Raw genomic sequence first — 115,343 nt, forward strand, 5'->3', positions numbered from 1 at the left:
CATTGACCTCCTCCATATTGGAGCCCCATTGCGCAACGGTTGATTCTTGATACTCCAGGCTCATCGTTGCAGCGGAACCATAGGTCACAGCGTATGGGTAATGCGTGCCAAAGCGCTCGATCAGTTCAGCGTAACGGCCATAGCGACGGGCATCTTCCACCGCGTCGACAAATTCATCAGACAGGCGCGTGAATGGGCGGTCGAGGACCAGCGTGTAGAGCTTGTGCCGCGCAAAGCCAGCCACGTGAGAAACGGCTTCGCCTTCCTTCATGCCCTCGGTGCGAGAATTGGTGTAGTCCGCTCCGATCCCGGCAAAAGCGTCTTCTCCTTCAAAGCCAACCTTCGCGCCAAAAGTGGTGCGCACAGTGTTTTGATATTCGCGTTGCGTGCGGATCAGGGCGGATTGATAGACTGTCCCCTGAGCGCCTTCGGGAATGAGCTTGAGCCCCAAGGGCACTGTGCGCTTTTCAACCACAGCGAACTCCTCGGCACTGGCCGCATCGAAGATATTCCCCTTGTTGTTCAAGTTGAGCTGGCTCAAATCTTGAGCGTAAACGTCATAGCCGCGAAGGCTGGCGTCAAGGTTGTCCAGATTGCGCTCAATCATCCAAGCGTCGTTCATCGCAACACCATTGCCAAATGCGCTGGCTTGTGGGCGGTAGTAATTGGTGTCGCCGATCCGAATGCGCACGCGGCCTGTGCGGGTCACGTCGAGCGTCATGTCCCCTTCGATGCCAGGCAAGGCACCAGAGAGGGAATATTCCAATTGCGCGCCGCTGGGACGATACACTTCGCCAAGCGGCGCATCGCCGACTGGATTGGCAAAGATCCGGCCCCCTTCGCCATCAGCACGGCGGATTGATACGCCGGAGCCATCTTCATCGGCTTCCATCAGCAGGATCTGCGGAGTGACAATGGTTGAGTGGAGCAGGCTTTTGTTGAGCGAGCCGCCATTTTCGCCTTCGAACCCTTCGATCGTAACCGACTGGTCGAGCGCCAGCGGCAAGTCTTCGATCCACACGCCGTCAAGCCGATAGCGGCAATCGCCTGCATCGATAGCAGCGGCGATGTCGGCATCCGCGTCCACGTCTTGTGAAACGGTGACACGGGCGCGAGTGACGCTGGCGCTGACGACGCCGGCCTTGGCCGTGTTGTCGTCTCTGGCGTTGGAGAGGCCGCAAGCGGTGTTGATCGCCTCTTCGGTGAGGTCGGTATCAAGCGAAGCCAGTTGGGTGGTGTCTGCGCCCCCATTGCTTCCCGTGAGATCAAGATATTGATCAGCTGCAAACAGGCCGCCGCCTGCAATCCCCAGTGTCGCAACCCCGATGCCGATATGCTTCCAGTTCATTACCCCTATCCCCCTTTTCTGAACGGCAGAGACAAGGAATCTGCCGATCATCTTTTGGATACTATCACCAACGCTTCGATGCGTCGATGTTCATTTAAATACCCCCAAACATGAACAAAGCATGAGGCGGTCGTTCCAAAGTCCGTGCCCCGCCAAATCATGCGATCCCACTATGAGCATTTCGTCCGAACTGCGCTATCAGGACGTCATGGCAATGCTGGGGCGAGAGAATGGGCAGAGGATCGCGGCGATCATGCGCGGCTTTCTGCTCGTCCTTGTCATCCTGATCTGGGCAAGTGCGGGCCAACCGCTCGCCGCTCAGACTGGGGACGATGCGGTTCTGTCGCTGAGCGAGACCCGCATGGACGTTGCAACGACGACCAAGGCGCTCACCCACTTCATTGACCGGGACGCACAACTGACCTCGCAAGAAGTCTTGTCCGGAGCTGCTGACGCGCAATTGCAGCCAGTCACCAAGCGCGAGCCCAATTTCGGATTTGAGCAGAGCCCCATCTGGCTGCGTTTGCCCATCGTCAATGACGCCGACGCGGCAACCGACCGTGTGTTGCTGATGAAGACAAACTTTGTGACTGAGATCGACGTTTGGCTGAAGCGGGAAAGCGGGGTCGAGCCGTTGCTCAGTCAGGAACTCGACAGCGCCTTTGCCAGCCGGCCCATTGCGTTTCATCAACTGGCGACGCCCTTTGCTCTTGGCCCAGGGGAAGAGGCGCAGATCTGGATCCGGTACCGCACCACCGGCCTGACTGCGATGCCGGTGGAGATCCATCAGGAGCTTGGCTTTGCCACCCATGCAGCGGGCGAAATGGCGAGCAACTTTGCGTTTTATGGTGTGATGGTGATGCTGTTGCTGGCGAGCGTGTGCGCCTTTGCCATCACCCGGACGACGATCTTCCTGTGGTACGGAGGCTACGCCGCTTTCGTCACCGTCTACATCTTCCACCGCGACGGCTATGCCTTCCAATTCATCTGGCCTGAATATGGAGCGTGGAACAGCATCGCGTCGATGCCTCTCGCAGCGGCTCTGACCATATTCGCAAGCCAGTTCACGCGCGTCTATCTCGACACAGGGGAGCGCATGCGTGTCCTCGACAAAGTTTTGCTTGCCATCATCGCCGTCCACATCCTTGCCGTCACAAGCAGCCTGTTCGTCGATATCGAGCTGATCAAACAGCTGATGACGTTGAGCATTCCGGTGAGCGCGATGGTGTTCCTGGCCTCGGGTCTTTTCGCGCTGCGTCGCAAGGGGGTGAGCGCAATTGCCTTTGTGCTGGGCTGGTTCGGTATCGTCGCGGCTTCGTTCGTGACCTTTACGGCACATTGGCTTGATATCGAAGTGACCCGCGCGGCCACGCTCGACACGATGCGCACCGCGATGGTTTTCGACGCGGTGATGATGGGGCTCGCCTGTGTCAGCGTCATCACGCAATGGCGGCGCGAGCGGGAGAGCTTGCTGGCAGAACGGCTAGCTTCGGCTGAGCGCAATATGCAGCTGCGCACGCGGCTGGCGATGATTGAGCAGAACAATCAGATGGCCGAAGACATGATCGATCAGTCGACCCGGATGGTGGCCGATACAACGCATGATCTGCGCCAGCCGATCTTTTCTCTGCGCTCTGCGATCCTGAGCCTCTCTGCCAAGCCGGACCACACCGACGCCGATCTGGAGTCAATCGAAGCCTCGCTCGATTATATGGAGCAGCTGGTTGAACAGAACCTCGATCAAGCGACAGAGGCGGCTCCGATCAGCCGATCTGAGGAAGAACCGGTGCCCGCCCAGCGCTTGCTGGATGCGGTTGCAGCGATCTTTCGGGAAGAGGCGGAAGGGGCGGGCATTGAACTGCGCATTGTGCCAAGCTCAGCGACGATTAATGGCAATACCGCCGACATCTTGCGCATGCTCAGCAATCTCACCAGCAATGCGTTGGCCTATTCCGGCGCGACCAAAGTGCTGCTCGCGGTCCGTCAGCGCGAGACGGGCTTGCGGTTTGATGTGATTGACGATGGCTGCGGGATTGCGCGCTCACAAATTGAGCGCCTCAAACAGCGCGCGGTGCGAGGGGAGGGCGCGGCTGAGACGCGATCACAGGGCAAGGGATTGGGCCTGGCGATCGTTCAAGAGCTTGCGGAGAAGCTTGGCTCAAAGCTCCAGATTGCCGCGCAAGAGGGGCGGGGCAGCCGGTTCACCTTTGTGATTTGAGCTTTCAGCGAAAGCGCAGGAGTTACAGCGTTTTGGCCTGATCCATCAGCCCATCGCGGATCGCCACGGAGAGGAGCTCTGCGGCGGAGTGAACCTTCAGCTTGCGCATCAGATTGCTGCGATGTTTGTCGACTGTGTTGGCGCTGATCCCCAGCTTCTCGCCAATCACCGCGTTTGTCTCGCCGCGTGCAATGCCCATCAACACCTGCTGCTCGCGCCCGCTGAGCGCGTCATTGGGCGAGGTGTTTGCGCCTTCTGACAGTATCGCCTCAACCGATTTCGACCGCAACGTTCTCCCCGCCATAATGTGGGGCAGGGCATGGCGCAGTTCATCAAGCCGGTCTGATTTGAGGAAGATCCCCGCAACGCCCAGCTGGTCCAGCTGAGCCAGCATCCCCCGCGCTGTCAGACCGGTTAGCACGACGATCACGCAATCGGGGCACCAGCGCTTGATCTCAACCGTCGCCTCCAGCCCGCTGAGATGCGGCATGGCGATATCGCTGATGACAAGGTCGGGTTTTTCCTTGCGGATCTGAGTGATCAGTTCGAGGCCGTCCACAGCCTCTGCCACCACCTCGTAATCGTCGAGACTTTGCAAAAGCGCGGCCACGCCTTCGCGGATGAAGGGATGATCGTCTGCTATGATCGCCCGCACTGTCACAATGAGCGCGAGAGTGACGCACTGCGCGCGCCCAGTCAAACAGGCCAGTCAATCAGCGACCGGCTGACCGGCCTTGCGCCTCACATCCAGACCGGTGAGTTGTTCTTGAGATAGGCGTGCAGGCCGCTGCCTTCTTCCGCAGAAGCCAAAGCTGCTGCGTAATTCTCTCCGGCCGCGTCGCAGGCATTCTCCTCCCATTTCACCATCAGGTCGGCATTGCGCTCGGCATCCTCACTCGCTTCGCCAGCGAAGTGATTGCACAGGCTGAGCGAGGCCAGCAACTCGACGCTTGCCTTGTCCAGGCGCGGCAGATCATCGGGGAAGACTTCGGCATCCGCAATGAAGTACGCCATGGAATATTGGGTTCGCTGGGCGATGGGCGTTTCAAGCTTCCAGGACTGAACCTGAATATTGTTATCCGCTTGCAAGTCGAAGAATCCAGAGCGATTGGTGCTGATGCTCACGCGCGCCTCGGCGTTGAAGAATTCAAAGGTCACTGCGCTGTCTTCTTGCCAGATATAGCCGCCGCGCATTTCCGGCCATGCGATGCCATCGCTTTCACCGATGGTGCGGAACACCAGCCCATCGTCCTCAAGCGTGATGATCGCGCCCAGTTCCGTGCTGGTGGCGAGATAGACGATCCGGTCATTGTTGATGCAATCGCGCCGCTCTCCATCGGCCTCTACGCTGGAGAGGCCAGAGGTCGCGCTGGGCAGATCGGCTTCGCGCATGCCGGGGGCGATGAAGTGGAAGGTGGCGGTGTTTTCCGGGTCTTCTGCGGATGTCAGCGTGTAGCGGCGTTGTCCTGCGCCCGCATCGACATCGCTGACCGTGGCGGTTTTGGTTGACCATTGTGAATTGATGGCAGTGACCTGACCTGCCTCTTGCTCCTGCCTCAGCGCGAGGAAGTTTTGACCGTCATCGGCAAAGCAGATCGTCTCCATCTCATCGTATAGCGGATGGTTGGAGTTGATGACGAAGTAGTGGCCCGCCCGCGCGGCCTGCGTCGCGGGTGCTTCATCTTCCGCCTCACTCACGCGGTTGCACGTCACCCGCTCGATTGCCTCTGATTTGGCGGAGGCGGCGGTCATGAAGCTCGCTTCATCCCCTTTCACATGAAATTCGGTGATGTCCGAGGCATAGCGTTCCCCGCTTCCGGTCTGCGTTGCGGGAAGTAGGCTGGTCGCTTTGACCCCGGTGTCGCGGCCATTGGGGTAACTGACCAATACCGCGCTGTGCCCGCGCACATCGAGAAAGGTGACGTCCAGCACCGCGCCGCTTGCGCAGACAAAATTGATGGGCGGTTCGCTCTCATGATGCGAAGTCGCAAGGGCCGGCGTGGAAATGCCGCTCAGCAAAAGCGCCAGGCTCGTCAAAGTAGCGGTGCTCTTCTTCATCATCACTCTCCTTGGCTGCCAGAGCCATCAATCAACAAAGTCAAAATAGTTGAGCCGCGCAGGCTGGACGTAGAACTCGATCCCGTCGAGCATGTTTTCCTGCGTGCAGCGGGCATAGTCGGCGGCAGGGATAGTAAACCGGGCGCCCCGCTCCACACAGAACGCGCCGCCATAGCCTTCCCATGTCGTGTTGCGCCCCACAGCCATCATGTGGACGTAGCCTTCATAGGGGTCGCCTGAATCGATCACTTTGATCTCTGTGCACTCGCCTTGGTGAAGCGTCCACCAGCCCATGCTGGTCCAATTGCGCCTGCCCCCATCGATGCCCGGATCGAAATACGCGATGGCGGCATCCAGCACCTCTTCGCTGGATTTGTTGCAGATCAAAATCCCGGTTTGACTGTACGTCCCATCATATCTGGGCGGGGTTGGAGGCCGTGGCTCATCCCGCTTGCAGACCCCCGTCACTCGATTGCTGGTCTTATACAGCACCATCCCTCTATCGCAGGGGTTGAACGGGAAGATGCATGGGCGCTGGTTGTGGCCGCCACAGCCTGGACCTGCCATTGCGGGTGCTGCTATCGGACCTTGGGTGGCCGGGATGCTCGCGGTCAATGCGCCAACAATCGCCAGTGCGACAAGTTTGATTGCCGAAGATTGATGCATGTCTTGTCCCCCAACAAATCCAATACCAAGCGGGCCATTTCGATGCGAAATTGCCCTGCTGATGATTGGAATACTACGCTGCGGGCAGGCTGCGCGATATACTGCAAATACACCATTTGAGGGGTGTTTCAGTTCATCAGCGGTTTAGTTTGGGGTGGCTTAGTTTGAAGGCGATGTGCCGGGCGCTTGGCATTGCTCCGCGTCCACCATCCCGCGCGCGGCCAGCTCAAGGCAGCGGGCATAATCGCGTTCGGGATCGGCTGCGGGGCGGGGTCCGAGCGGTTCCTGCGTGGTCGGGCTCGGGACTTGATCTCTTGCCGGAACAGGAGCTGGTTCCGGCAGGGGACCAAACAGCTGCTGGAAGTCCAAAGGCCAAGCTGCGGCAAGCTCGCGCGCGGTTTTTCCGCTTGCGTCTTTCACGCCAAGGTCAGCGCCATTGGCGATCAGAGCCTCTGCCAGCCCGCGATGGCCGCTGATCGCCGCAATGTGCAGTGTGGTGTATCCGCGCACTTTCCGGTCAAGCCCATCTGTCGTGTGCAGCGCGAGCAACCAGAACAGGTCTGTGGCCTGGCTGCCATAATCGTCGCCGCGTGCAGCTCGGTTGCGCACCGAGGAAAAGTCCACAAACCGGACCATCAGGTCGAGCGCTGTGTAGCCATCATTGTCCCTATGGTTGGGATCGGCTCCGCCTTCAATCAGGCGTTCAAACGCGTCGGCTGAAAAGCCCTCGAAATAGCGCGACCGGTCAGAGGTCCGCACCGCTGCATGCAGCACGCTGCCGCCTTCGCGGTTGAGGTGGGTTGGATCGGCCCCTTCATCAAGCAGGAGGTTGATTGCGTCTGCGTTGAAGCTTTGTGCGGCCAGATGGAGCGGCGTTGAACGCCCTGTGCTGAGCCTGTTGGAGCGGTTCTCAATATCCGCGCCGCTGGCAAGGGCAGTCCGGATCCCCTCGATATCTCCGGCAAAGGCCGCATCGTCGAGCGAGGAATTGAGCGTCGTACGGGCTTGGCGCGCGTTGAGGTCCGCGATTTGCTGGCTGCGCGCAATCTCCTCAGCGCTGCGCAGGCTTCCTGCGACCCATTCGTCGCAATCGCGGATGGCGACCAATTCGACGCCGTCAATATCGCTCAAGACATGCAAGGCATAGGGCACGAAGCGCGCGCCTTCATCTCCGCGGAAACTGTCATTGCGGTCGGTGTCGAAGCCGCGGCTGCGGACATAGAATTGCAGCACCTCGGGATCGAAGGAGCCGGCAACTCGGCCCCTTGAGGTGTAAATATAGATTTCAGGCGTCAACGTGTTCCCCTCCATCCGGCGCGTCTCTCCCGGATCGAGCAAGCTCCAACCGCGCTTCACCCATCCGCGAGAGGGGTTCTCGTATGTGTAGCTGAGGTCGATCGGCACGTCGCATGAGTTGCGAAAGCTTACTCGGAACCAGTCCGGCTCGGGGGGAGGAGGCGGTGGTGGTGGCGGTAGCGGTGGAAGAGGCGCTGGCGGGGGCAAGAATTCCTCTTCGTAAGGCGGAGGCGCGTCAGCGGGCGGGGTGTAGGATGGTGCGCTTTGATCTGGACGCGGCGGGGCGGGCTCAGGAGTGGGGTCGCGCGGCACTTCAATTCCACGCTCGATCAGAAAGTAAGCCCGGCAATTCGCTCCGCCTTGGCGATGGGTGGTGTAGAAGTGATAGGGAATATCCCGCTCGGAAAAGGCCGACCTGTCCGCCCATGGGCCGCGCTGGAATGTCTGCCGGTCATAGCCAAATGCGTCGTGCCCAAGACCGAAGAGATTGGTGATGCCGCGCCCAAAGCGGCGTAGAATTTCAGGCTCAGCAGAGTTGTCTTGGTCAAGGTTAGCGCTCTTTGGCATCGGCCTGCCCGACCGACTCAAAGCGGAGGTGACCACTGCGGCAAAAGCGCGCGCAGCCGTCTGTCCGGTTTCGCCGCCAACGTCAGCCTCGAACATCGCAACTCTGAGCGACAGGGGCTGAGGCCTGCCGTGCCAAACGAGGTTCCTCGTGCGCCGCCCAAAGCCCTGCTGCACGCCTTTGAATGCGCCCACGCTTTGGCTTTGCACCCCTGCGCCATCAGGAGCATTGGAGACGATGACGAAGAACACCTCGCTTTGCCCGCCCACAGCCGTGTCGCGCGGCAGAGCGGTGCATTTGAAACCGCTGAGATAGATGTTCTGGACATATTCACGCTGAGCCCGCGCCTCGCTGGGCGCAAACAGGAACAGCAGGCACAAAAGGCTGGCGGCGCATAGGCCGGCAAACTTGCGAATTGCCCTTGTGGAGTAGGCTGTGATCAACGCGCTAAACCGGCCATTTGCGATGCCTGACCAACCAAAAAACCGCCGCGGCAAGGGCGCCTGCCGGGGCGAAGATGACCAGACCCTCCAAAGCATTTTCAAGCCCACTTTCTGTGCCTTTCAAGAGGAGGGGCAACGGCGCGGTGGCGCCAAGGGCGAGAAAGAACCACAATTGCTTGATCTTGGCCAGCTCTGAAATGGCGATGCCGACCAATGCGACGGGTGCAGCAAAGACCGCAGCGGCCACAAAATAGAACGGCATCCACCCCGCCATATTGGCAAGCTCTCCCAAGGCAGAGCGACCGGCGACGGGTGGATCGCCCATGGACATCACGACTGAGAGGGCGAAGACCAAAACAGATGCAGCAGCGCATGCGGCCAGATAGCCCACAAGAATGCGCACAGCCGCCAGGCTCACTGTCTTGGCCTGCATCATCTCAAGCTCCTGTCAAACTAAGCTGCCTGGACCCAAGGCAAGCAGCGATGATGGGAGAGCCTATGCGCGCAACCGCCCCAAGTGAATCACGTAAACACACCATTCGGCGCGCATTGGGTGAAGCCAAGGTTGCAAGGAGAAGCCGTGAGACAGTTGTAGACGCCGGTGCGCACGATCATTACGTCTACGTATGCACAAAGACTCAGGGCGCAGATGCCGAGTTCAAGACAGGGGAATACACGATGTTTCGTACCGCAGGCTACGCTGCCGCTTTGGCGCTGGGCACAACTCTGGGCACCACTTTGGCAGCGCCCGCAATGGCTCAGTCTGAGGCTCCCGAAGCATCGGAGACCTTGCTGCTGCGCTCGCCGGACCTTTCGGCCAATCACCTGACCTTCACCTATGCTGGCGATGTCTGGATTGCGGACCGCGACGGCTCCAACCCCAAGCGACTGACTTCGCACCCGGCGGATGCGCGTGGGCCGCTGTTCAACGCCGACGGATCAATGATCGCCTACACCGTCAATTATGACGGCAATTACGATGTCTTCGTAATCCCCGTCACCGGCGGCCAGCCTAAACGGCTGACCTGGCATCCCGGCACCGAGACGCTGGTTGGCTTCTCCCCCGATGGAAGCCACGTCTACTTCACCAGCCCGCGCGAACGGCGTGCAGGGCGCTCTGGCCAGCTCTACCGCGTCTCCATCGACGGCGGCCTGCCTGAGAAAATCTCGGAGGCGCGCACCTATGCAGGCGCCATGTCAGAGGATGGGGAGACCTTTGCCAATGTCCCCGTGCGTCCCGGCTATAACGGTCTTGCAGGTGGCAGCGCAGGTTGGCGCGGCTATCGCGGAGGGGCAGCGCCGACCATCCAGCTGATCGACTTTGATGCGCCCAGCGTCACAGAAATTCCCGGCGACCGCACGACCGAGTGGGATCCGCATTTCATCGGCGATGACCTTTATGTGATCTCTGACCGTGACGATGCACGCTTGAATGTCTTTAAGCACAATCCGGCGGACAATTCGCTAACCCGCGTCACCAACGAAACAGAGTTCGATGTGCGCGCCATCGGGGGTGAGGGCGACACTTTGGTTTATGAAGCGGGCGGACGTATCCACGCACTGGACCTCGCCAGTGGCAACGCCAATCCGCTGTCAATATCTCTCAGCGCAGACCTGCCTGCGAAAATGCCAAGCTGGCGAAGTGTTGCAGGGCAGATCGAAGACCTCGACATCTCGCCCACCGGACAGCGCGTCGCGGTCACAGCGCGCGGTGAGATCTTCACCGTGCCGATTGAAAACGGCAGCACCCGCAACATCTCAGCCAGCGCGGGTGAGCGCGACTATTCAAGCATCTGGTCGCCGGATGGAACGCAGCTCGCCTTCGTGGAGGACAATGGTACCTCGCAGGTGCTGGTGATCAAGGATCAGAGCGGGATCGGAGCCGAGAAGCGCTTTGATCTGGGCGGGGATTTCAATTTCTTGCAAGGCTGGTCAGGCGATCACATCGTCTTTGAAGACAATAAGCTGCGCCTGCGCGCGCTGACCGTCGCGACCGGAGAGACCTGGACCATCGCCACCAGCGTCCGTCGTGGGATTGGCGGGGTCTCGATGGCTCCCGAAGGACGCTATGTCGCCTTTACTGCGACGCAGGTGAACAACAATTCGGCTTTGTTCCTCTACGATCTGCAAACCCGCCGCACAGCCGAGGTGACGGGCGATTTTGCCGACATTGGCTCGCCCACGTTCAGCCATGATGGCAGTCTGCTCTTTTTCACCGCGTCAACCAATGCGGGGCCGACCCATGTGGGTCTCGACATGTCGACCCAGCAGCAGCCCTATCGCGCCGGTATCTACGCCGCGATTCTTGCCGCTGACGGCGAAAACCCGCTCGCTCCGCAATTGGGGGATGAGGAGCCGGACAGTTCGGATGACGAGGACGGTGAAGACAGCTCCGAAACCGAAACGTCTAGCGTCGATATGGACGGAGTCTCAGGCCGCATCATCGCGCTGCCGGTGAATGAGGAGTTCTACACCTCGCTTGCCGCAGGGGCCGATGGCGCGCTCTATTATGTCAGCCTTGTCCAGCCGGGTGTCGCCAACACTGCGCCGGGCAATTCCTCACAAGAGGGCGCGACGCTGAACCGCTTCGATTTCGAAGAGCGTGAGGCAAAGACTGTGACAGGCGGCGTGGTCGGATTGCAGATTGACCGCGCGGGTAAGAAATTGCTGCTGGCGCGCGCCAATGGCAGCTTTGTGACGGCCGATGCGGGAGCCGATATCAGCCCTGAGCCGCTCGACACGTCGGGCCTGCGCATGCTGGTCGACCCGTCGGTTGAATGGGCGCAGATATTCAACGATGTGGCGCGCATGGAAGCGGCCTATTTCTACGATCCGAACATGCACGGCCTCGACTGGGCCGCGATGCAGGAGAAGTATTCCGCTTTCCTGCCGCATGTGGGTCGGCGCGAAGACCTCAATGAACTCATGGTCGAAATGATCGCCGAGATGTTCGCAGGCCACAACCGCGTGGGCGGGGGTGAAGTCTACGACAATTCCGCTGCACGTCCGGGCTTGCTGGGTGCCGATTTTGAGATTGACGCGGGCCGCTATCGCATCGCGAAGATCTTTGACGGCGTGCGCTGGAACCCGTTCCTCGACGCGCCGCTCGCCAAGCCAGGCGTGAATGTGAAGGAAGGCGAATATATCCTTGCCATCAATGGCCAGTCGCTGTCGGGCGATGACAATATCTATCGCCATCTGGCGGGGACGCGCGGAAGCCAAGTGACTTTGACTGTTGCCTCCACCGCGGCGGGCGCAGGTCGACGTGAAGTCGTGGTTGAGCCTACAGGGAGTGAAGGGGGCCTTCGCCTGTGGGACTGGGTGGAAACCCGTCGCCAGCGTGTTGAAGAGGCGACCAATGGCCGCGTTGCTTACGTCTATATGCCGAACACAGCGGGCGCTGGTTTCACTTTGTTCAACCGGATGTTCTTTGCCCAAGCCGACAAGGAAGCGCTGATCCTGGATGACCGCTCAAACGGCGGCGGTCAGGCGGCGAACTATGTGATTGAGGTGCTCAACCGTCCGGTGCTGGGCGGCTGGCGCGACCGCGAAGGTCTGCCTTTCACAACGCCGGGTGCGTTTATCGCAGGGCCCAAAGTAATGCTGATCGACCAGGATGCAGGATCGGGCGGGGACTTCATGCCCTACGCCTTCCGTTACACTGGTCTCGGCCCACTGATCGGGACGCGGACCTGGGGCGGGCTGATCGGTATCTCGGCCAATCCGGGGCTGGTCGATGGTGGCTTTGTAACCGTGCCGTTCTTCCGCTTCTACACGCCAGAGGGCGAGTACACGATCGAGAATGAAGGCGTTGCGCCCGATTACCGCGTGGAGCTGGACCAACTGGCCTTGGACGAAGGGCGTGATACTCAGCTCGAAGCCGCGATTGGCTATATTCTGGGTGAGCTGGAGAGCGCGGACCCGGTGACGGTGACAACCGCACCTCCGCCTCCGACCGAATTGGGCAAGTAGGCTTCCGCTGACTAAGCGGGGAAGGGGCCGAGCGCGTTTTGCTCGGCCTCTTGCGGCTCGCGTGTGACAACGTTATCAATTCTCGTCGGAGAGAGGGGCTTCGGCGACAATGATGGAATTGCTTGATTGGGCGCTGGAGTGGCGACCTTTGTTCGCGACGCTGATCGGCGTTGTGGGACTGCTCGCGATGATCCTCATCCGCCGCGTCAACGCCTTCGCCGCATTGCTCGTCGCAGCCCTCGCAACCGGGCTGATCGCGGGATTGGAACCCACCGCCGTCATCCAATCGGTGCAAAACGGTTTTGCGGGCACGCTTGGTTTTATTGCGGTGATCGTCGGATTGGGCGCATTGCTCGGCGCGTATCTCGAAGCAAGCGGAGGCGCACTCGCCCTGGCCCGCGCGGTGATTGGAGAGCGCTCTCCGGGTGCGGCCAGCGTCGCGATGGGAGTGGTCGGGTTGATCGTTGCAATCCCGGTGTTCTTCGATGTCGGCCTGATCCTGCTGTTCCCGCTCGTCCAAGCGCTCGCTGCCAAAGCGGGACGGCCTGCGCTCTATTTCGGGCTGCCTTTGCTTGCCGGACTGGCAACGGCGCACGCCTTCATTCCCCCGACACCTGGCCCGGTCGCAGTGGCGGAGATCCTCTCTGCAGACATTGGCCTTGTCATTGTGCTGGGTCTGCTGGCGGGCATCCCGGCGATGCTGATAGCAGGCCCGGCTTACGCAAAAATCGCGCTGGATCGCGGGTGGTTGGCGGGCGGCGTCGAGCTGTCGCCACCCATGGATGAACCCGCTCCGCCCGCTGGTCTGGCGGCAAAAGCAGTTATCGCCATTGCGGTCCCTATTGCCTTGATCGTGGTCGCCGCAGTCACGCAATTGGCCGGAGCCACCAACCCAGCACTCCAATTCATCGGTCATCCTTTTGTGGCGCTGCTTGCCGGGTGCGGGTTGGCGGCATGGGTGCTGCGCCCATCCGACGAAGCGGGCCGGGCGCGGCTCAAAGACACGCTCGCAAGAGCGCTGGAACCTACCGCTGTGATCCTGCTCGTCACCGGAGCGGGCGGAGCGTTCAAGCAAGTGCTTGTCGATACGGGCGCGGGTGCGATGCTCGCTGAAACGCTGCTCGGGGCGGGGCTTGGGCCGATTGTCGCAGGGTTTGTGCTCGCAGTGCTGGTGCGGGTTGCGCAAGGGTCGGCGACAGTTGCGATGCTGACTGCGGCGGGTCTGTCCGCGCCGCTGGCACTTGCAGCGGGTTTGGAGGGCTGGGACTTGGCGCGCATGGTCATCGCGATCGCCGCGGGCGCAAGCGTGGTGAGCCACGTCAACGACAGCGGCTTTTGGCTCGTCTCGCGCTACTTCCAGCTCACACCGGGCGAGACCTTGCGCAGTTGGACGGTGGCCTCAACGCTGGTTGGCGTGGTCGGCTTTGCCGTGGTGCTAGCCTTGGGCCTCGTCGTCTAGCCAAGCCGCAATTTCCTGCGCGATGGCTGCAAGGGGACGGTTTGCGTCGATATTCACCGCGTCATTTGGCAGGTGCAATGCCTCCAACTGGCTGTCGAGCAAGGATGCCGGCATGAAGTGACCTGACCGCGCTGCCAATCGCTTGGCGAGCACTTTCTTCTCGACCGCGAGCATCACAAATTGCGTGCGCCGCCCTTCAATCGATCGAAGGCCTTGCTGCACTATCGGCGTCAAAGCTGAGCAGGCGAGGATGACTGTTTGACCCGAGACGCTGACGCAGGCTTCGCGCAAGCGCTGAACCCACGGGGCACGGTCAGCATCGCACAGGGGTTTTCCGCTCGCCATTTGCGCGCGGGCTTCGGGCGAGTGATGGTCATCCGCCTCTATCATCGAAGCGTCCGGGATTAGCTCGGCGAGTGCGCTCGCAACGCTGCTCTTCCCACAGGCGCTGGGGCCCATGATGACGATCAGCCGCTTTGCCAAGGTCGCGTCAGACCCCGCAGCTGCGCGTCGCGTCTACATCGGGGGCAAGGCGGATGTCGGAGATATCGACTGTCGCGGGCGTCGCTGAGCGGATGACCAAGCCTGTCGTCAAGGCGCTCATATCCACGCCGGCATCAGCAAAGCAGGCAAGCGACAAACGAACCTCCTCCCACTCTGAAGAGCTCGCGCGTACGGTCAAACCCTCGGCGCATTCCTGCCCCGCATCGCAGCCCATTGTGACGCTCAGAGTGGCGGGATCGTCCCCCACATTCCGCACAAAGAAGGCAAGCTCCATCGCGCCATTGCTGTGGCGGGAGAAGTCCACCGGATCATGGGTTGCGATGCGTAGGTAGGCTTCCGCAGAGCGCCATTCGACCCGTAGGGAATCCTCTTGAGCGAGCCGGTCAATGCCGGAAAAGACAAGGCCTCCTCCGTCCCAATTGCTGGAATTGAGGCGCGTTTGTGTGCCGCTAACGACGCCATAGAGCGACCAGGGATTGGGCGACTGGCCGCCAGCAAACAGCACATCGCCAGAGCCATTGCCGGTCGCGTCGATGCCGGATTCTTCCGACAAAACTGCCAGATCGCCGACGTCGGCAAAGCTTAACCCATAGCCAAAGGCGAAGAGCGGATCATAGCCGTCCTGTCCGACGTTCAAGACCGCTTGATCGGCGCGTTTGGGCCAGGAGAAGGACAGTCGCCCTGTGAAGTCGAAGCTGGGATCGCGTTGGAACAGCAAGTCGCTCACCCCGCCGCCTTCGCTGCCGGGAAGCCAGGCTGCGATAAAGGCGTCCGAGGCGTTGATCTCCGGATTGACCCACATCGGGCGTCCCGAGAGGAAGACGGAGACGACCGGCATGCCACGTTCGCCATATTGGCGCAGCAATTCGGTGTCGAAGGCCCCGTCGGCAAAGTCGAGATGCGGGCGGTCGCCCTGAAATTCGGCATAGGCATCTTCACCATAGACGGCGATGACCACGTCAGCTTCGTTGTCACCGGTGCCGGCCTCATCAAAGATGACAGTGCCACCCGCTGCTGCGACTGCTTCTTCGATTCCGGCTAGGATAGACTGGCCGTTCGGGAACTCTTCGTTTGAGTGAGTGCCCCCCTGCCAGGAGAGGGTCCATCCGCCAGACGCTTTCGCAATGCTGTCTGCGCCGTCTCCGACGACCAGCACCGTTTGGCCTGCATCAAGCGGCAGCAGCCCGCCATTGTTCTTGAGCAACACCAGCGACTTGCGCACCGCTTCACGCGCAATCGCCCGGTGCTCTGCATTGGCAAGCAGGGAGGTGTCGCCTGCGCCGGGACGCGTGCTCGGCGCGCCGCGTGCGAACAGGCCATAGCGCAGCTTCACCCGCAGGATCCGGCGCACAGCATCGTCCAGGCGCTCCATCGAAATCTCGCCAGAGTGGACATGGGCAAGCGTGCTGTAATAGAGCCCGCGCCAGCTATCGGGCGCCATGAACATGTCGATCCCGGCGTTGAAAGCCGCAGGGCAATCGGTGTTGGAGCACCCCGGAATCTGCCCGTGCGCGTTCCAGTCGCTGACCACAAAGCCGTCAAAACCCATCCGGCCTTTCAGAACATCGGTGATGAGCGCGCGGTTGCCGGTCATCTTGATATTCTGCCAGCTGGAGAACGAGACCATGACCGTCTGCACCTGCGCATCCAGAGCGGGCAGATAGCCCAGCGTGTGGATGTCGCGCAGTTCCTCTTCACTAATGCTCGCATCGCCTTGGTCGCGCCCCCCATCGGTCGCGCCGTCGCCAGTATAGTGCTTGGCGGCTGAGAGGATTTTGCCCGGCGCAAGGAAGTCATCCTCGCCAAAGGTGCCTTGCAGGCCTTCGACGATGCGGTCTGAGTAGGAGATGACGACATCGGGGCTTTCCGAAAAACCCTCATATCCGCGGCCCCAGCGATCGTCGCGCGGCACGGCGAGGGTAGGGGCGAAGGTCCAATCATGGCCCGATACGATCAGCTCACGCGCTGTGACGCCCATGATCTCCTCAATCAGGTCAGGGTCGCGCATGGCTCCAAGGCCGACATTGTGCGGGAAGACCGTCGCGCCGAGCAGGTTGGTGTGGCCGTGCACCGCGTCGATGCCCCAGATGACCGGGATTGCAATTTCAACGCCTTCGGGGTCGGTTGAGGCCTCCCAATAGGCGTCTGCCATCTCCAACCACGCCTCTGTGTCGGCATAGGGGAGGGGGCCAGGCGCGGAGTTCCCTCCGGAGAGGACCGAGCCAAGGCGATATTCGCGGACCTCTTCCGGGGTGATCGCACCGGTGTCAGCCTGGATCGTCTGTCCGACTTTCTGCTCCAGCGTCATCTGCGCCATGATTTCGTCGATCCGCGCTTCGATTACGGGATCGAGCGGCTGGCGTTCGAGGCTGGGCCAGATTTCAGGGTGGATGGTGCCGGGAGCAGTAAGGGTAGTCTGAACACTCGGCTCAGAGCTCGCCGTCGCCGGTGCCTCGGCGCTGACACCATAGGTGCAAGCGCCAAGGCCCATCGCCATTACGGCGCACGAACCAAGCACACTCTGCCGAGCGATAACAGCCATTTGCATCCTCCCAATCGCATCTTCAGGCGCAATGGGCCCTTGTGCGAATCTTCCAATCGCCGCCTAAACCAGCGGGTTTTGACAAGGTTGTCAATATTGGAATATCAAGCCTCAAGAGGGAGATTGAGGATATGCGTTTTGACCGCAGGTCAATTTTGGGTCTGGCGTCCGCTGGTATGGCCGCTGGCGTAGCGGCGTCGTGTTCTGGACGGGCGCTCCCGCTCGGCTCTGATGAGGGTTCCGAACGATCGCCCGCGATCACGTTTGAGGTGTTCGACAGCCAGTTCGAAGACCTGATCGACACCGCGCAGAGCGGGCGTTTGCTCTCACAGGGGCATTGGTGGGCAGAGGGACCGGCATGGGATGCCTCGCGCCAGACGCTCTATTTCTCCGACGTCCCGCGCAACATCGCCTATGCCTGGTCACAAGACGATGGCGACCGTGAATGGCTCTCCCCGTCGGGCGCAAGGGGCGACGATGCGCAGGGCATGCGGGAGGCAGGATCGAACGGACTGTTGCTCGGGCAAAGCGGCGAAATGCTGATCTGCAATCACGGGTCGCGCGCGGTGGAGGCGCTTGACCTTGAAAGCGGAGCGCGCCGCATTCTGGCGTCAAAGTTTGAAGGGCTGCGCTTCAATTCTCCCAACGATCTCGTCCAGGCGAGCGACGGGACGATCTATTTCACCGATCCGCCATACGGGCTGGAGGGGCTCAACGCATCGCCGTTGAAAGAGATGGCGGTCAATGGGGTCTACCGCCTGCGTCCTGACGGTGATCTGACCCGGCTTGTGGACGATATGACCTTCCCCAATGGCGTGCAGTTGTCGCCTGACGAAGCGACGCTCTATGTTGCTCAATCAGACCCACAGGCGCCGATCGTTCGAACATTCGATTTGGCAGCTGAAAACGGTGCTGGATTGGGTGAGGGAGAGATATGGTTCGAAGCTGCACCCTACATGCAGGAGGTCGAGGGCCTGCCCGATGGGATGGCCGTCGCGACGAAGGGCCACGTCTTCCTCGCTGGACCTGGCGGAGTGCTGATGCTGGATGCAGCGGGCCAATGCCTCGGCCGCATCAACACCGGCAGAGCGAGCGCCAATTGTGCGTTTGGCGAAGACGGCAAAACCCTCTTCATAACTGCCAAGGATCAGCTGCTGTCCGTGCGCACTCGTGTCACAGGCACCGGCCAATTCTGAGCCTGCGCACATGGCGAGTAGAACCGATAGTCCTCCGAGCCTGGCCGCTATGACAGCGAATGCTTCTGGTGCGGCTGGAGCTGGCGGTGAGGCTGGTGGGCCAAAGGCGCGGCGACTGGCGGGCTATGGCGTCGGCGACTTTGGGCTCAACATCTATTGGCACAGCCTCTCTCTCATCCTTGTCTTTTGGTACGCCGAGATTGTCGGGCTCGACCCCAAGCTTGCCGGATGGATATATGCGCTGGGCTTGTTGTGGGATGCGATCTCTGACCCGATCGTTGCCTCTTTCGCGGCAGCCAATCGCAGCCGCTACGGTGTCTACCGGCCGTTCCTGTTGTTCGGCAGCTTTGGTCTGGGAGCCTCGTTCTGCCTGCTCTTCTGGTCGCCGCCTTTGGAAGGGTGGTTCCTGTTTGCGGCCTTGCTCGGCTCAGCGATTATCTTTCGCACCAGCTACACCATTGTCGCCGTCCCTTACTCGGCCCTTTCCGCCCGACTGACCTTCAATTCAAATGAGCGGGCAGAGCTTTCCGGCGTGCGCATGTTCTTTGCCTTTTGCGGGATGCTGTGCGTCACGACCTTCTTCTTCCCGCTGGCACGCTATTTTGGGGATGGAGAGAATTACACGGCAGACGGCTTTCTGATCACATCTGCGCTGGGAGCCATCGTTGCGATTATCGCGCTAAACGCATGCTTTTTCCTCACGCGGGAGCAGCCTCCGTTAGGAGGAGAAGAACTGCCACGAGGTTGGAGCCCGCGCAGCTTTGTCCAGGCTTTCACGCAGAACGATGCGCTGCGAATGCTGCTCTTGATCCTGTTCCTCAACTCCGCCGCCGGGGCGAGCCTCAATATCCCGATGGCTTTCTATATCGAAGCCAATGCAGGGGCTTTTGCGAACAAGGAAGTGATCCTCACCGCCTTTGCCGTCGCGACTTTGGCAGCGACCCCGATTTGGACAGTGGCAACGCGCTATCTGGGCAAGAAGAAATGCTGGTATCTGGCAACCTTGGTCAGCGCATTTGCCGGTGGGTCGCTGTTCCTCGCCGGCCCGATCCTTTACGCTGGCGTTCCGGTTCAGATCATCCTTTTTGGCTTTGCCAATTCGGCTTTCGCAATCATCATCTGGGCGCTGATCCCGGACACGGTCGAGTATGGCCAATATGCCAATGGCTGCCGCGATGAAGGGGCAGTGTTTGGATCAAGCCTGTTCGTGCAAAAGGCCTCCAGCGCGCTGACTGGGTTGGGGATTGGCTATCTCTTGTCAGGTATCGGATATGAGGCTGATCGCGACATGCAGACCCCCGAAACCGCCAATGCGCTTGGGCAATTTGTCGCTCTGGTGCCTCCAGTCTTTCTGATACTTGCTTCAATTACGCTCTTGCTTATGCCACTGACGCGTGACTTGCATGCTCGGATCGTTGATGAGTTGTCGCGCTAGGGGGAAATGATGGCCACGACCAACCTTAAGAACTCGGCCAAGATGAAGGACGTGGCGGACCTCGCCGGTGTCTCGATCAAAACCGTGTCACGGGTCCTGAACAACGAACCGCATGTGCAGGAAAAGCTTCGCCGCAAGGTCAAGGAAGCGGCGGAAAAGCTCGACTATGTGCCCAGCCAATCGGCGCGCAGTTTGCGGGGTAGCCGGTCCTATGACCTGACTCTGGTGTGCCATATGGCAGGGTCCAACTATGTGAATTCGATCCAGTTTGGCGCGGTGATTGCGTGCCAGGATCTCGGCTATCAGCTTTCGATTAGCTTGCTTGAGGATCTGACCCACAAACCCATCGCAGACATCAGAGCGGCGTTTGAAGGCGTAATGCGGCGGCGCAAGCCTGATGGCGTGGTCCTGCTCGCGCCTTATGCCAATGATGAGAAGATCGGATTCGTGCTTCAGGAAATGGGCATTCCGGTTGTCCGCGTCGGGCCGGTGGACTCGCAAAATCAGGGACTTCTGGTCGAGATTGACGACTATCAGGCCGCGATTGATGTGGTGCGCCACTTGGTCGATTTGGGCCATAAACGGATTGGTTTTGTTCGCGGGAGCGAGGACCAGCGATCCAGCCATGTGCGCTATTCCGGATTTTGCGTGGCGATGGAGGCAGCGGGGCTTGAGGTGGAGCCAGACCTTGTGCGGCCGGGCGCGTTCAATTTTGAATCGGGTTACGAAGCGGGGCAATATTTCCTCGCGTTGAAAGACAGGCCGACCGCGATCTTTTCGTCCAATGACGATATGGCGGGCGGGTTGGTTGCTGCGTTTATCGAAGGCGGGATTAATGTTCCTCAGGATATCTCTGTTGTCGGGTTTGATGATGCGGACATTGCAACCCGAATGCGTCCGTTTCTGACCACAATCCGCCAACCGCTTAGCGATCTGGGCGCGCATGCCGTGCGCGAATTGGTGTCGTCGTTGAGCGGCACCAACAAAGGCAGCAATAGGATCGTGCTCGATCACGAATTCGTGCTGAGAGACACAACCGCGCCGCCAAAACATGCCTAGGGCGCAAACCAAAACCATCACCCAATTTGACTTCGAGGGAGGAAGAACATGAAGACTTCGACAATTTTGACAACGTTGGCAGCATGCGGCACTCTCGCGGCGATCACCACCGCTTCAACCGCGCAAGATGCGGCTGGAACGGCAGCGAACGAACAGGTTGAGGTCGCGGCTGATTTCCAGATGCAGCGCTGCGTTAACATGGGCAACGCGCTGGAAGCTCCCAATGGCGCGCCATGGGGACGCAATTATTCAAAAGAGGATTATCAGCGGATCAAGGCCGCCGGTTTCGATACGGTGCGTATTCCTGTTCGGTGGAGCGACTATACCGGCCCCGCGCCTGATTATCGTATCCATCCCGATTTTGCCGAGCTGGTGGACAACAACCTCAAATGGGCCTTGTCGAGCGGGTTGAACGTGGTCCTGAACGTGCATCATTTTGAAGAGATCATGGAAGATCCCGACAACCAGACCGCCCGTTTTCAGGCGATTTGGGATCAAATATCTCTGCGCTACTCCCAACTGCCCGCCAATCTGTGGTTTGAGGTGCTCAATGAACCGCACACCAATCTCAAAGGCGCACAAATGCGCGGGTTCCAGCGTCAGGCGATTGAGATCATCCGCCGGGACAATCCCACCCGCATCATCATGCTGGGCGGAGAGGATTGGTCAGGGATCAACTCGCTGGGCACAAACCTCGCCACCGATGATCCCAATGTAATCTACACCTTCCACTATTACGACCCCTTCAGCTTCACCCACCAGCAGGCGGAGTGGCTGGGCGAGAATATGCCCCAGGGCAAGCGCGGTTGGGGCTCAGCGGCTGACCGGGCCGAGCTTGCGCGCGCAGTAGAAATCGCGACGGCCTTCCGCGAAGCGACCGGGCGTCCGGTTTTCCTCGGCGAGTTTGGGGTGAACTCGCCGGTCGACAATGATGAGCGGGTCAAATGGGCAGGGGCCGTGCGCACTGCGATGGAGGATGCAGGCATCCCGTGGTGCCTGTGGGCCTATGGCAACACCTTCGCCCTCTACACCGACGAGAATGGCTGGGACGAGGATATGCTAGCGGCGCTTACCGCTGACTGATGTCAGCTGGTGAGATGCACAAAGCTGCGCCCGACTGAGGCGAGGGGGTCTGCGGGATTGTCATGCTCGACATAGAACCGTTCGACCCCCAAATCCTGCGCCATCGGTAACTGAGTTTTGAAGTCGATTGTGCCGTCTCCGGCAGAGGCCATTTCCCCATCAGCGGTGCGGTCCTTGATATGGATGGCGGAGAAGCGGTCAGGTGCGCCATTGATGATCGCCATCGGATCAAGTCCGGCATCAGCGACCCAGTAAAAGTCGAGCTCCATCGTCACCAGCTCAGGGTCCGTGCCTTCGAGCAGAATGTCGTAGCCGGTGGTGCCGTCCGCCTCGATGAATTCAAACTCGTGGTTGTGATAGCCAACCATCATGCCCGCCGCTTTGGCCTCTTCGCCGCGTGCGTTGAGCAGGTCTGCAAGGGCGCGGTATTTATCCGGTGCGCGCTCTTCTTCCGGAATCCATCCGAGGTAGAGGCGATCCTGCCCAAGCGCCGCTGCATCCTCCAGCGTCGAAGCGAACTGAGCATCGTCGCGCAGCCAAGGCAGGCGCACATGGCCCGACCGGCTGACAAGGCCCAGATCATCCATCATCGCACGGATATCGGTCGCACTGTACTCGAACAGCCCTGCTGTCTCGCAGGATTTGAAACCGATCTCTGCCAGAGCGGACAAGGTCGCCTGCGCATCGCTCTCAAACAGGTCGCGCACCGTGTAGAGTTGGACGCCGAGCAATTCGGTGAAGCCGGGCGCAGTCGCGGTGCTCTCGCTCGTGGCTTCACCAGCGGAACAGCCCGCAAGCATGCTCAAGGACGCGATGGATGAACCGGCGAGAAAGCCGCGGCGGCTAGGTTGGATCATCATGCGATAACTCCTTGTTTCATCTGCTGTGCGGCATAGTCGACTGCGCGAGCGGTCAGTGCCATGAAGGTGAGTGATGGGTTTTGGCAGGCGATGGAGGCAAAGGCTGATCCATCGGTGGCAAAGACATTGGGCACGTCATGGCACTGGTTGAAGCTGTTGAGCACCGATGTCGCCGGATCGGCCCCCATCCGCGCGCCGCCCATTTCGTGGATGCAGATGCCCGGCGTCGTCTCGCTTTCAAAGCCCTCAACATCGACCGCACCCGCCGCTTCCAGCATCGCCACCGCATCGCGCTTCATCGCGACCCGCATCTTGCGCTCATTCTCGCCCCAGCGCACATCGAAGTGCAATTGCGGGATGCCGAACTGGTCGGTCTTCGATGGGTGAAGAGTGACCTGATTGCTCTCCATGGGAAGGTGCTCGCCAAAGGCCTGAAGGTTGATCCACCAATCACCGGGTTGGCGCAGCTCATCTTTCAGGCTGTTGCCAAATCCTGTCCCGCCAAGCCCTCGCGTCCAGGATGAACGTCCGCTGTTCCCCTGATAGGCAAAGCCGCGCAGAAACTCGCCATCGGTGCGATTGTCGATATTGGCGTAGCGGGCGAGGTAGGTGCCGTTAGGACGGCGACCTGCGTAATATGAGTCCTCAAATCCGGGCATCCGCCCGATCGCACCCACACGGTGGTGGTGGTCCATCAGATATTTGCCGAGCACCCCGCTGGAATTCGCAAAGCCGTTGGGAAATGCGTCCGACGTCGAGTTCAGCATCACCTGCAAAGTGCCGGCGGTCGAAGCACACAGGAAGATCACTTTGGCGCTGATCTCCTCACGCTCACCGGTTGCGCGATTGATGATCCGCACACCGGTCGCGCGGCCATTGGCAGCGTCGTATTGGATGCTCTCGACAATGCTGTCGGTCAGCAGCGTCATGTTTCCGGTCCGCTCAGCTGCGGGCAAAGTTGCAGCGACGCTGGAGAAGTAGGCTCCAAAGGAACAACCACGCTCGCACTGGTTGCGGAACTGACACGCGCCGCGGCCCAATGCTTTCTGCTCTTCGGTCGGTTCGGTCAGATGCGCCGCGCGACCGATCATAAAGCGACGATCAGGGAATTCCGCTTCGATCCCCGCCTTCGCTGCCTTCTCGACACAGGTCATGTCCATCGGTGGCTGGAATTCACTGTCGGGCAGTTGGGGGAGGTTCTCGTAAGAGCCGCTGATTCCGACGAAGCGCTCGACGTAGGAATACCATGGCTCGACATCGGCATAGCGGATCGGCCAATCGCTGCCGTAACCATCTGCCTTGTTTGCGCCGAAATCCGTGTCGCTCCAACGGTAACTCTGCCGTGCCCACATCAGCGACTTGCCGCCGACTTGATCGCCGCGCAGCCACATAAAGGGCGCGCCTTCTGCGGTGGAGTAGGGGTTCTCGCGGTCGTTGATGAAGAAGTTGCGCGTGCTTTCGCGGAAGGCATAGCACTGGCTTTGGACGGCATAGTCGCTGTCCGCGAGCTGTGGGTTCACGCGGTCGCGGAACTCCATGTCCCACGGCTCTTTGAACTCGCCTTGATAGTCTTCACCCGGTTTGGTGGCCTTGCCGCGTTCGATGACAAGGGTTTTCATGCCCTTCTCACAGAACTCCTTGGCCGCCCAGCCACCGGACATGCCCGAGCCGACAACGATGACATCGAATTGTTCATGGTCGCTCATGCGAGGAAGTGTCCTTTCGTGCGCATATTCAGACGCCGCGTTCGAGCCAGGCGCTGCCAATCTCATTGAGAGGCACGCAGCCGTCATAGCGACCGGGGAGCTCTTCATAGGCGAGCTCTTGCTGGGCAATTTCTGAGGTGTAGAAGCCGAAAATGGTGAGGTCTCTCACCTGCTGGAAAGCTGCTTTCCCCGGTGCATCATCCGCACCCATTGTGAGTGCCTCAAGCGCTGCGTCCTGCTCGGCGCTTTCCAATGCTGTGAAGCTCGCCGACCCATGGCTTTGCGCCAACGTTTCCAACTGCTCGAGTCCGTCCAAAAAGGCATCCTGCTGATCGGCAGTGAAGTGCTGCTCAAACACGGCGGAGATGTAGTCAGGGACTTTTGCAGCGAGCGCGCCGGGAGTTTCCGTCGCAGGGATGATCCTGTCCGCAAGTGCTGCGACAAAATCCATCTTCTCAGCCGGCAGAGCAGGGCCAGCGGCGCATCCGGTGAGCGCTGCAAAACTGGGCAGCACCACCGCTACGCCAGCGAGCGTGATGGACCCTCGCAAGACAGAGCGGCGGTCGATTGAGGAAGAGCTTTCGGTCATGACTATGCCTGCCCCGCTGAATTTTCGAGTTGCCTTCGCGCCAGGAAAAAGACGGCGAAAATGGCGATCAGGATGGCTGGGAAATAGACCAGCTGGGACAAGGCACCTTGGCCCGCCGCGACCTCGATCGCTGTGCCGTCCAGACCGCTGGCCTCGGCCGCGACCCGTGCGCTGTCGATCCACCCTCCGATGATCGGGTTCCAGATCGTCAAAGCAAACATCCCAGCAGCGCCAACAAGGCTCATCCCCAAAGCGCCCGAGCGGGGCACATATTGGGCGGTCACGCCAATCATGGTGGGCCAGAAATAGCATACCCCGACCGCGAAGATGATCGCTGAGACATAGACCATCACGCCGCTCGCCGAAGCCATCATGAACAGGCCCAATGTGGTCAGCACAGCGCTCAACAACAAAACGCCGATGGGATTGAACGCGTGGATGAGCGGGCCTGCGAAATAGCGGCCCACCGCCATAATGCCGGTGACCATGCCAAGCACAATCATCGCCTGCCCCGGCAGATTGCCCAGCTGCGCGCCGAGGATCCGATCAACCCATTGCTGGGTCCCCAGTTCCGATGTGGCCGTCACACTCATGATCGCCATCAAAAGAGCCAGAAGCAGAGCGTCCCGCATCCGGCCCGTGCGGAAGAGCATCAGCATGACAGTAAGCCCAACCACAATCAGCAGGGGTACAATGAATGTCCCCGGCAGGCCCGAGATGAGAGCGTTGGGCGTTCCAATCAGAACCAGAAGGCCAAGGATAGCGCTCATCAACAGCACGCCCTTTGCATCCAGATCGACGGTCCGCTCGCTCTCTGGCACCTCGGGAAAACGCGTGGTGAAGACCATGAAGCCATAGATTGCGGTCGGGATCAGCATGACGGCAATTTGCGGCTGCCAGCCAATGCCGGCATTGGTCATGATGTAGGAGACGACCGCGCCGATCACGATCCCGCCCGGGAACCAGACATGGAAGCGGTTGAGCCACTTTGTCTTTTCTTCCTTGTAAAGGTCTGCAATCAGCGGGTTGCACGCCGCTTCGACTGACCCATTTGCGAAGCCGATAAAGAAGGTGGAGATCAGCAGGCCCAGAAAACCATCAGCCAGAATGGTCAGGACAAGCCCAAGCAGGTGACCGAAGAACGCCAGGATCATGATCACGCGCGGGCCGAGCTTGTTGTAGAGGAAACCGAACACAACCATTGCAAGCGGGAAGCCCAGAAATGCCATGGAGTTAACCCAGCCAAGCTGAGTGTCGCTGAGTGCGAATTCGTCGGAAAGCTGCGTCAGGATGCCTGCACGGATAGCGAAGGTCATCGCAGTCACGATCAGCGAGATGCAGCTCAGCCAGAACAGCTGGTTGCGATTGATTCCGACTTCAGAGCCAGACTGTATTGATGCGGTTGCCATGAATCCCTCTCTTGCCGATGCCGTCAGCTATCGATGCCGAGCGTTCGGCGTATCATTGCTGGATCGGTCTCTCCGCCCGCGAAGTCGTCGAATGCGTATTCCGTGGGACGGATGATGTGATCGGCGATGAAGGGCGCGCCTTCTGCTGCGCCTTGCTCGGGATGCTTGAAACAGCACTCCCATTCGAGCACCGCCCAGCCGTCAAAGCCGTATTTGGTGAGCTTGCTGAAGATCTGGCGGAAATCGACTTGGCCATCGCCTAGCGAGCGGAAGCGGCCGGCGCGGTTCTGCCAATCTTGGTATCCGCCATAAACGCCGGTGCGCGCGTCCGGTCGGAACTCGGCGTCTTTGACATGGAAGGCTTTGATCCGGTCGTGGTAGCGGTCAATAAATCCAAGATAATCAAGTTGTTGCAGCACAAAATGGCTTGGGTCAAAAAGGATATTGGCGCGGGGATGGTTGTCCACTTTGTCGAGAAACATCTCGAAAGTCGCGCCATCATGCAGGTCCTCACCAGGATGTATTTCATAAGCTAAGTCGACGCCATTATCCTCAAACACATCAAGGATCGGACGCCAACGCCGCGCAAGTTCGGTGAAGCCTTCGTCAACCAGCCCGGCAGGACGCTGCGGCCACGGATAGACCAGATGCCACATCAGAGCGCCAGAGAAACTGGCGTGCGACTTCAGCTCCAATCGGCGCGAGGCGATGGCAGCCTTCTTGACCTGATCAACCGCCCATTCCTGACGCTCTTTTGGTTTGCCGTGAAGTTCGGCAGGAGCAAAGGCATCGAACATCTCGTCATAGGCGGGATGCACCGCCACCAGTTGGCCCTGAAGGTGAGTGGAGAGCTCGGTGATGGTGAGGCCATGCTCTGCGCAGCGCCCGGTCAATTCGTCGCAATAGTCTTGGCTTTCAGCAGCCAAATCGAGATCAATGCAACGAATGTCATTGGATGGGATCTGAATGCCCTTATACCCCAGCCCAGCAACCCATTCTGCAATCGCATCCAGCGAGTTGAAGGGCGGCTTGTCGCTAAGAAATTGAGCAAGGAAAATAGCGGGCCCACGAATTTCCTTCACGACAGCAGACCTTTCAAATCTGATCCAACACTCGGCGGCTTGATTTCGGTGCGTGCTCCGTCATTTGCGCTGCTAGCAACTGCCGCCTCGAGGAAGGCCATGCCCCGCAAGGCCTCTGCAATGCCCGGCACCCCAAGCCTAGCAGGCGCGACGCCGCCTTGAACGGCCTGCGCGAAATTGCGGTAGAGATTGGCGAATGCCTCGACATATCCTTCCGGGTGACCTGAAGGCAGGCGGCACCGGGCAAGAGCCTGTTTGCACAGCGGCTTGTCGATCCCGCTGCGGTGCACATGTGTTAAGCCAGATGCGCGGCGCTCGATCAGAGTGTTTGGCTCCATCTGGTGCCATTCAAGGCTGGAGTGCTGACCGTAGACCCGGATGGAAAGTGTGTTCTCATCACCGGTGCAAACCTGGCTTGAGATCAGCGTGCCGGTCGCCCCGTTTTCCAGCGTGAAGCTTATCTCGCCATCGTCGTCGAGTGACCGACTGTCGAAATGGCTGCGCAGGTGAGCGCAGAGTGTGTCCATGCGCGCATCGGCGATAAATTCAGCGAGGCTGTGCGCGTGACTGCCAATGTCACCGAGTGCCCCGGCGGGGCCGGCAAGAGCGGGGTCCACGCGCCACGCGGCCTGCTTGCTGCTTATGTCTTCGGCCGGATTGGCCAGCCAGCCTTGCGTGTAGTTGACGACGATTTTGCGGACAGGCCCAAACTCAGGCTGAGCAGCCAAATGCCGCGCCTGCCACACCATCGGATAGCCGAGATAAGTGTGGGTTAGCCCATACGCAGCGCCAGTCGCTTCAAGCCTTGCGGCAAGCTCCTCTACCTCTGCAAGACTGATCCCGGCAGGTTTATCTGACATGATATGCAAGCCCGCTTCCGCCGCAGCGATGGCCATCGGGACGTGTGTGCTATTGGGCGTGACGATCGAAACGCATTGCATTGCACCTTTAGACAGCGCCTCTTCGCCTGCAATCATCGCACCGAAGGACGGGTATGCTCGATCATGCGCCAGACCAAGTGCTGATCCAGTTGCACGGGAGTTGTCGGGATCACGGCTAAACGCGCCGCAAACCAAATCGATCTGTTGATCTAGGGCAGCGGCCATGCGGTGGACCGCGCCGATAAAGGCACCATCACCGCCGCCAACCATGCCCATCCGCAAACGCGCAGACACCAGAACACCCTCCCTCGTCGGACCCGATCAAGCCCAGAACAGAGCCATTCGCGCAGCTTTTGACGCTGTCTCGTTGCAATAGCTTGTCTTACGTTGTCAATTTGTATTACTGTTTCGCACCAGACGTCAAGCCGCAGTTCGCGCTGATTTGTCCTGAGCCTTGCTAAAAGGCGTCATTGACAAGCGCAGGCTGCGTGCGATCTTGGCGCGTGAGAGAGGGATAAAGATGCCAAGCGCAAGGGATGGCGCAAAACTGGTCAACCACGTTGTGGTCGTCGGCGGTGGGACCGCTGGATGGATGACGGCTGCCGGCCTCGCTTCAATGCTGGGCCCAACCGACTTGAAGGTCACTCTGGTCGAGTCGGAGGCGATTGGCGTCGTTGGCGTGGGAGAAGCCACGCTCCCTCACATCAAGCTGTTCAACGATACAATTGGCATTGACGAAGCAGAGTTCATGGCTGCCACGTCTGCGACCTTCAAACTGGGCATTGAATTCGTCAATTGGGGCCGCAAAGGCGATAGCTACATCCACCCTTTCGGAGAATTCGGTCTGCCCAATCAAGGCGTCGCTTTTCACCAATATTGGCGCAAGTTTGCCGGTGAAGAGGGCGTGGGGCCGCTAGATGACTACTCTCTGCCGGTGATCGCCTGTCGCGAAGGCAAGTTTCAACCTCCCAGTGAGGATCCGAAGTCGGTCCTTTCGACCTTCCGCTACGCCTATCAGTTTGATGCGCTGCAATACGCCCCCTTCATGCGTCGACACGCAGAACGCAAAGGCGTCACGCGGGTTGAAGGAAAGGTGGTTGACGTAGTGCTCGATGGAGAGAGCGGTAATGTCACCGGGCTGACCATGGATAATGGGAGTATCGTTGAGGGCGATCTCTTTGTCGATTGCACAGGCTTCTTTGGTCTGTTGATCGAAAAGGCTCTCAAGACAGGCTATGATGATTGGAGCGAGTGGTTGCCAGCTGATCGGGCGGTTGCGGCACCCTGCGAGAGCGCCGGACCGCTGCTGCCATATACCTGCGCCACTGCGCACGAAGCGGGGTGGAGTTGGCGTATCCCACTGCAGCATCGCACGGGCAACGGCCATGTCTATTCCAGCCAGTTCCTCTCCGACGATGTCGCGACCGAGACCTTGCTCAGCGGATTGGAAGGCAAACCGCTTGCCGATCCTCGAATGCTGCGTTTCGTGACGGGCAAAAGGCGCAAGCTGTGGAACCGCAATGTGGTGGCGATCGGCCTGTCTGGAGGCTTCCTCGAGCCGCTTGAATCGACAAGCATTTATCTGATCCAGGAAGGCATCACCAAGCTGCTAGAGCTCTTTCCAGCAAGCCAGGACTGCCGTGTCGAGACCGCTGAATACAATTATTGGATGGATCTGCAGTTTGAGCGGATCAGGGACTTCCTCATCCTGCATTACACTGCAACGGAACGGGATGATTCAGAGTTTTGGCGCCATATGCGCAACATGCGGGTGCCTGATAGCTTGCGGGATCGACTGGAGCTCTTCACCGCGCACGGCCACGTTTCTGCCTATGAGCACGGCCTGTTCCTTGTACCAAGCTGGATCGCGGTACTGATCGGTCAGCGTGTCGTCCCAGACGGTTATGACGGCAGAGTTGATCGCGTTCCCGATGAGCAAGTCCGTCAAAACCTTGCGGGCCTAAAAGGCCACATGCACCGTGCGGTTGCGGGGATGGACGACCATGCAAGCTTTCTCACGCGCTACGCCAAACTGAGTAAGGCTGCATGACCCGGCAGCGGATCATAGTCACAGGGCCTGCGAGTGTCGCTTTTGCGGCTGCGGGCGTAGTCGCCGCGCGCTGGGCAGGTGGGGGGCGTGAGGTTGTCGTTTGCCCAGATCAGATGGAGGAGGGGGCGGAGCAGCTCTTGCTCAGGCCGTCGCATGATCGGGTGCATGGTCTGCTGGGCCTTTCGGTCGCCGACTTGCAGCGAGAGGCTGCGGGTCAGATGCTTCTTGCTTTGCCAGTTGAAGCCAATGGCGGGGTCATTGCTTTGCCCTTCTCGGATTTCGGACTGAGCCATCTGGGCGTTGACTTCCACCATTTCTGGAAGCGCGGCGATGATCTGGGGCAGCTGCCAGATTCTGACTGAGTTCTCGCTTGCCTTGGCGCTGGATGGAAAGTCGACAGCTGCAGGGCCTAGCGGGCTTGAGAAGCTACCTTTGAAGCTGGGCCTGCGTGTTAACCGCAGCAAATACGCCTCCGCTTTGCAGCGTCGGCTTTCGGCAGCTGACATCGCCATTGTCTCGTCCAGCGAGCTCTCAGGGCTCGATGCTGACGTCATACTCCGTTGCGCGGACCAAAAGGGTACAGGAAGCTTCACTGATGATGCCATCAAGACCGCCATCGGCGATCCGTTTCCCGGCTTCGATTGGGAGCTCGCCGCTAATGCCGCTTTCCGGCTGACCGCTTTACCAGAGGCGTTGGGTGCAGCTTCGCCCGAAAGGTCCGAGTTCAACCGGCTCGCCGAAATCGAACGCGAAAGACTTGAGGACATGCGCGAACTGCTCAGCAGCTCTAATCCGCACGAGAGTGATCGGCCAGCGCTTCGCCGCAAGATCGACGTGTTTCACGCATGCGGACGGATCCCAATGGAGGACTTTGAAGTCTTCCAGCAACCCGAATGGCTCGCTGCGCTGTGGGCGCGCGGAATCAGGCCAAGGCGCGCTGACCGGATGGCTGAGATCATGCCTGAGGCCGAGCTCAAGCAATGGCTGTCTGCCTTGCATAAACAAGTCGGGCAGATCGCGGCTGCAGGGGGTGCAGCGTGAAGGACAATCCTATCAAGCGTGTCGTGATCGCAGGCGGGGGAACCGCCGGTTGGATGACTGCTGCTGCGCTCGCAAAGATGGTCGCACCGTCGGGCATTTCAGTCACTTTGATCGAGTCCGAGGCGATCGGAACTGTCGGTGTGGGGGAGGCGACCATTCCGCCAATCTCCAAGTTCAACGCCTTGCTTGGCATTGATGAGCATGAATTTGTTCGCGCGACGCAAGGGACGTACAAGCTGGGTATTGAGTTCGTCGATTGGGGCGGCTTGGGGCAACGCTATTTCCACCCATTCGGTCGCTATGGTTTTGACTTGGGTGGCGTGGATTTCCATCAATATTGGGCACGGCTCAAAGGCATGGGTGATCCCCATGGTCTTGAGGAATATTCCCTCAACACGCTTTCCGCTTACGGCGGCAAATTTCTGCGGCCTGAGCCCAGCCATGGCGATGTGATCGGGCAGCTTGGATACGCCTTCCACTTCGATGCCACGCTCTATGCCGCCTTCCTGCGACGCTATGCTGAAGCGCATGGAGTTGAGCGGATTGAGGGTAAGATTGAGCGGGTTGAGCAGGATAGCGAAAGCGGCATGATCCGCTCATTGGCGCTCGACAGCGAACGGGTTGTCGAGGGCGATCTTTTCATAGACTGCACCGGCTTTCGCGGACTTCTGATCGACGGAGCATTTCAGTCCGAGTTCTGCGATTGGAGTCATTGGTTGCCTTGCAATCGGGCCGTTGCCGTGGCTTGTTCCAAGCAAGGCGATCCAGTGCCTTATACCCGCTCAACAGCGCGCGAAGCCGGTTGGCAATGGCGCATTCCATTGCAGCATCGCACCGGAAACGGACATGTCTATTGTGATGCCTTCATGACGTCGCAGGAGGCGGAAGAGATCGTCCTTGCCAACCTTGATGGCACACCTGTCAGCTCTCCCAATCATCTGCGCTTTCGAACGGGCCACAGGCGCGAGTTTTGGGCGGGGAATTGTGTTGCGATCGGCCTGTCCTCTGGTTTTCTTGAGCCATTGGAATCGACCAGCATCCATCTGATCCAGACCGGCATCTCCAAGCTGATCGCTCTGTTCCCAGACAGTATCGATGCGGCGCACGAACGGGCGGAGTACAACCGATTGATGAGCGATGACTTCATCCATGTGCGCGACTTCTTGATCCTTCACTACAAGGCCACGTCGCGTGACGATTCCGATTTTTGGAAAACGGTGCGAGAGATGCCGATTCCGGACAGTCTTGTCGCCAAAACTGACCTTCTGAAATCCCGGGGTCGATTCTTCAAATATGATGCGGAATTGTTTGACCTGACTTCCTGGCTCGCCGTGGCTGAAGGGCAGGGATGGGGGCCGCAAGGCTTTAGCCCCATTGCGGGGGCGTTGAGTGAGACAAATCTCAAACAGAGCCTCGCCAATATGCGCAGCGTCTACCAAAAGACTATCACTGCTATGCCGACACACCAGGCTTACATCGACAGGTTCTGCCGGGCTGATCCCATCAATTTTGAGGCAAGCGCCGCATGACATCCCAACTGCTCGACCAGATTGTTATCGTGGGCGGTGGCACCGCGGGATGGATGACTGCGGCTGCGCTCGGCCATTTGTTGGAGGGCTCACCCACCAAAGCTGTGCTGATCGAGTCTGAGGCGATTGGAACCGTCGGTGTTGGCGAAGCGACGATCCCGCCCATCATCGCCTTCAACACTATGCTGGGGATCGATGAGGACGAATTCGTCCGCCAGACCAACGCGACCTTCAAGCTGGGCATTGAGTTTGTTGATTGGCTGGAACTCGGCCATTCCTACATCCATCCGTTTGGAGATTTCGGGCGCGATTTTGATGCGATCCCGTTCTACCAGTATTGGCTCCATCGAAGTCTCGCGGGCGAAAAGGACGATCTTTTCTCCTACTCCCTGATGGTCGAAGCCTGTCGCCGTGAACGCTTTATGCGTCCGATCACAAACCGCCCGCAATCGGCCTATGCTGGGATCAACTACGCCTTCCAATTCGATGCCTCTCTCTACGCTGCGTTCTTGCGCCGGTTTGCTGAGGGGAAGGGCGTGGAGCGGATCGAGGGGCGTATCCAAGACGTCGCACAAGACGGCGAAAGCGGCTTTGTTCAATCAGTACAACTGGAAAGCGGGCTGCGGGTAGAAGGTGACTTCTTTATCGATTGCTCAGGCTTCCGCGGGCTTCTCATCGAGCAAACGCTGGAAACCGGTTATGTGGATTGGCGCAAATGGTTGCCCTGCGACCGTGCCGTCGCCCTTCCGTGTGAGAAGAACGGGTACCCGATCCCCTACACTCGTGCGACGGCTCGTGAAGCAGGTTGGCAATGGCGCATTCCGCTCCAACACCGCACGGGCAATGGTCACGTCTATTGCAGCGAGTTCATGGAGGACGATGAGGCGGAGCGGATCTTGCGCGAAAACCTTGACGGCGAACCACTGGCGGAAGCCAATCGCTTGCGCTTCATGACGGGGCACCGCAAGCAATTCTGGAACAAGAATGTCCTGTCTTTGGGCCTGGCAGCGGGCTTTATGGAGCCGCTGGAATCGACCAGTATTCACTTGATCCAGACCAGTCTTGCACGGCTTCTGACGCATTTTCCTGATAAGCGTTTCAACCCTGCCGATCGCGACGCTTTCAATGCGCGCACGCTTAGGGAATATGAGCGAGTCCGCGATTTTCTTGTGCTGCACTATACCGCGACGCGGCGCGATGACTCAGAATTTTGGCGTCACTGTCAAATTATCGACCAGCCTGACGAGCTGTCCCGCAGAATTGAGCAATTCCGCGAAGGCGGACGCATTTTTGAAGAGCCGAACGATGTCTTTGGCACGGCGAGCTGGTTGGCTGTGCTTTATGGGCAGGGCATTGAGCCGGTTGCGACCAATCCATTGATCGCCAAGCTGCCACTGTCGAAAATCGACTCGATCATCCGGCAAATTGGCGCAACGATTGATAACGCGGCCAATGATATGCCGACACATCGTGAGTTTATTGAGAAGAATTGCAACGCAATATCAGGGGTTTAAATTTGGAGTGTGGCTAGTTTGCATCCAGCCTTGAAGCTTTCAACAATGAGAGTTGACAACGGTGTCAGGGTTGGTCCAGAACATGCTGGACGAAAACTACGAACCCGCAAAGGGTCGTATTGGGGAGGGAAATCGGTGAAAAAAACTCGCGCCTATGCCGCAGGTGGTGTCGTATCCAAATCACTGCTGGCGAGTGTCTCGACTATTGGTTTGTTGGCGGCTTCGCCTGCTCTGGCTCAAGAGGCGGAGCAAGATGACGACAACGCCGAAGCGCCAAGCGAAGAAAATCTGATCATCGTTCAGGGTTTGCGCGAATCCATCGCGTCTTCTCAAGAGCAAAAACGCAACGCCGACACTGTCGTGGACGTCGTGACTGCTTCAGATATCGGCGCGCTGCCTGACCGTTCGGTTTCGGAAGTTCTCCAGCGTGTTCCTGGCGTGAGCGTCTTGCGCTTCGCAGGCGTAAACGATCCTGATCACTTTGCCGTCGAAGGCAGTGGCGTGAACATTCGCGGGCTGCCATTTGTGCGCTCCGAGCTCAACGGCCGTGACGCATTGGCTGCTAGCAGCAGCGGTATCCTCGGCTTTGAAGATGTGTCGCCAGAGCTTCTTGGTAGCGTTGTCGTCTTCAAGAACTCCTCCGCTGACCTGATTGAAGGCGGTATGGCCGGCACGATTGACCTGCGCACGCGTTTGCCGTTTGACTCATCTGGGCAGGTTCTCGCAGGTTCAATCGAAGCCAACTATGGTGATCTGCGCGAAGAGTGGTCGCCATCTGGCTCGCTGCTCTATTCGAACACATGGGCCACCGATGGCGGGACCTTCGGCATCCTCGGCAACATTGCCTATAGTGAGTTGCTTTCGCGCGCAGACGGCACCGGCTTGGTCGACTTCCTCGACCGTGATGCAGGTGCTGACGGCACTCTTTTTACCGGTGACGACAATCTGATTACGGACGGTTCGGGCAATCCGCTCTACATCCCATCAGGTGGAAGCATCCGGACACAAGAGTTTGATCGCGAGCGTCTGACAATTGCCGCTGCTGCTCAGTATGAGAGCAACGATGGCCGTTGGGTTGCGACCGCTCAATTCCTACGTTCTGACGCTGATCTTGTTTGGGGTGAGAATGTGATTGAAACCGGTGCGGATAGCGCTGGCGCTCGAACAGGCCTGGATCGCAGTGACTTTACCTTCGACGATGACGGCGTCTTCACCAGCGGTACGATCACCGATAACTCGCAATGGCGCGGCCCCAACGCGGCGGCGGCATTGCTGGGCGCCACCGGCGGGCAGCAGCTCGCGCTAGATCGTCAGCGTTCCGAGTCAGACATCACAACGGATTACGGCTTCAACCTCAAGTTCTCGCCGACAGACGATCTGCGCTTCAATTTTGATGTGCAGTATATCGATTCGAGCACTGACGTGGTTGACATCACGGTCCACCGTTCGTTCTTTGCGCCGCTGTTTGTGGATGGCACCGATGGATCTGTTCCGTCGATTGAGTACCAAGTTCCAGCAGGTTCGGCAGACAACTATTTCTCCGACCCAAGCAGCTACTTCATCCGTTCGGCAATGGATCACATCACGCAGAATGACGCAGAATCGCTCGCCTTCCGCGGTGACGTCGAGTACGATTTCTCTGGCGATGGATGGATCAAGTCGATCCGGGCCGGTGCGCGCTATGCGCAAGAAGATTTTGAGCTGCGCCAGTCCGACTTCAACTGGGGCAACATCTCAGAAGTGTGGAGTGGCCGGACATTCAATGCGGGTGCGCCTCTGCTGCTTGTGAGCGGCAATCCGGATCCCGCACTCGATGCTCTGACGGCACCACTGTTTGGATCGACGACCTTTGACAACTATCAACGCGGCCTGCCGACAGGTCTTGGCTCTGTGCCCGACTACACCGGGCCATTGGCTGAAGACTATGCTGGTTTTGAAACCGCCTTTAACGGCATCCTAGACGCAATCGGTGGTAGTCCGTCGGGTTGGACGCCACTGACGGGTCGTGGCGGCGTGATTGCGGGAACACCGTTCTTGCCGAGTGAAATTGGGTCGATTGAACGGGATAACTTCGCAGCCTATGTGCGCGTCGACTTCGGCACTGATGATGCAGAGGATACCGTTCTCAGCGGTAATATCGGACTGCGTTATGTCCGTACCGAGCGCAGTGTTGAAAGCTCACTGACGGTCAACAGCTTCAACCAGTATTTCCCGGCGGTCAATCTGTGTGATCCGGCATTCACGCCAACCGATCCGGCCTTCAACACCCCGGATTTCTGCAACCTCGACCTTGCAGCTCTCGAAGCAGCGATCGGCGACGGGTTTGGCGTAAACCGGGTGCTGACCCGTACCTATGATGAGTTTTTGCCCAGCTTGAACCTCAAGCTCGACTTTGCTGAGGATAAGGTTCTTCGTTTTGCGGCCTCACGCACGTTGACGCGGCCGGGTGTGGACCAGTTGAACGAGCGGGTTGTGCTGCAAACGCTAAGTGGTCCTGCAATCCCGAACGGGACAGGTGGAACGTTTACTCCGTTTGCGGGCTTCGTCGGCAATGCCACCGGCAATGCGGAGCTCAATCCCCAGACGGCGTGGAACTTCGACCTGTCGTTCGAGTGGTACTTTGCAGAAGCGGGCTCGCTCACAATTGCAGGCTTCCACAAGGAGATCGACGACTTCATCGCCTTTGCGCCGGTGGCCGTTGATATTCCGGCAAACGATGTATCAGCAGATTTCATCGCCAATCCGCTGCTCAACCCACTGCTTCGCAACACGGAAGTGAACTCTTCTGAAAGCGCCAGCGTCACCGGTTTCGAGATTGCCTATCAGCAGTTCTACGATTTCCTGCCGGGCATCCTGAACGGCTTTGGCACGCAGTTCACCTATACCTTCATCGATTCTCAAGGCGTCGACAACCAGCTTGATCCCTCGGTTCCCAGCGATGATCCGCCAACCGCGCGCTTTGACGTTGATGCCGGGATCTTTCCGCGTATCTCGAAGCACAACATCAACGCTGTCGCTTTGTACGAAAGAGGCCCGGTGGAAGCGCGCCTCGCCTATAACTGGCGCAGCGAATTCCAGTTGACACCGCGTGATGTGATCTTCCCGTTTGCTTCGATTTATCAACCTGCAACGGGTCAGTTGGACGCTTCGTTCTTCTACGATCTCAACGACAACATCACGATCGGCGTACAGGGTGTGAACTTGCTCGACGATATTACCGAGACGACCCAAACGGTGGATCCAAACGGCTTGCAGGCACCGCGGAACTTCTTCCGCAATGACCGCCGCTTTACCTTCATCTTGAGGGCATCACTCTAGGCCTCCCCACAGGCCTGGTTTAGCCGCAAGGCTACCTCTCCCATTGGCTCGGTCGGAATTTCCGACCGAGCCTTTTTTGGCTGTGGTCGGAGCTAGATGGGAGGTTCGCTTAGGCCCAGCTTGTCGAGCCGCATCGAAGCCGCATCAAAGCGCGTTTCTGCGCGGCGACCAGCGAAGGTGGCGCGCACTGCGCGTACCTCTGCGTCAGCGGCGTTTTCTTCGCGCACATTGACCAGGAAGAAGTCGCCAGCCCCGAGCGAAAGACGCCGACGCTCTGCCTGAGCCATGCGGTTTGCCTGTGTCACTTCAGCCTCTGCCAGAGTGGCGATGCGCAATGCAGCGTCAAGCTCGACCAGCGCGTTTTCAAGCTCGATTGCGAGTTCATCACTCATCCGCTGTTCGCGCAGCTCTACCTCTCGCAAGGCGGCCTGCGCTTGTGCAACCCGTCCTTCCGCAGCGCGGCGCTGGAGGGGGACGGTGAAGGTGAAGCCTACGATCAGATCGGTGGAATCGCGGGATGAGCCGCCTTCTGCAATTGAACCAATGTCGCGGGACAATTCGACGCCAAGATCAAGCTGTGGCCGCAGATCATTCTCGCGCAAAGCGATCGTATTACGTGCCCGTTCTCCCGCGATGCGCAGGCGACGCAACTCTGGACGCGATTGCAGCATGTCGCTGGGCCGCTCGCGCAAGACTGTCTCGATCTCGGGCAGGCCATCCAACTGTTCGTCGCTTGGCAACAGCTCCATGCCGGGCTTCATCGGTTGGCCGTTGGGATCACGCCAGTAGAACGACAAACTGTTGGCCGCGATGCGGAAATTGCGTTCTGCTTCTGCAAGCAAGGTCTGGCGGCGAATGAGGTTTTGCTCGTTCTCTACTAGAGCGATCTCTGGAATTGCCCCCAGCCTAAACTGCCGCTCAATCCCAACCTGACGCGCTACAGCGAGCGAAAGAAGGTTCTGATATATTTCGATCTCGCGCCCTGCTGCGACCCACCGCCAATAGCTGTCGAGTGCGCGGTGCTGAACGATCAGTTGGGTGAGCAGCACATCCAGCGTTGCTTGCTGCGTGGCAAGGCGCGTGTCCTGGACCCCAAATCGTTGCGCATCGATGGTGGAGTTGCGCATCAGCGAGTAGAGAGCACCAACCTTCAACTCCCCCAAACTGTTGGTAAAGTATTCGTCCTCGTAAATCGGGAAGCGCCCATCGGATAGGCGATAGGCTCCGTAAACCTCAGCGCCGGTATTTCTCAGACGCTGGCGGGCTTCTGTTTCGACAACGGTGCCCGACCAGAAGCCGGTGGTTCGACTGTAGCCCTCTGCGTTAAGGACAAGGTCAAACGCTCCCATCGCCGACAGCTCTGCTCCGCGAGCGATTGCTTGGCGTTCCAGGCTGGCGAGGATGTCTGGGAAGCGTTCAGCAGATGAGCTAAGAATATCCTTTGGCAGCAACACCGATTGGGCTTGATCTGCCTCTTCGGTTGTTTCCTGAGCGCGCACCTCCGAATGCTGCACGCCAAGTGACGCCGCAGCGAGCGCAAGTATCACCGCTAGGCGAGACACTATGTGCCCCCTGTTACAGCAGCTGGAGAGACACCATTGGGAAGTTGCGGCGGGAAGTTGTTGAGCTGACGCCAGACTTCAAATCCAACGGGCACTGTCTCGAGCAAAACCCACCCGCGCACACTGGCACCGAACCGGACATAGCGCTCCTCGGGCCAAGGGTGCTGGGCAGAGGGGTGCTCAGCGATTAGAACACGGAAACGTCCGTCGGGTTGGGCAGAGGGGTCGACAGCAACGACATAGCCGTCAAATGTCCCGATTGCGACAGACGGCCAGCCGCTGAACTGAACTGCTGGCCAGCCTTCAAACTGAAGGCGCGCATCGTCTCCGTCCTGGATCAGAGCAACGTCGCGCCCATCTACGAAAATCTCGACCACCCTCGCAGTGGCTTCAGGTACAAAAGTTGCCAAAACATCGCCAGCACTAACGATCGTGGCGGTGTCGCCGGCATTGAGGCTTTGGATAAAACCGTCGCGCGGGGCGAGCACGGTCTGCTCCGACTGACGCGACAGAGTCACGTCGATGCGGTTGAGATTGGCATTGGCTTCGGCAACGCGGCCGCGAAAGTCTTCTACCCTGATCTGAGCTTGTTCAAAATCACGCCGAGCGGCCAAGCCTTCGTTGAAGAGCTCACGCATCCGATTGAGATCAAGTTGCGCCGTCGCCATCCCGTTCTGCGCGGCCGAGAGCTGAATTTCGAGCTGCATCCGCTCGGCCTGCAAACGCTGAATCAGTTGCGGGTCAATATCAGCAATGCGAACGATCGGGTCGCCCTTCTTAACTGGGCTGCCATCGCGTACGAACCATTCCTCAATCCGGCCAGAGACCATTGCATTGATCTCTTGCTGGCGATCATTGGGATTGAGCGCAGTGACTTGGCCAGGACCCGATGTCGTCTGTACCCATGGGACAAAGATCAAAAAACCCAGCAGCGCGGCAAAGCCCACCAACAGCATGGCCACCACAGTGCGCATGATCCGAGGCTTGCGGGTCTCGCCGAGCGTTTTGAAGTAGCCAAGGTCGGCTTCAGAGATAGCCATGATTATCCTGCCGCTTTCTCGGGGTCCGGACCCTCGGGCGAGATTGGACGAGGACCGCGACCATTGCGCGGGGGTTTGCCCGTGGTTGCGATGCAATATTCCTCGAACGTGTCGAAATAGCGCTGCTTGTCAGCCTCAAGATAGAGAAAACTGTCGAAGCCCAAATCGATGCGTCGGTTGGTAAAGTGGATCACTGTTGTGCGCTGGTTGGCTCGCATCTCAGCGATGGCAGCGGCGAGATGCTCTTCATCCAAGAGGTCAAAAAGGCTGCTCAATACCAGGATGCGGGGCTGTTCCAGCAATGCATTGGCAAGCTTGAGGCCTTGAAGCTCAACTTGGGACAAAGGCCAACCGGTAGAGGCAATTTCCGTATCGAGGCCTTTTTCCAGGCTCGATATTGCGGGCATCAGGCCCACCGTGTCCAGCGCACCGATCATCCTGTGGCTGTCCTTGTCTTCGATTGCGAGACGCAGATAGTCGCGGATTGTCATGCCGACAAAGGATGGGCGCTCCAGAACGTGCACCATGTGGCGCACTTCTTGTGCTTCAAGGTCCTTAAGGTCGACGCCGCCAATGGTCGCAAAGCCGCTCTTGGGCAGCGTGTGCATTTTGATCATGCTCGTGAACAGGCGCTGGATGCCATAATGGCTGGCGGTCGCCATCACTGTCGCCCCTGCGGGCACTTCGAAGTCAAATGTGACGTCCTCATGCCGCGCTGTGCCACGCACATTGTTGAAGACGATATTGGGCTTCAGATCATCGACCCGATCCTTACCCGAGGGCTGCTCTTGCTCGACATCATAGAACAGTGACAGCTCTTCAACCGCTGCACACAGATCATAGAAGTAGGTGAGGTAAGTCCCCAGTTGGGATACGCCGAAAAAGGCGACCGAAAGCACCAACTCTGCTGCAACTAGCTGACCGAGCGAAAGCTGTCCCTGGATCACCAGCCAGCCACCCAGCCCAAGCAAAGCGGCACTCGCGCCGGCATAAAGCACAAGGAACGAGATCGTCTGCGCAAACGTGTTGCGGAAGTGCTTTTTGTGTTTGTCGATGTAGTGCGCTGTCTGGCCGTCAGTCCGCCCCAGCGCATAGTCAACGCGCTTTTGCGATTTAAAGAAGCCGTTGGAGGCTCCCAGAGATTCGAGCCAAGCTGCCGTGTCGTGCTTGGCGTGGCTGAGGTCGATCCCGCTGCGTACCGCTCTCGCGCCCCACACCAACCAGATCACCCATATCAAGCCCGACATAACCATCGTGAAGACGAGGAAAAGCGGGTGGTAGAGTGAGACTAAGACGAACCCTACTGCCACTTGCAGAACGACGGAAAATCCGCCGATGAACAAGACGGGGATCGCTTTCACCACGCCAATCACATCGAAATAGCGATTGAACAGCCAAATGCGCGTGTTGTCGGCGAAAAAGGGGTTTTGGGCATAGACTGAAATCAACGAGATTTCGGCCACCATGCGTGCGTAGAAGCGGCGAGCAAACAGCTCCATCAAATGCACTCGCAGAGCATTCAACAAACCAAACATCAACAACAGGCCAAACAGTGTCAGCGAGAGCATCAGAAGAGGCGCTGCCAACTGAGTGTTGGCCACCGTGTTGATCAGGAATTGCACAGATATAGGCGTCGCCAGAGAGAACAGGCTGATCCCGATCCCATAGATGATCGCAAGCCAATAGAAGCTGCCCTCTGGCCTAAGGATTTCAAAGAAGCGCCGAAAAAAGACGCGCAAGGATAGGCGGGGCGCGTGGCCGTCGATTGCCTCTGTCAAAAGACCCTCCTTACGTTCTGTTTCGTTGCTACTCGTCCAAGGCGCCCAAAACGCGCCTCATCTCATACATCCGGATGTGGCCAATGGCCTCGGAAGAGGGGATCCAGATGCAAGATACGCAAGAAACGGATTGGCAAAGGGTTTGTTCCAGAGGGCCAGTATCGGTTTCCTGGAAGGCTATTGTGATAGAAATTGCTCATGCGTTGGCAGAGAGGCGACTGCGCGTTCGATAACTGTACGCACATTGCGCAAAAATTCCTCTAGTTGGGCGTCATCCAGCCCGTTAGCCATTGGGTCATAGCCTTCCGGCACAATACCTTGTCCAATCATGACCTGAACCCAGCTCGCCTCGCGGAACAGGTCGTCAGCATCGCGTCCAACCCGCCCACTCGAAGCGAAAAGCTCACGCTTGTGAGTGAGGCTGTCGGGCACGTCCATGTTCTTGCAATAGCGCCAGAACTCGGTGTCTTCGCGCTCAGTCTGGCAATAGTGCAAGATCAGGAAGTCGCGGATCTGCTCAAATTCGGCGGCGCAACGGCGATTGTACTCTTCGCGTTCTTTAGTCGGATCCGCTCCCTTTACAGGGAACAGTTGCAGAAGACGGCTAACATGCGATTGGATGAGATGGATGCTGGTTGATTCCAGAGGCTCCAGAAAGCCACTCGCAAGACCGATGGCGGCGCAATTGTGTGACCAGAATTGTTCCCGCCTCCCTGTGGTGAAGCGGATCGGACGAGGATCGGCGAGTGCCTTCGTGTCCAGGCCTGCGAGCAGGATTTCCCCTGCCTCATCGTCCGATATGAAGTCGCTACTGTAGACGTGACCGTTGCCCGTTCTGTGCTGCAACGGGATGCGCCATTGCCATCCAGCGGTCTTTGCGGTGGCGCGGGTATACGGAACGAGCGTATCGAGCCGCTCACTGGGGACAGCCTGAGCGCTGTTGCATGGGAGCCAATGTGACCAGTCCTGATATCCAACGCCTAGTTCTTCGCCGAGCAGCAAGGCGCGAAAGCCTGTGCAATCAACGAAGAAGTCCCCGCTGATTTCCTTTCCGTTGTCGAGTGTGATGGCCGTGATGTCGCCACTCTGCGCATCGCGGGCGACTGTGCTGACAATCCCCTCACTTCGAGTGACGCCATTTTTCTCCGCGTGCTCACGCAGATAGGCCGCATAGAGGCTCGCATCGAAGTGATAGGCGTAGGCGAGGCCGTTCATCGGGGTGTTCCCCACCCGATCGAGCTTGCCGAACCTTGCTTGATCCGCTGCCACTTGGTGCAAGGAGTAGTGCCAAAGGTCCTTGTCATGGCCTGCCGCTACTGCGCGCTTCCAATATTGGTGGAACGGAACGCTGGCGAGGTTCATCCCTGCATCGCCAAAAGTGTGCAGATATTTGCTGCCCAGCTTGCCCCAATCGACAAACTCGATGCCGAGCTTAAATGTCCCTTTTGTGCGCGACACGAAGTCCCGCTCATCGAGCCCTAGGATCGTGTTGAGGCGAATAATTTGAGGGATGGTCGCTTCACCAACCCCGACCGTTCCAATCGCGTCAGATTCGATAAGCTCTATCTCAAGCGCTTTGCCCATTAGCCGCGCAAACGCCGCCGCGCATATCCATCCGGCGGTACCCCCGCCGACGATCACCAACTTTTGGGTGCTTTCTTGTGTCACTTATGTGTCTCTCGAAGGGTTGCGAATGGGCGTCTTGTGGCGTGCTCAGTGCCTATCGACTCTGACGGAAAAAGGCATTGATCGTGAGGCGGCCTTCTCTTGGGTCTGCTGACAGGGTTTGATCATTGTCGATGATTCCCGAATGTAGCAGGTTGCCGCGATAGAAAATGGCCTCGTTGAATTTGCCCTCACTTGCATACGTCCTGTCAAAATACGGGCCGCCATCGCCAACATATGCAGGCTTAGGCAGACCGTCTCTTTCTACGTCGCTTTGAAGTGCCTCCCGGTAGCGGGGAAAGCTCTCCGCAGTGACTGCTTCTAGCCCAGTTGATCGGTGCCGAAAGAAAGCCGTCCCACCATGCTGAGTGCGATGAAGGTAGAGCATCATCGCGAGCTGTTCGGGATCAGTTCCGTCGACGTGTGGAAAGCATTGCATGGGGATCAGATCACCTGGGGGAGTGGTGACAAGCGAGAACCACGCCTGAATCTCCCATCCCATAGCGCTTGGGCCAAACACTGAGTCCAGCATCGGAGAGAGTGCGCCCAGCCACGCAACAGAAACCTTCGCGGGAAGAGGCGCGCGCACGCCGGGATACTGGGGAGTGATCTCTGCAAAATTTTGCAAAGATGCGCTTTCGATTGCCGTTTCGGGCGTGCTCATGAAGCCTTTGACGCTGACAAAGTCATGCTTCTCACGCGAAAAGTTACCAACCACCGCGTGATCAAGAGAGATCGCCCATTCCTGCATCTGAAATCCCAATCCCGGCCAAATAGCTGACCGAACGGTTAGGGTATCAAACAAGAGCCTTCTTGCCAATTTGCGATATTAAATAACTGAAATAAAGATATAAATATAAACTCTGTAGTCCCGCCCTGATACTGAAGGTGCCAGGTGGGTTGGATGGGGTGGCTGCGCGAGGGTTGGGTGTGACTAGTGTGCCACACTCTCGAGGCATGTGCCTGAAGGATTGCCAGTGCAACCGAGTTTGGCGGCTGTAAATATCTAAAAATAAACAAAAAAGGCAGATATGGCGATAATCCGGGATAGTTTGAAGAATTGCGTTGAAAGACACTTGGCTTCTGCGGTATGAAAAAAATTGCAAAACGTGTAAAAGCACGTTGGGTTGGAGAGGACATAATTATGGGACTGAAGCGTTTTACCGCTAATGCTCGTCTGCTGTGTGGGACAGCAACGGGTCTGGCTCTTGTGGCGATGGCGGCACCGGCCGCTGCTCAGGAAAATGACGACGATACGACTGTCGCTGAAGGCGAGGGCAATGCCATCGTCGTCACAGGTATTCGTAGCGCAATCGAAACTTCGCTGGAGACCAAGCGCAACTCGACATCGATCGTCGAAGTAATTTCGGCCGAGGATTTGGGGCAACTTCCCGATCTCTCAATCGCAGACTCGCTTGCACGCCTACCCGGCGTGACCGCACAGCGTGTTCGGGGGCGCTCGCAACAGATTTCAATCCGTGGTCTCGGCCCGGACTTCTCTCTTGCGCTGCTGAACGGTCGTGAGGTTGTTTCGGCCGGTAACAATCGCGGGATTGAGTTTGACCAGTTCCCGTCAGAATTGATCAGCCAGGGTGTCGTCTATAAGACCGCCGATGCGCGTATTGCCGCGATCGGTATCGCTGGCGCTGTGGATCTTCGCACCGTGCGCCCGCTTGATTACACCGAGCCGCAGCTGAGCGTTTCTGCGACCTATGTGTTGAACGACAGCGGCTCGCGTAACCCTGACTTCGCCGATGATGGCTACCGCTTCTTTGGCTCCTATGTGGATCAGAATGCCGATGGTACGGTGGGTTGGTCGTTGGGCGTCACGCACCAGTCGAACCCCACGCACTTTATCTCGCGTGAGTTGAAGACTGATGACGGTCAGGTTGGCCGCACTGCAGACGGCGTGATCTTCCCCGGAGATAACCCCCGTCAGGGTGTCGTTAGTCGCGACTTCCAGCGCACCTCGATCGCAGGTTCTTTGCAGTTCGATCCGGAAGAAAACTTCACGCTGATGTTCGATGCGTTCTACACTGACACGCAGGACGCCGGCATCTTCCGCGGTACGGAAACGCCAATTGCATCTTGGAGTGGTGCGCAAGTTGACAGCGTCACGGGTGCAGGGCCATTTGCTGACAGCGCAACCTACTCTTCTGTCGTTCCGATCCTTCGGACCGACACAGAAGGCAATGAAGCGCAGATTTTTGCTCTGGGTGCCAACACGACGTTTGGCCTGACCGACTCGCTCAGCTTCGAGATTGATTACGGCTTTTCGACACTCGATCGCGATGACATCGACTATGAGAGTTATGCCGGTACTGGCCCGGGACGCTCAGGCGCACAAGATACTCTGACCTTCGGTTTTCCGGAGAACGGCGAATACACTATTGATGGCCTGCTCGACTACACCGATCCGGCCAATGTCCTGCTCACCGATCCGGGGGGCTGGGGCCAGGTTGGCTTTATCAAGCGCCCGATCATCAATGATGAGTTGCACCAGCTGCGGACCGAGGCGACCTATGAGCTTGGCGGTGGTCTGCTTGAGAGCCTGAACTTTGGTTGGCTCTACACTGACCGCACGAAGGATTTCGATTCCAACGAAGCGTTCCTGCGGGCTTCAGCCAACTTCACCAACGGTTCGCTCGCGGTTCCGACCAATTCGATTGTTGGCAGCACCGACACTGGTGATCTCAACAACGATATCCTTGCCTATGACCCGTCATCGTTCCTGACCGATGGAACCTATACGGTCGAGGCGGGTACGTTCGACACGCAGTGGGTCGTCAACGAGGAAGTGCACAACTTCTACGTTCAGGCGAATATCAATGGCGATCTGGGCGGCATTCCGGTTCGCGGCAATATCGGTCTGCGCTATGCAGAGACGACGCAAAGCTCAACCGGTACGCTGTCGGATGGCACTCTGAACTCGGTGGAGTTCAGCTATAATGACTGGCTGCCAACAGCAAACCTCTCCTTTGAGGTTGGTACGGATACCTTTATCCGGCTCGCAGCTGCGAAGTCGATCACGCGGGCGCGTTTGGATGAGTTGGCGGCGAACCAAAACCTCAACTTCAACAACCAGAGTTGCCAGGATACGGATATGGACCAACGTCCAGATGATCTGGTCGCGTTCAATCCGCCTTCGGTCGTGTGCTTTAACACCGGTGGCGGGAACCCGTTCCTGCAACCCTATCGCTCGACCGCGTTCGACCTGTCGTTTGAGAAGTATTTCTCTCCCGGCTCGGCGCTGATCATTGCCGCGTTCCACAAGGATCTGTCGGACTGGGTCGTGAGCGCAAGTTCCCTTGAGGACATCAGCCAAGTCATCATCACGTCGGGCAATGGCGATTTCCTCGCCGCGAACCCGGACGTTGCTGTCGGTATCGTCAACGGCCCTACCAACTTCGCGGATGGCTCGATCACCGGTATCGAAGGTACTATCCGTGTCGACTTTGGTGATGTGACCCCGGCTCTGGAAGGGTTTGGTGGCTTCTTCAGCTACACCTATGCCGATGCAGAGATTGAAGATGAGATCAACGGCATCACTCCGATCCCTGGCTATTCGGAGAACACCTGGTCCGGCGACATCTTCTATGAACGCAATGGCTTCCGTGCGAAGCTGGCCGCGCGTCACCGTTCGGGTTTCCGTTCAGAAGTGCAGAACTTCGACGGTGGTCTGAGCGGTGCGGATGCTCAAAGCGAGACCATCCTTGATGCTCAAATCGGGTACACCTTCGAAAATGAAAGTGGCCCGCTCGAAGGTCTTGGCATTCTGGTTGAGGTGTTCAACCTCACCAACGAACCGTTCGTGACGCAAAACGATCTGTTCGACTCAAACGGCCGGGCCGGTGGTAATGTCATCGGAACCTTCCCGAGCCGACATGAGATTTATGGACGGACGTTCAACTTCACTATCCGCAAGAACTTCTGAGTTCTTCGGGATCGCAAAGGAAAAGGCCCGCTGGCAACAGCGGGCCTTTTCTCGTGGGCAAATATGATTGAGCGACTTTATCTAAGCTCGCGGAGCTTCAGGCGGCGATAGGCGACTTGCAATATCGGTCGAGGAAATGCGCGTGCTCGGACATCTGTGCGACGGCATCCTTCATGGCCTGAGCCACCATGCCAATCCGTTCTGATGCGGGCACATGGTCGCGCATTTCCGTGATGGCGGGCGCGCGCTTAGGCACGATATCCTGTCCGAGATAAACCGCGATCCAGCTTGGGTTAGCGAACAGCTCCCGCTCATCAGCGACCAGCATCCCATGCTCGCGGAAGTGGTCCATCTTGTATTGCAGGCTATCCGGGATATCCATCGCCGACGTGTAGCGCCAAAGCTCCGCATCATCGCGAGTGGTGGCTTTGTAATGGAGGATCAAGAAGTCGCGAATCCGCTCATACTCGGTGGTCGTCTGTGCGTTGTACTCGCGTGCAAGCAGCGGCGACATCGAGGTGTCCGGTAACAGCGCGATAAGGCGCAAGATGCCGTACTGAATAAGGTGCAGACTGGTCGATTCCAGCGGCTCCATGAAGCCAGCTGAGAGTCCGATCGCGACACAGTTCTTGTCCCAGAATTTGCGCCGACGGCCGGTCACAAACCGCAAGGTGCGGGGATCAGCCTGAGCCTCTCCATCGAGTGAACCCATCAACTCGTCCCGCGCGTCATCCTCGCTGATGAAGTCGCTGCAATGGACATAGCCATTGCCCGTGCGATGCTGGAGCGGGATGCGCCACTGCCAGCCCGCTGCTTTGGCAGTGGAGCGTGTGTAGGGTGTGATGCTCGCCTGTTTGGCGCATGGAACGGCGATGGCGCGGTCGCAGGGGAGCCAGTGCTGCCAGTTCTCATAGCCGGCCTCTAGCGTTCCCTCGATCAGGAGCCCGCGAAAGCCGCTGCAATCAATGAACAGCTCTCCGCTCACTTGCTCGCCGCTGTCGAGGGTGACGCTTTCGATGAAGCCATCCGCTGGACGCTGTGCAACATCGACGACTTTGCCTTCGACCCTTTTAACCCCGCGGCTCTCCGACAAACGCCGTAGAAAGCCCGCATAGAGCCCCGCATCAAAGTGATAGGCATAGTCAAAAGTCGATTGAATCTTGCGTCTGTCAGCCTCGGGATGAGCAAACTTGCCTGCCTTGGCCATCGCCCAGCACATCGAGAAATCGTCAATCGGTCCGTCTAGGCGTCCTGCCAAGCTCTCCCGCATCCAATAATGGTAGAAGGGGACCTTATCGAACTCCGCACCATATTGTCCGAAGGGGTGGAAGTAGGAATGTCCTTTGCGTGACCAGTCGACGAACTGAATGCCCAATTTATAAGAGCCGGCGGTTTCCTTGACGAAGGTGGCTTCATCAATGCCGATGCGCTGATTGAATGTGCGGATCGGCGGGATCGTTGCCTCACCTACGCCGACTGTACCGATGGCCTCGGATTCGATCAGAGTGATGCTGCATTTTGGCCCGAGTGCATCAGACAAGGCAGCCGCAGTCATCCAACCCGCGCTGCCTCCACCGACGATGACGACCTTCTGAAGGGGGGAGGGGGCTGAGCTCACTTTAAGCTCCGCAAGAGTTCGCGGATGAGCAGGCTTGTCTCCAGCCTTTCAGACAGAGCTTGTCCGCCTTTTGTGTCGATTAGCTTTGATACCAGCATGCGCCCGGCCAGATTGGTTTCCTGGTCAATCGTAGTAAGGCGCGGGGTGACGAGCCGCGCTGCGGGAATGTTGTCGTATCCGACCACTGCCACATCATTGGGAACCGATATGCCTGACAAGCTCAATGCCCGCATTGCGCCGATAGCGATCAGGTCACTGGCGGCAAGAATGGCATCGAATTTTAGGCCTTGTTCGATGGCAGATCGCGTCGCGGATTCACCGGATTGGACGTTGAAATAGGCGGGGAAAGCGAGACTATCATCGACTGCCAATCCAGCTTGTTCATAGGCCATCCGATAGCCCCGCAGCCGTTGCTCGGCCTCTGGCGCTTCCGTATCGCCAAGGAACAGAATGCGTTGTCGGCCGAGTCTCAGCAAATGTGCGGTCGCGCGGCGGCCACCGGCGACATTGTCTGATCCTACGGTGCAATACTGAGCGTCAGCGAAATCCGCGCCCCAAACCACGAAGCTGTGACCCTTTCCCGCGAGCGTGTTGAACCCATCATGCAGTGAACTTTGGCCGATGAAAATCATCCCCTTAGCCCTGCTGGTCGTCATCGCGAATTCGAGATCTTCGACCGAGCGCGGGAACATGTGGCTGATCACCAGATCGACCTTGCGGTCGCGCGCCGCCTCGGCAATGCCAGCGAGCAGCTCGAGGAAGAATGGGTCGGCCACGCGGGTCTCACGAGCCTGCGGGGCAGGGACGATCACAGCGATGGTGGCATCGGCTCCAATCGGACCGCTGGGCATTGTGCTGCGAAAGTCGTAGTCATGTGCGCGGGCGATGCGCCAGATTTCCTGTTTCGTCCGACGGTTCACAGCTGGACTGTCATTGAGCGCGCGCGAAACGGTTGAGATCGACACGCCTGCTTGGCGTGCAATGTCTTCAAGCCTGGCGTTCTTGCCTGATTTTGCCCCGGCCGAGCTCATGCCTTTAACTGCCCTTTTTGATCGCCCAATAACCGCTCATCGCTGCCATTGTGGTCTGCACCGCCACGCTGTCATCTGAACGCGGGACGATCCGTGTTTCATTTGCAAGGACACTGCTATCGGCAAATTCGCTCGGAGGCGACCACTGGACCGTATCATCCCCCAGATTATACGCGCACAAGATGGCTTCTTCCCCGGCCTGCCTCACGAATGCGAGGATGTCGTTGGGTGTATCAAGCAGCTGAGAACTCCCAGCGACCAGGGCTGGCAGTTCTCGGCGAAGGGCTACAAGCTGCCTGGTGTAGTTTAGCGCGGAGGCAGTATCATCTGATTGCATATCCACCGCTCGCTCTGCATGAGCCGGATCGACTTTCAACCACGTGCGGTTAGCGCTTGAGAAGCCAGCCTGCGGTGCCTTTGCGGCCCAGGGATGCGGTGTTCGCGCGCCGTCGCGTCCCAGAGTATGGGGCCAGTTAGCAATTGCTTCAGGGTCGAGCAGGTCTTCAAAAGCGACCTCGCCTTGGGGAAGGCCTAGCTCCTCCCCCTGATAGATGATCGGATTGCCACGCAGCGAGAGGAGCACCATCATCGCCGTGCGAACCACTCGTTCGAAGTTCTTCGTCCCCGACCAGCGCGAAGTCGCGCGCGGAGCGTCATGGTTTGAGAAAGCCCACGAAGGCCACCCTTCGCCAGTCTCTCCTGGCCAGTTGGAAAGCGACGCCTTGACCCGCGCCGCTGTCAGGTCGGGGGCATAAAGGAAGTCAAAATTATAGGCGGAATCCAAGCGTTTCCCGTCAGCCGTAAACGCCTTCATCTCTGCCAAGGGCTCAGGCCCGCCGACTTCGGCAACAGTGAAGCGGTCAGGATATTCATCCATCACGCCGCGGATGCGCTCAATGAACGCGGGGATGTCCGCGTGCGATTGGTTGAAAACCTTGTCCTGCATGTCGAACGGCCTCGTCACCTCCTCCAGCGGAGCGCCGGAAGGCGGATTGTCGCGAAACTCGGGATCATGCATCGAGAAATTCAGCGCATCGAGACGGAAGCCATCAACCCCGCGATCGAGCCAAAAGCGCGCTGCATCCAGCAGTGCATCTTGGACATTGCGGTTGTGGACATTGAGATCGGGTTGCGAGGTGAGGAAGTTGTGCAGGTAGTATTGCTTGCGCGGGCCGTCCCACTGCCATGCAGAGCCGCCAAACACCGACTGCCAGTTCGATGGAGGTGAACCATCGGGTTTTGGGTCTGCCCAGACATACCAGTCTGATTTATCGTTGGTCCGGTCCCTGCGACTCTCTTTGAACCAAGCATGCTCATCCGAGGTGTGCGAATAGACTTGGTCAATGATCACCTTGAGGCCGAGCTCATGCGCGCGCTGAATGATCCGGTCGAAGTCTTTGAACGTGCCAAAGATCGGATCGATGCCGCAATAATCGGCAACGTCGTAGCCGAAGTCCTTCATGGGCGAAGTGAAGAAGGGCGATATCCAGATGCCATCAACCCCAAGAGACGCGATGTAATCAAGACCTTCAGCGATACCCTTGAGATCACCAATCCCATCGCCATTGGTATCGCGGAAGCTGCGCGGGTAGATCTGGTAAATCACCGCGCCGCGCCACCATTCCTGCGCCGCCGCCTCGTCAGCGGCGGCAAGGATATTCATCTGTCGGTTCACTGATTATCCTCGTCCACATCAGCGCCGCTTACCTTAGCAATGCACCATCCAAAAGCGGGCAGTTCGAGCGCAACACTGCCGGGGGCTGTCACAGCCGCGGGACATGCCCCGTGGAGTGTCTCAAGCGACTGAGCTCCATATCCAATCGTCGAATTGGCTTTCAGCGACTGTGACGACGTATTGAACGCGAGCAAATATTCCTCTCCGCTCTCAGGGTCAAACCGGGAGAAGCTGACAAGGCCGGGCTTTGCATCATCGTAACTGCGCACGATCTGCTGTCCTCGCCGCAAAGCAGCGTGACGTGTTCGAACCGCGGCCAGCTCTTTGATCAACACATAGAGCGGGTGAGCGGTGTCGTAGTTCTCTTCCGCTGTTGTCGCGCTGGTGCCGATCAGAGTGTTGTCGTTATAACTCTCGGTCAGGCTCGGGAACATGTCCTCGCGAGCGGCCTGATCATTGCCGTCGCCGACAAAACCTTGCTCATCACCGTAGTAGATCACCGGATTGCCGCGCAGCGTCATGAGCATCGCATGGCCCAGCTCCACTCGGTCGAGCAGCTCCTCCTGGCTGATATTCGGATTGTCATCACGCAAGAGGGTGGAGAAACGACCCATATCGTGGTTGCCGAGGAAGGTCGGCATGGTCCGCGCAGCCGCTTCACCGCCTTCATAATTCACATCACCATCGAACATGTCGACGATCACGGAAGGAGGCGTGCCTTTGCCAAGCGCTTCTCGAATTGCAGATTGGAATGCGAAGTCAAGAACAGCGGGGAAACCGTCGCGCCGCGTGAACTGAGCAAGGAATCCGCTGTTTGGGCTATCCGAATAGACCTCTCCGAAGATGAGGAAGTTTGGAATCCCTTCCGCCTCGGCCGTCTCGAGCATGGCCGGCACGAAGGCTTGCCAAAATTCGGGGTTCACATGCTTCGCTGTGTCGATCCGAAAGCCATCAATGCCAAAGCGCGTGATCCAGCTCGCATAGATATCGATCATGCCTTCGACGACGCGCGGATGCTCGGTGTAGAGGTCGTCGAGGCCTGCAAAGTCTCCATAACGGCTGCTTTCGCCGCTGAAGGTCGTGCTGCCGCGATTGTGGTAGTAAATCGGATCGTTGAGCCAAGCGGGCACTTTTACATCCGCTTCGCCATCAGGAACATAAGGCGTGTAGGCGAAGTCAGGGGTGATTAGCTGTGCGAAGTTCTCCTCCGTCAGGACCGTGTCGCCAAGAAACCCTTCATTGATCGGCTCTCCCTCAGGCCCGCCACGGCGTGAATAGGGAAAGTCTGCCAGGCTGCGATACTCGTAGCCTTCCTCATACTGGATCACATCCGCCGTGTGGTTGGTGATGATGTCCATGTAGACCTTCATCCCGCGCGCATGCGCCGCATCGACGAAGGCTTTGAACTCTTCATTGGTGCCGAAGTGCGGGTCGATGCTGGTAAAATCGGTGACCCAATATCCGTGATAGCCAGCGCTCTCATCGCCTTCCGGACCTTGGACCGGTTTGTTTTCAAAGATTGGCGCAAACCAGATCGCGGTGACGCCCATGCCTTCGAGATAGTCTAGCTTTGCAGTTAGTCCAGCGAGGTCGCCGCCATGATAAAAGCCTTTGTGCGTGGGATCGAAGCCGTGATCGAGGGCGGTGCCTTCAATCCCGCCTTGGTCGTTCGAAGTGTCACCATTGGCGAAGCGATCTGGGAGGACGAAATAGACTACCTCGTCCTCGGGTGGCCGCTCGCGCAGGTCGAGATCGACCTCGGTTTCATCATTCATGGCCACCGCAGCACCGCCCAAAGCGGTCATAGCCAGAGCCACACCAAACAAGATTCGCTTCATAATGCTCTCTCCCGACGTCTGACTGCCATTAAGTTGGAAAATTTGCAAATCTTTGTGAGCAGGTGGGTGCATGTGCCACGATCTAATTATCTATCTGTATAAAATGCAGAAAAAAGTCATCGATTAGGATTTTATCCTCTCATCACCGGTTCGCAATGAAACAATCTTGCAAAAATTTGCAAGCTCGGCAATGTGGTGGAGGAGAGTGATTGAGGATTTATGCACCAATTACAGGTGGCGTAAACGGGAGAACGGTCTTGAGCATACCCTAGGGTAGTCTCAGATCGTATGGGAGAACAGCGATGGGATTGGCCGAAAGCGCAGCGGCGGGAGCCAGTGGGGCAGGGCGCAAGCCCGCCATGAATGCCGCGCAGATTTGGAATATGAGCTTTGGTTTCCTCGGAATCCAGATCGGATTCGAGCTGCAGAACGGCAATGTGAGCCGCATCTTCCAAACTCTTGGTGCAGAGATGAATGAACTGGCAATCCTTTGGATTGCTGCGCCCATGACCGGGCTCATCGTTCAGCCCATTATCGGCCACATGTCCGATAACACCTGGGGGCGGTTCGGACGTCGCCGTCCTTATTTCCTAGTAGGAGCGATCCTGGCGACTATCGCCTTGTTCATCATGCCCAATTCGCCAAGCCTCTGGATTGCTGCGGGCATGCTGTGGATCATGGATGCCTCGCTCAATATCACGATGGAGCCATTTCGCGCCTTTGTTGGAGACAATTTGCCCGACCGCCAGCGAACGCGCGGCTATGCAATGCAGAGCTTCTTTATCGGTGTGGGCGCGGTCATTGCCGGGGCTTTGCCATGGGTAATGACAAATTGGATGGGGTTATCGAACACAGCGCCTGAAGGAGAGATTCCCGAGACCGTGCAATGGGCGTTCTACCTGGGCGGCACGGCCCTTTTCGTGGCGGTTTTGTGGACTGTCCTCAGGACCAAGGAGTACAGCCCGGAACAGATCGCCGCCTTTGATGAGGCGCGACAGAAAGCACTTGGCATAGTCGAGAGCGCAGCCGACACCGTCCAGCGCACGGCGAGCCAGTTCTTCTCCGGTGGAGCGACGTGGGTCGTGCTCGGCGCGATTTTTGCCGGTCTGGTTTTCTGGGGTAGGGGCAATGTGTCGTCCATGGATGTCGGACAGGAACTCTACATCCTTGCCGGATTGATTGCCTCATTCGGAGTTATACAGATCGTTGCGGGAATGCTGCGCAATTCGGGGAGCGATCAGAACGGTTTCATGGAGGTCGTAAATGACCTCTTCGCAATGCCGACCACCATGCGGCAGCTCGCTGTGGTGCAGTTCTTCAGCTGGTTCGCGATGTTTGCGCTATGGATCTATGGAACGCCTGGGGTGACCGAGTATCACTTCGGTTCCTCCGACGCGACCAGCAGCGCTTATCAGGACGGGGCCGACTGGTGGAGCTTGATGGGATCGGTTCGTAATGGCCTAGCTGCAGCGGCTGCGCTCGGCTTCGTCATCATTGCGTCGAAGATCGACCGGCGGAAGCTACACAGCTTCAACCTTTCGATCGGCGCGGTTGGGTTCGCGCTGATCATCGTTATCCGCGATCCTGCGCTCCTGTGGGTGTCGCAGATCGGTCTCGGCATCGCGTGGGCATCTATTGTGTCACTGCCCTATGCGATCCTTGCAGGCTCTGTACCGGCGAAAAAGATGGGCATTTACATGGGCATCTTCAACGTCTTCATCGTGGTCCCGCAGCTGATCGCATCGACCACTCTGGGCTTCCTCGTGACGGCATTGCTCGACGGCGCAGCGATCTATGCGATGGCGATTGGCGCTGTGTCTTTTTTGCTGGCAGCGGTTGCGACCTTGTTTGTCACAGACAGCACATCGGCAACGATCGAGAAAAACGCCAAGCTTTCGGGAGCATCGTGATGAAACGCGCCGCTCTTGCGCTGGCCCTTCCGCTTGCGCTCCCCCTTGCTCTCGCTGCCTGCGATAGCAAGAGCTCAGAGGCGACACAGTATCAACCGCACGAAGTGGTTCAGGTGGCAACGCCTGAATGGGCGGCGGATGCGGTCATCTACCAGATGAATACGCGGCAGTTCACCGCAGAGGGCACGTTCAAAGCTGCGCAGGAGCATTTGCCGCGGCTTGCCGAGATGGGCGTTGATGTCATTTGGCTGATGCCTGTCCATCCTATTGGGGAGGAGAAGCGCAAGGGGGCTATGGGCAGTCCTTATGCAGTGAGGGATTATCGCGGGATCAATCCTGATCTGGGGACTGAGGCTGAATTTCGGGAGTTTGTTGACGAAACACATTCACACGGGATGAAGGTGATTTTGGACTGGGTGGCCAATCATTCGGCTTGGGATAACCCACTGATTTCCCAGCATCCTGAGTGGTACACCCGCGATCCGGAAGGTAATATGATACCGCCTGAAGGCACGGATTGGTCCGATGTCGTCGACTTCGACTACTCCAATCCCGAGCTTCGCGAATATATGACCGGCAGCCTCACCTACTGGGTGCGCGAGTTCGATATTGACGGCTATCGCGCCGACGTCGCTGGCTTCGTCCCGCTCGACTTTTGGGAGACCGCCCGCGCCGAACTCGACCAAATCAAGCCCGTCTTCATGCTTGCCGAGTGGGAGGAGCGTGACCTGCACGCCCGCGCTTTTGACGCGACCTATGGCTGGGGCTGGAAAGAGGCGATGCAGGAGCTGGTCGCGGATGGCAGCGGCGCAGGAGCCGTGCGCGGCTATTACCTCAGCCAGAAGACCACCTGGCCCCATGCCGCCATGCGCATGGTCTACACCGACAATCACGACCAGAACTCCTGGGACGGTGTCGCCTCGGACATTTACGGACCCGCTTACGAAGCCGCGATTGCGCTGAGCTTTACAGGGCCGGGTCTTCCGCTCATCTACAACGGCCAAGAGGCCGACCTCGACCGCCAGCTCGAATTCTTCGAGAAGGATGAGATTGAGTGGAAAGAAGGCGCATACGACCCGCTGTTCCGCAAGCTCATCGCGCTCAAAACCGCTGAGCCTGCGCTCCACAATGGCCGCCACGGTGCGCCGCTTACCGAAGTGCCCAATTCCGCGCCTTCCGATGTTCTATCGTTCATCCGAGGGGAGGGCGATGCCCGCGTCTTCGCTGTCTTCAACCTCTCGCCGCGCCCGCAATCGGTCTCATTCCAGCTTGAGCGTCACTACGGTCTCTACACCGACGCCATGACAGGCGATGCGGGGGCGTTTGACGAGGACACGCGCGTCCAGTTGCAGCCCTGGGGCTATCGCATCTGGACCGCTGACGAGTAGGCAATGCGCGCCGCTAAGGCTGCGTAATCACCAAAGTCTGCCCCGCGCTGACATTCGGTTCAATCGTCTCGGACCCATCGGGCCAGATCACGCGCAGGCCGCCGCTTGTATTCGGGCCCATGCCGAAGATCTGATCGGTTGAATTGTGCGAGGTGAAGTTGCTGTTCACCGCCACCATCCGGGTCTGCACCGTATCGGCGATAGTCAGCTTCACTATCGCCCCCACTGCGAATGTGTTGGGAGCCTTACCGCGCAAACGGACCTTCACCGTATTCGCGCCGGTCAACTGGTTCTCCCAGTAATAGACCGAAGCGCTAGGCTCGGCCGTCAACAGCAGCGCATCGACATCGCCATCATTGTCGAAATCGTCGCACACCACGCCGCGCCCTTGGTCGGTCTCATCAATCGCGGATTCCTGCGCTGCGTCCGTAAACGTACCGTCGCCCTTGTTCATCCAGAGCCGAGTGATGTCGTTGACATAGTTGGAGGCGGACGGGTCCTTGCCCGCTTCCCAGCCATTGGTCTGATAGATGTCGAGCCAGCCATCGCCGTTGAAATCGGCAAAGCACGATCCCCAACCCCATCCGCCCGGCTCAATGCCAGAGGCCGCGTTGCGCAAGAAGCTGCCCGCGCCCCTATTCTCGAACAAGCGGTTGCCGTTGATGGATGAGACGAACCAGTCGAGGTCGCCATCATTATCGAAGTCGCCGATGGCCGCGCCCATGCCGTTTTCATCGTCCGGCGTGAACGGGGCGGCTCCAAACGTGCCGTTGCCATTGTTGATGAGCACACGCGATCCGCGAAAGTCCGACACCATCAGGATGTCGAGATCACGATCCCCGTCAATGTCGGCAAAACCCGGCGCAAAAGTGTAATCGTAGTTCGCCCCCAGCACCCCTTGCGGCAGGTCAAAGGCGAGCAGCCCTGCGATACCGTTGGTTGCGCTGACCGGCGTGAAAGACATTGCGCCCGGTGTGCTGTCATTGCGCCACAAAGTCTCTGTCTCACCCGGCAAAGTGGGATCGCGCGGCGTACCCCAATGCGCCATCAACACATCCAGATCGCCATCCGCATCATAATCGCCCAGCGCCATGGAAATGGTCTGTTCAGAGCCAGCCGTGTCAAAGCCAGAGCCAGCGCTGACATCGGTGAATTGGCCCGAACCATCATTGGCATAGAGTTTCAGCGGGCCGCTCTCCAACCCGCCCAGCAGCAGGTCCAGATCGCCATCGCCATCCAGATCGCCGAGGGTCGGCCCGCTGTGCCGGCCGTTGGTGTTTGGGCCCATGGTGAAAGCGACGCCCGCCGCAGCTGCGCCTTCCACAAAGCTGCCGCCTTGGTTGATGTAGAGCAGGTTGGGGCCGGTATCCCCGCGCGTCACGAAAACGTCGATATCGCCATCATTGTCGATATCGCCCGCCGCCGCGCCACCTGCGAATTGCGCGACCATCGGGTTGAGGCCGGGGCCAAATCCAAAGTCAAAACCGATCCCCATGTCGCTCGCGCGATTGGTGAAGCTGGTCATGTCTCCGCCGGGCAGAGTGGCGCTGGCAACCGAAGGCGTGGGGGAGGGTGAGGGACCGGCGACTGCTCCACCGCCTTGTGTACTGCTGCTGCCCCCGCCGCCGCAAGCCGCCAAGGCCACACACATCGCGGTTGAACTCGCAAGCCGAGCAGCGCGTTTCGATCCCATCACAATTTCTCTCCCCTCCCCCTCACTTGGGGAATTTGCAAAAAATTGCAGAAATTTTGCTTGGAGAAAAGGGGCAAGTTTGGGATAAATCACTTTGAGAGAGAAATTTTTGCAAGAGTTTGCATTGGGCGAAGTGTCTCAAGCGCAGACCACGCAAAGGGAGAGAGACATGTCGCGCCTTTGGTTCAGGTTCATCGCATTTGTGGCTCTTGCAATGGGAGCGGCGCTTCCGCTGCGGGCAGAGGTGCTGACAGCGACGTCGCCAGATGGCGACATCACCCTCACAGTCAGTGATGAAGGCGGGCAGGCGACCTATTCGATTACGCATGACGGGGATGAGGCGATCCGAACCTCGCGCCTTGGCATGTTGTTCCGCGACCATCATGGTTTTGAAAGTGACCTTGCGATCACAGGCTCAACCCGCGCTGCGCATGATGCGACTTGGGAGCAGCCTTGGGGTGAGCGGCGGCTGGTGCGTGACAATCACAACGAGCTGGCCGTTACTTTCTCTGCGCAGGAAGGGCCGGAGCGCGCAATCACCGTGCGCTTTCGTGTCTTCGATACCGGCGTTGGCTTCCGCTATGAGCTGGAAGAGCAACCCGCATTCGAAGGCCCCATCGCGATCACCGATGAGCTGACTCAATTTGCGATTGAGAATGAGGCGGACGCGTGGTGGACGCCCAGCCGCCAGTTCAATCGTTACGAATACATCTACCGCACAGGCACTGCGGGCGTGGTCGACGACGCGCACACCCCTGTGACCTTCCGCCGCACCAATGGCGTGCATATCTCCATCCACGAAGCGGCTCTGGTGGACTATTCCGGCATGTCGCTGATCGCGATGCGTCCGGGTGATTTTGAGGCTCAGCTGCGGGCTGGCTCCGACGGGATCAAGGTGCACACTGAGGCTGGCTTCAAGACCCCGTGGCGCACGATCCAGATCGCAGAGGATGCGGTGGGTCTCATCAACTCCGACATCATCCTCAACCTCAATGAGCCGAACAAGCTGGGCGATGTGTCGTGGGTGGAGCCGGGCAAATATATCGGCATCTGGTGGGCGATGCATATTCGCGAGCGGACTTGGGGCAATGACGGCATCCACGGCGCGAACAACGAAGACACGATGCGCTATATCGACTTCGCCTCAGAGCATGGCTTCTCCGGCGTGTTGGTGGAGGGCTGGAATATCGGCTGGGACGGCGACTGGTTCAACAATGGGGAGCTGTTCAGCTTCACGGAGAGCTATCCTGATTTCGACCTGCCGATGCTCGCCGAATACGCAGCCGAGCGGGGCGTGCGTATCATCGGCCACCATGAAACCAGCGGCAATGTCGCCAATTACGAAGCGCAGATGGAGGACGCCTTTGCCCTCTATGCCGCAAACGGCGTGCGCGAGGTGAAAACGGGCTATGTCGCCGATGCGGGCGATATCGTGCGCTATGATGATAATGGCGTGCGCCAGTATGAATGGCACGACAGCCAGTTCATGGTCGACCACCATCTTCGCGCGGTCGAGGCGGCGGCGCGCTATCGTATCTCAATCAACGCGCATGAACCGGTGAAGGATACAGGGCTGCGCCGAACCTATCCCAATTGGATGACGCGAGAGGGCGCGCGGGGTATGGAGTTCAACGCCTGGGGCACGCCTCCCAATCCGCCCGAGCACATCTCGATCCTCGCTTACACGCGTATGCTGTCGGGGCCGATGGACTTCACGCCCGGCATCTTTGACCTGCGCCCCAATGAGCGTCCTCCCGTGCGTGAGGATATGCAGCGCGGCGGGGCGGATAACCGTCCGCAGACGACGCTCGCCAAGCAGCTGGCCCTTTACGTAGTGCTCTACTCCCCGCTGCAAATGGCGGCGGATTTACCGGAGAATTACGAAGCGCGGATGGACGCCTTCCAGTTCATCAAAGACGTTGAGGCCGATTGGGAACAGAGCATCGCGATTGCCGGCGAAGTCGGCGAATATGTCGCGATTGCGCGCCAGGGCCGGGCCAGCGGCGAGTGGTTCCTTGGCGCAATCACCGATGCGGAAGAGCGCACTCTGACCCTGCCGCTCACCTTCCTTGAGGAGGGCAAGACCTACACCGCCCAGGTCTATCGCGACGGCACGCATGCCCATTGGGATCACAACCCCTACGACATCGTGATCGAGGAGATCGAAGTCACCGGCGGCGGCACGATGGAGTCCTATCTTGCTTCCTCAGGCGGCATCGCAGTGCGCTTTATTGAACGGGATTGAGCCTCAGGGAGAGCCCAGCACCCAGTCGAGCACCTCAGGCAAGCGCGCGGCCCAGGCGTTTTCCTCGTGCTCGGCGCCGGGATAGGCTCGGCTCATCCAGTTGAGGCCTTCGCTCCAATCGGTGTTCTCCATCAGCGTATCGATCGCGTCCTGATAGGGCGGGTAGTGGGCATCCAGCGTCGCATCGCCGCGGTCGAACCATAGCCGGCGCTGGCCCGGTTGGCCGAGGCGGTTGAGGATAAAGTCCTTCCAAATGCGCAGCATCTCGGCATCCGGTTCGCCCACCTGTCGCGGGGCGATCCCCGGCCAATGGGTGCTGACACAGCCCGTGCGGCCAAAGACTTGCGGGTATTCGAGGAAGGCATAGAGGCTGATCAGCCCGCCCATGCTCGACCCGATGATCGCGGTCTCACCCGCCCCGGAGAGCGTGCGCAAATTGGCATCGACCCACGGCTTCAGCGTGCCGGTGATCCATTCGAGGTAAAGGTGGCTGACAATCTCCTTGCCATTGCCGAACGCATCCATCTTCGCCCGCAACTCAGGCCCGGCCGCATCATAGGCGGGCTTGGGCATATATTGGCGATAGCGATCCGCGCCGGGCGACCAGACCCCGACGATGATCCAAGGGTCCTCGCCTGAGGTCGCCGCATGGCCCAGCATCGCTGTGTCCGCCGCCCAGACCTTGTTGAAGTTGGACGTGGCCGGATCGAACAGGTTCTGCCCGTCATGCATGTAGAGCACGCGGTAGCGCCTCTCGCCCGCATCATATCCGGACGGAAGCCATATGGAGAGGCGCTGATTGGGCAGGCCAAGCGCCGCAACACCGCGATATTCGAGCATTCGCCCGCCATCGCTGCGCGCATGGAGAAGCCCCGGAAAAGCGGACACAGCGCCCGCTCCGCCTATCGCGGCAAGAGCACCGCGCCGCGTTGCGTTGAGCCGGTTGACGCTGCTCATGAACCTTCCTCAACATCGACCACGGTCACTTTGATCTCCCCGCAAATGTCGTTCATCGCGGCGGCGGTGATGGATTGGTAATCCGCCACACTGGGCGCAAGCCTGCGGATCAGGATGATCCCTTTGCTGGTTGGCGACACAAGCTGGCTTGCACCGTTGCGCGCCCAACCCGGTGGCATGAACTCTACAAAGGCGCCTTTGCCTTCTCCCCCGCGATAGGTCGCAAAGTTGTTGGTCGACGCGTCGTGAAAGGAGAGCGAGGAATATCCCTGGGTCGGGGCCATCCTCACGATCAGGCCGTCTGGCGCGTCTTCGAAATCGTACAGGCAGGCTGAGTAGGCAAGGTCGGGGGAGGGCCGCACAACGCTCTGCGTCTCCGGCGTTGTGCGCGGGCCGAGCGTGAAAGCGTGCTGCGCGATTCCCCGCTCCGCCAGCATGGTCATCGCACGGTCCATGATGAAGCCGGGGGCGGCGTAGAGCACCGCGACGTGGCTGATCACTGCGATGGCGGTCCCGAAGGCGAGAGGTGCAATCCAGCGCTTCATGGCGTGTCCCCTGCGCAACCCAGCCGCTCAATCGAGGGGGCAGCAATCGCCTCCTCCGGTGCCTCCAGCGCAAGTTCCTCAGGCATGTAAAGCCGCAAGGTCAGATCAAACGCGCCCGCATTGCGGCTGGAGATCCAATTTGCATCGCCCTCCGGTCTTTCAGCGGAGATAATCGCGATCCATTCCCCGTCGCCCGCGCGGCTGGCATCGAAGCTCAACGCCTCGTCATCATTGTCTGGCAGGAAGTTCTGATCGTTATACAGCGTCACCGACCACCATCCTGCAGGCAGTGGTCCGCCAGACAGGCGATAGTCGCAATTCTCGGACAAGGCTGCACCATCATCATCGCTCGCGCGGATGAAATAGATCGCCTCTGACTGAGCCAGCGCCAGCAACCCGTGCCGCGCAATCCGCGCGCGCAGATAGGGGGAGGCGTCAGCGGAGCCTTGCGCAAGGTCTCCGGTCCAGCCGTTGATCGTGATCCCATCGCCAATGCGTCTGTCACCGGGCAGCAAGCCCGACATGGCGAGCGCGGAATAGACGCCGACGCAAAGCCCCAGAATACCAGCGAGTGCAAAGAGGGACAGGCGCTTCAACATAAAGGCCATGTTACCGCAGGCTGAGACGAAGACCACCGCCAACTTAAACCCAACCCACCCCTTTTCTGGCCCGCAAAAGCGCCGCTTTGGACAAACACTTGTTCAAACACGACAATCTGCGCGCTTTGCCCTACGTTTCGCCCTCCAACCCTTGTCTTGCTTTCCAAAAGGCGTATCACTCCGCCCAACAAATGGGTCGCCCGGGCAAGGGCAATTGGGGCAAAGACGACCGTAAACTTGCGGCGCAAACTGGCAAAGCCAACGTTCGGAATAGAGTTTTGATGGAGCGCTGCTTAAGCGTTTCACAGCGCGGTTCTAATGGGATCGTGCAGCGACAGGCGCGGGGTTTTTTCGGCGTCTTGGACTTGGGTCAAACGGGGGGCGTTTGCTTGCGACTTTTAGATTTGAGATCTGGCGCTCTGCGCATTGCTGACAGCAATCGGCGATCAAAGGGCATTCTCTTGTCGTCCGTTGTGGTCACCAGCGCTGTGCTGGCAGCGCCGCTTGAACCTGTTGTTGCGCAAGCACAAACCCTCCCGCAGATCACGCCGCCCCCTCGCACGCAGCTGACCCCGCCAGAGCTTCGGCGCGAGGACAGGCGCGGTGTGACGCTAACGATTGATGGCGATTTTGAACGCTCGCCCTGCGTGCTGGACCAGCCTGAATATGCTGAGATCACCTTGACGCTCAGCGGAGTGGAGTTTGCGGGGCTCGACGCGGTGCCGGGCCTCTCGCTTGCTGATACCTATGACGGCTATGTCGGGCGCGAGCTGCCTTTGGCGGTCCTGTGCGACATCAGGGCTAAAGCAAACGCGGCTTTGCGCGGGCAAGGCTATTTGGCGACGGTCGAGATCCCTGAGCAGAACCTCAGCGACGGGGTCGCGGATTTCGGGGTAGTGTTTGGCAAGCTGGTTGGCCTGCGCGTGCGCGGCGATGCTGGCCCGTCGGAGGCAGTGGTCGCCGGCTATCTGGAAAACCTCACCGACCAGCCGGTTTTCAACACCAATGATGCAGAGCGTTATCTGCTGCTCGCGGACGATCTTCCGGGCATTGACGTGCGCCTGTCGCTGCGCCCTGCCGCGGGCGGAGCGCCGGGCGATCTGCTGGGTGAAATCGCGGTTGTGCGGCGCAAGGGCGCGATTGACCTCAACGTCCAGAACTTTGGCTCCAAGCCAATCGGGCGCTTTGGCGGATTGCTGCGCGGCGAAGTCTACGACATCACCGGGTTGGGCGACCGAACGTCAGCGGCGGTGTTCAGCACGCTCGAATTTTCGGAGCAGCAGACCTATCAATTCTCCCACGACTTCGCGCTTGGCAGTGAAGGATTGCGGGTGGGCGCGGGGCTAACCTTCAGCCAAGCGAACCCCGATATTGGCGTTGCCAATTTCGACTTCGAATCCGAGACGGTTTTCGCAAGCCTCTACGCCTCCTATCCCCTGCAACGTTCGCGCCGGGCGAACCTGTTCTTGAGCGGCGGTTTTGACCTTGTCGATCAGGATGTTGAGATCAACGAAATCCCGCTCTCCAGCGACAAGGTGCGCACGGTCTATGCGCGCCTCTCAGGCGACCGGACGGAGCAAAACAGCGTTCAGCGGATCGACGGATACACGCCCTATGAGCCGCGCTGGCGCTATCGTTGGGGGGTGGAGCTGCGCAAAGGTCTGGACGTCTTGTCGGCGAGCCGCGACTGCCGCGAGTCGTTGTTCGCTTGCGCGACTGGCGGCGCTGTCCCGCCCAGCCGGATTGAGGCCAATCCCTCCCCGTTCCTTGCGCGGTTTGATGGCGCGTTTGAGTATCGCCCCAATCCGCTGCTGACATTCTCGCTGGAGACGATGGCGCAATATTCACCCGATCCTCTGCCTGCTTTTGAGGAGTTTGCCGCGGGCAGCTTCTCCATTGGGCGCGGTTATGATCCGGGTTCTGTGCTGGGCGATAGCGGGGTTGCCGCCACGCTGGAGATGCGCTTGGGTTCGCTTGCGCCGGATGGGCAGGACGCCTGGGCATTCCAGCCCTACGCCTTCACCGATGCGGCCTGGGCATGGAACGAAGACCCCAGCCGCGCTGGCACCAATCCTGACCGTCTGTGGTCCGCCGGTGGCGGCGTGCGCGCGGTGTGGGGCTCAAAAATTCAAGCTGACGCTTTCCTCGCTGTTCCTTTGGAGCGGCCTGATCTGGCGACTCAGCGTGGCAATGTCCGATTTATGTTCTCGGTCACGGCCCGCCTATTCCCTTGGAGATATTGATCATGGCTCATGCGAACCATAACCGCTCGAAATGGCTGCTTGGATGCGGCTCTGCGGCCTTGGCTGTGGGTTTGGCAGCAGCTCCGCAAAATGCGCGCGCTCAGGCGATCCAGGCGACAGAGACGGTGGCAGCGGGGGCTGCCTCGCGCAACATTACTAGTTCGACGACAGAGACGATCACGGTCGATAGCGATACCGCCATCATCGACTGGACACCGTTCGAAGATGCCAATGGCGACGCGCTCGACTTCCTGCCCACGGGCAATGCCGTCACCTTCCAGAACGGCGTGAACAACGCTGACTTTGCCGTGCTCAATCGCATTGGCATCGCCACGAACGAGAATATCGCGGTGTTCAACGGCACGGTCATCTCGCAGCTGTTCGACGCGGCGGGCAACACCTCTCCGGGCGGGACAGTTGCGTTCTATTCGCCGACCGGAATTTTCGTTGGCAATGACGCGGTTTTCGACGTTGGCAATCTGATCCTCACTGCGCTCGAAGTGAATGAGCCGACTTTCGATGATTTCATCCTCAACGACGGCACGCTCAGCTTCTTTCAAGGCGACGGGATAGACCTGAATGTCGTCATCTCTCCCGGAGCGACGATCACGGCGAGCCAGGAAAACTCCTATTTCGCGGTTGTCGGCGCGCAAATTCAGATGTTCGGCACCTCCGACATCAATGGCAGTCAGGCGTTCATCGGCGGTGAGCAAGTCAATATCCGGGTCTCCAACGGCCTGTTTGATATCGAGATTCCCACCGGTTCCGGCTTTGCAACCCCGATTGAGATCAACGGCAATGTCGGCGGCCCGTCGAGTACGGGCGCGGGCGACAACCACATCATCTATGCGGTCGCGGCGGCGCAGACCGATCCGATCAGCCTGCTGTTCTCCGGCAATCTTGGCTTTCAACCGGCGGCGAGCGCTGGGATCGTCAATGGCGAGATCATTCTCTCTGCCAATTACGAAGTCACAGGCCGCACCGTCGATGGCGGAACGCCGGATGACTTTGCCGATCCAACCGCCTTCAGCGCGGATTCCGCTCTGGTCAGCGCGGCGGGCACGATCATCCTTGAAGATTTCAACTCGACAAGCTCGATCCTCGCCATCGCAAATGAAGAAGTCGATGTCGCGGCTTTCGGGGGCAATAGCAGCATTGACGGCAATCTGATCGCCATCGGCCGCCGCTTTGCGACGCTGAGCGCGGGCAATGGTCAGCTGTTCGACATTACCGGCAATGTGCTGGTTTCATCCGACGACTTCCGCTTTGGCGCCGACCCGGGGAACCTTGATGCGCAAGGTGGCCAAGCGGTGATTGATGCCTTCGCGAACGGAGTGTTGACGATTGGCGGCGATGTTATCGTCTCTGCCGATGCGTTCAGCGACGTCGATCCCCAAGCGCTCGTCTCTGGCAATGCGACCGGCGGCGAGGCGACGATTGCAGTGGGCGGCGGGACTTTGGTCATCAACGGCAATGCCGTTGCGAAAGCCAATGCCTTCGTCCCGACCAGCACAAATGGCATTCTCAGCGCAGGTGCCGCTTCGGGCGGATTTGCGCAGATCTTTGCCGCTGATGCAGGCTCGGTGCAGGTTGACGGCACGACCCTGATCGAAGCCAACGCTTCGTCTCAGAGCGCTCAGCAAGGCCCAGACACGGTGGGAGTGACCACCTCTGGCGGGACAGCCACAATTCAGAGCATTGGCGGCGGCCAAGTCACTTTGGGCGCAGTGCAGATCAACGCCAATGCGGTTTCTGGCGCCAATCAGGACGCCAATTTCGGCGGCTCAGCCAATGGCGGTTCGGCGAGCATCTTTATCGACGGCGTAGGCACAATTGTGGTCGATGACCTGACGATCGAGGCGCAAGGCCAAGGCGGGCTGAACTTCGCAGGGCGCGGCGGCGATGGCTTTGGCGGACTGGCTCGCATTGATGTCATTTCGGGCGGCACTTTGAACGTCAACGGTTCCCTGTTCACCCGAGCAGGCGGCGATGGCGGCGACGGGATCAGCGGCGGAAACGGGCTGGGCGGAGTTGCCGGGGTGCAGGTCATCACCGGGGAAGTCGACATAACCGGAACCTTTGGCGCGGACGCCGAAGGTGAAGGCGGCGATGCCTTTGCAGAGACCGGCGGCGATGGCGGCGACGGTTTCGGCGGTCTTGCGTTCCTCCTCTCAGAAGGCACGCTCAACGAAACCGCGACAATCTCGATTGGAGGGTCCGCCTTCGTTAGTGCAAGCGGCACCGGTGGTCGAGGCAGCCAGGCCGAAGATTCCTCTTCCGGTCCCAATGCGCTACCTGCTGGCAATGGCGGTAACGGTACTGGCGGGCAAGGCAATACGCTCAACCAAGCGGACGATAGCGCTTCCAATGGCGCTTATCTTCTGGCCGGTGCGGACAATGGCAATATCACGATCACTGGTCTCACCTCGGTCAGCAGCAATGGCCAGGGCGGCTTTGGCGGAGATGGCAATAACGGCGCGCTGGGCGGCGCTGGCGGCGATGGCATTGGCGGGACAGCGCAGGCAGGACAATCGCTGTTCGCCGGTGATGGATCGGTCGCAGCTGGCACTTTGACCCTCGGTCAAATCCTGATCTTTGGGACCGGTTTTGGCGGATCGGGAGGAGGTGGCTTTAGCACCGGCGATCCGGCTGGTGATGGCGGCAATGGCACCGGCTTTGAAGCATCCTTCACCTCTCTGTTTGGCACTGTGAATGCGGGCGATGTGCTGGTCGATGCCGGCGGTACGGGCGGCTTTGGCGACAATGGCGGCTTTGGCACCGGAGGCACTGCGATCGCCCAAGGCACAAGCGCGGATACAACCCTTGCAAGCCTGACTGTCGAAGCGGTTGGCCGGGGAAGCGATGCCAATATCGACGCCGGCGAAGGCACTGGCGGCAGCGCTGAGATCGCGTTTGACGCGACCACTCTTACCGTTCTTGGACCTGTGCTGGTCGATGCGAGCGGGCTTGGCGGATTGGGCGCGTTTAATGGCACAGGCATTGGCGGCAACGGTATTGGCGGGACCGCGCAAATCGTCCTTGATGATGACGCGAGCGCATTCTCGGTTGGCGGCACGACCAGCGTGCTGGCCGATGGTGTCGGCGGCGAAGGCAGCTCGGCTGACCAGGTTGGCTCAGGCACAGGCGGGTCTGCGCTGTTCGCTCTTGATGGCGGCTCCAGCGTTGATCTGAATGACCGGTTGGTGGTTGCGGCCAGTGCTGTGGGCGGAAACAATTTTGACGCAGGTCAGGGCGGCGATGCGAGCGCAGGGGATGCGGTGTTCCGCGTGTCGGGCGCAGGCGTGCTTGATTTTGCCGAGAACCTCACAGTTCAGGCCAATGCCGAAGGCGGCAGCGGCGGGCTGGGCGGCACTGCGACCGGCGGCGATGCGGTGGCCACGGTGCAAGGTGGCAGCAGCGTAACCCTGGGCTCTGTCCAGATCGAGGCGAGCGGCGCAGGCGGCGATGGAACCCAAGGCGATGGCGGCACGGGCGAGGGCGGAAACGCATCGCTTGAAGCCATCGGTAACGGCACCGTACTCAACATCCTGAACAACACACCGACCGCTTTGCTGAGCGCGCTGAACGGACCGGGCGGGATGATCTCTGCCTTTGGACGCGGAGGCGATGCGCTTGGCGCGGCAGGCACAGGCGGCAATGGGCAGGGCGGCACAGCCGGTCTGCGCGCAAGCGGTGGAGGGACGCTCAATCTGCCTGCCGATCCTGCGGCTGATCCAGCCAGCGCTGACACGATGGCGATCTATGCCGACGGTGTTGGCGGCAACACGTCTGAAGATGGTGGCCTGGCTGGCAATGGCACGGGCGGTACGGCGCGGATCAATGTGGTCTCCGGCACTGTCACATCCGGCGCGATTGACGTCTTCGCCAATGGCTTTGGCGGGACGAGCGGCGATCCGGGCCTTACGGTCACAGGCGGCAACGGCACAGGTGGCACGGTTGATGTCGATGTCGCTGACGTGGGCGAGCTTACAGCCGAAATCCGCACCAGCTCCAGCGGCTTTGGCGGCGACGGGACCAATGGCGGCAATGGCGGCACCGGCACAGGCGGCGTGACCGACTGGCTGGTGCTTGACGGGATCGTGAACTTCGTCGGCAATTCGAGCATCGCGGATGTCTCGGCAGGCGGTGACGGAGAGATCGGCGGCGATGCGCAAGGTGGGCAGGTCACTTTTTCTGCATCGGGTGGTGAGTTCACCTTGATCGCCAATGCCAATGGCGATGCGCGGCTGGGCATTGGCTCTTCCGACCCCGGCTTTGTCTTCGCCACGGGCGCCGTTCGCGGCGGCGAGGGTGTGAGCGGCGGCGGCTCTGCAACGGGCGCAGATGTGACGGTCGATCTGGAGTTCTCCTCCATCACCGACGGCTTCCTGCAAGTCAGCACCGACGCGATTGGCGGGGCAACAACGGCGTCAGGCGATGGCGGCGATGCTGTCGCAGGCGACATCGCGTTCAGTGCGAGCGACACTGATATTGCGCTGCAGGGTGAGAGCCTCTTCACCGCCAGCGCGCTGGGCGGGTCTGGTTCCACTGGCGGCGATGCGACCGGCGGCTTGGTTGACGTTGCCTTCGATCAATCCACTGTCGATGTTGTCCAACAAGGCTCCAGCCTTGGGCGGCTGGTTCTAATGAGCGATGCGGTCGGCGGCGTTGGCACGGTCAAGCACGGCAATGCGCGCGCCGAAACGGCGCTGCTGACAGCCACGGATTCCTCGCTGAGCGCGGACGGCGTTACCATCACAGCCAATGCCTTTGCAGCGGCCCCGACAGGTGGCGGTGCTGGCGGTCTGGCCACTGGCGGATTGGCGCAGGCGGACTTTGTCGGAGGCTCTTCAGGGCTGTTTGACACGCTTTCGATGGAAGCAACGGCAACCAGCTCGCGAGACGATGTCGCCTTTGGCGGCGTGGCGCTGTTGCAATTGCTGGCCGGAGGCGTCGCTACCGATGTGCCGGAAGTGACCCTCGACACGCTAGAGATGATTGTCGATGCCAGCGGCGGGGAGACCGATACAGGACCGTTCAACGTGGTCGGGCGGATCGAGATCAATTCGCTCGCCGGCGTTCTTTCGACGCAAACGCTGTTCGGGAGTGCGTCAGCAGACACGTTCGACCCGGGCGTCGATATTTCGTCCTTCACGGCTGATGGCGGCGACATAATCGTTGTCACTTCGATGGATGTGGACGTCTTCAGCGACTTCGAGATCACCACCGGCCAAGGCAACATTGTCGGCGATCCAGAACTTCTGGACCCGTTCCTCGATATCGACATAACCGCTGCGGGCACGATCCGGATTGCGGGCGATGACGCAGCGTTCCTGGGCTTCAGAGGCTTGGAGATGGACCTCACCTCGAACGATATTGAGGTGTCGGCAGGCGCGCTGTTTGGTGCTCCGGTTCTCACGCTCACATCGAACAATGGTGAAGTCCCTGCACTGCTGGGCGGAGCGAGCGGCCCTGTGAACACCAACGGCGCTTTTGGCTATGTGCTGAGCGGTGAGGAAATCGCGCGGATTGTTGCCGACAGCTTCACCTTCAACCAGTCCACCGTGGCGCTGGGCCCGAACGATCCCGACATTGTGATCGAGAGCTTCGACGCCGATGGCTCGTTCGGCAACGGTATCTCAAACATCACCATCAACGCGCTAGGAACCGGAGGCATCATCCGGGTCGAGGGCCTTGCGCGGATCATCAACGCCGATACATCGAACAGCATCTCCATCATCGCCGATGAGCGGATTGAGGTTGTGACACCGGGCGGCGTGCGGCTGGATGACACCAATGGCCGTCCCGCTGGCACCTTGCTGCTCAGAGCCAACAACATCTGGATCGCCGACTTTGACATGATCGCGTTGCTGCAAGCTGATCCACGCTTTGGGGGCCGCAATGATGACTTACGGGTGGGCGTCATCGACGAGCCACTGGGCTTTGTTCGCGGTGATACGGTCAATATCGAAGTGGGCGAGTCTCTGCTCGTTCGCAATACGGGCAACAGCACCGATCAAGGCGGCATTCTGGTCGGTGATGGAGGCCTTTCGATCTCCGCGATTGGCGGGGCAAGCCCGACCGGCGGCCTCGACGTGTTCGCCTATGGCGCGCGGATCGACAGTGCGGGCGACCTGATCACGGGGGAGGCTTTCTTCAACGAGGTCGTCTTCAACTTCGGCAACACCGCCTATGAGGATGAAGCGGAGTTCAACGACTGCATCATCAACACCGGCGTCTGCAACACCGCAGGTGGGGGCAATCCGCCACCACCACCACCGCCTCCGCCGCCTCCACCACCGCCGCCGCCGCCGCCGCCGCCTCCACCACCGCCGCCGCCTTCAGGGGGCAATCCTCCTGATCCGGACCCGACCGATGACAGTCCTGAGGGGCCGCCGGTGAACAACCGTCAAGTCTTTGAGGCGCCAGTCACTTCCGTGCCGCCGGTTGTCATCACCTCGGTGGAAGCGGACGCATCCTTTGGCATTGACTTCCCTGAATTCGTTGAGTCCGAAGAGGTCGACGAAGAAGGCAATGTCGATGATCCGGTCGCATCGGGCGGCGACGCCTCGCTCTATGGCCAGGGCAATGGCGGCAGCGTCGAAGTGGGAGGGAACTGAGATGACGATCAAGCCACTCAAATCGCTCCTCTCGCTCTGCGCAGCTGCGGCTGTGGGTTCGGCGATGCTGTGGGCTGCACCGGGGACGTCGCAAGGCGCACCCGAACGCTCGCTCAGCCTGCGCGACACTTTCCCGGTCGGCTCCAACGGATTGTGCGAGGCTCAGATCCAGGCACCCGAGCAGGACGCAGGACTGTTTGACCGTAAATACAACATCTTGTGCCGCGATGCCGCCGCGCCGATTGGCACTTTGTGGGTCGTGCGCGGGGCTGTCGCTGATGAGGCGGCGACCCGCTTTGTCGGCCCCGGTGCGCGTTGCACGGCGCGCGAGGGCGCTGATGGTTCCACGAGCCTGCAAGGCGGCCAACGCCTCGTCTGCACCCGTCCCGGCAGCATCATCCGCAGCGAATTGCTGGTCACAGAGATTGGCAATCGCACCTATGCGGCAAGCGGCCTTGCCGCCTATGGCAGCGCGCTGGAACTGGGCGCGGCCTCGCTTGCAAGCGACCGGCTGGTGCCCGGCAATGTCGACATTCCTCTGACGCAAACCACCGACCAACTCGCCTTTATCCGCCAACAGGCAGAGAGCATAACCGCCGATCAGGCCTTGGTTGAGGCCTATCGCCGCTCCAACGCTGGCGAATTTGCTGAAGCGGCTGAATTCTTCGCTGCCTCCGCCGATGCGCTGACCGGCAATAGCGAGGTTGAGGCGCGCCTGAATGAAGGGCTGTTGCAATCAAACCTCGGCAATTTTGCAGAGGCTGCGCGCCGGTTCGAACAGACCCGTGCAGGCGCGGCGACCAGCCCCGTACTGGCCCGACTGCAACGCAATTATGAAGCGGTCGATGCGCTCAACCAAGCCCAGACAGAGCGCGCGCTTGAAGTGCTCAACACGCCGCTGGCGATTGATTTTGGCGACACTGATGCCTTGCGTAACCTGCTGATTGGCCCGGACATGGCGCGCCGCCTTCAGGCAGAGAACACCAAGGTTGGAGGCTCGCTCGTCTCGGGCGCTCTGACCCCGCTTGAACGCGCGCAATTGCTGGACGGGCAGGCGGATTATCTGCGCGCCACAGCTTTGCGCCTTCAGGGCAACACTGCCGCGGCTGAGGTCAATCTGCTGCGCGCCAACTCGACTTTGGCTGAAGTGCGTGAGGGGCGTGTCCTCTCGATCATCTGGCTGCGCGCACAGGTTCTGAGCGAGCTTGCCGAACTGGCTGAGGCGTCGAGCGCACGCGGTGAGGATGGACGCTCGCAAGCTGAGCTGCTGCACGAAGCTGGCATTGAACTGCTCGCGAACACCTATCCGGATTCGCCCGCGCTCTACAGCGCGCAGGCGCAGCTGGCGGGCTATTACGCGCGCAATGGGCGTGAGGCAGAGGCGATTGCTCTCTACCGCACAATTGTGGCTGAGGCAGAGGGCCGGCCAGCACCGTCGCTGCGCGCCTATATGTCGAACTATTTCGAGCTGCTGCTTGCTGATGGAGCCAATGCGGACGCGGCGGGCGATGTGTTTTCTGCCAGCCAATTGCTGCTTCGGCCGGGCCTTGCGCAAACGCAGGCCGTGCTGGCGCGTGAGCTGTCCGGCGGCAGCGACGATGCCTCGCTGTTGTTCAGGCAAAACGTCAATCTGGGTCGCTCGATCCAGCGTATGCGTGCCGCCATCCTTGAGATTGAAGGCGAGGCGCAAGTGAACCCGCAGGCGGCAGGGTTGCTGGCAGAGCGTGAGGCGCGGCTGGAATCCCTGCTCGTCCAACAGGCTGAATTGCTGACGAAACTGTCGGAATATCCGCGTTTCCGAGCCGTTTCAGGCGGCGCGATGGAGCTGGCTGAGATGCAGAGCATCCTGCGCGGTGGAGAGGCCTATGTAAAAATGGTCGCTCTCGATGATGCGGCCTACATGGTCTACATCACGAGCGACGAGGCGCTGGCTTACAAGATCGACGCGACGCCCGCTGATCTTGAGGATATGGTCCTTACCATCCGCGAAAGCATTGCGATTGCCGAAGGCGGCCAAGTGACGACCTTCCCGTTCGATCTGGAAGGATCGCGCGAGCTTTATCTCAGCCTGTTTGCCCCCATTGCGGACAAATTGCCCTCGCACCAGCATATCGTCTTTGAACCCGATGGCGCGATGCTGAAACTGCCGATCAACCTGTTGGTCACCGATGATGCGAGCCTTGATCGCTATCAGGAGCAGCTCGTGGGAGCCGATGGCGACGACTATGATTTCCGCGGTGTTGCGTGGCTGGGCCGCAATTCGCAGATCACCACGTCTGTTGCGCCGACCGCCTTCCGCGATGTGCGCGCTGCGCCCCGGAGTGCTGCGTCCAAGTCCTATCTTGGCCTTGGAGAAAACGCTCCGATCAGCGCGACGCCTGCGGTCAACACCGGCACGCGCTCAGCCCTTGCAGGCGGTGCGAATTGCCTTTGGTCAGAGAATATCTGGTCGAACCCGATCAAATCGGATGAGCTGTTTGATGCAGCCTCTCGCTTTGGCGGAGCGCGTTCGGGCAAGGCCGATGTGCTGACCAAGACCACCTTCACCGACACCGCGCTCAAAGCGCGGGAGGACCTGAACCAGTACCGCATCCTGCACTTCGCAACCCACGGCCTTGTCACCGCACCGCAACGCGGCTGCCCGCCTCGCCCTGCGCTGCTGACATCGTTCGGGGATGAGAATTCCGACGGATTGCTCAGCTTTGCAGAGATCTTTGCTCTGCGGCTCGATGCGGACCTTGTGATCCTCTCGGCCTGCGACACTGCGGGCAGCGCCACCGTGGGCGCGACTTTGGAGGCCGGGATCACGTCGGGCGGAGATTTCGCGCTCGACGGTCTGGTCCGCGCTTTTGTCGGGGCAGGGGGACGCACTGTGCTCGCCAGCCACTGGCCGGTGCCGGACGATTACGACGCAACGACGCGGCTGATTTCTGGCCTGTTCGATGCACAAGGGGCCGAGACGGCGGCGGCGCTGCGCAACTCGCAAATCGGCCTGATGGACACCAAGGAAACCTCGCACCCGTTCTACTGGTCCGCCTTTGCGGTCGTCGGGGATGGCGCGGTCAAGGTCATTCCGTAAGCGATCTGATTCCAGATCGGTGGCAATCGAAGTGCCCAAGCCTTGCGCCCATGCTGCAAAAGCGCTTTGCTCAACCCACGGTGAGGGGGATCAGCGATGAGTGACGACGCAGGAGGCGCAAGCCAGTCGCCAAGCAAGTCGACGGGCTTGCTCGTGCGCGGCTGGAGAGGGGTCCGCGAAGCGGGCACTGTGCAGCTCGTCGCGACCTGCGTGTTGGTGCTGTTTGCGATCTTCATCGCGCGTTTCAGCTGGGTTCTGCCGGGCGACGGAGCAGAGCCAACGCCGCTGACCAACGATGCCGAACGCGCGCTCTATGACACGCGGGCCTATCTCGCCGCTGATCTGGTGGAGCAGGATGATCGCATCGTGCTGGTCGTCTTTGATGACCAATCGTTGATCAATCTGGAGCAGCGCTCTCCACTGCCGCGCGGGGCTTTGGCTGAGGCTTTGTCCAACCTTGACCAGATGGGCGCGAAGGCCATCGGGATTGATATCCTGTTCGATCAGCCGCAGGCAGAGGACCAGCTGCTGGTCGACACTCTACGCAGCATGCAGACGCCGACCCGGGTCGGATATGCCACGGTTGAGACGAATGCAGAGGACATCGTCTACGAACAGCAGCAATATCTCGAAGAGTTCATGGCCGCGATTGAAGGCGATGGCAGCAACGCAGAGCGCGCGAGCATCCGGCTCGACAACACCTTCGGCGCAACCCGCATTTGGCCCAGTATTGAGCAAGGCCTCCCGCCGCTGCTTGGCCGCGCAATGCTGGAGGCATCGGGCGGTCCTTTTGAGAGGTTCGAAGGCTACACCGGCGGCATCGAATATCGCCGCGCGGTGAACGATGATTTGACCGAGGAAGACCTCGCCAGCGGGCAGAATGTGGTTGAGAAACCCCTTTTCCCGCAGCTCTCGATTGAGCTGTTCCTCAATATGGACCCAGCGGTGGCCGAATTTGTCGCGACCCAGATTGAGGGCAAATATGTCCTGATCGGCGGCGACATCGTCGATTATGACCGCGTGGAGACCTCCTTCACATCATGGACGGGTTTCGAGCCTGCGGGGCTTTCCGTTCATGGGGAGCTGATCGCGCAGATGCTTGATGGCAAACGGCTCGTCGAAGTGCCCAACTGGGCCTTGTGGGCGATGGCGGTTCTGGTGGTGGCGACCGCTGCGCTCACGGCTCTGCTCGAATGGTCGGCGCGCAAGCTGGCGCCCTTGCTGCTAGGGCTCGCGATCCTGTTCGTAGGGATACCCTTCGTGCTCCATTTCCGCGATGTCGACACTTATGGTTTGCCCGCTGTGGGCTGGCTGGTCGGCTGGATCATCGCCTTCACGGGTGTCACTGCCGCTGCGCGCTCTGCCGGGGCTGCGCAGCGCAGTTTCGCGCAAGGGGCGCTGGGCAAATACATCCCGCGCGACATTGCCCGGCAAATCATTGATCAGCCCGAATTGCTCTCCTTGGGCGGAGAGAAGCGGGATATCTACGTCCTGTTCTCCGACCTCGAAGGCTTCACCAAGATGAGCCACGCGATCGAGCCGGAGATGGTCGCGAAATTGCTCAACCGCTATCTTGAGATGCTGAGCCAAGTGGTGCTCGACCATGGCGGGGTGATCGACAAATATGTTGGAGACGCGGTGGTCGCATTCTGGGGCGCTCCGATTGCGCGCGAGGACGATGCCGAGCGCGCGCTCAAGGCGGGATACGCCATGTGGCAGGCGGGAGAGGCGTTCCGGGCAGAGGTGGCGGCAATGGATGCGAGCCTGCCGAAGATCGGCAAGACCCGTGTGGGCCTCCACTATGGCGAAGCGGTTGTCGGCAATTTCGGCGGAGCCTCGCGCATTCAATACACCGCCTTGGGCGACAGCATGAACACGGCGGCACGGTTGGAGGCGGCGAACAAACCGCTCGATTCCAATGTCTCGGCCAGCCGCGAATTTATCGAGCAATCGAACCCGGATTGGTGGGTGCCGATGGGGCGGATTGTGCTGCGTGGGCGGGCAAGGCCGGTCGATATCTATCAGCCCAAGCCCGATTTTCCGGCGGCAGACCGCGGTAAACTTGAAGAAGCCGCTCAGCTTGCAGACAGCAAACCTGATCTAGCAGCGAAGCTGGTTGAAGAAGTGGCCGCTGGTCATCCTGATGACTTGGCGCTACAAAATTACGTGCAACGCATTCGCAATTTGAATGATGGGGGAGCCTATGTTCTCGGATAAGATTTTGGCCCGCGCGGCGGGTCTCGCAATGGTCGCAGGAGCCTTCGCTTTGCCGGGTGTGGCAAGCGCAGGCGTGGTGGTGAAATCGACCGGACCTTCGGCGAGCGATTACCCGGTAGGCCGCCAAGTGGCCGACAGCGCAACGATCACTCTGCGCGCCGGTGACAAGATCACCGTGCTGACCGACAGCGGCACCAGTGTGATGCAAGGACCCGGCACCTTCCGTGTAGGCGAGGGCGCAACCCGCACCCGCGCGCGCTTCTCTAATTTGAGCCGCCGTTCCGCATCCTCTCGCGCTCGCACCGGGGCAACCCGCACCGGGCAGGGTGAGGAAGAGACACAGCCGGTCGAGGCACCGCTGGCTCCGCCAAGCCTGTGGTTCGTCAATCTTGAGAATGAAGGCACCGTGTGCCTCTATGACCTCAACCGCGTCGAGTTCTGGCGTCCGGGTGGTGAAGCGGTGACTTACACGATCCGCGATACCGAAACGCAAGACGGCTTCACCGTGAACTTTGTCGAGACCGAGGCAATTCGCGCTTGGGATCCTTCGGCTCTGCCGCTGATGGCGGGCCGTGATTACATGATAACGGGACCGGGTGAGGCACGCGCAGATGAAGAAACGCTGCCTGCTGCGGTCACGACAACCATCAACTTCGCAACGCTCGAAGGCACTTTCCGCCAGCAGGACGAGCTCGCAGCCGCGCTGATCGCCAATGGCTGCACCGCTCAGCTTTCCCAGCTCGCCGACGAGTTGGAAGCCTACGCCGAAGCGCGCGCGAATTGATCCAGAGTCGCGGGTTGGCGGCAATGATCGATCGGTTGGCTTGAAATCGCGCCAATCGGTCGCACATGGGCTGCATGCCTAGTGCCGCCCCCGCCGTTTCCCAATCCAAAGAGCTGAAAATCTGGTTCGATGGCGCCTGCCCGCTCTGCGTGCGCGAGATTGCGCTGATGCGGCGGCTGGATCGGGCGGGGCGGATCAACTTTGTCGATGTCTCCGAAGATGCCGATCCATCCTGCCCTGTCGATCAAAGCGAATTGCTCGCCCGCTTCCACGGTGAGGAGAACGGCAAGGTCGTCAGCGGGGCGGAAGCCTTTGCGGCGATGTGGCGCGCCATCCCTGTGCTGCGACCGCTCGGCCTGATCGCGCGCAACCGGGTGGCGCTTGCCGTGCTTGAGCGATTGTATGTGGCCTTCCTCAAAGTGCGCCCGCGCATTCAGAAATTGTTCTCCTGAAAACACTTGCTCAGGCCTGCGTCTTCCGCTCTTCTCTCTTGCAAGAGAGACGTTGAGGAGAGAACCCCGTGCAGAATTCAGGCCACAATTTCGGCGGCATGCAGAACGAGATTTACAATGCCGGACTGCAAGGCGCTCTGCCCGATTTCCCGGTCGATTTCGCCAATCTTGAACGCCGCGCGCATGAAGCTTTGGGCGAGATGCTCACCAATTATGTCGCGGGCGGCTGCGGAGACGAACACACGCAGGACAGCAATGCCAGCGCCTTCCATCACTGGGGCATGATCCCGCGCATGATGGTCGATTGCACGGAGCGTGATCTCTCCATCGACCTGTTTGGGATGAAGCTCAAAAGCCCGCTCTTCATGGCGCCGATTGGCCTTAATGGAGAAGCAACGCAGGACCGCCACGGCGATATGGCAGCCGCGCGCGCTTCGGCGATGACGGGGGTGCCGTTCTGCGTCTCGACCCTGTCGAATGATCCGATGGAGCAGGTCTTCCCCGAATGCGGCGACACGCCTGCCTTCTTCCAGCTCTACACGCCGCGCAATCGCGAATTGGCGACCAGCCTGATCAAGCGGGCGGAAGCTTGCGGAGCGAAAGCCATCGTTGTGACACTCGATACGTGGCTGACCGGCTGGCGTCCGCGAGACCTCAACGCGTCAAACTTCCCGCAGCTGCGCGGCAAGGTGATGCAGAACTATTTCTCCGATCCGGTGTTCCGTTCGATGCTGGAGAAGCCGCCAGAAGAAGACCCGCGCGCGGCAATCATGCTGTTCGCAGGCATCTTTGGCCAAGTGCTCACTTGGGAAGACATGGAGTGGTTCAAGTCGGTCACTGACCTTCCCATCGTGCTCAAAGGTATCTGCCATCCTGACGATGCGAAACGCGGGATCGATCACGGGGCGGACGCGATTTACTGCTCCAATCACGGGGGGCGGCAGGCCAATGGCGGGATCGCGACGATCGATCTGCTGGGCGATGTGGTTGAGGCTAGCGGGGATACGCCGGTTCTGTTTGACAGCGGCATTCGCTCCGGCACCGATGCGGTCAAGGCGCTGGCTTTGGGCGCGACGGCTGTCGGTGTGGGGCGACCCTACACCTATGGCCTCGCGATTGGCGGAGATGCCGGTGCGGCCTGGGTCTTGCGGTCGATCTTGGCGGAAGCGGACCTGCTGATGGCGGTGAACGGCTACCCGACGCTCGCAGCGGTGAGAGAGGCTGGTGCCCAGCGCTTGGGCTGAAAACCCGTATGCGCGGAATCGAGAACTTGACCGTAAGGTAAAATTCGGACTCAGTTTTCCACAGAACTGATGTTAACCTAACTTGCATAACACAAGCGAATCGAACGCGAATCGGGGACCGCAATCCATGGAACGACCGACGATCATCTCGTCAGGCCCAGATCATATGGGCCGAACTGTCTGTTTTGGCGACGAAAATTCGCGCAGAGCGCGTTACGGACGCATCCGTCCCATGCCGCGCCAGAGCGGTTTGATGAGAGCTCTGTCGCGCTTCCTTCCGCGTCGATAGATCGGGCTAGGGCGCCGACTTGGCGACCGTGACCAGTTTGGTCTCGGTGTAGCCGAGATAGCCTTCAACGCCGCTCTCTGACCCAAAGCCGCTGTCGCCTGTTCCGCCGAACGGTGTCTCGGGTGATCCAACTCCGAAGTGGTTGATCGCCACCATCCCTGCTCGCAGCGATTTTCCAAGATAGTGGCTTTCATCAAGACTGCCGGTGAAGGCGTAAGCGGCAAGGCCATAGCGCAGCGAATTCGCGATCCGCACCGCATCCTCGATAGTGTCATAGGGTACGATCCCGGCGACCGGACCAAACGGCTCCTCAGTCATCAAGCGGCTCTCGGGTGAGGGCGCAGCGATCACTGTCGGCTGGAAGAAGTGTCCGGGCCCTTCAAGGGCGGAGCCACCCGCGACGATCTCTCCTGCGCTGCCACCCATGGAACCCATGAGCTCCTCCATCGCCGCGACCCGTCCCGCATGGGCGAGGGGGCCCATATCGACGCTGTCATCGACGCTGGCGTCTCCAATCTTGAGTGTTTGGGAACGGCGAGCGAACTCGGTGACGAATTTGTCGAAGATGCTGCGCGCGACAAGGAACCGCGTGGGTGAAACACAAATCTGCCCGGCATTGCGGAACTTGGTCGCGGCGCAGGCGGCAACGGTGCGGTCAAAGTCGGCGCTCTCCCCGATTACAACAGGTGCGTGCCCGCCTAGCTCTGGCGTGAAGCGCTTCATGCCTTGGGCTGCCAATGCGCCCAAATGCTTGCCCACCGCGGTTGATCCGGTGAAGCTGACCTTGCGGGTGACGGGTGAGGCGATGAGATGCTCAGAGATCATCGCCGGGTCGCCATAGACGACATTCAGCACGCCTTCGGGAACGCCAGCATCCACAAAACACTCCGCCAGCATCATCGCGCTCGCAGGCGTCGTCTCAGCGGGTTTGAGGATTGCACTGCATCCGGCTGCAAGCGCGCCTGCGATCTTCTTGGCCGGCAGGTTAATCGGGAAGTTCCACGGGGTCAGCAGCACAGCGGGGCCAACCGGCTCCTGCGTCACGCGCTGCTCCAGAATGTTGGCGCTGCGGGCCGGGACAATCCGTCCGCCCTGGCGCTTTGCTTCCTCGGCGAGGAAGTCGATGAGATCAGCTGCGCCAGAGGTCTCACCAAAGGCTTGCGCATGCGGCTTGCCCATCTCCAAAGTGATGACCCGCGCTATTCCCTCGGCCCGTTCGCGCAGCAGCACAGCGGCCTTGCGGATGATGCGGTAGCGTTCAATCGCGGGCGTGGCGCTCCACAGCGGGAAGGCGGCATCCGCTGCTGCGAGCGCTGCGTCCAATTGCTCGGCTGAGACCTTGGGCGCAGAGCCAATCTTTTGCTCGCTCGCCGGGTTGATGACCGGCATCGCCCCTTCACCGCCATCCGCGACCCACTCGCCAGCGATTAGCATTTTGACTTGAGGATAGGCGGTCATTGTGTGCTCTCCCGTTTTCACTTTCGCTCAAAATGGCGCGTAATGGGATTCGTTTCAATTGAAACATTCTTGCGCGAGGAGTATTTGAGCGCCGACAGACGATTCGACCCCAGCGTCGATTCAGGCCATCGGTTGAAACAGGAGACAGCGATGCTCGTCGGCGTTCCCAAGGAAATCAAGAACCACGAATACCGGGTCGGTCTCACCCCCGAAGCGGCGCGCGAATATATCGCGGCGGGCCACCGTGTGATGATAGAGACCGGCGCTGGCATCGGCATCAGCAAGACCGACGAAGACTATCGCGCCATCGGAGCTGAAATCGTCGATACGGCAGAAGAGATATTCGCCACCGCCGAAATGGTCGTGAAGGTCAAAGAACCGCAGCCGAATGAGTGGATACAGCTGCGCGAAGGGCAGATCCTGTTCACGTATCTCCACCTCGCTCCCGACCCCGATCAAGCGCGCGGATTGATGGAGAGCGGCGTCTCGGCTGTTGCCTATGAGACGGTGATGGCTCCCGATGGATCACTCCCTCTGCTCGCTCCGATGAGCGAGGTTGCCGGGCGTCTCTCAATCGAAGCCAGCGCCCATTCCAGCCACGCCAACAATGGCGGCCGCGGTATCCTGATGGGCGGCGTGCCCGGCGTGCTGCCAGCAAAGGTCGTCGTCATCGGCGGCGGTGTCGTTGGCACCCAGGCGGCGCGTATGGCGGTGGGGCTGGGCGCAAATGTCGAGATCCTCGACCGCTCACTTCCTCGCATCCGTGAGCTTGACGAAATGTTCCAGGGCCGCGCGACGACGCGCTACTCCAATGCTGGTACAATTGAGGATGCCATAACCGAAGCCGACGTCGTGATCGGCGCTGTTTTGGTCCCCGGAGCAAGCGCTCCGCGTCTGGTGACCCGCGACATGCTCGGCCTGATGAAGCACCGGGCTGTGTTGGTGGATGTGGCGATTGACCAAGGCGGGTGTTTCGAGACCTCCAAGCCGACGACGCATGATGCGCCGACTTATCTGGTCGATGACATCATCCACTATTGCGTTGCCAACATGCCGGGCGCTGTGCCGCACACATCGAGCTACGCGCTCAACAATGCGACCGCACCGTTTGGACTGGCGCTTGCGAATAAGGGCGTGGTTGCGGCTTGCGAAGACGACCCGCATCTGCGCCCCGGTCTCAACGTGCATCAAGGCAAGATCGTCAACGAAGCGGTGGCGGAGAGCCTCGGCTTTTAGGGCTGCGGTCTCGGGGGTTGCGGCCTAGGCCATCTGCTGCCCATGTTGCACGGAACCGAACACTTGGTGTGTGCGTTTTGCGGGTAAATAGATGGCTCATCCCTTATATCGGAGCCATCAAAAGAGGCCCCGATGAAGCATATTGAACCCGCCCCGCTAGTCCGCCAGGTCAATTACGAAGCTGACTTGACCAGCCATGTCCCCCCGCAGAATACCAGCGACAAGATCGCCTTCACCTTTGTGAAGATGCTGCGCTTTTTCGCGGACGCTTTCTTTGCCAAAAGATACGGCCACCGCGCGGTTGTTTTGGAGACTGTCGCGGCTGTCCCCGGCATGGTGGGCGGGCTGTGGCAGCACCTCACCGCGCTGCGCCGGATGCGCGATGATGAGGGCTGGATCCGCACTCTGCTGGACGAGGCAGAGAATGAGCGGATGCACCTGATGACCTTTGTCGAGATCGCCAAACCCAATGCGTTTGAGCGCTTCTTGATCCTTTCAACGCAGCTGATCTTCTACAACTTCTACTTCTGGCTCTACCTCTTTGCGCCGCGCACCGCCCACCGCGTGGTCGGCTATTTCGAGGAAGAGGCCGTGATCAGCTACACTGCCTACCTCGCCGAAGTGGACGCTGGTACGCACGAAAACGTGCCTGCGCCCAAGATCGCCATCGACTACTGGCAGTTGCCCGCCAACGCTCGCCTTCGCGATGTCATCATCGCCGTGCGCGCGGATGAGGCGGAGCACCGCGATGTGAACCACTCGATGGTGGACCACATCGACCACCGCCGGGATGGCTCGGAGGAGCGCCGCCGCAAGCTGGGCGAAGAGCCAGCTGAATAACTTGACGGGGTGGCGCTAGGCCGACCAGTGTGGGAGCTCCCAATCGGAGCGCCCCATATGCTACCTGCCAAGATCACGCTGGCCGAAAAGTTCGCGACTTTCTCTGACCATTGGGCGCCGCGCCTCGCTGCGCGCTACAACGGCAATGAAGTGCGCCTCGCCAAGGTCGAGGGCGAGTTCCACTGGCACTCACACCCCGATACAGATGAGCTGTTCCTTGTTGTCCAAGGCACGCTCGACATGGAGTTCCGCGACGGCACGCAGCGGTTGGAGCAGGGCGACATGATCGTCGTTCCCAAGGGGAAAGAGCATCGCCCCTGTGCCCGCAATGGCGAGGCGCAGCTGCTCATCATGGACGCAGAGGGCACCGCCAATACGGGCGATGAGGCCACCGCGTTCACGCCGGTCGAGGTTTAGGCCTCCACCTCTAAGCCTGCACGACCGTCTGCTCGATGCTGCCGAATATCGAGTGGTTCTCCGCGTCGCGCATCTCGACCTTCACCGTGTCTCCGGGAGCCATGAAGCGGGTTGAGGGCTTGCCGTCGCGGATCGTCTCGATCATGCGGATTTCGGCGATGCAGGAATAGCCGAGGCCTCCGTCAGCGACCGGCTTGCCCGGACCGCCATCTGCGCCCTTGTTCGAGATTGTGCCGGAGCCGATGATCGTGCCCGCACCCAGCTCACGTGTCTTCGCAGCGTGCGCGACCAGCTGCGCCATGTTGAAGGTTGCGTCCACGCCCACTTCGGCGCGGCCAAAGGGCTCTCCATTGTAATCCACCATCAGCGGCAGATGGATGAGGCTGTCCTTCCACGCATCGCCCAGCTCGTCCGGCGTCACGCAGACGGGGGAGAAGGCGCTGGCGGGCTTGGACTGGAAGAAGCCGAAGCCTTTGGCCAGCTCTCCGGGGATCAGGCCCCTTAGCGAGACGTCGTTCACCAGCATGATGAGCTTGATGTGAGAGGCGGCGTCTTCCGCGCTCACGCCCATCGGCACATCGTCGGTGATGACGGCAACCTCGCCCTCCATGTCACAGCCCCAAGCGGTGTCGCCTAGCGGGATGTCAGCGCGCGGGGGGAGGAAGCTGTCCGAGCCGCCCTGATACATCAGCGGGTCGTGGTAAAAGCTCTCAGGCACCTCAGCATCTCGCGCCTTTCGGACCAGTTCGACGTGGTTGATGTAGGCGCTGCCATCGGCCCATTGATAGGCGCGGGGGAGCGGCGAGTGGGCTTGCCGCTCATGGAACCGTTCGCACGGCACAGCCTCGTGATCGACATCGCGGGCGAGGACTTCCAGCTCCGGCGCAACACGCTCCCAATTGTCCAGCGCATATTGCAAAGTCGGCGCGATATAGCCGGCCGCGCAGCAGCGGGTGAGGTCTTTGGAGACGACGACCAATTTGCCGTCGCGCGTGCCATCGTTGAGGGTTGCGAGTTTCATATCGGTTCAGGCTCTCTCTGGATTGTCGGATTGATTGTCGGGATGCGCGCGTTGAAAGGCGGGGAGCGCAAGGCAGGCGGCTTCGATCTGAGTGATACGGGGGCTGGCGCTGAAATCGTATTCAAAGCGCCGCGCATTGTAGACTTGCGGCATCAGGACAACCTCGAACATGCCGGGGGCGTCCATCAGGAAGTCGTCCGTTCCAAGCTGCTCCAAGCGCTGCTCAACCGGGTCCAATGTCCGCGCGAGCCAGTGGCGATACCACTCGCCGATCTCGTCCTGAGACTTGCCGTATTCTTGGCTGAGGAACTTCAGCACCGGCAGGTTGAGCGGCGCATGCAGCTCGGTCACTATTGCGCTGACCAATTCGCGCACGGTGTAGCGGTCTTCGATATCGGACGGGAGCAGGGCAGGGGTCGGATAGGCCTCCTCCAGCCACTCCAGCAGCGCCATCGATTGCGCCCGGTCGCGGCCATCGGCTTCCAGCATCGGCACGCTGCCAAATGGGTTGCGAGCGGTGAAGGTTTCGTCCTTCTGCTCGGATTTGAGCAGGTTGACCGGCACATTCTCGAACGCCAGCCCCTTCAGCTCCAACGCGATGCGCAGGCGGTAGGAGGTGGAGCTGCGGTAATAGCCATGCAGGCGCATCAAAACGCTGCGATCCCCGTAATTCCGCGGCCAAGGATCAGCGCGTGGACATCGTGCGTCCCTTCGTAGGTGTTGACCGTTTCCAGGTTCACCGCGTGGCGCATGATTTGATATTCCTCGGAGATACCGTTGCCGCCATGCATGTCGCGCGAGGCCCGCGCGATATCGAGCGCCTTGCCGACATTGTTGCGCTTGACGACCGAGATCATGTCGGGGGCGAAGCGCCCTTCGTCCATCAGGCGACCGACGCGCAAGGAGGCTTGAAGGCCCAGCGCAATGTCGGTGAGCATATCGGCGAGTTTCTTCTGGTAGAGCTGCGTGCCCGCCAGAGGCCGCCCGAACTGCTTGCGGTCGAGGCCATATTGACGCGCGGCGTGCATGCAGAATTCCGCTGCACCCATCGCGCCCCAGCTGATGCCGTAACGCGCGCGGTTGAGGCAGCCAAACGGACCTTTCAGGCCCTGCACATTGGGTAAGAGAGCGTCCGGGCCGACCTTCACATCGTCCATCACGATCATACCGGTGGTCGAGGCACGAAGGCTGATTTTGCCTTCAATCTTGGGAGCCGAAAGCCCCTCCATGCCTTTCTCGAGGATAAAGCCGCGAATGCCGCCACCATGTGCCTCCGACTTTGCCCAGACAACAAACACATCGGCGAAGGGCGAGTTGGAGATCCAGGTCTTGGAACCGGAGATGACAAATCCGTCGCCGTCCATTTTGGCATAAGTCTTCATGCCAGCCGGGTCGGAGCCAGCATCCGGTTCGGTCAGGCCGAAGCATCCGATCAATTCTCCGCTGGCGAGGCCGGGGAGGTATTTCTGGCGCTGCTCTTCCGAGCCATAAGCGTAGATCGGGTGCATCACGAGGGAGGACTGGACGCTGGCCATGGAGCGGTATCCGCTGTCCACCCGCTCAATCTCGCGCGCGATCAATCCGTAGGAGACATAGGATGCGCCCGCGCCGCCATATTCTTCCGGGATCGTCGCGCCGAGCAGACCTGCTTGGCCAAACAGGGGGAAGAGTTCAGGCGCAACCGTTTCGTTGCGATAGGCCTCAATCACGCGCGGCTGGAGCTCGCTCTGCGCAAAGCCGTGTGCGGCATCGCGGATCATCCGCTCGTCTTCGGTCAACTGGCTTTCGAGGTCGAACGGGTCTTCCCAGTTGAACGGGATAATGCCTGCGCTGGCGAGCTCGGGTGAAGGGGGCGCGTGCACTTGGTTACTCCTGAAACTTGTTTGCGGCCTCACTCGCAGGACTCGGAGAGCTCTGCAAGAGGGCTAAGCGCACTTTACAGGAGAGGATGCAGGTGAGGCTAGGTCTCTTGGAGGACCTTGGTCACGGTTTCGATCATTGCGGAGGGAGGGACCGGTTTGATCAGCGTCACAGCGCCGGGAAAGCGGTCTTCGATCTCGCGCTTGGTAAAGCTGCCTGAGTGGAAGATGATCGGCACGTCTTCGCTCGCGAAGGTGCGGGCGAGCTCAAACACATCCCCGTCATGCAAGTCGATGTCGAGGATCGCGAGATCCGGCTTCTCTTTCTGGAAAGCAAGCATTGCGGAAGAGATGCCGCGATGCGGTCCCTCTACGCTGTAGCCGGCTTCTTCAACAGTTTCGCATAGGTCGAAAGCGACGATCATCTCATCTTCGGCGACCAGTATTGTGTGGCTCATCGAATCACCCTCCCGTGATATCAGACCCCACAAACCAAGGTTGTACCACAGGTTAGGCACCTAAGTGCCTGTTTTTTTAATAAGCCACAGATTTCGCGTCCGGTATGGAGCGTTAGCCGTCATTTCCGAACTTGGCGGAGAAGGCTGTTTCCTCTCCGGCGGCGAGCAATTTGGCCTGTTCGACCCACTTGTCACGTTCGATACGACCGGCGAACCGTCCCAGCTTTTCATCAACGCGCGCGACATCCGCGTCGCTCCACGCAGCGATCTGGGCAAAGGTCGTGACGCCTTCGTCTTTGAGCAGCGCGACAAGCTTGGGACCGACGCCTTTGATCTTGCGCAGGTCATCGGCTTCTGAGGAAGCTGCCGGGGCCGGGGCCGGAGCTGGAGCGGGTGTGGGCGTCGGAGCGGGCGCTGGAGCAGGTGTCGGTTCGGGCGCTGGTACTGGCGCGGGGGCGGGAGCCGGTTTTGGAGTCGGCGCAGTCGCGGCGGGCGCATCAATCAGCGCCTGATTGCGAGCCGCGGGTGCTGCGCCTTCATCCAGCACATCGCCGCTGGTCCGATCAACGACCACCGTCTTGGTCGTAAACCCGCGAAAAATCAGCCACAGCGCCACCAACATGACGATCCCGAACAGGATATACGGCAGATATTCATTGGCTGGCATGGCAAGCGCCCCTTCGCTTTATGTTGAGTTTCACCAAAGCCATTAGCAGCGCGGGGCCTTTCGAAAAAGACCCCGCGCCCATGCTGTCAACTAAGATTTACGTTTGGCTTGGTGAGCTTAGCCGCCGCCGCGCCCCTGGGGCGAATTGGCACCAGCAATCGCGTTCAGCTCAAGGAATTCCTGCCGCCAGAAATTGGTCTGGCGCCCGGCGAGCTCTCCAACATCTTCGTGAGTGAAGCCCATCATCAGCTCGTCCCCGCGCAGGATCTGGCCATAGGCAGCCACCGCGGCAGCAAAGGCGAAGTCCCCACGCGGAGCGCCAGCGCTGGTGATTGCATCGCTCGAGACGACTGTGTCAATCAGGCGTGACGTGTCGCTTGTCGGAAGCTTGAAGCGCAGTTTGACATGCGCCGCCTCTGCAATGCGGTCAGTCGCGGCGGTAGCTGGCGCGTCTTCGTAACGGCGCGGGGCGACCCAGCCTTGCGTTCCGGTCGGCACCACTTCGTAGATTGCCGTGACCTGGTGACCGGCTCCGATGTCGCCCGCATCAACCTGATCATTGTCGAAGTCCTCTTCGCGCAAAATGCGGTTTTCATAGCCGACCAAGCGGTACTGGCTGATGACGGCCGGGTTGAACTCGACCTGGATCTTTACGTCCTTGGCGATGGTGAAGAGGGTTGAGCTCATCTCATCGCCCAGCACCTTCTTCGCTTCCAGCGCGCTGTCGATATAGGCGTAATTGCCGTTACCGTGATCGGCGATCTGCTCCATCAGCGCTTCGTTGTAGTTGCCCACCCCAAAGCCGAGCGTTGTGAGCGTGATGCCTCGGTCGCGGTTCTTCTCAACCATTTCGACCAACGCATCGCGGTCAGAAACACCGACGTTGAAGTCGCCGTCTGTCGCGAGGATCACGCGGTTCACACCGCCTTCGATGAAGTTGTCCTCGGCAATGTTGTAGGCGAGTTGGATGCCTGCTCCGCCAGCGGTTGATCCGCCTGCATTAAGCTGGTTGAGCGCATTGCGAATGGCGCGCGTATCATTGGTCGGCTCCAGAACGACGCCAGCGGCCCCGGCATAGACGACGATTGAGACGCGATCCTGCTCCTGCAGCTCTCCGGCGAGTTGCGACAGCGCAGTCTTCACCAGCGGAAGCTTCTCCGGACGGCCCATAGAGCCGGACACATCCATCAGGAACACAAGGTTCGCAGGCGGACGTTCATCACGGGCAATGTCATAACCGCGAAGGCCGATGCGCATCAGATAGGTGTTTTCGTTCCACGGCGTGCGCGCGACGTCTGTGGTGACGCTGAAGGGAATGTCGCGGCCTTGGGGTCGGTCGTAATCATAGCGGAAATAGTTGATCATCTCCTCGGTCCGCACCGCATCGCGCGGCGGAGTGATCCCTTGCCGCAGGAAACGGCGCGTGTTGGCATAGGCGCCGGTGTCGACATCGACGCTGAAAGTGCTGACCGGTTCGCCGCTGGTAAATTTGACCGGAGAGACTTCCTCCCCGTCATATTGTTCGCGGCCCGGATCGACCGGCACGACGACAGGAGCGATGCGGATGGAGGGTGGTGCCTCAGAGCGGACGGCTCCAGCGCGATTCAGTCGCGATCCAGTGACCACAACCGGCGCGCTCGCCAGATCAGCCTGCGTTTGGACGGGAGGGGGTGGCGGTGGCGGCGCGACAGCCACTTCACCTTCGCCGGAACTCTCGGTGCTCGCCAAATCGCCGGCCGTCTGAGCGCAAGCTGCCAGAGCAAGACTTAAGACCGCCACGCCGCCGAATTTGAAGGCAGTGCTGCTAGGAATTCGCATTTCTCAGTCCCCACAAATAACCCAATCCAAAAAATCAGGTCCGGGGAGTGAATAGCGACTGAACGCTCTGTTTCAGAGATGAAATGATCGGGCTTGGAAGCTCTGCTTCGGCCTCAATATGTGCCGACGACCAGCCCGTTGCAGACCACTTCGTGGGTGGCAGGGTTGATCGCATAGTCGCCTGAGCACTCACCCGATGGCCACTCGGCCTCTCCGCTCAAGATGCGCAACATGGCGACCGATCCGATGACGATAATGCTGTTGATCAGCAGCTCATCGCGCTCTTGAGTCGTCATAGGGCGAGGGGCCCCTTGCGGCCCACGCATCGAATCCATCAGCGCGATCATCTCGTCGAGGCTCATCTGCCGGTCAGGCGGGGTCTTGGCGAGATAAATGCCCGCAATCTCCGATCCCTCGCGATAGGCCATCTTGTACATCGAGATCGGATGGGCGGTGCTGCGCGAGTTGAAGACCTGGCTGGCGCGGCCCCATTGGAACATCAGCCGCGGGTTTTCCGGGTCGACCTGAAAGGCGCGGCTGCAATAGAGATAGGCGCTCAGAGCATCCATATCGCCGTCATTGCGCACGCCTTCGACGCTCGCAGGCTTCATCGGGTCGAGCGGATGGGCAGCAAACTGGTCGCATCCCGCAATCAGCTCCGCATCGCTGCGCGCTTGGAAGGCAGGGTCGTTATAGTCGCTGACCGGAGGCAGTTCGGCAAGGGCAGGGCCTGCGGCCAATGTGACGATGGTCAATGCAATTGCGAGACGTTTCATTGGGGGCGACCTATCCTAAGCTGCGAGCCGCAAGGCTACGCACAGCGGGTTTTCGGGTCAATCCAGCTTGCCAGTGCTTTCGGCGGCATCGAGGATCTCTTGCGGCAGCGTCGCATTCTTGCGGAACAGGACCTTGTCTTCCTCCCTAAAGCCGCGCTTCCAGATGATCCACATATAGACCGCCAGGATCGCCGGGCCGCCGATGATGATCTCCATCCATTCAGGCGTGAATTCGGTGAAGAGGAAGCCCACCACCACCGCTGGAGCCGCTGCATAGACCAGCGCCCAGCGCCAGTTGGAAACCGGCGCTTTGAGCAGCTTTTTGAGGACCAGCGCCTTGATCAGGCTTGATGCGCCCAGCGCGATGAACAGGGCCAGCGCGGCGCCCGCTGCCTTGAACCCTTCGTCGAGTTCCCAATGCTCAGCCAGCATGATGAGACCCACCGTCCCCAAGCCTTGCAGAGTGATAACCCCGATGGAGATTGCGAGGTTCCGCTTGCGCGCGATGTAAACCAGCACGCCTTCGGAAACGACCGCCATGGACCCGATAACTTCGGCCGCCAGCAGGATCGCCAGCGCGCCCGTGCCGCCAACCACGTCCGGCCCGCCAAGGCCCATCACAGCCTCTCCCGGGATCGCTAGCATCAGTGCGATGCCCGCCTGCAAAGCGATGATCCAAAAGCCGACTTGCCGCACCTGAGAAGCGATGGCGGCCATATTGCCAATCTTCAGGTTCTTGGTGATGACGGGGGCCAGAATGGGCTCAAAACTGGTTTTGAGCTTTTGCGGGATGCTGACCACTTCCTTGGCGAAGAAGTAGATGCCAACCGCACCCGCGCTTGCGAATTGGCCTAGCAGGAAGACATCGAGCAGCCGCGTTCCGCGCTCGATCACGTCTGCTCCAACCAGCGGGAAGGCGCGCCGTGTCATCTGCATCAGATAGGCGGGGCGGGGATACCAGCCTTTTGGCAGACCATAGGTCTTGAGGAAGGAATAAAGCGCGGTCAGCAGCGCGCCATAGACCGCCACGACAAAGGCCAGAGCAATCCCGCCAGCAGCGACCGCAGGGATGAAGGCAAAAACGCCCACGCCAATGGATTTGAGCCATGGTTCCACCACCGCGCGCGCGCGCACGGTGGTGGCGATGTCGTATTTGTAAGCTTGGGCGGCGAGCAGGATCTCCGTCAAAGCAATCGCCGGGATGGCCGCGATCATCCACACGTCCAGCTCAGAATTCGTGCCGGTGGGAAAGGCCAATGACGGGAATGTCAGCAGGATGAGGCACGCGATGCCAGAGAAGATCAGGCTCGCCAGAATGCCATCGAAGATCAGATTGGAGAGTGGTTCTCCGGTTTCGTCCGCGCCCTCGGTCAAGCGCTGGGCAAGGCCGCGTTTCTCTCCCAGAGCGCAGATGAGCGCGAGGATTTCGATGACGACATAGGCGGCGGCAAAGCGACCCATTTCGTCCACGCCATAAAGCCGGAAGCCGATGAACAGGAACGGGATGCCGCCAAGCGCGCGGATCAGGAAGCCCAGCGCATTGGTTCGGCCCCCTTTGGCGAGCGTCGCCATATCGTCTCCACCCTTGTCAGGCGGCGGCCCCTCGTCGGGGGCGTCAGTGGGAGTTGCGGTCTTATCGCTCACGCAAGATCGCTCTGATCGCTGTCGGCTTCGGCAGTGAGGGGACGGGCGAGCAAGTCCGCGACAACACCTCGCGGGGATGCGCCCTCTAGGATGGCGTTGACCGCTGTGACGATCGGCATGGCGATGCCGCGCTTCTCAGCCAGCTCAGCCAAAACCGGCGCGGTGTGCGCGCCTTCTGCGACCGTGGTGCGGTCGGCCATCAGTTCCCGCGCAGATTGCCCCTCTCCCAGCGCTTTCCCGAGCGAGAAATTGCGGCTGGAGGTGGAGGAGCAGGTCAGCACAAGGTCTCCGAGGCCGCAGAGGCCCGACAGCGTCTCCGCCTCAGCACCCAGCGCCGCACCGAACCGCAGCATCTCGTTAAAGCCGCGCGCGATCAGGGCGGAACGAGCGTTCTGGCCAAGCGCAAGGCCATCCACGACGCCGCAAGCAATGGCGAGGACGTTCTTGATCGACCCGCCGATCTCTGCGCCGGTCACGTCGTCGGAATAGTACGGGCGGAAAGTGGGCCGGGCGATTGACGCGGAGAGCCGCTCCCACTGCTCGCGTCCCCCTTCGCAGGCGAGGGTAACAGCGGTGGGCAGGCCTGCCGCGACTTCGTGGGCGAAGGTCGGGCCGGAGAGGACGGCAATTGCACTTCCCGGAGAGGCGGCGCGCGCGACATCGTTCATCAGACGGCCCCCCTTTCCATCGGTGCCCGCTTCGATCCCCTTGGAGCACAGCACCAGATCGCGCGGCGCTTTGGGAAGCCCTTCCAGAACGCGGCCCAGCACCTGTGCAGGCGTGACCACCAGAACCGTGTCGAGCGCTGCTAGATCCCCTATGTCACTGGTCGCTCGAATGGTCTCGGAGAGCTCGGCACTCGGCAGATAAGTCGGGTTGCGCCGGGTCGTGTTGATGGATTCGACCACCTCGGTCTCATAGGCCCACAGGACCACATCGCGCCCATCGCTCGCCAACATCTGCGCCAGAGCCGTACCCCAAGCGCCTGCGCCAATCACGCCGATGGTTTGCTTTTCACTCATGCTTTCACTCCGGCGCCGCGCACTGTGTCTGCGTCTGCGTCAAGTGGCCAGCGTGGCCGCGCTTTCAAGTCCAACGGGTCCCCAGCAAATGTCGGATCGAGCGCCAGGCGCTCAGCTCCCGCCCACGCGATCATCGCCGCATTGTCAGTGCACAGCTTCATCGGCGGTGCGGTGAAGCGCATGTCGTGCGCCGCCGCTAAACCCTCCAAAGCGCCGCGCACGGTCTGGTTTGCAGCCACCCCTCCAGCGACCACGAGTGCGGGGAAGGGGCCAGCTTGCGCGAGCGCCATCTCCAACCGGTCGATCAGGCAGTCTACCGCCGCCGCCTGAAAACTGGCTGCAATATCAGCGGGTTTGTGTTCGCCTTTCTCATGCGCTCTCAGGACCGCGCTCTTCAGGCCAGCGAAAGAGAAATGCGGTTCTTTGGACCCTTTGAGCGGGCGCGGGAGCGGGACGGCTTTGGGATCGCCCTCCAACGCCAATCGCTCCACCGCAGGCCCGCCGGGATAGCCACGGCCCAATATCTTGGCGGTCTTGTCGTAGGCCTCTCCCAGCGCATCATCGATTGTGGTCGCGAGGCGGCGATATTTTCCGACCCCCTCCACAGCGAGGATCTGGCAATGCCCGCCGGACACGAGAAGCAGCAAATAGGGGAAGCCCAATTCCGCATCCGCAAGCCGGGGCGAGAGCGCATGGCCCTCCAGATGGTTGACCGCGATCAGAGGCTTGTCCGCCGCCATCGCCAGCGCCTTGCCGCTGATGAGCCCGACCATGACGCCGCCAATCAGGCCGGGGCCAGCAGTCGCCGCAATCGCGTCCACATCCTCCAGAGCCATGTCAGCGTCAGCCAGCACCGCCTCAATCATGGGAGCAAGCCGCTCTGCATGGGCGCGCGCGGCGATTTCGGGGACAACGCCACCATAGGGCGCGTGCTCAGCCTCTTGGCTGGCAATCCGCTCGGCCAGAATGCGACGGTCGCTGCTGACAAGCGCTACAGCGGTCTCATCGCAGCTCGACTCTATCCCTAAAACAATGTGCGGATCGGATCCCATGGCGCTTCCATTAGGGTCCAGATGCAGGGGCTGCAACGGTCGTGATCGCTCTATCTGGCCCGCTGACAAGGAGTGCAGCGCAGCCGCCTAGTGGTGCTAAGCGCAAGCAAGCGACGCTGTTCGGCGGGCCAGATAGAGCGACCGCCTGTGGCGGCGGGCGAAATTTGCCTCGTGGCAGCGCCCCTCTTCGATCACGATGCTTTGGCATCGCTCACTCCTCGTTCCTCCCCACGAAGCAAATTTCGCTCCGTCCCGATCATTGCAGCCCCTGCATCTGGACCCTTGTCTTTGTCCCGGCTAGAGCAAGCGTGACGGAAGGGAAATGCATGACTGAGACACCAGATTACTCTGGGGGAAATCCGGCACGAATTCGGCTGGGCACGCGCAATTCGCCGCTTGCCATGGCGCAGGCGGTTGAGACGCGGGCACGGCTTTGTGCGGCGCATGGCTGGGACGAGGATGCGGTGGAGCTGGTGCCGGTGGTTGCAAGCGGGGACAAGGTGCTCGACCGTCCGCTGGCAGAGATCGGCGGCAAGGCGCTCTGGACCAAGGAATTGGACGCATGGTTGGGCGAGGGGGCGATTGATGTTGCGGTCCACTCTGCCAAGGATGTCGAGACGATCCGCCCGGATGCGTTCCATTTTGCAGGGTTTCTGCCTCGCGCAGACCGCCGCGATGCGCTGGTCGGAGCGGACAGCATTGCCGCTATTCCGCAAGGCGCTGTTGTCGGGACGAGCGCCCCGCGCCGCGCCTCGCAGCTCCTCAACCTGCGGCCCGACTGCAAGGTCGTGACCTTCAGAGGCAATGTCGCAACACGGCTCGGCAAGCTGGAAGCGGGTGAGGCGGATGTGACTTTCCTCGCTGCTGCTGGCCTTGAGCGGTTGGGGCAGAGCGATGTAGGCGCGCCTCTCGGCACAACGGACTGGATACCTGCAGCAGCACAAGGTGTGATCGCGCTCGAATGCCGCGCGGACGATGCCGAAACGACGGCTCTCATCGCGGCCATCGACGATGCACCGACCCGCGCTGAATTGGAGGCAGAACGCGCTCTTCTGGCTGAGCTGGGCGGCACGTGCCACTCACCGGTCGCGGTCCTTTGCGAGGGAAGCGGAGACGCGCTCTCCATGCGAGCCGCACTGTTCAGCTCCGACGGCAGCGAACGGATCGAGGGTGAGGCGAGCTTCGCCGTGGGAGACCATGGCCCTGTCAAAGCGCTCGCCAGCGACCTGCTCGCCCGCGCGACGCCCGGTATCGCACGGCATTTTGGCGGAGCAGGCTGAGGCCCGCCTATGCCCGGCACTGTCCTCACCGTGCGTCCTGAGCCGGGTCTGACCGCGACGATGCGGGCCGGAGAGGCGCTGGGCCTGCGGATGATTGGCCATCCGTTGTTCGAAGTGCGAGCCCTCCCATGGGAGTGCCCCGATCCGGCCGAGATCGACGCGCTTCTGATCGGCAGTGCCAATGCGATCCGGCATGGCGGACCGATGCTTGAAACTCTCAAGGACAAGCCCGTTCACGCGGTCGGCAAAATCACTGCCGACCTCGCGCGAGAGACTGGCTTCGACATTGCAAGCATTGGCTCAGGCGGCTTGCAGAACGTGCTCGATACTATCCCTGCGCCCACTCGCCTGCTGCGAATTGCTGGGGCAGAGCATGTCGAGCTTAGCCCTCCGACGGGTGTTACCATGGCGACAGTCATTGCTTATGAAAGCGACGCAAACTCGCTCCCCAACCCACTGAAATTGCCTGAGGATCGCGATTTGATCGTCCTCCTCCACTCAGCCGCCGCGGCGCGTCAGTTCGACTTGGAAGCCGAGCGCCTCAAGCTCGACCGCAGCCGCATTCGGCTTGCGGTTATTGGTCCCCGCGTTGAACAGGCGGCGGGCACGGGATGGCATTCTATCCACGTCTCGCAAGAGCCAAGCGATGCCGCATTGTTGGAATTGGCGCACGCAATGTGCATATAGAGCGACATAACTAGTCCAAACTGGGCAAGAACCCGCCACTGGGTCGCAAGATACGGATACTCGATGGAATCGAAATATGGCAGCCGCAAAAAGCCGACCTCGATGAGGCGCTACATGCTTGCTGCCCTGGCATCCTTTGCCGCTGGCGGTGCGCTGGTGGGATATGTGGTGTGGTACAATCTCCAGCCCGAAGAACCGGTAGTGGCCGCTGCCGACGCGCCTCCTGCTTTGCCTGATGCGCAGCCGGTCGAAAAGCAAGTGCCCGGCGATGCGAATGGCGCCGATGCAAGCGACGTTTCCGACGCGCCCAGCCCATTGGCCGAAGCTGTCGCCGCCCTGGAAGAGGGCGATACGCAAGGCGCCGCTGAGGCTGTGACGCGTGTGGCTGAGCAGCAGGGCGGCATTGACCAGCGTCTGGCAGCAGCAGAGCAGCGGCTCGCCCGGCTGGACCTGCAAGCGCAGGCAGCGGCGGGCAATGCGGCGCGCGCGGAAGGCTTGCTGATTGCCTTTGCGACGCGGCGTGCGGTCGAACGCGGGGCGGAGCTTGGCATTCTTGCCGATCAACTGCGTTTGCGCTTCTCTGACCAATGGCCCCGTGCGGTCAGTACGATCATCAATTTTTCGCGCGATCCTATCCGCTATGACAATCTCAGCGCGCGGCTTGAGGGACTTGGGCCGCAGCTGGTCGAGCGCAATGAGGGGTTGAGCTGGGGTCGGTTCACTGAGGAGCTCTCGCAGCTCTTTGTCATCCGCCGCGAAAGCACTCCATCGTCGCAGCCGGAAAGGCGGCTCGAGCGGGCGCGGATTGCGCTGGAGCAGGGCCGCTATGACAATGCGATCGCCGAAGTGCGCGGATTGCCGGGTGCGGAACAGGCGGAGGCTTGGATCGCCGATGCAGAACGCTATCGCGACGCGATGCAGGCATTGGAAGTGATCGAGACCGCTGCGGTGCTCAACCAAAGCGGTCTGCGCGATGGCGCAGGAAATCTGGTGAGCCAGCCAGGATCATTGGACGAGCCTGAAGGCCAATAGGGCTCTTAAGCCTTGAGCAGCTCCGGCAAATCGCCCGAGACACCGCGCGCTTCATCCATGAAGAAGGTCTTGAGCATCGGAGTGCGCTGCACCGCTGACATTCCAAGCCTGCGCACCGCGCTTGCCGTCTTGCCGGGCACGCCGAAAAGCCGGGTGAGGCCATCGGTGGCAAGCGCAACCATGAAACTGTCGAGCCCGCGCCAATTCTCATAGCGCTTGAGCAATTGTGGATCGCCCGGATCCAGCCCGATACGCGCGCCGTCGGTCAGCACTTCGACCAAAGCACCGACATCGCGCAGGCCAAGGTTTAGCCCCTGTCCCGCAATCGGGTGAATGCCATGCGCCGCGTCTCCGACCAGCGCCAGCCGCTCATCGGTGATCTTGGCGGTGTGGTGGAAGCCAAGCGGCCAGCTTGAACGCGCACCGACACTGGTGATCTCGCCAAGAATATCGCCCATGCGTTTCTGGATTTCGGCGGTAAAGGCGCGGTCGCCCAATTTGGTGACTGCGCGGCCATCTTCCTCTGACACCGTCCAAACGAGGGATGAGCGGTAGAGGCCGTCCACCTGCGTTTTCATGGGCAGCAGAGCAAAAGGCCCGGCGGGGTAAAAAATCTCCCACGCGACATTGTCATGCGGTTTGGAGTGGGTGAGGCCAGCGATCACCGCGCGGTGCTTGTAATCCCAATGGGCAAGCGCAAAGCCCACTTCCTCGCGCGTCGGCGACCCGCGCCCTTCCGCTGCGACCATCAGGCGGCCTTTTAGCTTGCGTCCATCGGCAAGCACGGCAGCAACGCCGAACTCGCTGCGCTGCCGCTCGGTAATTTCAGCCTTGGAGACCCAATTGATCAGTGGCTCTGCATCGGCGGCTTCAAACATGGCGAGGCGCAGGCGGCGATTGGGAAACATGCGCCCGAGAGTGCCTTCGTGAGGCTCTGGCGTGAAGTCGAGGCGCCCCGGCTTGTTCTGATCGGTGACGGCAATGCTCGCGATGTCGCAGGCGAAATCTTCTAGGCCGCCTGCAATGCCGATATTGCGGAACAGATGCCAGCTGGCGGTCGAGATCGCGGTGGCGCGGTCGTCGAAACCTTCCGCCGTCAGCTCGGCCGGATCAGCGCGATCGATGACGTGGCTGGTCAGCCCTTGCTTGGCAGCCGACAGCGCCAGCGCCATGCCAACGAGCCCTCCACCAAGGATCAATAGATCGCGAGTTTCCGTATCTGCGCTCATGTGGATTTCTGTAACCCTTCAACCAGTCTTTGCGGAAGCCCATATGGGCCGCTAATGCGCTCCTAGAGTGACGAAAGGCCAAGAGGCAAGATTGTTCAACGCAAGCACCATTGCACGGCCCGCATGGCTGTTGGTCCTTTTGGCCTCGCTCTTGAGCGTGTTGCTGCTTGGCAGTCAGCTCGCCGCGCAGGAGGCTGAGGCCCCTCCCGCTATCCCTGAGCGCGAGCTGTATGGTGATGAGAATATCGCGGTCAGCCTGCTTGCGGATGGCGCGCCGGAGGCGGGCGAGGAATGGATGCTCGCCCTGCGTTTCACTCCGACGAGTGAGGAGTGGCACGGCTATTGGTCCAACCCCGGCGATGTTGGCCTCGGCATGAAATTGCAGCTCGACCTGCCGCAAGGATGGGAGGCGGGCGAGCCGCTTTATCCCGTGCCCGAACGCTTCATTCAGGCGCTGCCAAACGGCAGCCTGATGAACCACATTTACAAGGGGCCTTACACGGTTTTGGTCCCGGTCAGCGTGCCAGAGGACGCCGTGATCGAGGGGCTTCCTGACGTGAGGGGATATGTCGATTACCTCTCCTGCACCGACATCGTGTGCGTACCGCAGGACGCGTTGCTGAGCGCCGGGCAGGGCGGAGATTTTTCCCGTTGGCGCGCTGAGATCGCTCCGCTGCTCGATGCGGAAGCCACCTTTGAGAACAGTTCGGAGACCGTCCGGTTCAGCATCCCGCTGCCAGCCAGCGTTGAACTCTCCGATCCGCATGTCTTCGTCGCTCAGACCCAGCTCGTTCAATACAATCCGTTCCAGAGCTTCTGGCGCGATGGCGACGAAGTGATAGTCGAGATCGCCCGCTATCAGGTGCCGCCTGAGGTGCGCATCGTGGTGCCATCCTACGAGGAGGTGAGCGGTATCCTCAGCTTTGGCGACGGCACCGGTGTTCGCTTCGAAGCGGTTCCCGGAGAAGTCACTATCAGCGGCGAGCCGATGGTGACGATGAACAGCGCAGAAGGCGTTACCCCGCCGCTCTGGACGCTGCTGCTTGGCGCGCTGGTCGGCGGGTTGATGCTCAACATCATGCCCTGCGTCTTCCCGATCCTGAGCCTCAAGGCGCTGTCCTTGGCACGCGCAGGCGGCAGCGAGGCGGAGGCGCGCGCTGAGGGGCTTGCCTACACGGCTGGCGTCGTCCTCGCCTGCGTGGCGCTGGGGGCAATCATGCTCGCCTTGCGCGCAGCGGGAGAGCAGGTGGGCTGGGCATTTCAACTGCAAAGCCCCTCTGTCGTGATCGCGCTGCTGGTGCTGGCGACGGTCATCACGCTGAACTTTGCCGGCGTGTTTGAGCTGCCGAGCATCGACACGGGCAACAGCCACGGGCGCAGCGCCTTTGCCACCGGTCTGCTAGCCGCTGTCGCCGCAACGCCGTGCACCGGGCCCTTCATGGCGGCGGCATTGGGAGCGGCTTTGCTGTTGCCGACACCGATAGCATTGGTGCTGTTTGCGACGCTAGGGCTGGGGCTTGCGCTGCCTTTCCTCGCCATCGGCTTCGTGCCCGCTCTGCGCCGTATGCTGCCCAAACCCGGCGCGTGGATGGAGAGCTTCCGCCGCCTGATGGCGTGGCCCATGGCGCTGACCGCGCTGGCGCTCTTGTGGCTGGCCGTGCAGTTGGGCGGGCGAGGGTTCGGCCTCTTCGCGCTTATCAGCCTGTTCGGGATCGTGCTTGCGCTGTTCATTGTCGGGCGCTTGCAGAAAGCGGGCAAGATGGCCTGGCCCGCATTCGGCCTCGCCGCCGCGCCCTTCCTGATCTTTGGAGCATTCGCGCTTCCCTATGGCTATGCCCCGCCGAGCCGGGATTTGACCGCCTCTCTGCTCTCCCCGCAGGAGTTCAGTCGGGAGGCTTTGGCGGAGGCTCGCGCTTCAGATCAGCCGATCTTCATGTGGTTCACCGCCGATTGGTGCGTCACCTGCAAAGTCAATGAAAGCATCGCGATCGAGCGGGAGACTACAGCAAAGGCGTTCGAGGAAGCGGGCGTTATCGCCATGGTCGGCGACTGGACCGTGCGCGACGAAGAAATCACCATGTTCCTGACCGAGCAGGGAGCCGCAGGCGTGCCCCTTTATCTATGGTATGAGCCGGACGGGGAAGCCGAGCAGCTACCGCAAGTCCTCACGCCGGACATGCTGATCGAGCGTGCGGAACAGGACCGCTAGGGCGAGCGGGTTAGTCCACCTCTTCTTCCGATATCTCCTGCATCTCAGGCGAAATCTCGATTTCCAGATCATCCCCGTTGCGGCAGGCTTCAATGAAAAGCCTCGGTGCAGAGCTCGGATTAACCTCCACCCGGCCAGCACCCGGCACCGTCACACCCAGCGCGCGCGGGCCGAGCAGAGGCTCCCAAAGCAAGTCAGAGGCCAGCGCCTCACCCCGCCAAACGCTCTGCCCGTTCACTTCAATCGCATCGACCGGGATACGCCCGATATGCCCATTGCCCACCAATGCAAGCAAAGCGCCTGCCCCTTCGTCTGCGGGCGAGAGGCGGGTGATCTGGATCGAGGGCGCGGGGGTGTCTGCCTCCCGGCACTCAAGCGCCACAAGCGGAGCCTGCTTGGCGATGCCGTAAATGAGCCGCGTTTCCGATTGCGGAGAGAGAGACCAAACCGCCCCTTCCGTATCCGGCGAGGGCAACGGGTCAGAGGCAAAGGTAGGCGCCTCCTCCGGCATATCGCGCGCCATGTCAGCATCCGTGGGCGGAGGCTTGCAGGCGGCGAGGGAGACCATCCCCAAGAGCATAATGCTCAACCTATACAATGATCGTTTCCCTTCTAGTGTGGCATGAACATGTCCGATATGCGCGATGGACTAGCCATCTTATTGCAAGCTTATCCGCTGGCTAACTGGGGACCACATGTACTTTTCATTTGTAGCAATCGGGGCTTTTCTAGGCCTCTTACTCGGTTGGGAAGAAAGCAGTTATGGGAATGAGCGGCGTTACCGTGGCACTGACCCTTTGCTCACAAAATATATACTCATTGTTGTGTATGGAAGCGCAATAGCAACATACACAGACACCGTTCGCGGCTTTTCAGTCGTCTTGCTCTCATCATTAGGCGCCTACTACCTTTTGAAGCCAATAGGGGGAGTCATCGAAAAGCAATGGGCAAAGTTCCGTGATGTGCCGCCGCGGGTTCGTCCAGCGTCGCATCGAAACACAAAGTCGACGAAGCATTACGACATAGATACCCATCAAAGGCCTGGGCTCACTTTGGAAACGATCAGTCTGAGAGGGGCCAACGGAGACTTGATCGATATAACTTCGGTGTCCAGCAACGAGCGCCCCCTTACTTTTGATCAGTTTGGCAATTTGTCTGGCCAAGGTGTTGTGATGGAACGCAACGCAATGGCTGATGTGGAGATATCTTCTGAGAATTGGTCCCAAGTCCACCATGTAAGATTACTCGGGACATGGGTTAATGGCGTGTACTGGATAGTCGATATTCCCTTCAAAAACTCCGGGTACTAAGGCTTCCCACCCATCCGTTTCGCGCGCACCTTCCCATAGCGCGTCTTGCGCGTCCCCGGTTTGCCTTCGTTGCTCCGGCCCACCATTGGCGCTTTCTTTTGATCGTCGGGCAGGCCCAGCTCGTCATTCTCCAGCCGGCGGATTTCGTCGCGCAGGCGTCCGGCTTCTTCGAATTCGAGGTTGGCGGCGGCGTCGCGCATGCGTTTTTCGAGGTCTTCGATGTAGCTGCGCAGATTGTGGCCGACGAGGTTGTTGACCTCGTCATCGCCTGTATCGACCGTCACTCCGTCCTGGCTCGCGGTGTGGGCGACGATGTCGGCGATGTCGCGCTTGATCGTGGTTGGCGTGATGCCGTGTTCTTCGTTGAAGGCTTTCTGCTTCTCGCGGCGGCGGTCGGTTTCCGCCATCGCGCGCTCCATCGAACCGGTGATGCGGTCGGCATAGAGGATCACCCGGCCATCGACGTTGCGCGCCGCGCGGCCGATGGTTTGGACGAGGCTGGTCTCGGAGCGCAGGAAGCCCTCCTTGTCCGCGTCGAGGATGCAGACGAGCCCGCATTCGGGAATGTCCAAACCCTCTCTCAGCAGGTTGATCCCAATCAGCACATCATAAACGCCCATGCGCAGATCGCGGATCAGCTCGATGCGCTCCAGCGTCTCCACATCGGAGTGCATGTAGCGCACGCGCACGCCCGCCTCGTGCATGAACTCGGTGAGGTCCTCGGCCATCCGTTTGGTCAGCGTGGTGACGAGGGTACGGTAGCCCTTCTTGGCCGTGGCAAGGCATTCCTGAATGCAGTCCTGCACCTGATCTTCGACCGGGCGGATGTCGACGGGTGGGTCAATAAGCCCGGTCGGGCGGATCACTTGTTCGGCAAAGACGCCGCCGGTCTGCTCCATCTCCCACGGGCCGGGCGTGGCTGAGACGCAGAAGGTCTGCGGGCGCATCGCGTCCCATTCGTTGAAGCGAAGCGGGCGGTTGTCGATGCAGCTTGGCAGGCGGAAGCCATACTCCGCCAGCGTGAGTTTGCGCCGGTGGTCCCCGCGCGCCATCGCGCCGATCTGCGGTACAGTCTGGTGGCTCTCATCCACAAAAAGCAGCGCGTTGTCGGGCAGATATTCGAACAGAGTGGGCGGCGGCTCACCGGGAAGGCGTCCGGTCAGGAAGCGCGAATAGTTCTCGATCCCGTTGCAGCTGCCGGTCGCGGCAATCATTTCGAGGTCGAAGTTCGTGCGCTGTTCAAGCCGCTGGTGCTCTAGCAGCTGGCCCGCCTCTTCCAGCTCAGCCAAGCGGTGCTTCAGCTCAAACTTGATCGCCTCGGCCGCCTGCTTCATCGTCGGGCCGGGGGTGACGTAGTGCGAGTTTGCATAGACCCGCACTGTGTCGAGTTTCGCGCCTGTCTTGCCGGTGAGCGGATCGAACTCGGCAATCTCTTCGATTTCGTCCCCGAAGAAGCTGACGCGCCAGGCCATGTCCTCATAGTGCGAGGGGAAGATCTCAAGATTGTCGCCGCGGACCCGGAAACAGCCGCGTGTGAAGGCGGCGTCGTTGCGCTTGTATTGCAAGGCCACGAGCTTGCGGATCAGCTCGCGCTGGTCGATCACTTCGCCTTTTTTGATGTCAAAGATCATCGCCGAATAGGTTTCCACCGATCCGATACCGTAGAGGCACGAAACCGAGGCGACGATGATCACATCGTCCCGCTCCAGCAAAGCGCGGGTGGCCGAGTGACGCATTCGGTCGATCGCCTCGTTCACGCTCGACTCTTTCTCAATGTAGGTGTCGGAGCGCGGGACGTAGGCTTCGGGTTGGTAATAGTCGTAATAGGATACGAAATACTCGACCGCGTTTTCGGGAAAGAAGCTTTTGAACTCTCCATAGAGCTGGGCGGCGAGGATTTTGTTGGGCGCAAGGATCAGGGCAGGGCGCTGAAGCGTCTCGATCACCTTGGCCATGGTGAAGGTCTTGCCCGATCCCGTTACGCCCAGCAGCGTCTGCGTTGCCTCGCCATCGCGCGTGCCTTCGACCAGTTCGGCAATTGCGGTGGGTTGGTCGCCTGCGGGTTCGTAGTCCGAGACCAGCTTGAACGGGCGACCCGGCATCGACTTTTCAGGCCGGGCGGGGCGGTGCGGGGTGAAATCTTCCCCCGTCTCGGGCTCTTCCAGCCCCTTGCGAATGATCAATTCTGACATGCGAACAGATATGGTACAAAGATCATCGCTTGTGAAGCGTCTCCCACACGGTTAGCCTCTGTTTCGATGGTCCATCAGGGAGGAACCCATAATGACTAGGAATTCATTCGTCGGCGCGATTGCGCTTTCATCGGCTCTCGCGCTGGCCGCTTGCGGAGGCGAGGCGACCGCCGATGCGGATGGCGATGGCGAGATTACGATGGACGAAGTGCGCGACAAGATGGCGAGCGAGGCCGGCAATATGCGGCCCGAAGCTGGCAAATACTCGGTCAGCATGACGATGGTTAAGGCAGACATCCCCGGCGCGCCGCCTGAAATGGTCGAGATGATGGGCTCTATGATGAGCAACACGTTCGAATATTGCCTGACCGAGGAAGAGGCCAATGAAGGCTTCGAGGAATCGCTCACGCGCGGACAGGATGATAGCTGCACGATCAACAAGTTCGATCTTGCCGATGGCGATATCGACATGGCGATGACCTGCAAGCCGCAAGAGGGCGGCGAAATGAATGTCGCGATGTCCGGCAATGTCAGCCCGACCAAATCGGAGATGACGGTCAAGACCACAGGCACTCTGCCCCAGCTGGGCGAGGCTGATATGGAAATGAGCATGGTCCAGGAACGCATTGGCGATTGCGACGCCTAAGGCGTTAGAAGGTAAGACAGTAACGCAAGGCGGGGGAGGGCAACCTCTCCCGCCTTTTCGTTTGAGCGATCCTCATAAGCGTTTGATGATAGCGGCTTCACGGCGCATTCACGCGGGGCCACTAAAGATGGGACATATGGCAACACGCGCATCCCTCCTCGAAGCCTCCAAAGCCCGCCTAAGTGAGAGCGAGCTCGCGCGCCGTATCGCGCTTGCGGCAGAGCCTTATCCCGATGAGGAGCGCGGGCGACCGACCCTTGCGCGGCTTTTCGGAGAGCTCGACCTGCTGATTGAACCTGCACGGCGGCTCACTCGCAAGATTGACATTCCGGCGACGAACAAACCGCAGACTATTATCCTGATGCCCGGCTTTGCCACCGGCCCGAACCGGATGCGCTACATGGCGCAGAAGCTTGATAAAGCCGGCCATAGGACCAAGGATTGGGGCATGGGCTTCAATTGGGGTGTATCTCCGGAAGCGATGGAGCAGCTGGAAGAGCGGCTGTTTGACGTGTGCGAAAGCGGTGAGGAATCCGTGGCGCTGGTCGGCTGGAGCCTTGGCGGACTTTATGCCCGCGAACTGGCGAAACGCCATCCGATCTGCGTCCACAAGGTCATCACTATGGGCTCGCCCTTTTCAGGCAACCCACGCGCCAACAATGTCTGGCGGGTCTATCAGGCGATTGCAGGGCACCGCGTGGATGAGGCTCCCATTGAGACAGATCTCGCGGTCAAGCCTCCGGTGGAGACCGTCGCTTTGTGGAGCGCGCTTGACGGAGCCGTTGGCGCCCGCTGCGCAGCGGGCAAGCCGGGTGAACGCGACCGCGCGGTGGCGCTGCGCTGCACGCATGCGGGCTTCACCTATTCAAGCGAAGCGATCCTTGCGGTTCTTGAAGAGCTCGAACGCTAGAAAAACGCAGGCCCACTAGGGGAAATTACGGGATTTCCTTTGCGTCACCCCCCGCACGCCTGTTACATGGTCTCTTCGCAAGTGCAGCAAAGACCAACGGGGACTCATGGCGGGCGCAGAGCCTAGCAATTCCAGCAACTTTGATGAGATGAAGTTCGAAGGCGGGGACGTGCGTCCTGCCTATGCGGACTATTGCCGCTGGTTTGACGATCAGGAAGGCAGCTTCCTCAAACGCAAGAGCTCCGAAGCGGATGAAGGCTTTCGCCGCACAGGGATTACTTTCAACGTCTATGGCGAGGATGAGGCGGAGGAGCGCCTGATCCCCTTCGACATGGTGCCCCGAGTGATCACCGCTGCCGAGTGGCGCAAGCTGACGCGCGGGATCGAGCAACGGGTGAGGGCTTTGAACGCCTTCCTCCACGACCTTTATCACCGGCAGGAGATTGTCCGTGCGGGACGATTGCCCAAGCGTCTGCTTCGCGGCAATGATGCGTGGCTTCCTCATATGGTCGGGATGAACCCGCCGGGCGGTATCTACACCCACATCGTCGGCATCGACCTCGTCCGCACCGGGCCAGATGAGTGGTTCGTGCTGGAGGACAATGCGCGCACGCCTTCGGGTGTCTCCTACATGCTGGAGAACCGCGAGACGATGATGTCGATGTTCCCTGACCTGTTCAGCCAGGTCGGGGTGGAGCCGGTCTCTGCCTATCCGCGTCGCCTCGCACGCAGCCTTGCCGCCTGCGCCCCGCCGCAATTTGACGCGAGCGGAGGGCGCAAGCCCAATGTCGCGGTTCTGACGCCGGGCATCTACAATTCCGCCTATTTCGAGCATGCCTTCCTCGCCGATCAGATGGGTGCAGAGCTGGTCGAAGGCAGCGATCTGCGCGTTGTCGGAGGGCGCGTGCAGATGCGCACGACGCGCGGATTTGAGCCGGTCGATGTGCTCTATCGCCGCGTCGATGACGATTATCTCGACCCGCTCACCTTCGAACCTGACAGCGTGCTGGGCGTACCCGGCATTATGGACGTCTACCGCGCCGGAGGGATCACTATCGCCAACGCGCCGGGTACAGGCGTGTCGGACGACAAAGCGATCTATTCCTTCATGCCGGAGATCGTCGAGTTCTATACCGGCGAGAAACCGCTGCTCCCGAACGTTGAGACGTGGCGCTGTGCGGATAGCGACAGCCTCGCCTATGTGCTCGACAACCTTGCTGATCTGGTGGTCAAGGAAGTGCATGGTTCGGGCGGCTACGGCATGCTGATCGGGCCGACCGCGACCAAGAAGGAAATCAAGACTTTCCGCGCCAAGCTGGAGGCGAACCCGGACAATTACATCGCGCAGCCCACGCTCTCTCTGTCGACCTGCCCGATCTACACGTCAAAGGGCCTTGCCCCGCGTCATGTTGACTTGCGACCCTTTGTGCTGGCCTCACCCCAGGGAATAGAGATCACGCCCGGCGGTCTTACCCGCGTGGCGCTGAAACAGGGGTCGCTGGTGGTCAATTCTTCGCAAGGGGGCGGGACCAAGGATACGTGGGTCTTGAAAGACTGACATGTTAGGACGCACCGCCAACGGATTGTTCTGGATGTTCCGCTATCTTGAGCGGGCAGAGAACACGTCGCGCCTGCTTGATGCAGGGCTTCGCATGGCGCTGACCCGTGACGTCAAGACGGCAGAGGATGAGTGGCGCTCGGTTATCTCAACACTGGGCCTCAAGGCGCTCTATGAGGAGCATAATGAGGGCTATGACGGCCATTCGGTGTGGAACTTCGTCCTGCGCGACCAAACCAATCCTGCGAATGTGCGCGAGATGTTTGCAGCGCTCCGCAACAATGCCCGCTCTGCTCGCACGCAGATTTCGAGCCCCGTTTGGGAGGCTCTGAATGAAAACTGGATGAAGCTGGAGGAGCTGCTCGCTCGGCCTGTCAACCAGACGGGCGTTGGCGAAGTGATCGCTCGGCTAAGACGCGCAGGGACGCAGGTTCACGGCGCGCTCGACGGTTCGATGCTGCGCAATGAGAGCTTCCACTTTGCACGGGCTGGCACCTTCATCGAGCGAGCGGAGAGCACTGCGCGGATCCTCGACATGAAGTATTATCTGCTGCTGCCCTCGGTTGCCCATGTCGGGTCGAGCCTCGATTCCACGCAATGGGATCAGGTCTTGCGCTCGGTCGCGGGGGCGAGCGCATATACTTGGCTAAATGCAGGCCAGATCGATGCGCGCGGGATTGTCGAATTTCTGGTGCTCGACACGCGTTTCCCGCGCAGCCTCGCTTTCTGCCGAGAGGCGGTCGGCGGGCACGTTGCGGCTCTTGCGCGGATACACGGTCACGAAGGCGCCTCGCTCGCCCTGATGACGCAGGATGGGAGCAGTCTGGAAGGCCTGACGGTCGATGCCATCTTCGATCAGGGCCTGCACGAATTCCTCACCGACTTCATGGCTCGCAACGCCGCCATCGCCAACGCCATCGGCGAAGACTACAGGTTCCTCTCTTGAAACTCTCCATCCGCCACACGACCCACTACGCATTCGGCGAGCCGGTGGTCCACGCGCTTCAGCGGCTGCGCCTGACCCCGAAAGCCACGCAAGGCCAGTCGATCCTCAAATGGGATATGCAGTACGAGAACGCGTATCGTGAGCTTGAGTATGACGACCAGAACTTCAACACAGTCACGCTGATCGCGGTTGAGCCGGGCGCGAGCGAGGTGACAGTGACCTGCACGGGCGAGGTCGAGACGCAGGACAATGCCGGCGTCATCGGAAGGCATTCCGGCCATATGCCGCTATGGAGCTTTCTGAGCCAAACGAAGCTGACCAAGCCGGGTCCCAAACTGCGCGCAATGATCCGCGATCTGGGCACACCGCAGGATGAGGGGAAGCTCGACTACCTCCACGCACTCTCGGCGCGCATCCTCGAAGACGTGGCCTATGAAACGGGCACGACGCATGCCACCACCACCGCCGAAGAAGCGGTCGAGCACGCAAGCGGCGTGTGTCAGGACCATGCTCACATCTTCATCGGCGCCGCGCGCGCCGCTGACATTCCTGCGCGCTATGTCTCAGGCTATCTGATGATGAACGACCGGATCGAGCAAGAGGCAACACACGCTTGGGCAGAGGCGCATATTGATGGCCTTGGCTGGGTCGGCTTCGACGTCTCCAACGGGATCAGCCCGGACCCGCGCTATGTCCGCGTTGCCACGGGCCGCGATTACCGCGACGCTTCGCCCGTGACAGGCATCAGCTTTGGCAGCACCGAACAAGTCCTGACAGTAGGTGTCGCAGTTGAGCAGCAGGTCGAGAGCCAGTAAGGCCCACGTCCAAACTCGTTTTTCAAGGAAATCACATGACATATTGCGTTGGCATGGTGCTCGAAAAGGGCCTCGTCCTGATGAGCGACACCCGCACAAATTCGGGCGTCGACAATATCTCTGTCTTTCGCAAGATGCATTCCTGGCAGGTCCCGGGCGAGCGGATGATCGCGGTGATGACAGCGGGCAATCTCGCCACGACGCAGGCGGTGGTGAGCAAGTTGGAAGAGCGCACCAAGGAACCCGATGAGCGCGACAACTCCCTCATCAAAGGCAAGACCATGTTCACGGTCGCAACCGAAATCGGCCGCCTGCTGCGCTCCACCATTGAAGAAGTGCAGGCCAACAATGGCGACCGAGGGAGGGGCCGCTTCACCGCTTCGATCATCGTCGCCGGCCAGATCGCCGGGATGGAGCCGCGCTTGTTCATGGTCTATCCGGAAGGCAACTTTATCGAAGCCAGCTGGGACACGCCCTTCTTCCAGATCGGAGAGACCAAATATGGCCGCCCGATCATCATCCGCGGCTATGACCGTGACATGAGTTTTGAGGACGCGGTGAAGCTGCTGATGGTGTCGTTTGACTCGACCCTGAAAGCCAACCTGTCCGTGGGTCTGCCGCTCGACCTGCTGGTGATCGGCAAGGACGACTTCGCGCCGACGCATGAGCATAGAGTGCAGGCGGACGACCCATACTTCACCGAGATTTCGTCCAATTGGGGCGACGCTTTGCGATCTGCGTTCCACTCCTTGCCTGACTACAGCTTCGAGTCGAACTGACCTGCAGACTAAAACACCACTAACAGTGTTAAAACTTCGACATGAATTGGTTCGATTTGGAGGTTAACTCCAGCGGTATTTCAGAGGTTTGATGCATAACGCGCCGCATTATTGCTCCATATTGGGTTAGGTCTCGCGTGAATTGCCTAAGGGGTCGGCGCAAGACCATGGGCATGACACGCAAAGCATCCCTCCACTTCATCAATTCCAACAGCCGCCAACGCGCCGAATTGGCCAGAGTTGGGTTCCAGCTCGGCCACCATTCGGAAGTGTATGGCGACCTTTCAGAATTGTCGGTCCATCCACCACGCGAAGGTATCATCATCGCTTGCGACTCTGCTGAAGAAGGCGGGGTCGGGATGATCCTTGAGCGGCTAAGCCGATTGGGCATCTGGTTGCCATTGATCGCGGTGGATGAAGAGCCCAAACCCGGGCGGATCGTGGAAGCAATCAAGGCCGGTGCACTCGACTACCTCTCACTACCTCTTGAACCTGAACGGTTTGAACGCTGCCTTGCCCGGATTGAGAAAGAGGCGGAAGTCTTTGGCGCGGCGCGCCGCCGCATGATCGAAGCACGCGATCGCATTGCCAGCCTTTCTGTCCGAGAACGCGAAGTTCTCGAATGGTTGGCCGAAGGAAGCAGCAACAAGGTGATAGCCCGCGAACTCGACATCAGCCCCCGCACAGTCGAGATTCACCGCGCCAACATGATGCACAAGCTGGGTGCGCGGCATGCTGCAGAAGCGGTACGACTGAAACTGGAGGCGAAGCTGGAGCCAAAGATCGACGTCCAAGTGGACGCTGCGCCCGGCATGTGACCGCAAGTCAACTCAACACCGCGTAACCAACCCCCGACTGGACCCTCTGCCAGTTCTCCCAAGGTTATCGGTACCCGAACGGCTTCGGCATCCCAACAGGTGCCGGGGCCGTTTCGCTTATTGGAAGAAGCGCGGGTGACCTGAGGTCACCGGCAGGTGCTCGGCTCGCTGCCTTCGAGGTGGAAATGGTCCGCATGGGCAGCATCATATTCCGGGCCCAGCACTGTCCCAAAACGCTTGCAGGCGCTGCGATGAACTACGCGAAGGAACTCACGCTCTGCCGGCGTCCCACCGTCCCAATCTTCGCGCAAGGTGATCCGGCGACCATCGGCAAGGACAAAGCCTGAGACATCGATCGCTGCGGCCTGAGCGTGCGAGGACCGGCGATCGGTCCCCGCGACATTGCGACAGAAATAGGTCCCCATCGTCTCAATTCGAGCAAGCGGGCTGCCCAGTATCTGCTGCGCAGCGCGGTCGACGCCAAAGCGGGCCCAATTGCTAAAGGCGTTTGCCACCGGGCATTGCAGTGGCCCAACATTGCTGAAGCTGAATTGGGAGCGGTCACCGCTCAGGGCGGTCAGCTGCACAGTCCCAACCTTGGCACAGCCCGGCGCACCATAAGTGTCAGGCACCGGCGTAAACCGCGCACCTCCTGTGCTAAGCTCAGCGATACAGGCGCGGTCTGATGAACGAGCAACCGGCTGTTGCGGCAAGGATGCGACACGGCGCGTGGAACTGCGGACCGGGTGGCTGGCACGAGGCGCCGGAGAAGCGCTGCGGGTATTGCTTGGCGCGCTGGGCTGATTGAACCCATAGGCACCCGGGCTAGCAGGCGGGATCAGCGATCCACACCCGCCCAGGGCTAATATAGCGGCGCAAAGACCGCTCACTCTCAAGATTTTCCCGTGTGTCATACTTACGGACGACTACGGGATCGCGGTTAAAACTGGTGAAAGGAGCAAGGTTAACGAACCCCTTCCACAAGCCTACAGAATTTGGCTTAACCCTCAGTAGAGTTTGGTAATTCTTCGGCAACCTGCTCCCACAATTCGATCTTCACACCGTTGGGGTCGAGCAGCCATGCGAATTTACCATAACCCTCGTCAACATGGCCCAGAATTTCGACACCCTTAGCCTTGAGCCCCTCCACAAAACCATCAAGATCGTGGACCCTCAGATTGATCATGAAGCCGTTCTTGCCCGGCTTGATGTACTCATCATCGCCGAACAGGCTGACGAGAGCATAGGGGTTAGCCTTTGGATCGTCGGCAAAGGCGAATTGCGGCCCGTATGGTCCGTCCACTCCCAGCGTGTCGCGATACCATGCGCGGGTCGCGTCTTTATCTTCGGCGACATAGAACACGCCTCCAAGCCCGGTGATGCGCGGTGTGTTGTCGTTGCTCATTGCCTGCTCCCTTTTCCATCCCGCCACGATCATGCCGCAATCGAGCCATTGGGGGAAGGGCGGTTGGGTCAGAACGCAGTGGTGAATAGGATCACGCTCTCCGGCAGCATATCGAGCAGAGCGATTTCGATGACCTTGTCGAAGCCGCTGACGACCATTGCACCGACCAGTACCAATGCGCCTCCGAAAAGTGGCTTGCCGTATTTGGCCAGCAGGCTCAGCGTGGTGCGGCGCTCTCCAAGCGCTTTGCGCGATCCATATGCGAAAGCGAGGATCGATGTGGCCACGCCCAGACCAAAGATCAGGAAGATCAGGAAGCTAGCGGCAAGGTCTTGGCCTTGGCTCGCCGCTGCAATCGCGACGCCCAAGGTAGGGCCTACGCACGGTGCCCACACAATCCCAAGCAACAGGCCGACGGCAAACTGCCCGCCAACGCCGTCCCCACTGACTTTCGCGAGGCGCTGATTGCCGAAATTGGCGATGGGCGATGCAGCGGCGCTAAGGGCGGCCTGAGCGCGAGGGACCAGCAAAACCGCGCCCGCTACAATCAGCAGCGCGCCGGCGAATATCCGCACGGCCTGCTCGTTGATCCCCAGTGAGTAGCCAAACGCGATGACGGTGAAGCCGAACAGCGTGAAGCTCGTCACTAATCCCACGGCCAAGGCGACTGGGCCAAACCGGCTTTTACCCAGCGCTGATCCGACCAGAATGGGCACCAGCGGCAGGACGCAAGGGTTCAGGATCGTCACCAATCCGGCAACGAAGGAAAGAGCAGAACTGCTCAACATGACGCGTCAATCGGCCTGGCGCTCTGGGCGCGACTTACAGCCCGCTCTCAACCACACCGCGCAGCCGCGCACGGTTGGTCTCTGCGATGGAACGAGCCACTTCGTCCATCCCGCGGAACACCAGAACCGTCGACTGGCGAGGAATACGGTGCGCGCGCAGAAAGTCCTTCTCCTCATCAAAGTCGACCTTCACGAACAGCACATCGCCGCTCTGATATTCCTCGCGCAATTCGTCGAGGATCGGAGCCTGCGCGCGGCAGGTCGGGCACCAATTGGCGTAGACGTCGACGACGATCGTCTTGCCCTTCTTCTGCGCCATCATGAATTCGCCTTCGTCATAGGTCGTCCAACCGGCCGTGCTGGCCTGAGCGGTGAGGGCGCTCGCGCCGATAACGATGCCGGTGAGCGCGGCGATGATGAGAAAAAGGCGGGTCATTGCATGTCCTTTGCAAAGGGGTTTGCGGCGAGAATGCCGATGGTTTTGCAAGGAGTTCGGACAGAGGCGGGCGAAGGTTACAGGGCGGCGGAGAGAATTTTGCGAATCGGTTTGCGAGGGTTCGGGAAGGGGAAACGAGGGGGCCAAGTTGATGAAGTACATTCGCAGCGGGGGCTTTGAACAAACGCCTCTATGGGCGCCTCGCCAAGAGCGGCGTTTTCAAGTGTGAAAGAGCCGATGAGAAGCTAACAGGCGAAGGCGCTGTAGGAAAATCATATGGTTGCACATAGAAGCTGTTGCAGCCAAAACTATCGAACTCAGCGGAGGATGACGTGGATATTGCTTTTGCCTATCATCAAGCAGCGCACGCCGCCGCTCAGCATTCGGTAGACGCTGAGGAAGAAGCGCAGCTCACAACGCCCGTCAGTAACCTCTTTACCGCACTTGTCGGCGAAGCGGGCCTCGGCATGCTTACACTTGTGCGCGAGACACGCACGACATCGACCCGCCCAGACTTTGCGGCGCTGCTGACGGTGGGAAGACGCACTCAGCAAAAAGGCTATATTGAGCTCAAAGCTCCCTCAGTCTCGGTCGACACCTCAACGTGGCGCGGGCGCAATGCCAAGCAATGGGTCAAGATGAGCGAAGAGGCGGACATCCTAATCGTCTGCAACGGAGAGGAAGCACAGCTCTATCGCGCGGGTCTCGCCATGGGTGCGCCCGCGTCATTGCCATATGACGATCCAGAGAACTGGGATTCCAGCCCGCTGACCAACCTCCTCTCGCGTTTCATCGAGCTGCGCCCAGCGCCGATTACCAGTATTGCTGAACTGACCAAGAGGCTCGCTATCCGCACGCGCGATTTGCGTGATCGGATCGAATGGCTGGTCGAGGAAGCTGGCGGAGACGAACAGGCCGCAGCCAAAGGCAGCCTCGCTGCCTGGCGCAACCACATCTATCCTGATGCTAGCCGCCGTGACTTCGCCGATGGGGTGGCGCAGGTCATTGCCTATGGCATGGTACTTGCCGCGCTAACCCCGGGCGATCCCGACGCCGACGGCGATGGCTATGTCGATGTGTCCGAGGCACGCGAAGCTATCCGTGACATGAGCCCCGTTCTGGCAGCGGCCTTTGCTCCTTTGGTGGACAAGCCGGTCTTGCGTGATGCGACCCGTGTTGAAGTTGGCGGGCTGGAGACTTTGATCAGCGCAATAGATCGTGACCGTGTTGCAGCATCTCCCGATACCCGAGGCGAAGCCTGGCTGCGTTTCTACGAAGATTTCCTCTCGGTCTACGATCCCGAGGAACGGCGCGAGGCAGGGGTCTATTACACGCCGGTCCACGCAGTTTCAGCCATGACGGCGATGACGGGCCACCTTCTGGTTGATCGGTTTGGCATGCGTATGGGGTTTGGCGACAGCCGGGTCGTTACGCTTGATCCGGCGACCGGGACGGGCACTTTCCCGCTTGCTGCAATTGAGCGAGCGGTTAGCCGTGCTCCCGGAGTGCGCGGCGAAGGCGGCGTGCAGCAGGCGGCGCGCAATCTTTCCCGCAATTTGTTCGCTTTTGAACTTCTTCCCGGACCCTATGCCGTGGCGCATCTGCGGCTTTCGCAAGAGCTGTCGCGGCTCGCCGAAGAGCGCACGCATGCACAGGTCGTCTTGACCGACACACTCGAAGCCCCAGACGAGCGTCCGATTTCATCGACTGATCTTTTCGGTGACCCGCAAATCCTTGCCGAGGAACAGGAGCGCGCCAACCGGATCAAACGGCAGCAGGGTGTCACAGTTGTGATTGGCAATCCGC

The 115,343-nt window shown here is 59.9% G+C and carries 84 protein-coding genes (2 of these 84 running past the window's edge); 39 read left to right on the forward strand and 45 right to left on the reverse strand.

What is annotated here, in order from left to right:
* On the reverse strand, positions 1-1,348 hold the 5' portion of the coding sequence (locus AC0V6X_RS02495) for an MAC/perforin domain-containing protein (protein ID WP_486183016.1). Its footprint begins 812 nt before the window's first position; the window shows 1,348 of its 2,160 coding nt (coding positions 1-1,348); its start codon is at positions 1,346-1,348; the stop codon falls past the left edge of the window.
* 172 nt (positions 1,349-1,520) lie between these two features.
* Between AC0V6X_RS02495 and AC0V6X_RS02500 the strand changes: the two genes are divergently transcribed.
* Complete coding sequence (locus AC0V6X_RS02500) at positions 1,521-3,566, forward strand: sensor histidine kinase (protein ID WP_486183017.1); 2,046 nt, start codon at positions 1,521-1,523, stop codon at positions 3,564-3,566.
* A 22-nt stretch (positions 3,567-3,588) separates the two neighbouring features.
* On the opposite strand, the gene AC0V6X_RS02505 is transcribed toward AC0V6X_RS02500, so the two are convergent.
* The 5 genes from AC0V6X_RS02505 to AC0V6X_RS02525 all read right to left on the reverse strand — a co-directional run bounded on the left by AC0V6X_RS02505 (position 3,589) and on the right by AC0V6X_RS02525 (position 9,030).
* Complete coding sequence (locus tag AC0V6X_RS02505; RefSeq protein ID WP_486183018.1) at positions 3,589-4,266, reverse strand: response regulator; 678 nt, start codon at positions 4,264-4,266, stop codon at positions 3,589-3,591.
* A gap of 41 nt (positions 4,267-4,307) precedes the next feature.
* Complete coding sequence (locus AC0V6X_RS02510) at positions 4,308-5,624, reverse strand: MliC family protein (protein WP_486183019.1); 1,317 nt, start codon at positions 5,622-5,624, stop codon at positions 4,308-4,310.
* A gap of 27 nt (positions 5,625-5,651) precedes the next feature.
* Entirely contained in the window at positions 5,652-6,290 is a 639-nt protein-coding gene (locus tag AC0V6X_RS02515; protein WP_486183020.1) for a DUF1036 domain-containing protein, read from the reverse strand.
* Between the two features lie 159 nt (positions 6,291-6,449).
* A complete protein-coding gene (locus tag AC0V6X_RS02520; RefSeq protein ID WP_486183021.1) occupies positions 6,450-8,594 on the reverse strand; it encodes an ankyrin repeat domain-containing protein in 2,145 nt (714 codons plus the stop codon).
* A 4-nt stretch (positions 8,595-8,598) separates the two neighbouring features.
* Positions 8,599-9,030 (reverse strand): hypothetical protein, encoded by a 432-nt coding sequence (locus AC0V6X_RS02525; protein WP_486183022.1) that lies wholly within the window; start codon positions 9,028-9,030, stop codon positions 8,599-8,601.
* A gap of 242 nt (positions 9,031-9,272) precedes the next feature.
* On the opposite strand from AC0V6X_RS02525, the gene AC0V6X_RS02530 reads away from it, so the two are divergent.
* Entirely contained in the window at positions 9,273-12,566 is a 3,294-nt protein-coding gene (locus AC0V6X_RS02530; RefSeq protein WP_486183023.1) for a S41 family peptidase, read from the forward strand.
* A 109-nt stretch (positions 12,567-12,675) separates the two neighbouring features.
* Positions 12,676-14,025 carry a GntP family permease gene (locus AC0V6X_RS02535; RefSeq protein WP_486183024.1) on the forward strand — a complete coding sequence of 450 codons (1,350 nt, stop codon included), beginning with the start codon at positions 12,676-12,678 and terminating at the stop codon, positions 14,023-14,025.
* Here the strand turns inward: AC0V6X_RS02535 and AC0V6X_RS02540 are convergent.
* Together AC0V6X_RS02540 and AC0V6X_RS02545 are read right to left on the reverse strand one after the other, a co-directional pair.
* Entirely contained in the window at positions 14,002-14,508 is a 507-nt protein-coding gene (locus AC0V6X_RS02540; protein WP_486183025.1) for a gluconokinase, read from the reverse strand. The genes AC0V6X_RS02535 and AC0V6X_RS02540 overlap by 24 nt on opposite strands.
* 7 nt (positions 14,509-14,515) lie before the next feature.
* Positions 14,516-17,071 carry a glycoside hydrolase family 3 protein gene (locus AC0V6X_RS02545; protein ID WP_486183026.1) on the reverse strand — a complete coding sequence of 852 codons (2,556 nt, stop codon included), beginning with the start codon at positions 17,069-17,071 and terminating at the stop codon, positions 14,516-14,518.
* A gap of 131 nt (positions 17,072-17,202) precedes the next feature.
* Between AC0V6X_RS02545 and AC0V6X_RS02550 the strand changes: the two genes are divergently transcribed.
* Genes AC0V6X_RS02550 through AC0V6X_RS02565 form a run of 4 tightly spaced genes read left to right on the forward strand, consistent with a single transcriptional unit; the run spans position 17,203 to position 21,844 of the window.
* Positions 17,203-18,267: an SMP-30/gluconolactonase/LRE family protein gene (locus AC0V6X_RS02550; RefSeq protein WP_486183027.1), complete on the forward strand. Its 1,065-nt coding sequence runs from the start codon at positions 17,203-17,205 to the stop codon at positions 18,265-18,267.
* Positions 18,268-18,316: 49 nt separating this feature from the next.
* Complete coding sequence (locus tag AC0V6X_RS02555; protein ID WP_486183028.1) at positions 18,317-19,702, forward strand: MFS transporter; 1,386 nt, start codon at positions 18,317-18,319, stop codon at positions 19,700-19,702.
* 9 nt (positions 19,703-19,711) lie between these two features.
* Positions 19,712-20,761: a LacI family DNA-binding transcriptional regulator gene (locus AC0V6X_RS02560; RefSeq protein WP_486183029.1), complete on the forward strand. Its 1,050-nt coding sequence runs from the start codon at positions 19,712-19,714 to the stop codon at positions 20,759-20,761.
* Positions 20,762-20,809: 48 nt separating this feature from the next.
* A complete protein-coding gene (locus tag AC0V6X_RS02565) occupies positions 20,810-21,844 on the forward strand; it encodes a glycoside hydrolase family 5 protein (protein WP_486183030.1) in 1,035 nt (344 codons plus the stop codon).
* Between the two features lie 2 nt (positions 21,845-21,846).
* Here AC0V6X_RS02565 and AC0V6X_RS02570 read toward each other — a convergent pair whose 3' ends face one another.
* Genes AC0V6X_RS02570 through AC0V6X_RS02595 form a run of 6 tightly spaced genes read right to left on the reverse strand, consistent with a single transcriptional unit; the run spans position 21,847 to position 28,665 of the window.
* Positions 21,847-22,704, reverse strand: coding sequence for a sugar phosphate isomerase/epimerase family protein (locus AC0V6X_RS02570; protein WP_486183031.1), 858 nt, complete (start codon positions 22,702-22,704; stop codon positions 21,847-21,849).
* A complete protein-coding gene (locus AC0V6X_RS02575) occupies positions 22,701-24,410 on the reverse strand; it encodes a GMC oxidoreductase (protein ID WP_486183032.1) in 1,710 nt (569 codons plus the stop codon). Before AC0V6X_RS02575 ends, AC0V6X_RS02570 begins: the two co-directional genes overlap by 4 nt.
* Before the next feature lie 28 nt (positions 24,411-24,438).
* Positions 24,439-24,999 (reverse strand): gluconate 2-dehydrogenase subunit 3 family protein, encoded by a 561-nt coding sequence (locus AC0V6X_RS02580; RefSeq protein ID WP_486183033.1) that lies wholly within the window; start codon positions 24,997-24,999, stop codon positions 24,439-24,441.
* A 2-nt stretch (positions 25,000-25,001) separates the two neighbouring features.
* Positions 25,002-26,408, reverse strand: coding sequence for an MFS transporter (locus tag AC0V6X_RS02585; RefSeq protein ID WP_486183034.1), 1,407 nt, complete (start codon positions 26,406-26,408; stop codon positions 25,002-25,004).
* A 23-nt stretch (positions 26,409-26,431) separates the two neighbouring features.
* The gene (locus AC0V6X_RS02590; protein WP_486183035.1) at positions 26,432-27,490 is read right to left on the reverse strand and encodes a sugar phosphate isomerase/epimerase family protein; all 1,059 of its coding nucleotides are present in this window, start codon (positions 27,488-27,490) and stop codon (positions 26,432-26,434) included.
* On the reverse strand, positions 27,487-28,665 hold the full coding sequence (locus AC0V6X_RS02595; protein ID WP_486183036.1) for a Gfo/Idh/MocA family protein: 1,179 nt from the start codon (positions 28,663-28,665) through the stop codon (positions 27,487-27,489). Before AC0V6X_RS02595 ends, AC0V6X_RS02590 begins: the two co-directional genes overlap by 4 nt.
* A 226-nt stretch (positions 28,666-28,891) precedes the next feature.
* Between AC0V6X_RS02595 and AC0V6X_RS02600 the strand changes: the two genes are divergently transcribed.
* The 6 genes from AC0V6X_RS02600 to AC0V6X_RS02625 all read left to right on the forward strand — a co-directional run bounded on the left by AC0V6X_RS02600 (position 28,892) and on the right by AC0V6X_RS02625 (position 37,823).
* On the forward strand, positions 28,892-30,421 hold the full coding sequence (locus tag AC0V6X_RS02600) for a tryptophan halogenase family protein (RefSeq protein WP_486183037.1): 1,530 nt from the start codon (positions 28,892-28,894) through the stop codon (positions 30,419-30,421).
* A complete protein-coding gene (locus AC0V6X_RS02605; protein ID WP_486183038.1) occupies positions 30,418-30,783 on the forward strand; it encodes a hypothetical protein in 366 nt (121 codons plus the stop codon). The genes AC0V6X_RS02600 and AC0V6X_RS02605 overlap by 4 nt, the downstream gene beginning before the upstream one ends.
* The gene (locus AC0V6X_RS02610; RefSeq protein WP_486183039.1) at positions 30,752-31,462 is read left to right on the forward strand and encodes a tryptophan 7-halogenase; all 711 of its coding nucleotides are present in this window, start codon (positions 30,752-30,754) and stop codon (positions 31,460-31,462) included. The genes AC0V6X_RS02605 and AC0V6X_RS02610 overlap by 32 nt, the downstream gene beginning before the upstream one ends.
* Complete coding sequence (locus tag AC0V6X_RS02615) at positions 31,459-32,991, forward strand: tryptophan halogenase family protein (RefSeq protein ID WP_486183040.1); 1,533 nt, start codon at positions 31,459-31,461, stop codon at positions 32,989-32,991. The genes AC0V6X_RS02610 and AC0V6X_RS02615 overlap by 4 nt, the downstream gene beginning before the upstream one ends.
* Positions 32,988-34,505: a tryptophan halogenase family protein gene (locus AC0V6X_RS02620; protein ID WP_486183041.1), complete on the forward strand. Its 1,518-nt coding sequence runs from the start codon at positions 32,988-32,990 to the stop codon at positions 34,503-34,505. The genes AC0V6X_RS02615 and AC0V6X_RS02620 overlap by 4 nt, the downstream gene beginning before the upstream one ends.
* A 135-nt stretch (positions 34,506-34,640) precedes the next feature.
* The gene (locus AC0V6X_RS02625) at positions 34,641-37,823 is read left to right on the forward strand and encodes a TonB-dependent receptor (protein ID WP_486183042.1); all 3,183 of its coding nucleotides are present in this window, start codon (positions 34,641-34,643) and stop codon (positions 37,821-37,823) included.
* A 92-nt stretch (positions 37,824-37,915) separates the two neighbouring features.
* Here AC0V6X_RS02625 and AC0V6X_RS02630 read toward each other — a convergent pair whose 3' ends face one another.
* The 5 genes from AC0V6X_RS02630 to AC0V6X_RS02650 all read right to left on the reverse strand — a co-directional run bounded on the left by AC0V6X_RS02630 (position 37,916) and on the right by AC0V6X_RS02650 (position 44,673).
* Positions 37,916-39,385, reverse strand: coding sequence for a TolC family protein (locus tag AC0V6X_RS02630; protein ID WP_486183043.1), 1,470 nt, complete (start codon positions 39,383-39,385; stop codon positions 37,916-37,918).
* Positions 39,385-40,425, reverse strand: coding sequence for an efflux RND transporter periplasmic adaptor subunit (locus AC0V6X_RS02635; protein ID WP_486183044.1), 1,041 nt, complete (start codon positions 40,423-40,425; stop codon positions 39,385-39,387). Before AC0V6X_RS02635 ends, AC0V6X_RS02630 begins: the two co-directional genes overlap by 1 nt.
* Before the next feature lie 2 nt (positions 40,426-40,427).
* Entirely contained in the window at positions 40,428-42,203 is a 1,776-nt protein-coding gene (locus AC0V6X_RS02640) for an ATP-binding cassette domain-containing protein (RefSeq protein WP_486183045.1), read from the reverse strand.
* A 177-nt stretch (positions 42,204-42,380) separates the two neighbouring features.
* A complete protein-coding gene (locus AC0V6X_RS02645) occupies positions 42,381-43,871 on the reverse strand; it encodes a tryptophan halogenase family protein (protein WP_486183046.1) in 1,491 nt (496 codons plus the stop codon).
* 52 nt (positions 43,872-43,923) lie between these two features.
* Positions 43,924-44,673 (reverse strand): DUF6445 family protein, encoded by a 750-nt coding sequence (locus AC0V6X_RS02650; RefSeq protein ID WP_486183047.1) that lies wholly within the window; start codon positions 44,671-44,673, stop codon positions 43,924-43,926.
* A 339-nt stretch (positions 44,674-45,012) separates the two neighbouring features.
* Here AC0V6X_RS02650 and AC0V6X_RS02655 point away from each other — a divergent pair, with 339 nt between their 5' ends.
* The gene (locus AC0V6X_RS02655) at positions 45,013-47,802 is read left to right on the forward strand and encodes a TonB-dependent receptor (RefSeq protein WP_486183048.1); all 2,790 of its coding nucleotides are present in this window, start codon (positions 45,013-45,015) and stop codon (positions 47,800-47,802) included.
* A 97-nt stretch (positions 47,803-47,899) separates the two neighbouring features.
* Here the strand turns inward: AC0V6X_RS02655 and AC0V6X_RS02660 are convergent, their stop codons facing one another.
* Genes AC0V6X_RS02660 through AC0V6X_RS02675 form a run of 4 tightly spaced genes read right to left on the reverse strand, consistent with a single transcriptional unit; the run spans position 47,900 to position 53,964 of the window.
* The gene (locus AC0V6X_RS02660; protein ID WP_486183049.1) at positions 47,900-49,420 is read right to left on the reverse strand and encodes a tryptophan halogenase family protein; all 1,521 of its coding nucleotides are present in this window, start codon (positions 49,418-49,420) and stop codon (positions 47,900-47,902) included.
* Positions 49,417-50,451 (reverse strand): LacI family DNA-binding transcriptional regulator, encoded by a 1,035-nt coding sequence (locus AC0V6X_RS02665; protein WP_486183050.1) that lies wholly within the window; start codon positions 50,449-50,451, stop codon positions 49,417-49,419. The genes AC0V6X_RS02660 and AC0V6X_RS02665 overlap by 4 nt, the downstream gene beginning before the upstream one ends.
* 4 nt (positions 50,452-50,455) lie before the next feature.
* Positions 50,456-52,114: an alpha-glucosidase gene (locus AC0V6X_RS02670; RefSeq protein WP_486183051.1), complete on the reverse strand. Its 1,659-nt coding sequence runs from the start codon at positions 52,112-52,114 to the stop codon at positions 50,456-50,458.
* Between the two features lie 8 nt (positions 52,115-52,122).
* Complete coding sequence (locus tag AC0V6X_RS02675; RefSeq protein WP_486183052.1) at positions 52,123-53,964, reverse strand: alpha-amylase family glycosyl hydrolase; 1,842 nt, start codon at positions 53,962-53,964, stop codon at positions 52,123-52,125.
* 302 nt (positions 53,965-54,266) lie between these two features.
* Between AC0V6X_RS02675 and AC0V6X_RS02680 the strand changes: the two genes are divergently transcribed.
* The gene (locus AC0V6X_RS02680) at positions 54,267-55,874 is read left to right on the forward strand and encodes an MFS transporter (protein ID WP_486183053.1); all 1,608 of its coding nucleotides are present in this window, start codon (positions 54,267-54,269) and stop codon (positions 55,872-55,874) included.
* A complete protein-coding gene (locus tag AC0V6X_RS02685) occupies positions 55,874-57,262 on the forward strand; it encodes an alpha-amylase family glycosyl hydrolase (protein WP_486183054.1) in 1,389 nt (462 codons plus the stop codon). The genes AC0V6X_RS02680 and AC0V6X_RS02685 overlap by 1 nt, the downstream gene beginning before the upstream one ends.
* Before the next feature lie 13 nt (positions 57,263-57,275).
* Here the strand turns inward: AC0V6X_RS02685 and AC0V6X_RS02690 are convergent, their stop codons facing one another.
* Positions 57,276-58,955, reverse strand: a complete 1,680-nt coding sequence (locus AC0V6X_RS02690) for a CRTAC1 family protein (RefSeq protein WP_486183055.1) — start codon at positions 58,953-58,955, stop codon at positions 57,276-57,278.
* Between the two features lie 169 nt (positions 58,956-59,124).
* Here AC0V6X_RS02690 and AC0V6X_RS02695 point away from each other — a divergent pair, with 169 nt between their 5' ends.
* Positions 59,125-61,200 (forward strand): glycoside hydrolase family 97 protein, encoded by a 2,076-nt coding sequence (locus AC0V6X_RS02695; protein WP_486183056.1) that lies wholly within the window; start codon positions 59,125-59,127, stop codon positions 61,198-61,200.
* 3 nt (positions 61,201-61,203) lie between these two features.
* Here AC0V6X_RS02695 and AC0V6X_RS02700 read toward each other — a convergent pair whose 3' ends face one another.
* From AC0V6X_RS02700 to AC0V6X_RS02710, 3 genes are read right to left on the reverse strand one after another with little or no spacing between them, the layout of a single operon-like run.
* Positions 61,204-62,157, reverse strand: a complete 954-nt coding sequence (locus AC0V6X_RS02700; protein ID WP_486183057.1) for an alpha/beta hydrolase — start codon at positions 62,155-62,157, stop codon at positions 61,204-61,206.
* Positions 62,154-62,702 carry a DUF1254 domain-containing protein gene (locus AC0V6X_RS02705; RefSeq protein WP_486183058.1) on the reverse strand — a complete coding sequence of 183 codons (549 nt, stop codon included), beginning with the start codon at positions 62,700-62,702 and terminating at the stop codon, positions 62,154-62,156. Before AC0V6X_RS02705 ends, AC0V6X_RS02700 begins: the two co-directional genes overlap by 4 nt.
* Entirely contained in the window at positions 62,699-63,310 is a 612-nt protein-coding gene (locus tag AC0V6X_RS02710) for a DUF1214 domain-containing protein (protein WP_486183059.1), read from the reverse strand. The genes AC0V6X_RS02705 and AC0V6X_RS02710 overlap by 4 nt, the downstream gene beginning before the upstream one ends.
* Before the next feature lie 452 nt (positions 63,311-63,762).
* On the opposite strand from AC0V6X_RS02710, the gene AC0V6X_RS02715 reads away from it, so the two are divergent.
* The 7 genes from AC0V6X_RS02715 (at position 63,763) to AC0V6X_RS02745 (ending at position 79,940) form a co-directional block, all read left to right on the forward strand.
* Positions 63,763-65,544, forward strand: a complete 1,782-nt coding sequence (locus AC0V6X_RS02715; protein ID WP_486183060.1) for a ShlB/FhaC/HecB family hemolysin secretion/activation protein — start codon at positions 63,763-63,765, stop codon at positions 65,542-65,544.
* 2 nt (positions 65,545-65,546) lie between these two features.
* Positions 65,547-72,164 (forward strand): beta strand repeat-containing protein, encoded by a 6,618-nt coding sequence (locus AC0V6X_RS02720; protein ID WP_486183061.1) that lies wholly within the window; start codon positions 65,547-65,549, stop codon positions 72,162-72,164.
* A 1-nt stretch (position 72,165) separates the two neighbouring features.
* Positions 72,166-75,243: a CHAT domain-containing protein gene (locus AC0V6X_RS02725; protein WP_486183062.1), complete on the forward strand. Its 3,078-nt coding sequence runs from the start codon at positions 72,166-72,168 to the stop codon at positions 75,241-75,243.
* 96 nt (positions 75,244-75,339) lie between these two features.
* Entirely contained in the window at positions 75,340-77,460 is a 2,121-nt protein-coding gene (locus tag AC0V6X_RS02730; RefSeq protein WP_486183063.1) for a CHASE2 domain-containing protein, read from the forward strand.
* Complete coding sequence (locus AC0V6X_RS02735) at positions 77,447-78,244, forward strand: hypothetical protein (protein WP_486183064.1); 798 nt, start codon at positions 77,447-77,449, stop codon at positions 78,242-78,244. The genes AC0V6X_RS02730 and AC0V6X_RS02735 overlap by 14 nt, the downstream gene beginning before the upstream one ends.
* A 74-nt stretch (positions 78,245-78,318) precedes the next feature.
* Positions 78,319-78,696 (forward strand): thiol-disulfide oxidoreductase DCC family protein, encoded by a 378-nt coding sequence (locus tag AC0V6X_RS02740; RefSeq protein ID WP_486183065.1) that lies wholly within the window; start codon positions 78,319-78,321, stop codon positions 78,694-78,696.
* Between the two features lie 68 nt (positions 78,697-78,764).
* Positions 78,765-79,940, forward strand: a complete 1,176-nt coding sequence (locus AC0V6X_RS02745; RefSeq protein ID WP_486183066.1) for an alpha-hydroxy-acid oxidizing protein — start codon at positions 78,765-78,767, stop codon at positions 79,938-79,940.
* Between the two features lie 295 nt (positions 79,941-80,235).
* Here AC0V6X_RS02745 and AC0V6X_RS02750 read toward each other — a convergent pair whose 3' ends face one another.
* The gene (locus AC0V6X_RS02750) at positions 80,236-81,687 is read right to left on the reverse strand and encodes an NAD-dependent succinate-semialdehyde dehydrogenase (protein WP_486183067.1); all 1,452 of its coding nucleotides are present in this window, start codon (positions 81,685-81,687) and stop codon (positions 80,236-80,238) included.
* Positions 81,688-81,837: 150 nt separating this feature from the next.
* Here AC0V6X_RS02750 and ald point away from each other — a divergent pair, with 150 nt between their 5' ends.
* The 3 genes from ald (at position 81,838) to AC0V6X_RS02765 (ending at position 84,180) form a co-directional block, all read left to right on the forward strand.
* On the forward strand, positions 81,838-82,923 hold the full coding sequence (ald, locus tag AC0V6X_RS02755; RefSeq protein ID WP_486185499.1) for an alanine dehydrogenase: 1,086 nt from the start codon (positions 81,838-81,840) through the stop codon (positions 82,921-82,923).
* A gap of 132 nt (positions 82,924-83,055) precedes the next feature.
* On the forward strand, positions 83,056-83,763 hold the full coding sequence (locus AC0V6X_RS02760) for an alternative oxidase (protein ID WP_486183068.1): 708 nt from the start codon (positions 83,056-83,058) through the stop codon (positions 83,761-83,763).
* A gap of 57 nt (positions 83,764-83,820) precedes the next feature.
* Positions 83,821-84,180, forward strand: a complete 360-nt coding sequence (locus tag AC0V6X_RS02765) for a cupin domain-containing protein (RefSeq protein WP_486183069.1) — start codon at positions 83,821-83,823, stop codon at positions 84,178-84,180.
* Between the two features lie 10 nt (positions 84,181-84,190).
* Here AC0V6X_RS02765 and AC0V6X_RS02770 read toward each other — a convergent pair whose 3' ends face one another.
* From AC0V6X_RS02770 to tsaD, 10 genes are all read right to left on the reverse strand, one after another.
* Positions 84,191-85,201: a fumarylacetoacetate hydrolase family protein gene (locus AC0V6X_RS02770; RefSeq protein WP_486183070.1), complete on the reverse strand. Its 1,011-nt coding sequence runs from the start codon at positions 85,199-85,201 to the stop codon at positions 84,191-84,193.
* A 6-nt stretch (positions 85,202-85,207) separates the two neighbouring features.
* The gene (maiA, locus tag AC0V6X_RS02775) at positions 85,208-85,849 is read right to left on the reverse strand and encodes a maleylacetoacetate isomerase (protein ID WP_486183071.1); all 642 of its coding nucleotides are present in this window, start codon (positions 85,847-85,849) and stop codon (positions 85,208-85,210) included.
* Complete coding sequence (locus AC0V6X_RS02780) at positions 85,849-87,024, reverse strand: acyl-CoA dehydrogenase (RefSeq protein WP_486185500.1); 1,176 nt, start codon at positions 87,022-87,024, stop codon at positions 85,849-85,851. Before AC0V6X_RS02780 ends, maiA begins: the two co-directional genes overlap by 1 nt.
* 137 nt (positions 87,025-87,161) lie before the next feature.
* Positions 87,162-87,518 (reverse strand): response regulator, encoded by a 357-nt coding sequence (locus AC0V6X_RS02785; RefSeq protein WP_486183072.1) that lies wholly within the window; start codon positions 87,516-87,518, stop codon positions 87,162-87,164.
* 112 nt (positions 87,519-87,630) lie between these two features.
* On the reverse strand, positions 87,631-88,185 hold the full coding sequence (locus AC0V6X_RS02790; RefSeq protein WP_486183073.1) for a hypothetical protein: 555 nt from the start codon (positions 88,183-88,185) through the stop codon (positions 87,631-87,633).
* Between the two features lie 117 nt (positions 88,186-88,302).
* The gene (locus AC0V6X_RS02795; RefSeq protein ID WP_486183074.1) at positions 88,303-90,003 is read right to left on the reverse strand and encodes a vWA domain-containing protein; all 1,701 of its coding nucleotides are present in this window, start codon (positions 90,001-90,003) and stop codon (positions 88,303-88,305) included.
* A 113-nt stretch (positions 90,004-90,116) separates the two neighbouring features.
* Positions 90,117-90,779 carry a hypothetical protein gene (locus AC0V6X_RS02800; protein ID WP_486183075.1) on the reverse strand — a complete coding sequence of 221 codons (663 nt, stop codon included), beginning with the start codon at positions 90,777-90,779 and terminating at the stop codon, positions 90,117-90,119.
* A gap of 57 nt (positions 90,780-90,836) precedes the next feature.
* On the reverse strand, positions 90,837-92,423 hold the full coding sequence (locus tag AC0V6X_RS02805) for a lipopolysaccharide biosynthesis protein (RefSeq protein WP_486183076.1): 1,587 nt from the start codon (positions 92,421-92,423) through the stop codon (positions 90,837-90,839).
* Positions 92,420-93,445, reverse strand: a complete 1,026-nt coding sequence (locus tag AC0V6X_RS02810) for an NAD(P)H-dependent glycerol-3-phosphate dehydrogenase (RefSeq protein WP_486183077.1) — start codon at positions 93,443-93,445, stop codon at positions 92,420-92,422. Before AC0V6X_RS02810 ends, AC0V6X_RS02805 begins: the two co-directional genes overlap by 4 nt.
* The gene (gene tsaD / locus AC0V6X_RS02815) at positions 93,442-94,497 is read right to left on the reverse strand and encodes a tRNA (adenosine(37)-N6)-threonylcarbamoyltransferase complex transferase subunit TsaD (RefSeq protein ID WP_486183078.1); all 1,056 of its coding nucleotides are present in this window, start codon (positions 94,495-94,497) and stop codon (positions 93,442-93,444) included. Before tsaD ends, AC0V6X_RS02810 begins: the two co-directional genes overlap by 4 nt.
* Before the next feature lie 326 nt (positions 94,498-94,823).
* On the opposite strand from tsaD, the gene hemC reads away from it, so the two are divergent.
* The 3 genes from hemC to AC0V6X_RS02830 all read left to right on the forward strand — a co-directional run bounded on the left by hemC (position 94,824) and on the right by AC0V6X_RS02830 (position 97,496).
* Entirely contained in the window at positions 94,824-95,777 is a 954-nt protein-coding gene (gene hemC / locus AC0V6X_RS02820) for a hydroxymethylbilane synthase (protein ID WP_486183079.1), read from the forward strand.
* Between the two features lie 9 nt (positions 95,778-95,786).
* Positions 95,787-96,464 (forward strand): uroporphyrinogen-III synthase, encoded by a 678-nt coding sequence (locus AC0V6X_RS02825; RefSeq protein ID WP_486183080.1) that lies wholly within the window; start codon positions 95,787-95,789, stop codon positions 96,462-96,464.
* 63 nt (positions 96,465-96,527) lie between these two features.
* A complete protein-coding gene (locus AC0V6X_RS02830; protein WP_486183081.1) occupies positions 96,528-97,496 on the forward strand; it encodes a hypothetical protein in 969 nt (322 codons plus the stop codon).
* Positions 97,497-97,501: 5 nt separating this feature from the next.
* Here the strand turns inward: AC0V6X_RS02830 and AC0V6X_RS02835 are convergent, their stop codons facing one another.
* Positions 97,502-98,725, reverse strand: a complete 1,224-nt coding sequence (locus tag AC0V6X_RS02835) for an FAD-dependent monooxygenase (protein WP_486183082.1) — start codon at positions 98,723-98,725, stop codon at positions 97,502-97,504.
* A 67-nt stretch (positions 98,726-98,792) separates the two neighbouring features.
* Between AC0V6X_RS02835 and AC0V6X_RS02840 the strand changes: the two genes are divergently transcribed.
* A complete protein-coding gene (locus AC0V6X_RS02840; RefSeq protein ID WP_486183083.1) occupies positions 98,793-100,934 on the forward strand; it encodes a protein-disulfide reductase DsbD family protein in 2,142 nt (713 codons plus the stop codon).
* Between the two features lie 10 nt (positions 100,935-100,944).
* Here AC0V6X_RS02840 and AC0V6X_RS02845 read toward each other — a convergent pair whose 3' ends face one another.
* Together AC0V6X_RS02845 and uvrB are read right to left on the reverse strand one after the other, a co-directional pair.
* Positions 100,945-101,523, reverse strand: a complete 579-nt coding sequence (locus tag AC0V6X_RS02845) for a hypothetical protein (protein ID WP_486183084.1) — start codon at positions 101,521-101,523, stop codon at positions 100,945-100,947.
* Positions 101,524-102,240: 717 nt separating this feature from the next.
* A complete protein-coding gene (gene uvrB, locus AC0V6X_RS02850) occupies positions 102,241-104,436 on the reverse strand; it encodes an excinuclease ABC subunit UvrB (RefSeq protein WP_486183085.1) in 2,196 nt (731 codons plus the stop codon).
* Between the two features lie 91 nt (positions 104,437-104,527).
* On the opposite strand from uvrB, the gene AC0V6X_RS02855 reads away from it, so the two are divergent.
* From AC0V6X_RS02855 to AC0V6X_RS02885, 7 genes are all read left to right on the forward strand, one after another.
* Positions 104,528-105,082 (forward strand): DUF3617 domain-containing protein, encoded by a 555-nt coding sequence (locus AC0V6X_RS02855; RefSeq protein WP_486183086.1) that lies wholly within the window; start codon positions 104,528-104,530, stop codon positions 105,080-105,082.
* A gap of 136 nt (positions 105,083-105,218) precedes the next feature.
* Complete coding sequence (locus AC0V6X_RS02860) at positions 105,219-105,992, forward strand: esterase/lipase family protein (RefSeq protein WP_486183087.1); 774 nt, start codon at positions 105,219-105,221, stop codon at positions 105,990-105,992.
* 106 nt (positions 105,993-106,098) lie between these two features.
* Positions 106,099-107,550, forward strand: a complete 1,452-nt coding sequence (locus AC0V6X_RS02865; RefSeq protein ID WP_486183088.1) for a circularly permuted type 2 ATP-grasp protein — start codon at positions 106,099-106,101, stop codon at positions 107,548-107,550.
* Position 107,551: 1 nt separating this feature from the next.
* Positions 107,552-108,496, forward strand: coding sequence for an alpha-E domain-containing protein (locus AC0V6X_RS02870; protein ID WP_486183089.1), 945 nt, complete (start codon positions 107,552-107,554; stop codon positions 108,494-108,496).
* Positions 108,493-109,311 (forward strand): transglutaminase family protein, encoded by an 819-nt coding sequence (locus tag AC0V6X_RS02875; RefSeq protein ID WP_486183090.1) that lies wholly within the window; start codon positions 108,493-108,495, stop codon positions 109,309-109,311. Before AC0V6X_RS02870 ends, AC0V6X_RS02875 begins: the two co-directional genes overlap by 4 nt.
* Before the next feature lie 35 nt (positions 109,312-109,346).
* Positions 109,347-110,090 carry a proteasome-type protease gene (locus AC0V6X_RS02880; RefSeq protein ID WP_486183091.1) on the forward strand — a complete coding sequence of 248 codons (744 nt, stop codon included), beginning with the start codon at positions 109,347-109,349 and terminating at the stop codon, positions 110,088-110,090.
* Positions 110,091-110,263: 173 nt separating this feature from the next.
* Positions 110,264-110,908, forward strand: a complete 645-nt coding sequence (locus tag AC0V6X_RS02885) for a response regulator transcription factor (protein WP_486183092.1) — start codon at positions 110,264-110,266, stop codon at positions 110,906-110,908.
* A 146-nt stretch (positions 110,909-111,054) separates the two neighbouring features.
* Here AC0V6X_RS02885 and AC0V6X_RS02890 read toward each other — a convergent pair whose 3' ends face one another.
* The 4 genes from AC0V6X_RS02890 to AC0V6X_RS02905 all read right to left on the reverse strand — a co-directional run bounded on the left by AC0V6X_RS02890 (position 111,055) and on the right by AC0V6X_RS02905 (position 113,537).
* Positions 111,055-111,540, reverse strand: a complete 486-nt coding sequence (locus tag AC0V6X_RS02890) for an extensin family protein (protein WP_486183093.1) — start codon at positions 111,538-111,540, stop codon at positions 111,055-111,057.
* A gap of 368 nt (positions 111,541-111,908) precedes the next feature.
* On the reverse strand, positions 111,909-112,313 hold the full coding sequence (locus AC0V6X_RS02895; RefSeq protein ID WP_486183094.1) for a VOC family protein: 405 nt from the start codon (positions 112,311-112,313) through the stop codon (positions 111,909-111,911).
* Positions 112,314-112,381: 68 nt separating this feature from the next.
* Complete coding sequence (locus AC0V6X_RS02900; protein ID WP_486183095.1) at positions 112,382-113,101, reverse strand: cytochrome c biogenesis CcdA family protein; 720 nt, start codon at positions 113,099-113,101, stop codon at positions 112,382-112,384.
* A gap of 34 nt (positions 113,102-113,135) precedes the next feature.
* Positions 113,136-113,537: a thioredoxin family protein gene (locus tag AC0V6X_RS02905; RefSeq protein ID WP_486183096.1), complete on the reverse strand. Its 402-nt coding sequence runs from the start codon at positions 113,535-113,537 to the stop codon at positions 113,136-113,138.
* Positions 113,538-113,869: 332 nt separating this feature from the next.
* Here AC0V6X_RS02905 and AC0V6X_RS02910 point away from each other — a divergent pair, with 332 nt between their 5' ends.
* Positions 113,870-115,343 carry the 5' portion of an N-6 DNA methylase gene (locus AC0V6X_RS02910; RefSeq protein ID WP_486183097.1) on the forward strand. Its footprint extends 206 nt past the window's final position, so 1,474 of the gene's 1,680 nt are visible here — the first part of the coding sequence; its start codon is at positions 113,870-113,872; the stop codon falls past the right edge of the window.

Source organism: Erythrobacter sp. S267, assembly GCF_057365045.1.

Bases quoted from the DNA above. Each gene is read 5' to 3' on its own strand.
- AC0V6X_RS02675 (WP_486183052.1), bottom strand. From the start codon at position 53,964: ATGAAGCGAATCTTGTTTGGTGTGGCTCTGGCTATGACCGCTTTGGGC.
- AC0V6X_RS02790 (WP_486183073.1), bottom strand. From the start codon at position 88,185: ATGCCAGCCAATGAATATCTGCCGTATATCCTGTTCGGGATCGTCATG.
- AC0V6X_RS02575 (WP_486183032.1), bottom strand. From the start codon at position 24,410: ATGAGCGACCATGAACAATTCGATGTCATCGTTGTCGGCTCGGGCATG.
- AC0V6X_RS02800 (WP_486183075.1), bottom strand. From the start codon at position 90,779: ATGAAACGTCTCGCAATTGCATTGACCATCGTCACATTGGCCGCAGGC.
- AC0V6X_RS02760 (WP_486183068.1), top strand. From the start codon at position 83,056: ATGAAGCATATTGAACCCGCCCCGCTAGTCCGCCAGGTCAATTACGAA.
- AC0V6X_RS02530 (WP_486183023.1), top strand. From the start codon at position 9,273: ATGTTTCGTACCGCAGGCTACGCTGCCGCTTTGGCGCTGGGCACAACT.
- AC0V6X_RS02620 (WP_486183041.1), top strand. From the start codon at position 32,988: ATGACATCCCAACTGCTCGACCAGATTGTTATCGTGGGCGGTGGCACC.
- AC0V6X_RS02680 (WP_486183053.1), top strand. From the start codon at position 54,267: ATGGGATTGGCCGAAAGCGCAGCGGCGGGAGCCAGTGGGGCAGGGCGC.
- AC0V6X_RS02670 (WP_486183051.1), bottom strand. From the start codon at position 52,114: ATGAATATCCTTGCCGCCGCTGACGAGGCGGCGGCGCAGGAATGGTGG.
- AC0V6X_RS02535 (WP_486183024.1), top strand. From the start codon at position 12,676: ATGATGGAATTGCTTGATTGGGCGCTGGAGTGGCGACCTTTGTTCGCG.
- AC0V6X_RS02560 (WP_486183029.1), top strand. From the start codon at position 19,712: ATGGCCACGACCAACCTTAAGAACTCGGCCAAGATGAAGGACGTGGCG.
- AC0V6X_RS02730 (WP_486183063.1), top strand. From the start codon at position 75,340: ATGAGTGACGACGCAGGAGGCGCAAGCCAGTCGCCAAGCAAGTCGACG.
- AC0V6X_RS02565 (WP_486183030.1), top strand. From the start codon at position 20,810: ATGAAGACTTCGACAATTTTGACAACGTTGGCAGCATGCGGCACTCTC.
- AC0V6X_RS02765 (WP_486183069.1), top strand. From the start codon at position 83,821: ATGCTACCTGCCAAGATCACGCTGGCCGAAAAGTTCGCGACTTTCTCT.
- AC0V6X_RS02905 (WP_486183096.1), bottom strand. From the start codon at position 113,537: ATGACCCGCCTTTTTCTCATCATCGCCGCGCTCACCGGCATCGTTATC.
- AC0V6X_RS02685 (WP_486183054.1), top strand. From the start codon at position 55,874: ATGAAACGCGCCGCTCTTGCGCTGGCCCTTCCGCTTGCGCTCCCCCTT.
- AC0V6X_RS02585 (WP_486183034.1), bottom strand. From the start codon at position 26,408: ATGGCAACCGCATCAATACAGTCTGGCTCTGAAGTCGGAATCAATCGC.
- AC0V6X_RS02830 (WP_486183081.1), top strand. From the start codon at position 96,528: ATGGAATCGAAATATGGCAGCCGCAAAAAGCCGACCTCGATGAGGCGC.
- AC0V6X_RS02720 (WP_486183061.1), top strand. From the start codon at position 65,547: ATGGCTCATGCGAACCATAACCGCTCGAAATGGCTGCTTGGATGCGGC.
- AC0V6X_RS02795 (WP_486183074.1), bottom strand. From the start codon at position 90,003: ATGCGAATTCCTAGCAGCACTGCCTTCAAATTCGGCGGCGTGGCGGTC.
- AC0V6X_RS02855 (WP_486183086.1), top strand. From the start codon at position 104,528: ATGACTAGGAATTCATTCGTCGGCGCGATTGCGCTTTCATCGGCTCTC.
- AC0V6X_RS02525 (WP_486183022.1), bottom strand. From the start codon at position 9,030: ATGATGCAGGCCAAGACAGTGAGCCTGGCGGCTGTGCGCATTCTTGTG.
- AC0V6X_RS02570 (WP_486183031.1), bottom strand. From the start codon at position 22,704: ATGATGATCCAACCTAGCCGCCGCGGCTTTCTCGCCGGTTCATCCATC.
- AC0V6X_RS02690 (WP_486183055.1), bottom strand. From the start codon at position 58,955: ATGGGATCGAAACGCGCTGCTCGGCTTGCGAGTTCAACCGCGATGTGT.
- ald (WP_486185499.1), top strand. From the start codon at position 81,838: ATGCTCGTCGGCGTTCCCAAGGAAATCAAGAACCACGAATACCGGGTC.
- AC0V6X_RS02605 (WP_486183038.1), top strand. From the start codon at position 30,418: ATGACCCGGCAGCGGATCATAGTCACAGGGCCTGCGAGTGTCGCTTTT.
- AC0V6X_RS02545 (WP_486183026.1), bottom strand. From the start codon at position 17,071: ATGGCTGTTATCGCTCGGCAGAGTGTGCTTGGTTCGTGCGCCGTAATG.
- AC0V6X_RS02880 (WP_486183091.1), top strand. From the start codon at position 109,347: ATGACATATTGCGTTGGCATGGTGCTCGAAAAGGGCCTCGTCCTGATG.
- AC0V6X_RS02700 (WP_486183057.1), bottom strand. From the start codon at position 62,157: ATGAGCAGCGTCAACCGGCTCAACGCAACGCGGCGCGGTGCTCTTGCC.
- AC0V6X_RS02500 (WP_486183017.1), top strand. From the start codon at position 1,521: ATGAGCATTTCGTCCGAACTGCGCTATCAGGACGTCATGGCAATGCTG.
- maiA (WP_486183071.1), bottom strand. From the start codon at position 85,849: ATGCGCCTGCATGGCTATTACCGCAGCTCCACCTCCTACCGCCTGCGC.
- AC0V6X_RS02885 (WP_486183092.1), top strand. From the start codon at position 110,264: ATGACACGCAAAGCATCCCTCCACTTCATCAATTCCAACAGCCGCCAA.
- AC0V6X_RS02610 (WP_486183039.1), top strand. From the start codon at position 30,752: ATGATCTGGGGCAGCTGCCAGATTCTGACTGAGTTCTCGCTTGCCTTG.
- AC0V6X_RS02810 (WP_486183077.1), bottom strand. From the start codon at position 93,445: ATGAGTGAAAAGCAAACCATCGGCGTGATTGGCGCAGGCGCTTGGGGT.
- AC0V6X_RS02635 (WP_486183044.1), bottom strand. From the start codon at position 40,425: ATGGCTATCTCTGAAGCCGACCTTGGCTACTTCAAAACGCTCGGCGAG.
- tsaD (WP_486183078.1), bottom strand. From the start codon at position 94,497: ATGGGATCCGATCCGCACATTGTTTTAGGGATAGAGTCGAGCTGCGAT.
- hemC (WP_486183079.1), top strand. From the start codon at position 94,824: ATGACTGAGACACCAGATTACTCTGGGGGAAATCCGGCACGAATTCGG.
- AC0V6X_RS02665 (WP_486183050.1), bottom strand. From the start codon at position 50,451: ATGAGCTCGGCCGGGGCAAAATCAGGCAAGAACGCCAGGCTTGAAGAC.
- AC0V6X_RS02710 (WP_486183059.1), bottom strand. From the start codon at position 63,310: ATGGCCTTTATGTTGAAGCGCCTGTCCCTCTTTGCACTCGCTGGTATT.
- AC0V6X_RS02870 (WP_486183089.1), top strand. From the start codon at position 107,552: ATGTTAGGACGCACCGCCAACGGATTGTTCTGGATGTTCCGCTATCTT.
- AC0V6X_RS02705 (WP_486183058.1), bottom strand. From the start codon at position 62,702: ATGAAGCGCTGGATTGCACCTCTCGCCTTCGGGACCGCCATCGCAGTG.
- uvrB (WP_486183085.1), bottom strand. From the start codon at position 104,436: ATGTCAGAATTGATCATTCGCAAGGGGCTGGAAGAGCCCGAGACGGGG.
- AC0V6X_RS02785 (WP_486183072.1), bottom strand. From the start codon at position 87,518: ATGAGCCACACAATACTGGTCGCCGAAGATGAGATGATCGTCGCTTTC.
- AC0V6X_RS02600 (WP_486183037.1), top strand. From the start codon at position 28,892: ATGCCAAGCGCAAGGGATGGCGCAAAACTGGTCAACCACGTTGTGGTC.
- AC0V6X_RS02735 (WP_486183064.1), top strand. From the start codon at position 77,447: ATGTTCTCGGATAAGATTTTGGCCCGCGCGGCGGGTCTCGCAATGGTC.
- AC0V6X_RS02555 (WP_486183028.1), top strand. From the start codon at position 18,317: ATGACAGCGAATGCTTCTGGTGCGGCTGGAGCTGGCGGTGAGGCTGGT.
- AC0V6X_RS02655 (WP_486183048.1), top strand. From the start codon at position 45,013: ATGGGACTGAAGCGTTTTACCGCTAATGCTCGTCTGCTGTGTGGGACA.
- AC0V6X_RS02550 (WP_486183027.1), top strand. From the start codon at position 17,203: ATGCGTTTTGACCGCAGGTCAATTTTGGGTCTGGCGTCCGCTGGTATG.
- AC0V6X_RS02860 (WP_486183087.1), top strand. From the start codon at position 105,219: ATGGCAACACGCGCATCCCTCCTCGAAGCCTCCAAAGCCCGCCTAAGT.
- AC0V6X_RS02510 (WP_486183019.1), bottom strand. From the start codon at position 5,624: ATGAAGAAGAGCACCGCTACTTTGACGAGCCTGGCGCTTTTGCTGAGC.
- AC0V6X_RS02515 (WP_486183020.1), bottom strand. From the start codon at position 6,290: ATGCATCAATCTTCGGCAATCAAACTTGTCGCACTGGCGATTGTTGGC.
- AC0V6X_RS02725 (WP_486183062.1), top strand. From the start codon at position 72,166: ATGACGATCAAGCCACTCAAATCGCTCCTCTCGCTCTGCGCAGCTGCG.
- AC0V6X_RS02695 (WP_486183056.1), top strand. From the start codon at position 59,125: ATGTCGCGCCTTTGGTTCAGGTTCATCGCATTTGTGGCTCTTGCAATG.
- AC0V6X_RS02865 (WP_486183088.1), top strand. From the start codon at position 106,099: ATGGCGGGCGCAGAGCCTAGCAATTCCAGCAACTTTGATGAGATGAAG.
- AC0V6X_RS02900 (WP_486183095.1), bottom strand. From the start codon at position 113,101: ATGTTGAGCAGTTCTGCTCTTTCCTTCGTTGCCGGATTGGTGACGATC.
- AC0V6X_RS02740 (WP_486183065.1), top strand. From the start codon at position 78,319: ATGCCTAGTGCCGCCCCCGCCGTTTCCCAATCCAAAGAGCTGAAAATC.
- AC0V6X_RS02580 (WP_486183033.1), bottom strand. From the start codon at position 24,999: ATGACCGAAAGCTCTTCCTCAATCGACCGCCGCTCTGTCTTGCGAGGG.
- AC0V6X_RS02770 (WP_486183070.1), bottom strand. From the start codon at position 85,201: ATGAAACTCGCAACCCTCAACGATGGCACGCGCGACGGCAAATTGGTC.
- AC0V6X_RS02750 (WP_486183067.1), bottom strand. From the start codon at position 81,687: ATGACCGCCTATCCTCAAGTCAAAATGCTAATCGCTGGCGAGTGGGTC.
- AC0V6X_RS02895 (WP_486183094.1), bottom strand. From the start codon at position 112,313: ATGAGCAACGACAACACACCGCGCATCACCGGGCTTGGAGGCGTGTTC.
- AC0V6X_RS02825 (WP_486183080.1), top strand. From the start codon at position 95,787: ATGCCCGGCACTGTCCTCACCGTGCGTCCTGAGCCGGGTCTGACCGCG.
- AC0V6X_RS02835 (WP_486183082.1), bottom strand. From the start codon at position 98,725: ATGAGCGCAGATACGGAAACTCGCGATCTATTGATCCTTGGTGGAGGG.